Origin of the sequence: Kitasatospora sp. NPDC091207 (assembly GCF_044768625.1) — a bacterium.
Classification (GTDB): domain Bacteria; phylum Actinomycetota; class Actinomycetes; order Streptomycetales; family Streptomycetaceae; genus Kitasatospora.
The window spans coordinates 59,588-171,700 of sequence record NZ_JBIVVS010000019.1; the positions used below are offsets into that span (position 1 = coordinate 59,588).

Sequence of the window (112,113 nt, forward strand, 5' to 3'; positions counted from 1 at the left end):
GCCGCCGTGCGTACGCGCCCCGGCATGCCCGGTAGCCGTAGCCGCCCTTGGAGGTACCGTGCCCCGCCCCGTCCCGTGGTTCTCCCGCCTCGCCGGCCTGGCCTCGCAGTTCTCCGCCCCCGCCGCGACCGGAACGGCCCCGGGCCTGGCCGCACTGCCCCGAGCGGCCTGGCACCGGGTCCGGACGGACGCCTTCGGGGCCGAGCCCCGGGGCGAACGGCTGGCCCGGATCCACCGCTCGCCGCAGTTCGCCGACGGCGCCTTCCGCAACCCGCTGCCGACCCGCCGGCTGGTGTACGAGCGCACCCCGCTGGAGATCACCCGCGCCCAGCTCGGCGCCGACAAGACCCGCCGGGCGCCCACCGCGGCCGTGCCGTTGCACCGGCTGCTCCCCGTCGACCTGGCCCGGCCAGCCGCCTCCGGGCTGCGGCTGACCTGGCTCGGCCACGCCACCGTGCTGGCCGAGATCGGCGGCCGCCGGGTGCTCTTCGACCCGGTCTGGGGCGAGCGCTGCTCGCCGTTCGGCTGGACCGGCCCCAAGCGGCTGCACCCGGTCCCGCTGCCGCTCGCCGAACTCGGCCCGGTGGACGTGGTGGTGGTCTCGCACGACCACTACGACCACCTGGAGATGGCCGCCGTCCGCGCGCTGAACGCCACCGGCGCGGTCTTCGCCGTCCCGCTCGGGGTCGGCGCGCACCTGGCGCACTGGGGCGTACCCGCCGACCGGATCGTGGAGCTGGACTGGTGGGAGTCGGCCGAGGTCGCCGGGCTGACCCTGACCGCCACTCCGGCCCGGCACTACTGCAGCCGCGGCCCGCGCACCAGCGCGCTGTTCCTCTGGGCGTCCTGGGTGGTCTCCGGCGGCGGGCACCGGATCTTCCACAGCGGCGACACCGGCTACTTCCCCGGGTTCGCCGAGATCGGCCGCCGGCTCGGCCCGTTCGACGCGACGATGATGCAGGTCGGCGCGTACAGCGACTTCTGGCCCGAGGTGCACATGACGCCCGAGGAGGGTGTCCGGGCCCATCTCGACCTCGGCGGCGAGCTGTTGCTGCCGATCCACTGGTGCACCTTCAACCTGGCGCCGCACCCGTGGGAGGAGCCCGCCGAGCGGGTGGTCGGCGCGGCCCGGGCGCTCGGCGCCCGGCTGACGGTGCCCCGCCCCGGCAAGCCGTTCGAGCCGGCGGAACCGCCCGCCCTGCGGCTCTGGTGGCGGGCCGTCGCGGCACTGCCGCAGGGCGGACGCGAACTGCTCGTCCCGGACGGCCCGGCCTCGGCGGCGGGCGGCCCGGCCCGGCCCAAGGACGCCGCGGAGGGCGACGGCGTCACCGTCTGAACGGGCACCCGCCGCGCACCCGGCCCAGCGCGGACCACCGCGGCCCGCCGGGTGCGCGGCGGCGCCGTCAGCCCGCCGCCGCCCGCTCCGCCCGGCGGCGGATCAGCCGCCAGGCGCCCTGCTGCACCAGCAGCGTCAGCACGCCCGCCACCACGATCCCCGACAGGTTCAGCAGCAGCTGCACGCTGGAGCCCCGGAACTGGTTCAGGTCGCCGTAGCCCAGCGCGACGGCCGCGTTGGCGGCCGCCGGCACGGTGGTCACCGAGATCGCCACGCCGACCAGCATCCCGGCCTTCGCCGAGGTCAGCGAGAGCAGGCCGGCCACACCCGCGAGGAAGGCGACCACGAAGGAGGTCGCGTCCGGCTGCCAGATGAACGAGGTGTTCGGCCGCACACCGTCGAACCTCGCCCGGCTGAACAGGCCGAACTCGTCCATCAGCAGCGAGAAGAGGACGGTCAGCGCCATCGCGACCGCGAACCCGGCCACCAGCGCGGTCAGCGACCGCAGGGCGGGGTGGGCCCGCCGCTGGACCAGCGCGACGCAGAGCCCCGCCAGCGGCCCGAACTCCGGCCCGACGGCCATCGCGCCGACCACCAGGACCGCGCTGTCCAGCACCGCGCCGCAGGCCGCCAGCATCGTCGCGACGGTGAGGAAGGCCAGGTAGACGGCGGTGAGCGTGGACTCCTCGTGGGTGATCTCGGAGACCGCCTCCCAGACCAGCGCGTCCGCCCCCTCCCCCGGCGCGTGCCGCTCGGCCTCGTCGGCGGCGGCCGAGAGGGTCAGCGCGACCTCCTCGGCGCTGATCGCCCCGCGCTCGGACAGCCCGGTCGCCCGCAGGGCCGCCAGTACCTCGTCCGCCGACTCGCGCGCCACGTCGCAGAGCACCACGTCCCCGGCGGGCCGGACGGCGGCGTCCGGCAGCAGCACCACATGGGTGACGCCGACGGAGTCGTCCAGGCTGCCGAGGACGGCGTCGCGCAGGTCGACGGGGACGATCAGGCGCAGATGCAGCACGGGTGCTCCGGGCGGGGTGCGACGGTGACGGGGACGAGCTCACCCTAGGGGCCCGACCACCCCACCACCCCACCGCGTCCCCGCCCGGCCGCCCCGGCCACCCCGCCTCACCCGGCCAGGACGTCGCGCAGGGCCCGTGCCTCCTTCACCAACCGGCCCGTACCGGACCGGGCCGCCACCTCCCCCACCTCGGCGATCGGGCCCCGCGCCGCGCAGCGACGGGCACAGTCCGCGGCGGTCCCGACCAGGTCCGCGGCGCCCCTCGGCGGCTCGCCCGACAGCACGGCCGGCAGCGCGGGGGCCAGCACCGACCAGACCGTCCCGTACGCGCCCGTCCCGGCGGCGACGGCCAGCGCCTGGGTGAGCCGGCTCGGCTTCACCGTGCCCTCGGTGACCAACACGCCCAGCTCGCGGCCGAGCAGCGCCCCGTCGAGGTGGCCGCGGGCGGCGAGGACGAGCAGGGCGTCCACGGCGGCCGTGCGGTCCTCGGGGAACCGGGCGCCCAGCCCGTACGCCAGCGCCAGGTGCAGCGCCGTCCCGGCGGGGCCGCCGGCCTCGGCGAGGACGGGCAGCAGCCCGGCCGCGCCGCGCCGCTCGCGGTCGGCGCAGTCGGCGAACCAGTCCAGCCAGCGGGCGGCCAGCTCCTCCCGGTGGTGCGGCAGGACGGCGGCCCAGTGCGCGGTCGGCTGCCAGAGCCACTCGTTCTGCTGCCGGGCCCGCGCCACGCTCGGCTCGGTGCCCTCCAGCAGGGCCCGGAAGTCGGCGCCCAGTCGCTCGCCCGCCGGGCCCCGCGGACCGGCGCCGAGACCGGGCTGGGCGACGCAGATCCGCTTCACGTCCTCCCACCAGCGCTCCTGGTAGAGGGCGCGGCTCCCGACGCCCCGGCCGGGTGCGAACCGCACCCGCTCGGAGGGCTGGCCGGGCAGGCCGCCCTCGCGCAGCCAGCGGGCCGCCCAGCGCCCGGCCGGTGAGGTCAGCCGGTCGGCGGCGGCCAGCACGGTCTCGTCCGTGGTCACGGTGAGCCGCAGCAGCGCCGCGTGCAGGTCGGCCTCCCCCGGCTCGACGCCCGCCGTCTGGTACCGGGCCAGCCGGTCGACCAGCGCGGCCGCCGCCAGCGCGCCGGTGGCGTCGGTGGGGGTGGCGAGCAGCAGCGGCGGCCGGTCGGCCGTGACCCGCTCGGCCGCCTCGGTCAGCCGGGCGGCGAACACCCGGCCGTACGGCGTGTTGTGCTCGCCGCGCAGCGGGCTCCGGACCTTCTTCCGGAAGACCGGGCCCCGCTCGTGCGGATCGGCCTGACCGGCGATCGCGGCCGCGACGTACAGGATGTCCGCCGGCCCGCAGTCGTGCCACCGGCCGACGCCGTGCCACGGGTGCACCCGCAGCACCGGCGCGAGGGCCTCGGCGAGTGCGGCGCGGTCGAGGTGGGCGTGCCGGACCAGGCCGTCCAGGGTGCGTTCGAAGACGGCGACCTCGGGCCGCTCGGCGGCCAGCAGCGCGGACAGCTCCTCGGCGACCTCGGCCGGCGTCGCGACGGGCTCGCCCAGCGGCCTCGGCACCGGGGCGGGCGGGAGCAGCTCGCTCCACCCGGTGTCCGGGTCGTCGCCGCCGACCGGCGCGCCCAGCAGCTCGCCCGCGCGGGCGTGGTGGGCCGGGTTCAGCCCCTCGGCGGCGAAGCGCAGGTCGGGCAGCACGGCCTCGCCGGCCGCCCTGAGGTGCCGGGCCACCACCGTGAGGGCCCGCTCCTGGAGGGCGGTGTCGGGGTGGCCGAAGGCCTCGGCCACCGCCAGGACGACCGGGCCGGCCCGGTCGGGCGAGCGCCGGGCGGCCTTGTCCAGCCAGCCCAGTTGGGCCCGGACGAGCTTCTTCTCGGTCCGGAACAGCACCACCGCCGAGGCCTCCGCCAGGACCTCGGGGTCGATCGCCCCGGCGCCGTCCAGCTCGGCGAGCACCTGCTGGGCGTGGCCCGCGACGACCGAGAGCCCGTCCAGCAGCGCGACCAGGCCGCGGACCTGCCGCGCGTACTCGTCCGGGGTGGGCGCGAGCGCCACCAGGACGGCGAGGAAGGCCCGCTGGTCGGCCGGCTTGCCGCCGCGCACCAGCCGGGCCAGGCACAGGTCGAGCAGCTCGGCGCGGTCCAGCACCCCGTCCTCGGCCAGCCCGGCGATGGCGGCGGGCCAGGAGTCCCCGGGCCGGTCGGTGCGCCCCTGCTCCAGCTGCCATCCGACGTCCGCCAGCTCGAACACCCGGGGCAGCAGCACCGGGGTGAAGGCGTCCCCGCGCAAGCACTCCAGCAGCGTCCTGACCCAGCCCCGGCGGGCGTCGCCGCCGCCGATCCGGGCCAGCCACTCGGTGGTGAAGGCGTCGGTGGCCGGCACCGGGCAGCCGGTGCGCCGGACCACCCGCTCGATCAGCGGGTAGAGCTCCCAGTTCCAGCCCGAGCCCCGGCGTGCCGCCAGCCGGGTGGCCACCTCGATCTGCCAGTCGACCGGCTGGGCCAGGACGACCTCGCCGAGCGCGGGGTGGCGGGCCCAGGAGCGGCCGGTGAAGTCCCGCCCGCCGATCCAGGTGGCGGCGCCGGCCGGGCCGGCGTGACAGCCCGCCCCGGCCACCAGCAGCGCCCCGGCCCGGGCGTTCGCCTCCTTCGACCACTCACCGCGGACCTGCTTGCGCAGCTCCTTGAGCTCCGGCAGGCAGGCCCGCCGCTCGGCCGGGCCGAGCGCCGCGACCAGCGCCGGCACCTGCGGTGTCCGCCCCTCGCGCACCGCCCGCAACAGCTCCTCGACGCCGCTCACGCGCCCGCCTCCCGTCCGCTCAGGGCCCGCTCCCGGACGACGGCGACGGCCAGTGCGTGCTTGCACGGCCCCCGCCCGCCCCGGTACTTGGCCCACCAGAGGCAGGTGCAGCTCACCCGGCCCGCCCCGTCCGTCCGCACCCGCTGGAGGTGGTCGTCCACCGTGACCTCGGCGAGCGCGCCGCCCGGCGCCAGCCGTACCGCGCCGGCCGCGACCAGCGCGTGCGCGGCCCGCAGCCGCGGGTTCCGCGCCTCGGCCCGGTGCGCGTCGTAGGGCAGTTGACGGTGGAAGTACGCGGCCTCGGCGGTGTCGTAGCCGATCTGCCCGGCGGTGCCGAGCCGGGTGAGCGCGGCCCGGACCCGGGCCGGGGTGAGCCCGGACTGCTCGGCCAGCTCGGCGACGTCGATCCTCGGCTCCCAGGCCAGCAGCACCGCGACCAGTTCGGCGTCCTGCTCGGCGGTGCCGGTGGCCAGCGCGCCGAGGACCCCGCCCTCGCCGGAGAAGCCGCGGGAGGCGTCGGGCGAGAGGGTGAGCGTGAGGCGCATGCCGGGCAGCACCACCTCCCAGGCCGAGGCCGCCGGGCCGTCGCCCGCCACCGGGCCGTACACCCGCAGGGCCAGCGCGTGGCGCAGCACCCGCTGGAGCGCCGCCAGCCGCTCCGGGCCGGGCAGGCAGACCGCGCCGGGGACGGGCCGGGTGGTCGGGCGCAGCGTCCGTCCGGCCGGCACGACCCAGCCGGCGGCGGCCCTGGCCCGCCCGCCGCCGCGCGGCAGCGAGCGCAGGAAGCGGACCGCCTCGGCGGCGGGCAGTTCGGCGCGCAGGTCGAAGGCGGCGGCCGTCACCTGGGTCTCGGCGAAGCCGCGCACCCAGCGCTCCGGCAGCGGGACCTTCTTCTCGACGACCGGCCCGTCGAAGGTGGTGACCTCCAGCGCGTCGGGCCCGACCGCGAGGTGCAGCGGCTCGGCCGGACCGATCCGGGTCAGCGCCTCCCGCAGCGGGTTGTTGACGTCGACGTTGGTGGTGCCGTGGCCGATGTCGTCGCCGTCGAGTCCGGCCCGGAGCACGTCGAGCCGGGCGTAGACGCCGCAGCAGCCGGAGAAGGACTCGAAGCGCAGCCGGTCGCCGTTGGCGGTGACCACCGGGTCGAGCGAGGCGCGCAGCTGCGGCTGGTAGTAGCGGGCGGCGGCGACGTCGGCGACCGCGAGCAGCGCGGCGGCGGCCGGGGCCGGGTCGGCCAGGAAGCCCGCGAAGAAGCGCGGGTTGGCGACCGCCCCGAGCGGCGTGGTGCCGCCGGAGGTCTCCAGGGCGAGGCGCGGGCCGTCGGCACCGTCGAGAACGGCGGACGGGCGCAGATAGGCGTACGCGTGTGCGGCTTGCGTCATGCGGAGCACGCTAGGAGGGGCTACTGACAATCCGTCGGCCGCCCGGCCTTCGGCCCCCGGTACTGAAACAGGTTCTACCGCTGTTCTCCGGTCGGGGGGTTACCCAGATCACACCGCCGGACGGCGGCTTCTGCCACTATGTCCCCGTGACAGACCTGACCGAGAAGGAGAGACGGGCCGACGACATCGCCGGCTCGTTCGCCGATCTGCTGCGGATCGAGCGGCTGGACGAGAACACGTTCCGGGGGCGCTGCCATGCCGGGGCCCCGATGCGCGCCTTCGGCGGCCAGGTCGCCGCGCAGGCGCTGACGGCCGCCGGGCACACCGTCGGCGACGACCGCGACGTGCACTCCCTGCACAGCTACTTCCTGCTCCCCGGCGACCCGGCCCACCCGATCCGCTACGAGGTCGACCGGGTCCGCCAGGGCCTCTCCTACGCCACCCGCCGGGTGACCGCCGTCCAGGGCGACCAGGTGATCTTCACCCTCTCCGCCTCCTTCAAGCGGCCCGAGCCCGCTGCCGACCGCCACCGGGACATGCCGCCGCTGCCCGGCCCCGAGGAGCTGCCGGACGCGCTCGCGGGCTGGGACGCCGCGGCCCGCGCCGAGCTGAGCCGCACGGGCGGCTTCGGCTCGCTGGACCTGCGGTTCGTCCCGGCGGACGCGCCCGGGGTGCCGCCGGCCGTCCCGGGCATGCCGCAGCAGTTCGTCTGGCTGCGCACCGCCTCCCCGCTGCCCGCCGGGGACCGGCTGCTGCACGTCTGCGCGCTCACCTACCTCTCGGACCTCACGCTGGCCTCGACGGCCGGGCTGCACGTCCAGCCGAACTTCTTCCAGCGCACCGAGCCGCCCCGGCTGATCATGGCCTCGCTGGACCACGCGATGTGGTTCCACCGTCCGTTCCGGGCCGACGAGTGGCTGCTGTTCGCCCAGCGCAGCCCCTCCTCCTCGGACGGCCGGGGGCTGTCGCTCGGCGAGTTCTACGACCGGGACGGCCGGCTGGTCGCCTCCGCCGTCCAGGAGGCCCTGATCCGCGACCGGGCGCCCCGGCCGCGCTGACCCGGCCGTCCACCGCCCGCCCCGGCCGGCGGGCGGTGGACGGCGGGCGAACGCGGGCCGACCGGTCGGCGTCATACTCCTGAGCGGTTCCGAGCCGTATCATGGTGCGGGTGACCAAGGTTGACCTGTCACCACGACCGGTGGAGGCGATGTCTCCACGTCAGCTCGAACGCCGCGAGTCCCTGATCGCGGCCGCGCTCGCCCTGGTGAACGAGATCGGTGTCGAGCGGCTGCAGATGAAGCAGGTCTGCGAGCGGTCCGGAGTCGCCCTCGGGACGGCGTACCGCTACTTCTCCTCCAAGGACCACCTGTTGGCCGCGGCCATCGCCGAGTGGCACCGGCTGCTGCTGGCCGACCTGGTGGCGGAGCTGCGCGGGCCGCGGGCCGGACTGGGGGCCACCGACCGGGTGGTGCGCTTCGTGCGCGGAGGCATGCGCGCCTATCAGCGCCAGCCCGAACTGGCCCGGCTCCGGGTGGCCGTCGCCGCCTCCACCGACCCCTTCGCCAGCGAGGCGCTGCAGGGCATGGCGCGGGCCGACAGCACCGCGCTCCAGGCGGTGATGGCCGAAGTGCCGGCCGCCGCCAGCGATCTGGTGCGGCACATCGTCGGCCACGCCTGGCAGGGCGAGCTGACCGCCTGGGTGACCGGCCGCACCACGCTCGGCGACGCCCGACGGCGGCTGGAGGACGTGGTGCGGCTGGTGCTGACGCCGTACGAGACGCCGCACCCGGCCCCGTACGAGGTCCGGCCGAGCATCTGAGAAACGTCAGGCCGCCGTCACCGGGTGGACCACCACCGCGTCGAACAGATAGCCCTCGCGGTTGAACACGGCCGTCTCGGGCTGGGTGTTGCCGCGGCGGTCGGTCGCGCGGGCCCGCAGCTCGTACGGACCGGGCCGGTCCGGCCGCCAGTCGAAGCTCCAGCGCGTCCAGTTGTCGGCGCGCGGCTCGTCCCGGAGGTCGGCGCGGTGCCACCGCAGGCCGCCGTCGGTGCTCACCTCGACCCGGCGGACGGGGGCCGCGCCCGACCAGGAGCGCCCGTGCAGGCGGTGCTCGCGGCCCGCCTCCAGCACGGCGCCCCGGGCGAGTTCGAAGGCGCTCTTCACCACCTGGGTGGTGACCGGCGCGCTGCCCCCGGCCGGGTAGTCGGGGCCGAACAGCCGGTAGAAGTCGGTGTTCCACGGCGAGTAGAGCGGCTGGTCGGCGACCTCGATCGAGCCGACCCACTTGATCGAGGCGATCCCGATCCAGCCCGGCACCACCAGCCGGACGGGCGCGCCGTGGTCGGGCGTCAGCGGTTCGCCGTTCATCTCGTAGGCGAGCAGGACGTCGTCCAGCGCCTTCGCGACCGGCAGTGGGCGGCGCACCCGGCCGAGGCCGACGCCGCCGCTCACGTACTCCGGGTCGAGGCCGCTGGGCAGCACGTCCACCGCGGCGCGGGTCAGGCCGGCCCGGCGCAGCACCTCGGCCAGCCGAACGCCGCGCCACTGGGCGGAGCCGACCCCGCCGAGCGTCCAGGGGGTGCCGGGCACGGTCTGGTTCTGCTGGGTGGCGTAGAAGCCGCGGCCGTTGCCCGCGCACTCGATCAGGGCGCTGATCCTGGTGGCGGGCAGCGCGCGCAGGTCCGCCAGGCCGAACTCGACCGGCCACTCGGCGCTCGGGCCGCCGCGCAGGCCGCTGCCGAAGAGCCGCAGCCGCCAGCCGTCGGCGTCGATCACCGGAGTGCTGGTGTGGTTGCGGACGAAGAACCGCTCCACCGGGACGTGCCGGCCGATCCCGCCCTGCGCGTCGCGCAGCGCGTCCCAGCGCATCTCGGCGTTGGTCCCGCGCGGGACGAACCACTCGGCGGGCAGCGGCTTGACGATCCCGGGCACGGGGGACGCCGCGTCCGCCACGGGCACCGCCGGCTCCGGGTTCGCAGCGGGTACGGGGGACGCCGGACCCTGCGCGTACGCGCGGCCGGGGGTGAGCAGCCCACCGGCGGCGAGCACGCCGGCGGCGGCGAGCATCCGCAGCAGGGTCCGGCGCTCGACGCAGTCGGCGCGCGCCTCGCCGGCCAGCCACTGCTGGCGGCGCACACGGTCGTACGCGGCCTCGGTGGGGATCGGGCTCGCGAGGGTGGTCCGGGTGGTGTTCTCGGTGGGCACGGGCACACTTCCGTTCGGTCTCGGTGGACGGTCGGGCGGGCTGTGCGGCCGCGCGGGCGGGGACGGGGGCGCCGATGGCGCGGGCCCGCTCCGGCCCGGCGGGGCGGCGGGCGGGCGGGATCAGCGACAGCGCGTGGCGCGTCGGACGCGACGGGCGGCGGAGCGCCGGACCGGAGCGGCTGTCCGCCCGGTCGGTCTCGCTGTGCGCAGTCCCCCGGTCACGCCCCGGATCATAAGGTCGTGCCCCGCGCCGCGTCAGCCGATCCCGCGCATCGTCGGCGGCCGGGCCCGAACCCTCCTACCGGGCCCGGCCCCCGGACCCTCGACCCCGGCCTCGGGACCCGGGCTTGACCTTCACACCGGTGTGAACTCCTACCGTGCCAGGCACCGAGACGTCCACCGCCGAACAGGAGCCCCACCATGGCGGAGAAGACCGCCACCGCACCGCCACCGCTGGCCAGGATCGTCCGCGGCTCCGGCCCGGCCTGCTGCTCGCCCACGGCGCCGGCGACAGCGCCCGGGACAACTGGGGAGCGCTGCTGGACGACCTCGCCGCCCACCGCACCGTCGTCGCCCCCGACTTCCCCGTGTGGTGTTCAGGTGCGGTGTCAGCGGGAAGCGGCTTCACGTCAGCGACTCCTGTCAGGAAGAGCCGCAGGTAGGGCGATGTAGCTGGGCTTGAACGCTGACGTTGGACCGTACTTCCACCGACGTATGACCGCATCGGACGGTGACTTCCCGTCCGCACTTCACAGCACCTGATCGGCATCAACACCGGCGGACCGTATGCGACTCCTGGGCTGACGGCGACCGCCGGACATCCGATGCTGGTGGAGGATGCAGGATGGGTGCCCGTTGAGGCGATCGACGCCGGTGATCGCCTGCTCTCACCCGACGGTTCGTTGGTCGTTGTCCAATCCGTTGTCGACTACGGAATCCAGGACGACAGCCTTGTCTACAACTTGACAGTTGGCGACCTCCACACCTTCACCGTTCTCGATGGGGACAACGATCTCCTCACCCACAACGATGGCTTGTACTGTCCGCACGGGCGGGCGCCCACAACCAAATTCACCCGGGGCGGAAAGAAGAAGGTATGGACGGCCGCCAAGGAGAAGGGCGGCGGAACGGCACGGTGTGAGGACTGCAGGGTCGTTGTGGTCAAGCCCAAGCAGTCGAAGAGGGGCGTCACTCCGCCGAACAATGAAGGCCACGTCGACCACGTCTGGCCCAAGTCGAAGGGTGGGAACGGCTGTCCTTGCAATGGTGAATTGAGATGCCGTTCATGTAACATTGGGAAGAGTAATCACTGAGGCTTGCGAAAGCGTGAAATGATCGAATTTTCGGACTCGGATATTGGAATTCCGGGACACCTTGGCCCTTTCTATCTCCCGGAAAGCGACGACGTTGCCTACGTGACAGACAAGGTATTCGACGGAGCTCCCGTCGAGTCGGTCTTTCTGGATGACGAAGGTGACATTCAAGCATTCGGCGAGGGAGACGAGGGGGAGGACTCGGAACCTAGGCTTGTGCACTACTCGCATATCGCTCATGGGAACCATAACCTGGCTAAGCTTCCGCGGCTCCCGCTGGAGCACTGGGCGGTATGGGACGAGGATCGAGGTCTGTGGCGGGTGATGCCGGCATAGGATCAAGAGGCCACTCGGGCAGATCGCCCGTGTGGTGTTCAGGTGCGGTGTCAGCGGGAAGCGGCTTCACGTCAGCGACTCCTGTCAGGAAGAGCCGCAGGTAGGGCGATGTAGCTGGGCTTGAACGCTGACGTTGGACCGTACTTCCACCGACGTATGACCGCATCGGACGGTGACTTCCCGTCCGCACTTCACAACGCTGGTGATCAGCACCACCGAGGACATGCTGGTGACGCCCGGCCAGCACCGCGCCCTGGCCGAGGGCATCCCGGGCGCCCGGCTGGTCGAACTCGCCGCCGGCCACCTGCCGACGGTAGAACGGCTACCCGGACTGCGCCAGCTGGTGCTGGACTTCGTGGCCGGGTAGCGGCACCGGCGCGCCGCCCGGGCCCAAGGCCCGGCCGGCCGGCCGGGAACAGCCCGGTCCGAGCGGGTGTTCGCCCGGTCATGCGCATCGGAGAACTCGCCCGCCTGACCGGGGTGTCCACCCGCCTGCTGCGGTACTACGAGGAGCAGGGGCTGCTCACACCGGCGAGGTCGGCCGCCGGCTCCCGCGAGTACGGCGAGGACGCCCAGGTCCGGGTGCGGCAGATCCGCGGCCTGCTGGCGGCGGGCCTGCCCACCCGGGTGATCGCCGGGATCCTGCCGTGCGCGAGCGGCCCCCTCCCGGCCCTGGAGGCCTGCCCCGATCTGCTCGCCACCCTGCGCGGCGAGCTCACCGAACTCGAGTCCCGGATCGGCGACCTGACCCGCAGCCGGCGGGCCCTGGCCGGGTACCTGGCCACGGCCCGCCCGACCACCCACGCGTACGCCGCCGCCTGACGGCCGCCGCCCTCCGGCACCGCCTCGCACCGCCTCGCACCGCCTCGCACCGCCTCGCACCGCCTCGCACCGACCGACACCGTCCTGACGACCCGTCTGCTCGGCCCTCCTCGGCGTGCCCTCCACCCGCTCCGCTCAACGACTGGACATAGTACGACATGTATCCATTTTCCGATCGTGTCGCCGACCGTCCAGTACGCCAGGAGAGGGACCCTCATGAGCAGTCAGCCACCAGGCCCTGACGAACCCGCCGCGACCCTCCCGGTCGACCGGATCGTGTTCGGCGTCAGTGCCGTCCTGGTGCTGGGGGTGGTCGCCTGGGGCGTCTTCGCCAAGGACTCGCTCGGCCGGACGTCCGACACCGCGCTCGACTGGGTGCTGCACAACTTCGGCTGGCTGTTCGTGGTCGCCGCCGACGTCTTCCTGGTCGTCACCGTCCTGCTCGCGTTCAGCCGCTTCGGCCGGATCCGGCTCGGCCGCGACGACGACGAGCCGGAGTTCTCCACCCTCGCCTGGGTCGCGATGATGTTCAGCGCCGGCATGGGCATCGGTCTGATGTTCTACGGCGTCGGCGAACCGCTCCAGCTCTACGCCGCCCCGCAGCCCGGTTCCGGCCTGGAGCCGCAGAGCCCGGCCGCCGCCCAGCAGGCACTGGAGTTCTCGCTCTTCCACTGGACCCTGCACCCCTGGGCGATCTACGCGGTCGGCGGCCTGGCACTCGCCTACACCACCTTCCGCAAGGGCCGGGGCAACCGGATCTCCGCCGCCTTCGTGCCGCTGATCGGGCAGCGTGGGGCGGACGGCTGGCCCGGCCGGGCGATCGACCTGCTCGCGGTGTTCGCCACCGTCTTCGGCTCCGCGACCAGCCTCGGCCTGGGCGCCCTCCAGGTGGCGGACGGCCTCGGCTTCATCTCCTCGGTCGAGAACACCGAGCGCACCCAGCTGGTCATCATCGGCTCGCTGACCGCCGCCTTCGTCCTCTCCGCCTTCTCCGGCGTGCACAAGGGCGTCAAGTGGCTCTCCACCTCGAACGTCGTCCTGGCGTCGCTGATCATGCTCTTCGTCTTCGTGTTCGGCCCGACCGTCTTCGTGCTGGACGCCATCCCGTCCACCGTCGGCGGCTACCTCTCCGACCTGCTCGTGATGTCGAGCCAGACCGGCGCGTTCACCGACGAGGACTGGCTCGGCTCCTGGACGATCTTCTACTGGGCCTGGTGGCTCTCCTGGGCGCCGTTCGTCGGCACCTTCATCGCCCGGATCTCGCGCGGCCGGACCATCCGGCAGTTCCTCACCGGCGTGCTGCTGGTGCCCAGCGGGGCGACGGTGGTCTGGTTCTGCGTGATGGGCGGAACGGCGATCCGGCTGAACTCCACCGGTGAGGCCGACCTGGTGGCCACCATCCCGCAGGGGGCCGAGGCGTCGCTGTTCGAGATGCTGCGCTCGCTCCCGCTCGGCGCGGTGACCAGCGTGATCGCGGTACTGCTGGTGATGACCTTCTTCATCACCAGCGCCGACTCCGCCTCGCTCGTGCTCGGCTCGCTCTCCAGCCGCGGCTCCCTGCACCCGCGCACCTGGCTGGTGGTGGTCTGGGGCATCCTGATGGGCGGCGTGGCCGCCGCGCTGCTGCTCGCCGGCGGGCTCACCGCGCTGCAGAACGCCACCATCCTGGTCGCGCTGCCGTTCGTCGTGGTGATGCTGCTGCTCTGCCTCGCCCTGGTGAAGGAGCTGCGCGAGGACCCGGCGGCCGGCCCCTCGCGGTTCCACGCCGCGCACGGCCTGCGGGACGCCGTCCGGGTCGCCGTCGGCGAGGCGATGGCCGACGCCCGGCGGGGCCCCCGACCTCCCTCCGGGTGAACCGCCGGCACCCCGGCCGCCCCACCCGACCCGGGGTGGGGCCCGCGCCCAAAGGCCCTGTCGGCACGAACCGACGCCCAGCCCCCATCCGGACTTCACCCGCGCGTACCGCTCGTTCACACCGCGCTGGAACGCTCTCTGTCATGAACGCCAACCCTCCGGCGACCCTCCAGGAACCGCGCTTCCCGCTCCCCCAGCGCCACCGCCGCTTCCTGGCCTGTGCCGCCGTTCTCGCCTCCGTCGCCCTCGGCTCCCTGGGCGTCGGAGCCACCGTCGAAACCGTCCAGCACGGCCCGCTCACGACGGCCACCGCCAGACGCTGACCCGCCGGCCCCGGCGGCGCGCCGGTGCGGCCGCCGCCTCCTGACCCCCTGGCACCGCGATCCGGCCCCCGGACGCGGTGCTCTCGTCCTTCCGGAACCGGTTCCGCCTCCCCGCCGGAGCGCTCAGGCCCGCTGCTCCGCCCGGGGGCCACCGGGCGCGGGGACCACGACCGGGCCCTCCCGCCGGGAGTGCCGGCCCGTCCCGGGGACGGGGAGCAGGTCGGGCGCGGGCGCGAAGCGGGCGGCGGGGGCGCGGAGCAGCCAGCCCGGCGGGCGGGTGCCGCGGGGTGCGCGGACGATCAGGCCCATCCGGTGCAGCAGGTCGAGCGCGTCGCGGCGCAGCGCGGTGCGGTCGGCCAGGTAGTCGCGGCGCCGGTCGACCGGGAGGCCGTAGTCGTCCGCGATGTCCCCGAGGACGCCGTCTATCAGCGCGTCCGGAATCGGGACGTCCGGGCCGATGGCCTCGCCGGGCAGCGGCCGGACCTCCTCGACCAGGCGCTCGACCAGCAGCAGGGCGGCCTGGGCGAGGGCGTCGGCGCCGGGCAGGGCGAGATCGGTGAGCTCGTCGGCGGGGTCGAGCAGGGCGACGCCCTCCGCCCGCGGTTCGGCCTCCAGGCCGAGGAACTCGGCGAGCGCGGCCGGGCCGGTCCGGTGGTGGAGGTCGAGCCAGCCGCGCTGGTCCTCGGGCAGGTCCGCGGCGAGCACGGCCGGGGTCTCGGCGAGCCGGCGGCGGACGGCGGTGCCGGGATCGGCCTCGGCGGCGCGGCGGATCAGGTCGGCGGCGTCGTCGGCCGGTCCGGGCGGCCCGGCGGGAACGGCGCGGGCGAGCTCCCGGTCGACCGTCAGGACGACGCCGTCCTCGGCCGGGCCGGCGGGTATCCCGCCGAGCACCTGCCACTCGGCCAGCACGGCGAGGGCCATGGCGAGGTCGGCGGGTGCGGCGGCCGGCCCGGGGGCGGCGGCCCGCATCCGCGCCAGCAGGTGCCCGAGCGGGAGGCGCTCGGGGGCGTCCACCAGCAGGGCCAGCGCGAGGGCGAGCTGGGCGTAGCCGCCCGGGGTGAACGGGGCTCCGGTGCCGGGGTGTTCGAGGCGCCGGGCCGCGCCGGGGCCCAGTCCGGCCTTGCAGAGCCGGGCGTGCCAGGGGCCGACCACCAGGCGGTACCCCAGCAGGGTGTCGAACTGCCCGGTCAGCCAGTCCCGGTGACGCCGGATCAGCGGGAACCCGTCGGCGTGCGGCCCGGAGGCCGTGACCAGCGGGTGGGCGAGCAGCAGCCGGGCCGCGATCCGGCGCTCGGCGGCGGCGGAACGATCCTGCGCACCGGCGGCCGAACGGGCCGGCTCGGGCTTGCGGTGCTTGCCGGGCGGGCCCGGCTTGGCACCTGAGCGGACGGCGGGCAGCGCCCCGTCGTCCCGCCGGGCCCGGCGCTGGCGGCGCGCCGGCCTCGGCTCGCGCACCCGGAGCGCGGCGGGGGCGTACGCGGTGGGGCCGTGCCACCAGCTGACGGCCGCGTCGCCCGCCACCGTCTCCGGGCCGGCCGCCGGCTCGGTCGGAACGCCGAAGTGGCGGGCCGGGTACAGGCCGAAGGAGGCGACGCAGAGGTCGTCGGCGGTGGCGGGATCGGCCTCGGCGAACCAGCGCGCGAGCCGGAGCAGTCCCGGATCGGGCGAGAGGGCCGCGGGGGCGGGCTCCTGCGGAGCGTCAGGACCGGCTTCGCGTACGACGACGACGGCGACGGTGGTGCCCTGCCCCGCCCCGCCCGTGCGCCCGTCCGACGTGCCGCCGGCCACCCGCGTGGTGCCGGCCGCGTACTCCTGCTGCTCCATGTCGTGGACCAGACTAGACGGTGGGCGCGGCCGCCGGTGGCAGCAACCGGACCTCGCCGGGAATTGGCCGGCGCCCGGTCGGCCGGGCCGCCCCCGGCACCGGCACCGGCCGTCCACCCGCCGCGCCCGGCCGGTCCACCCCGGGCTACGCGCGGGTAACATGCCCTTCCCCGGACGGGTCCGGTCACCTAGGGTGCGAACGGGCGGCCCGTCCGCCCAGGGTGCGGACGGACGGGCCGCCCGCCCCATCACCCGGAGGACACCGCCGCATGAGCATCCGTACGACCACCCGCGCCGTTCTCGGCGGGCGCCTGCGCGCCACCACCGGCCTGCTCACCGGTTTCGCCGCCACCTCGGCGGCCCATCTGGGCGCGATCCTCACCGACACCTCCGCCCTGCGGCACGCCACCAAGCCGGCCCTGATGCCGCTGCTGGCCGCGCACAGCGTCACGGCGGCCGCCGCGGCCGCGCGGGAGGCGCCGAAGCTGCTGGCCCCGGCGCTGCTGCTCAGCGGCGGCGGGGACGTCCTGCTCCAGCTCGGCGACGACACCGCGTTCCTGGCCGGCATGGGCTCCTTCGCGGCGGCGCACGTCTGCTACGTGACGATGTTCGTCCGGCAGGGGGCGCTGACGGACCGGCGGCGGGCGCTGGTGGTCGCGGCCGCGTACGCGACGGCCTGGGCGGTGATGGTGGGGCAGCTCTGGCCGGACCTCGGGGACCTCCAGGTCCCGGTCGCCGGGTACAGCCTGCTGCTCGCCTCGACCGCCGTCACCTCGGCCGGGCTGGGCCGGCGGACCGGCGTGGGCGGGGCGCTCTTCCTGCTCTCCGACACCCTGATCGCCACCAAGCTGGCGAAGTGGCGCGAGCTGCCGGGGCATCAGTTCTGGATCATGGCGACATACATCCTGGCCCAGTACCTGCTGGCCACCGGCCTGCTCCGCGCCTCGGAGACGCCGCGGCCGCCGCAGGAGGCCCGGGCGTCCACGGCGTCCGGGACCACCGGGGGGTTCGGGGCCGTGCCGGTCTGAGACACGCCGGTGCCGCCGGACCGGAGGGTCCGGCGGCACCGGGGGTCGGACGCGGGGGCGCCGTGCGGCGCGGCCCGCGGGACGCGCGGCCGTCAGGCGGACCCGGCGCCGGCGCGTCGCCGCAGCAGCCAGAAGCCGCCGACACCTCCGACGACCAGCGCCGCGCCACCCACCAGCTCGGCGGGGTCGGCGGCGACCGAACCGCCCAGGCCGGTCTGGACGGCGCCGTGCGGAGCGACCTGCTGGCTGCCCGCACCGGACTGACCGAGCGAGCCGGCCCACTCCCCCGCCGCCTTGCCCCACTCGCCGAGGCTCCCGGCGGGCGAGGAGGATCCGGAGGAGGCGGCGACGGTGGTCACCGTGACGCTGGTCGAGAAGGCGCCGCCGTCGGGGCAGGTGCCGTCGACCTTGCTGTCACCGGCGGACTTGCCCGCCAGCCGGGCGGAGCCGGTGTGCCGGCCGTCCGAGCCCAGGGTGAGGGTGGCCGGGCCGCCCTCGAAGGCCGGGGAACTCGCGGTGATGGTCTTGGCGGTGGGCTTGTCGGACTTCTCACAGGAGACCGTGACCGTCACGGTCTGGCCCGGTGCGGCCTGGGACGGGCTGACCGTGGCCGCGCCGTCCTTGGCCAGCGCGAGGGGGGCCGTCAGGCCGGTCAGCACCGTCGCGCCGATCAGGGCGGCGGCGGCCGTACGCATGGGGCGCATACCGGAACCTCCGGGATTCTCGGGCGCAGCCGGGGACTCCGAAGTCCTCGTGAGCGAACAACTACACCCAGTCATTCACCGACGGTAGGCACACACCGGGCGCCCGGCCACCGCTCTGGACCGTTCGGGCGAGCCCCCGCTACCGGGCGTGACGCCGGACCCGGCCGGGCCGGCCGGGCTCAGAGGTCCAGGTCGACCACGACCGGGGCGTGGTCCGACGTCCCCTTGCCCTTGCGGGCCTCGCGGTCCACGTAGCTGTCCGTGACGGCGTCGGCGAAGGGCTTGTTGGCGTAGGTGAGGTCGATCCGCATGCCCCGGTTCTTCGGGAAGGCCAACTGCCGGTAGTCCCAGTAGGTGTAGGGGCGGTCGTACTTCAGCGGACGGGGCACGACGTCCTGCAGACCGGCCTCGCCGAGGGCGGCGAGGGCGGCGCGCTCGGCCGGGGTGACGTGCGTCAGGCCCTCGAAGGCCGCCACGTCGAAGACGTCCTCGTCGGCCGGGGCGATGTTGAAGTCCCCGAGGACGGCGAAGGGGCGCTCCCCCGCGGCGTCCTCCAGCGAGGCCCGGCGCAGGGCGTCCAGCCACTCCAGCTTGTAGCGGTAGTGGGCGTGGTCCACCTCGCGGCCGTTGGGCACGTAGACCGACCAGACCCGGACCGGGCCGCAGGTCGCGGCGACGGCGCGCGGCTCGACGTCGGGCAGCAGGGCGTCGTCGGCGAGGTAGCCGGGCTGGTCGGGGAGGTCGCGCACGACGTCCTCCAGGCCGATCCGGGAGACGATCGCCACGCCGTTCCACCGGCCGGTGCCGTGCGCGGCGGTCTCGTAGCCGAGTGCGCGGACCGGCTCGTACGGGAAGGCGTCGGTGGAGCACTTGAGCTCCTGGAGGCAGAGCACGTCCGGCTTGGCGCTCTCCAGCCATTCCAGCAGCTTGGGCAGCCGCGCGGTGACGGAGTTGATGTTCCAGGTGGCGATGCGGACGGTCACGGCGGGCGGCCTTCCCGGTGGTACGGACGAGGGCGGGCGCCCGGCAGGACGCCCACCCCGAATCTACCGCCCGGCACCGACAGGCCCGGGGGCCGCCGCGGCCGGGCCGCGGCGACCGCCCTACGGCGCGGGGCGCACCACCGCCGCCGAGCCGCCGCCGCGGCGCACCGGCTCGGCGGCCGCGACCCAGCGGCCGTCCGGCAGGCGTTCGACACCGGTCGCGGCGCCGATCTCGGGCGTACTGGCGAAGACGTGGCCGAGCGCCTCCAGCCGGGCGCGTTCGGGCAGGGCCAGGAAGGCCGGCTCGGCCTGGGTGGCCGCCGTGTTGCGCTGGCTGGCCCGCGGCGCGGCGATCGCCTGCTCCAGGCTCAGGCCCCGGTCCAGGCGCCCGAGCAGGACCTGGAGCGTGGTGGTGATGATGGTCGCGCCGCCGGGCGAGCCGGCCGCCAGCACGGGCTCACCGTCGCGCAGCACGATGGTCGGCGAGAGCGAGGAGCGCGGGCGCTTGCCCGGTCCGGGCAGGTTGGGGTCGGGCACCCCGGGGGTCAGCGGGGTGAAGCTGAAGTCGGTCAGCTCGTTGTTGAGCAGGAAGCCCCGGCCGGGGACGGTGATGCCGCTGCCGCCGGTCTGCTCCAGGGTGAGGGTGTACGAGACGACGTTGCCCCAGCGGTCGGCCACGGTCAGGTGGCTGGTGCTCAGGCCCTCGTACGGCTCGGGCTGGACCGCGCCGGCGTTCGCGCAGTCGGCCGGGTGGCGCGGGTCGCCCGGGGCGAGCGGGCTGGTGAGCGCCCGGTCGGGGCTGATCAGGCAGGCCCGGGAGGCGGCGTACCGCGGCGAGAGCAGTTCCTTGGCCGGCACGTCGTTGAAGGCCGGGTCGCCGACCCAGCGGTTGCGGTCGGCGAAGGAGATCCGGGAGGCCTCCAGGAAGTGGTGGTAGTACTGCGTGTCGTCGTACCGGGCGAGGTCGCCGTCCTCCAGGATGCCGAGCGCCTCGCCGACGGTGGTGCCGCCGGAGCTGGACGGGGCGATCGAGTAGAGGTCGTAGTCGCGGTAGGAGACGTGGGTGGGCTGCTGGCGGCGGACCTGGTAGGCGGCCAGGTCGGCGGCGTCCACCTTGCCGGGGCGGGCGTTGCGGCCGGAGGCCTGGTCGACCGGCGGGTGCTGGATGGTCCGGACGATGTCGGCCCCGAGGTCGCCCCGGTAGAGCGCGGCGGTGCCCTCCGCGCCCAGCTGCCGGTAGGTGGCGGCGAGCTCGGGGTTGCGGAACGTGGAGCCGACGACCGGGAGCTTGCCGCCGGGCAGGAAGAGCTTCGCCGTGGCGGGGAAGTCCTTGAAGCGGTCCTGGTTGAGCGCGGTCTGGTCCTGGAAGGTCTGGTCGACGGCGAAGCCCTGCTCGGCGATCCGCCGGGCGGGCTTCAGGGCGTCGGCGAAGGAGCGCTTGCCCCACTGCCGGACCGCCGTCTCCCAGGTCGCCGGGGAGCCGGGCACCCCGATCGAGAGACCGCTGGTGACGGCGTCCGCGAAGGGCAGCGGCTTGCCGCCCTCCAGGAAGAGCGACTCGTCGGCGGTGCGGGAGGCCGTCTCGCGGCCGTCGATGGTGTGCACCCGGCCACTGTCGTGGTCGTAGTAGACGAAGTACCCGCCGCCGCCGATGCCGGCCGAGTACGGCTCGGTGACGCCGAGCGCCGCCGCGACGGCGACGGCGGCGTCCACCGCGTTCCCGCCCTTGCGCAGCACCTCGATCCCGGCGGCCGTGGCGTCGGCGTCCACACTGGCGACCGCGCCGCCCCAGCCCACCGCCTCGGGCACCTTGGGCGGCGGGGCGGCCGCCCCGGCCGGCCCGGCCGCGGCACAGACCAAAGCGGTGGCAAGCAGGAGCGGCGGGGCGATTCGGGCCAGAGCTCTCATCCGGAGGCCTCCTGAGTCGACGTCAACTCCGTTGTTTCACAGGAGGCATGGCCCGGACAACAGGGCACCTCGGCTACCAACGGGTAGGTGACGCACGGCCCGGGGCTACGGCACCGCCCGCTCCACCCGGCGGCGCTTGATGGTGCGGAAGCGGCGGGCGACCTGGCGGGCGAGGTCGGCCGCGCCGACCAGTCCCGCCTCGTTGCCGAGGGCCGCGTGCGCGATGGTGGCCTCGGGCCGGAAGCCGCGGCCGGTGAGGGTGCGCCGGAAGGCGTCCCGGGCCGGGGCGAGGAGCAGGTCACCGGCCTCGGAGACACCGCCGCCGATCACGAAACGGCCCGGGTCGAGGGCGGCCGCGAGGTTGGCGATGCCGACCCCGAGCCAGGTGCCCACGTCGTAGAGCAGCTCGGTGGCGGTCGGATCGCCGTCCCGGGCGGCCTCGGTGACCAGCGGACCGGTGATGCCCTCGACCGCGCCGCCGGCCAGCGCCAGCAGCGGCTGGACCACCGGCGACTCCTCGGCGACCAGCTCGCGCGCGTCGCGCACCAGCGCGTTGCCGGAGGAGTACTGCTCCCAGCAGCCCCGGTTGCCGCACGGGCAGCGGTGGCCGCCGGGCACCACCTGCATGTGCCCGAACTCCCCCGCCAGCCCGTACTTGCCCCGGTCGACGTAGCCGTCGCGGACGACGGCGCCGCCGATGCCGGTGCCGAGGGTGAGCATCACCATGAGGTCCTCACCGCGCCCGGCCCCGAACCGCCACTCGGCCCAGGCCGCCGCGTTGGCGTCGTTCTCGACGATCACCGGGAACCGCAGCCGCTCGCTGAGCGCCTGCTGGAGCGGCTCGTTGCGCCAGTTCAGGTGCGGGGCGAAGAGCACCCGGGAGCGCTCGGCGTCGACCCAGCCGGCCGCGCCGATGCCCACCGCGTGGACGTCGTGCCGGTCGGCGAGTTCGAGCACCAGTTCCACGATGACGTCCTCGACGACCCGGGGGCTCTTGCTCTTGTCGGGGGTGTCGGTGCGCAGCTTCTCCAGCACTTTGCCCTCACCGTCCACCACGCCCGCGACCACCTTGGTGCCGCCGATGTCGACGCCGATGGTGGGCAGCCGGAGGAGGCTCGCGGGCAGGGCCCGGCGGCGGCGCTCGGCGCGCGGCCCGAGACCGAGCAGGCTGGGCAGGACCGGTGGCCGGGTGGCGGCGTTGGGGCTGGTCACGACTGCGGACGCTCCTCACGGGGATCATCGGGGTCATCGGGGTCATCGGGATCACGGGGGCCTCGGGGGCCACGGGCACCGGGGGTGTCGGCGCCGGGGCGGGCCAGCTCGTGCGAGAGCTCGGCGAGGTCGGAGCCGCCGGCCATCTCGGTGGTGAGCTGTTCGAGTCCGATCTCCGCCCGCGGGTGGCTGCCGGCCATCCGGCCCCGCTTGAGCAGGGTGAAGTGGTCGCCGACCAGGTAGGCGTGATGCGGGTTGTGGGTGATCAGCACCACCCCGAGGCCGGCGTCGCGGGCGGCGGTCACGTACTTGAGCACCACCCCCGACTGCTTGACGCCGAGCGCGGCCGTCGGCTCGTCCAGGATCAGCACCCCGGCGCCGAAGTGGACGGCCCGGGCGATCGCCACGCACTGGCGCTGGCCGCCGGAGAGGGTGCCGATCGGGCGGTCGACGTCGTGCAGGTCGATGCCCATCCGGGCGAGCGCCTCCCGGGTGGTGGCGCGCATCCCCGCGGCGTCCAGGCGCAGCCCGCCCCAGCGCCGGTGACCCTGCTCGGAGCCGAGGAAGAAGTTCCGCCAGACCGGCATCAGCGGGACGACCGCGAGGTCCTGGTAGACGGTGGCGATGCCGCGGTCCAGCGCCTCGCGCGGGGAACCGAAACGGACCTCCTCGCCGCCGACGGTGAAGCGGCCCTCGTCGTGCCGGTGCAGCCCGGCGATGATCTTGATCAGGGTGGACTTGCCGGCGCCGTTGTCGCCGAGCACGCAGCTGATCTCGCCGGCCCGCAGGGTGAGCGAGACGTCCTGGAGCGCGCGGACGGTGCCGTAGGTCTTGCCGACGCCTTCGAGGCGGAGCAGCTCGGTCATCGGGGCCCCCGTTCGACGCGGCGCTTGACCCAGGTGTTCAGCAGGGCGGCGAGCAACAGCATCGCGCCCAGGAAGAACTTGAACCAGTCGGGGTTCCACTGGGCGTAGATGATGCCCTTGCTCGCCATGCCGAAGATCAGCGCGCCGAGCGCGGAGCCGACCACCGAGCCGTAGCCGCCGGTGATCAGGCAGCCGCCGATGACGGCCGCCACGATGTAGATCAGCTCGTTGCCGACGCCCTCGCCGGACTGCACGGTGTCGAAGGAGAAGAGCAGGTGCTGGCCGAGCACCCAGGCGCCGAAGCCGACGCCGAGGTAGAGCACGGTCTTGGTCCGGGCGACGGGCACGCCGACCGCCCGGGCCGCGGCCGCGTCGCCGCCGACCGCGAAGATCCAGTTGCCGAAGCGGGTCCGCAGCAGCACCCAGCTGCCGACCAGCAGCAGGCCGAGCCACCACCAGACGGTGGCCTTGATCGTCAGCCCGCCGACGGTGACCTCGGAGGCGAACAGCCGGCGGCAGGCCTCGAAGCCCTCCATGTCGGAGATCGGCTTGGTCGAGACGGTGCCGGAGATCAGCTTGGTGACCCCGAGATTGGCCCCGGTGAGCATCAGGAAGGTACCCAGGGTGACGATGAAGCTGGGCAGCTTCGTCCGGCTGAGCATCCAGCCGTTGAAGCCGCCGACCGACAGCGTCACCAGCAGCGAGACCAGCACGCCGACCCAGGTCACGGCGGTGAGCTGGTAGGAGACCATCGACGAGGTCAGCGCGGCGGTGGTGACGAGCACCCCGGCCGACAGGTCGAACTCGCCGCCGATCATCAGCAGCGAGACCGGGACGGCCATGATCCCGATCGTGGAGGCCGCGTACAGCACGGTGCCCAGCGAGGAGACCCGCAGGAACGGTTCGGCGGTGGCGGCGAAGACCAGGAAGACCGCGACGGCGGCGATCAGCGCGCCCAGCTCCGGACGGGCGAGCAGCCGTCGCAGGGCCGCCGGGCGCTCCTGGACGAGGAGGTCGGTGGTGCTCAACGCGTCCCCCTGGCGACGTACTCGGCGAGGGCGTCGGCGTCGTCGCGGGTGAGGATCTGCGGACCGGTCAGGACGGGCTTGCCGCCGCCGAGCATGTCCAGGTTGGAGCGGTACAGCCAGAGCAGGTCGACGCCCTCGTAGCCCTGGAGGTAGGGCTGCTGGTCGACGGCGAACCCGACGGCGCCGGACTTGAGGCCGGCCACCACCTGGGTGCCCAGGTCGAAGGTGTCGAGCTCGACGGCCCGGCGGGCGTCCTGGACGGCCTGCAGCCCGGTGGCGGCCATCGGACCGGAGAGGGTGAGCACGGTGTCGATGGCCGGGTCGGCCTGCAGCTTGGCGGAGACGGCGGCCCGCGCGTCGGGCATGTTGACGCCGTCCACGTAGAGCACCTGGAAGCCGCCGCCGGCCTTGGCCTGGGCGCCGGAGCAGCGCTGCTCCTGACCGACGTTGCCCTGCTCGTGGATCACGCAGAGGACGTTCTTGCGGCCGCGCGCGGCGAGCTCGGCGCCGGCCGCCTGGCCGGCGGTGGACTCGTCCTGGCCGATGTGGGTCAGCGCGCCGAACCTGGCGGAGTACTCCTGGCCGGAGTTGACGGTGATCACCGGGATGCCGGCCGCCCTGGCCTTGCCGAGCACGTCGGCGAGCGCGTCCCCCTTGGCGAGGGTGACCAGCAGGCCGTCGACCTTCTGGTCGATGGCGGCCTGGACGAGCTGGACCTGGTTCTGGGTCTGCGCGTCGTTGGAGTACAGGAAGGTGATGTTGTCCTTGGCGGCGGCCTGCTCGGCGCCCTTGCGCACGGTGTCCCAGAAGGCGTCGCCGGCGCCGGCGTGGGTCACCATGGCGATCTTCCAGCGCGGAGTGGTGACGGCGCTGCCACCGGCGGCCGCGGCCCGGTCGCGGGCCTGCTCGGCGCGGAGGCCTCCGGTGCTGCTGCAGCCGGCCACGGCGGCGAGTACGACGAGGGCGGCGCAGGCGGGCCAGAACCGGCGGGAAGGGCGAAAGCGGGTTGTGCTCATCCCTATAGTCTCGCTGCCCGCCGCACGGGCCATTGCACCGCCTCGCCCGCCGCCCGGGTCCGTCCGGGGGGTATCGTGCCCTCCCGGGGCATTCCTGGGAGTCCGCTGGGCGCAGCGTCCGGACGGGGGCCGCCAGGGTGGCAGACTGGGGCGGGCCCGGAAAGGGAACAGCGCGGAAACGTGATGTTCCTCTCAGGTTCCATCCAGATTCGGACGGCAACCGATCCCGCGTTCCCGGCCGTCTGATGCCATTGGAGCGCGTTCCGGGCGAGTGGGGCCCCGGACGGCTTTGAACCCGGATACGAGAACTTGATGCAACTGACAGGCACGCCATTCCTCATCTGCACGATCATTCTCGTGCCGATCTCCATCGCGGTGGCCTTGCTGCTCTGGGGCAAGGTCCGCGGACCGAGGCCGGTGCGGATCCTGTCCAGGCTTGCCATGATCGTCTTTTGCCAGATCACCGCCGTGACGACGGTCTTCGTCATGGTCAACAACGCCAACCTGATCTACGGCAACTGGGACGACCTGCTCGGTACCGGAAACCACGTCCGGGCCGTCCCGTCCGTCCCGCCGGCCGAGGCGGGCAACGGGGCGGGCGGGGAGCGGCCCGGCGGCGGGGACTCCGCCAAGCAGCCGCCCAAGGTCCAGCAGCAGTTCCGCGGCGTGGACGACCCGAAGGTGCCCAACGACGTCCAGAAGACCGACCTCAAGGGGCAGGTGTCGGGCGTGGACGGCGAGGTGCTGGTCTGGCTGCCGCCGCAGTACCACGACCCCGCGTTCAAGGACAAGAAGTTCCCGGTCGTCGAGCTGATCCCGGGCTTCCCCGGCTCGTCCTCCACCTGGTACGGCACGCTCAAGGTCTCCGAGCAGCTGAAGCCGCTGATGCAGGAGGGCAAGGTGGCGCCGTTCATCCTGGTCTCGCCGCGCACCCTGCTGCTGGGCAACAGCACCGACGCCGGCTGCACCGACGTGCCCGGCAAGGTCAACGCCGACACCTGGCTGACCCGTGACGTCCCCCAGATGGTGCTGGACAACTTCCGCGCCGAGCCGTCGGCCGACCGCTGGGCGGTCGCCGGGTACTCGGCCGGCGCCCACTGCGCCACCAAGCTGTCCCTGGCCCACCCCAACCGCTACCGCGCCGGCATCAGCCTCTCCGGCTACAACGACCCGGCGACCGAGAAGGACTCGCTGGTCGGCAAGGACGCCAAGCTGCGCGAGGCGAACAACCCGGTCACCATCGTGCGGACCGCCGCCCAGCCGCCGAAGGTCGCCCTGTACATCAGCGGCAACAAGGGCGACGGCTACGAGGACGGCCAGGCGATCGCCGCCGCCGCGAAGGCCCCGACCACCGTCCAGGTCCAGGAGACCACCGGGCCGCACTCCAGCGACGTCTGGAAGAACATGGTGCCGGGCGTCTTCCAGTGGCTCACCTCGATCATCCCCGCCCAGCCGTAACCGGGCCGCACCGTCCGACCGGGCCCGCCACGACGCCACCGGCGTCCGCGGCGGGCCCGGTCGCGTCGGCTCAGGCCAGTTCGAGGGCCAGGTAGAAGTCGACCCGGTCCTCCAGCCGGGAGAGGTCCCGGCCGGTCAACTCCTCGATCCGGCCGATCCGGTAGCGCAACGTGTTGACGTGCACGTGCAGCTGGGCGGCGCAGCGGGTCCACGAGCCGTCCGACCGCAGGAACGCCTCCAGGGTGCGGACCAGGTCCGCCTGGTGCTCGATGTCGTACGCGATCACCTTGTCCAGCAGCCGGCTGCGGAAGGCCCGGCGGACCTCGTCGGGGACGGCGGCCAGCAGCAGCACGTGCGAGGCCAGCTCCTCCGGGCCGGCCACGCAGACCCGGCCGACCCGGGCGGCGGCGATCCGGCGGGCGTGCCGGGCCTCCTCCAGGGCGCCGCGCAGGCCGCCCGCCTCGGGGGCGGGGGCCGAGACGCCGAGGGTGATCCGGCCCTCCGAACCGAGGCCGGCCTCCAACGGGGCGAGCAGCTCCCGCAGCGTGTCGGCGGGCACCGCGCTGTCCAGCGCGGGCAGCACCACGACGGCGCCGCTGCCCGCCCCGGCGACCAGCGCGCGGTCGGTGACGCCGTTGAGAGCTTCCTCCAGGATCGAGCGCACCGCGCCCTCGGGCAGGCCGGTGCCGTCGGCACTGAGCACCAGCCAGGAGCCGTCCGGCGCGTGCGGCTTGGGCTCGGGGCTCTCGTAGCGGGCGGCCATCGCGGTGGAGGCGTACAGCGTCCGGCTGATCTCGCCCTGGTCGGCGTCGCGCTGGAGCAGGGTCAGCACCTCGTCGGCGAGGCGGCGGCGCAACCGGCGGCCCTCGTCGCGGCGCTGACGCTCGGCGGCGACCAGCCGGGCCAGGTTCTCGGCGAGTTGCTGGCGCTTGGTGGTCCATTCGGTGACGTCGCCGGCCACCGCGAGGACCCAGTCGGCGAGCGGTGCCTGGACGTCGGCGACGGCCGGCGCGGGCAGCAGCGAGTAGGAGCCGGTGGCCAGCCGCGCCCGGTGCGGGGGCCGGCGGCGCTGGCGCTGGGCGCCGAGGTGGGCGCGGACCAGTTGGTCGCGGTCCTCGGCGGAGAGCCGGTCGACCGGGCCGGCGATCACCGCGCCGGTCGGGGTGAGCACCCAGCAGTCGAGGTCGAGGTCGCCGCCGAGCAGGTCGAGGACGGCGTCCAGGCCACCGCCGCCGGCGGCGGAGACCAGCAGGCGGTGGCGGTCGACCAGGGCGGCCAGGTCGGCGGCGCGGTCGGCCGAGACCTGTCGGCCGATGAACTCGGTGACGGTGCCGAAGGCGATGTCGTCGGGTACCGCCAACAGGGGCATCCGGTGCCGGCGGCACGCCTCGACCAGGTCCTCGGGGACGGGTCCGACCTCGGCCTCGCCGGCCGCGAGGGCGACCGCGCCGCCGGCCACGATGGTCCGTACGAATCGTTCGGAGTCCGCCGGCCCGGTGCGCCAGAGCATGCCGGTGAGCACCAGCTCGCCGCCGTGCAGATACCGGCCGGGGTCGTGCAGGTCCGTGGTCATGACGCCGCTGACCTGCCGGTCGAGCTCGTCCTCGGCCGCGAGCAGACGCAGTCTCGGGGCTCCGGGGGCGAGCAGGTCGCGGACACGCATCCGGGACTCCTAACGGGCTTGGGGTGAGGGTGGGGGCCCGAGCGCGCGGTTCGGGGGGTCACAGTGTGCCCGAACATCTGTGCTCGGTGTTACGTCCCATCGGACGCCCGGATCACGGGGCCGTAGCTTGGGAATCACGACCGGATTACGGTCGTAGACAGCGCCCGGAAAACAGCTGGGCTGCGAGATTGTCCTCCTTAGAGGAACGTACAGGATGCCGGGCGGGACCACAGCCGGGGCTTCATGCCATCGGTGACTGCCAGTGGGCCCCGTCACAGCGGTTCACTGGCCACACGCCGCCGGACACACCCCGGTGACCAGGACCCGACGCGGAGGCGACGAAGCGGAGAGCGAGGTCCGAACACCGAGTTCCGGGCACTGTGCCCACCCGTCCGGCCGGCAACGACTTGAGGAGACACCCGCATGGAGTTCCTTCGGCCCGCTACCTGGGACGAGGCACTCGCGGCGAAGGCTGAGTACCCGACCGCGCTGCCCATCTCGGGCGGTACGGACGTCATGGTCGAGATGAACTTCGACGTGCACCGGCCATCCGCGATTCTCGACCTGAACCGCATCACCGAGCTGACCGAATGGTCGAACGACGGCGATGTCGTCCGGCTCGGCGCCTCCGTCCCCTACTCCCGGATCATCGACGAGCTGTCCGGCCCGCTGCCCGGCCTCGCGCTGGCGGCCCACACCGTCGGCTCGCCGCAGATCCGCAACCGCGGCGGCGTCGGCGGCAACCTCGGCGGTGCCTCCCCGGCCGGCGACGCGCACCCCGCGCTGCTGGCCGCCGGCCGCGACGTCTTCGTCGAGGCGGACTCCGTGCGCGGCACCCGGATGATCCCGATCGACGAGTTCTACGTCGGCGTCAAGCGCAACAGCCTGGCGGCCGACGAGCTGATCAGGGCCGTGCACATCCCCGTCGCGGACGGCCCGCAGCAGTTCTCCAAGATCGGCACCCGCAACGCCATGGTGATCGCGGTCTGCGCCTTCGGCTTCGCGCTGCACCCGAAGAACGGCACCGTCGGCACCGGGATCGGTTCGGCCGCCCCCACGCCGCGCCGCGCCGTCGAGGCCGAGGAGTACCTGCGGGACGTGCTCGCCGAGCGCGGTCTGTGGGAGTCCGGCGAGCTGCTCGGCGCCGAGGTGATCCAGCGGTTCGGCGAGCTGGTGAAGGCCGCCGCCTCCCCCATCGACGACGTCCGCGGCACCGCCGACTACCGGCGGCACTCGCTGGCCGTGATGGCCCGCCGCACGCTCACCTGGACGTGGAACGACTACAGCAAGCAGATCAGGAGCGCGGCATGAGGGTCACTTTCACCGCCAACGGCAAGCCGGTCGAGGCCGACGACGTGTGGGAGGGCGAGAGCCTGCTGTACGTGCTGCGCGAGCGGGTCGGCCTCCCGGGTTCGAAGAACGCCTGCGAGCAGGGCGAGTGCGGCTCCTGCACGGTCTACCTGGACGGCGTCCCGGTCTGTTCGTGTCTGGTCGCGGCCGGCCAGGTGCAGGACCGTGAGGTCCGCACCGTCGAGGGCCTGGCCGACGAGCAGGGCGAGCTGGGCCTGGTCCAGCAGGCCTTCATCGACGCCGGCGCCGTCCAGTGCGGCTTCTGCACGCCCGGCCTGCTGGTGCAGACCGACGCGCTGCTGGCCAAGGACGCCCAGCCGAGTGACAACGACATCCGCGAGGCGCTGTCGGGCAACCTCTGCCGCTGCACCGGTTACGAGAAGATCATGGACGCGGTGCGGCTGGCTTCCGCCCGCACGTGCGCTGGTAAGGCGGCTTCGGAATGAGCACTCGTACCATCCAGGGGCAGAAGAACCTCCAGAACATCAACCAGGCGTCCAAGGACGGCATCGGCGGCTCGCCGCTGCGCCCGGACGGCAACCTGAAGGTCAAGGGCGAGTTCGCGTACTCGTCCGACATGTGGCACGAGGACATGCTCTGGGGCATGGCGCTGCGCTCGCCGCACCCCCGGGCCAACATCCTCTCGGTGGACATCTCCGACGCGCTGAAGGTCCCGGGCGTGTACGCGGTACTGACCCACGAGGACATCCCCGGCACCAAGTTCTACGGCCTGGAGATCCAGGACCAGCCGGCACTGGCGATCGACAAGGTCCGCTACCACGGTGAGGCGATCGCGCTGGTCGCGGCCGACCACCCGGAGACGGCCCGCCGCGCGGTGAAGAAGATCAAGGTCGAGTACGAGGTGCTCACCCCGATCACCACCGAGGAGCAGTGCCTCGACCCGAAGACCCACGGCTACGTGCACGAGCCGCACGAGTTCAAGTCGCACGGGTACGACAACATCTGCCACGAGCAGCGGCTGGTCTCCGGTCTCGGCGTCACCGACGAGGTGCGGGCCCTGGCGGACGTCGTCGTCAAGGGCAGCTACGAGGTCGGCATGCAGGACCAGGCCTTCCTCGGCCCGGAGTCCGGGCTGGCGGTGCCGGCCGAGGACGGCGGCATCGACCTCTACATCGCCACCCAGTGGCTGCACGTGGACCGCCAGCAGATGGCTCCCGTGCTGGGCCTGCCCGAGGAGAAGGTGCGCCTCACGCTGGCCGGTGTCGGCGGTGCCTTCGGCGGCCGCGAGGACATCTCGATGCAGATCCACGCCTGCCTGCTCGCCCAGCGCACCGGAAAGCCGGTCAAGATCGTCTACGCCCGTGACGAGTCCTTCTACGGCCACGTGCACCGCCACCCGGCGAAGATGACCTACGAGCACGGCGCCACCCGGGACGGCAAGCTGGTCTTCGCCGACTGCCGGATCGTGCTGGACGGCGGCGCGTACGCCTCCGCCTCGCCCGCCGTGGTCGGCAACGCCGCCTCGCTCGGACACGGCCCGTACGTGATCCCGAACGTCAGGATGCACGCCATCGCGCTCTACAGCAACAACCCGTCCTGCGGGGCGATGCGCGGCTTCGGCGCCGTCCAGGCCGCCTTCGGCTACGAGACGCAGATGGACCGGCTGGCCGCCGAGCTGGGCATGGACCCGGTCGAGCTGCGCCGGCTGAACGCGATGTCCGAGGGCGACTTCATGCCCACCGGCCAGCAGATCGACTCGCCCGCACCGGTCGCCGAACTGCTGCGCCGGGTCAAGGACATGCCGCTCCCGCCGCCGCTGGACACCGAGCACCTGGACGTCCGCCAGCTGCCCGGCGCGCTCTCCAACACCTCGCACGGCGAGGGCATCGTGCGCGGCGTCGGCTACTCGGTCGGCATCAAGAACGTCGGCTTCTCCGAGGGCTTCGACGACTACTCCACCGCCCGGGTGCGTCTGGAGGTCATCGGCGGCGAGCCGGTCGCCATGGTGCACACCGCGATGGCGGAGGTCGGCCAGGGCGGCGTCACCGTGCACGCCCAGATCGCGCGCACCGAGCTGGGCGTCGAGCAGGTCACCATCCACCCGGCCAACACCGAGGTCGGCTCGGCCGGTTCCACCTCCGCGTCCCGGCAGACCTACATGACCGGCGGTGCGGTGAAGTTGGCCGCCGAGGCCGTCAAGCAGGCGCTGATCGAGAAGGGCCGCCGGCGCTACGGCTGGACCCAGAACGACCTGTCGCTGGTCGGCGGCAAGGTCGTCTCGCAGTCGACGGGCGCCCTGGTCTCCATGGTCGACCTGCTCGGGGACGAGGCGATCGACCTCACCCGCGAGCACCACCACCGCCCGACCGTCCCGTTCGACAAGGTGACCGGGCAGGGCTTCGGCCACGTCCAGTACACCTTCTGCGCCAACCGCGCGGTGGTCGACGTGGACGTCGAGCTGGGCCTGGTCAAGGTGGTCGAGCTGACCGCCGTCCAGGACGTCGGCAAGGCGCTCAACCCGCTCTCGGTGGTGGGCCAGATCCAGGGCGGCTGCACCCAGGCGCTCGGCCTGGCCGTGATGGAGGAGATCATCGTCAAGGACGGGAAGGTGCGCAACGCGTCCTTCACCGACTACCTGATCCCCACCATCCTGGACACCCCGCCGATCCCGGTGGAGATCCTCGAACTCCCCGACCCGCACGCCCCGTACGGGCTGCGCGGGGTGGGCGAGGCGCCGACCGTCTCCGCGACGCCGTCGATCGTGGCCGCCATCCGCAACGCCACCGGTCTGGCGCTCAACCGGATCCCCGTCCGGCCCGAGCACCTGACCACCGAGACCCCCGGGGCCCTGTAGCCCCGGCTCCCGCACCTCCCCGGGGCGGCACACATCTTCTCCCAGCGCGAGCGGGGAGAACATTCAGCACGGCCCCGCCGCCCCGGGGCAGTTCCACCCCCAGCAGTACAGGCACCACACCATGCACCAGCTGACACAAAGCGAACGCGTCCTCCCGCTGCCTCTCCCACGCCGGGGTTCTGCAGCGGTGCGCACCACCCACTCCCGGCCGACGGCCGGAGGCACGCACTGCACCGCAGCACTGCCACAGAGTGCGCCCAGTGAGTCGAATCGTCCCCCTGTGCCAACTTCGTTGACTGGCTGTCAGGTCGGCTCGCCCACCCCAACCCCCTTTGACACTTGGGAGTGGACATGACCAGGATCCCCACGGAGCCCGGCACCACTGAAGACAGACCCACCGAGACCGACACCCCCACGTCGGCCCCGGTGACACCGCCGAAGAACGCGCTGGACGCGTACTTCAAGATCACTGCTCGGGGATCGACCTTCGGCAACGAGATCCGCGGCGGCCTCACCACCTTCATGGCGATGGCCTACATCGTGCTGCTCAACCCGATCATCCTCAGCGGCGCCGACGTCCACGGCGTCAAGCTGGACCACGCCCAGCTCACCACCGCGACCGCGCTCGCCGCCGCCGTCACCACGATCCTGATGGGCGTGGCCGGCAACGTCCCCCTGGCGGTCGCCGCCGGCCTCTCCGTCTCCGGCGTGATATCCGCCCTGGTGGTACCGCACACCACCTGGGCCCAGGCCATGGGCCTCTGCGTCATCTACGGCCTGCTGATCGTGCTGCTGGTCGTGTCCGGCCTGCGCGAGAAGATCATGAACGGCATCCCACTGCCGCTCAAGCACGCCATCACCATCGGCATCGGCCTCTTCGTCTCGCTGATCGGCCTGGTCAAGGCCGGCTTCGTGCACACCGGCGGTCCCACCCCGCTCGCGCTCGGCCCCTTCGGCGAACTCGCCGGCTGGCCCGTGCTGGTCTTCTGCCTCACCGTGCTGACGATCTTCGTCCTGCTGGCCCGCAACGTCCGCGGCGCGATCCTGATCGGCATCGCCGGCGGCACCGTGGTGGCCTTCGTCATCAACGCGGTCCTCGACCTCCCGGCGAAGACCTGGGTCAGCTCCGCGCCGGTGTGGCCGGGCAGCCCGGTCTCCGCACCCGACTTCGGCCTCTTCGGCCACGTCGACCTCTTCGGTGCCTTCGGCGGCAACGGACTCGGCGCGATCAGCGCCTCGGTCGCCGTCTTCACCCTGGTCCTGGCCGGCTTCTTCGACGCGATGGCCACCATCATCGGCGTCGGCACCGAGGCGGGCCTGGCCGACAAGCAGGGCCGGATGCCCGGTCTGTCCAAGGCGCTGTTCATCGACGGCGCCGGCGGCGCGGTCGGCGGTCTGGCCGGCGCCTCGGGCCAGACCGTGTTCGTCGAGTCGGCCACCGGTGTCGGCGACGGCGCCCGCACCGGCCTCGCCTCGACCGTCACCGGCGGCGTGTTCGCCCTGATGCTGTTCTTCTCGCCGCTCGCGGCGATCGTCCCCACCGAGGTCGCCTCCGCCGCCCTGGTCGTCATCGGCTCGATGATGATGAGCCAGGCCCGGCACATCGACTGGTCCGACCGCGAGGTCGCCATCCCGGCCTTCCTCACCTGCACCCTGATGCCGTTCACCTACAGCATCACCGCCGGTGTCGCCGCGGGCGTCATCTCGTACACCGTCATCAAGGCCGGCACCGGCAAGTGGCGCGAGCCCGGCCCGCTGATGTGGATCCTGACCGGCGTGTTCGTGGTCTACTTCGCGCTCACCCCGATCAAGTCCTGGTTGGGCGTGCACTAGCAGCACCGCCGCCGTACGGGAATCGTTTCCCGTACGGCGGCACCTCCCGTTCCGTCATCCGAGGTGTTAAGGAGCTCCCCGACATGCACGACATCGCCGAGCAGCTGCAGGCCTGGCACGCGTCCGGGCGTTCCTTCGCCGTGGCCACGGTGGTCGGGGTCTCCGGCAGCGCACCGCGCGACCCGGGTGCCGCGCTGGCCGTCGACGCGGCCGGCGAGGCGATCGGCAGTGTCTCCGGCGGCTGCGTCGAGGGGGCCGTCTACGAGCTCTGCCAGGCCGCCATCGAGTCCGGCGAGCCGGTGCTGGAGCGGTTCGGCTACAGCGACGAGGACGCCTTCGCGGTCGGCCTGACCTGCGGCGGCGTCCTGGACGTCTTCGTCCAGCCGGTCGTCCCCGGCGCCGACGCCGCGCTCGACGCCGGCATCACCTACCTCGCCTCCGGCACCCCGGTCGCCCTGGCCCGGGTGATCGAGGGCCCCGGCGCGCTGGTCGGCGCCACCGTCGCCGTCACCGCCGACACCCACCACGGGGCACTGTCCCCCGCGCCCTCGACCGTGGCGCCGCTGGAGCGCGCCGTGGTCGCCGAGGCGCGGGCCATGCTCGACGCCGGACGCACCGGCCGGCTGGTCCTCGGCCTGGACGGGCGTCCCTGCGACGACCGGGAGCAGGGCACCGTCACGTTCTTCGTCGAGTCCTACGTCCCCGCGCCGCGGATGATCGTCTTCGGCGCGATCGACTTCGCCGCCGCCGTGGTGCGGATCGGCAAGTTCCTCGGGTACCACGTCACCGTCTGCGACGCCCGGCCGGTGTTCGCCACCGGACGGCGCTTCCCCGAGGCCGACCAGGTGGTGGTCGACTGGCCGCACCGCTACCTGGACTCCCAGCTCGACCGGATCGACGGGCGGACGGTGCTCTGCGTCCTCACCCACGACGCCAAGTTCGACATCCCGCTGCTGGAGCGCGCGCTGCGGCTGCCGGTCGGCTACGTCGGCGCGATGGGCTCGCGCCGCACCCACCGGGACCGCGACACCCGGCTGCGCGAGGTCGGCCTGACCGACGCCGAGATCGGCCGGCTGCGCTCGCCGATCGGCCTGGACCTCGGCGCCCGCACCCCCGAGGAGACCGCCGTCTCGGTCGCCGCCGAGATCGTCGCCCACCGGCGGGGCGGCAGCTGCCTGCCGCTGAGCGGCGGCCACGGGCCGATCCACCACGACCTGGCGCGGTCGCGGGCCGGGCAGCCGGCCGAGGACCCGCGCTCGCACGCGGCCTGACCCGGCCCGCCCGGTCCGGCGCCGGCACCCGCGGTTCAGCGCACCACGTGGTGGACCTCGCGGATCAGCGGCGGTGCGGTCGGGATGCCGACCTCCTGGAGGATCGGCGTCAGCACCGCCGCGAAGTGCTCGAAGGCCTCCCGGGACTCCCACACGTCGGTGACGTGCCAGCCGCCCTCCGGAATCGGACCGGCCACGTGCACGACCAGCCCGCGCACCGGCCAGTCCGAGGGCGCGTTCAGCCCGGCGCCGCCGGTCAGCCGGTCCACCGCCTCCTCGTACTGGTCCCGGGTGGTGCCGGGGAATTCGAACGTCGCGATGATCGCCATGGGCTGCTCCCGTCCGGTGGGCTCCGTCGCCTCCCATGCAGCCCCGCCGCCGACCGCGCGGCCATCCCGGCGCCACCACCCGGGTGACGTTGCGTGGCCCCCGCGACGGCGGGACGCTGGAGACCAGGGCTCACCCCGAGCCCGGGGAAGGAGCACGGACCATGCGTGCCCTGCTGGAAATCACGATGGACACCGAGACCGCCAACCGGCTGATCAGCGACGGCGTGGTCGCCGAGAAGTTCGACCGCATCATGGGCGACCTCAAGCCCGAGGCCGCCTACTTCTTCGTCCGCGACGGCCGACGCAGCCAGATCATCGTCGTCGACGTCGCGGACGAGGCCTCCCTGCCCTCCGTCTGCGAGCCGTTCTGGCTGGAGTTCAACGCCGACGTCGACATCCACCTCTGCATGAACGCCGACGACATGCGCGCCGGTCTGGGCCGGCTCGGCCACTGACCTACTCCGCGAGCGCCAGCCGCAGCCCGAAGCCCACCACCACGGCACCGGTCACCCGGTCCAGCAGCCGGCGCGCGGCGGGCCGGCTCAGCCAGCCGCGCACCACCCTGGCGAAGCCCACCAGCACCGCCGACCAGAGCATCCCCTCCACCACGTGGACGCCGGTCAGCGCCACTCCGGCGGCGAAGTGCGGGGCACCGGCGGGGATGAACTGCGGCAGCACCGCGACGTAGAAGACCCCGACCTTGGGATTGAGCAGGTTGGTGAGCGTGCCGCGCCGCCAGCCGGAGCGGAACCCGCCACCGGCCGGCGCCCGCTCCGGTTCGGCTCCGCCGCCCCGGTTGCGCAGCATGCCGATCCCCATCCAGACCAGGTAGGCGGCCCCGGCCCAGCGCAGGATCTCGTACGCCAGCGCGGAGGCGGTCAGCAGGGCCGTCACCCCGGCCGAGGTGAGGGTGCCCCAGATCAGGGTCCCGGTCTGGATGCCGAGCACCACACCCCAGGCCTGCCGGCGCTCCCCCAGGGCGGAGGTGCGCAGCACCAGCGCGGTGTCGAGCCCGGGCGTGAGCGTGAGCAGCCCCACCACGAGGGCGAAGGACCACAGGGCGGTCGTCATCTCCATGAGCCTTGATCGTAGGGCCTCGGCGGGCGCGGGCGGACGGGTGCGCGGTTACAGCGGCCGGACCCGCTCGGCCACCCAGCGCCCCTCCTGCTCGGTCGGGTCGTACTCCACCCGGCGGCCCTCGGCGAGCACCCGGTCGCCCTCGCCGACGATCGAGTCGAAGTAGACGTACAGGGCGGGCCCGTCCTCGTCGGGGGTGATCAGGCCGTAGCCGTGGTTGGCGTGGTAGGACTGCACGGTGCCGGTGGCCATGGGGGTTCCTCGCTTCCGCTGGGTGATGGAAGTCCTGGGTACCAAACGCCCGCCCCCGATCGGGGGCGACACTCCCTGGACCCGGGACCGGCCCGACCGGAAGGGGTGGAGTGATGCGGGCCGCACGGGCCATCTCCCTGCTGTTGCTGCTCCAGGCGCGGCGGACCATGACCGGGGCCGAGCTGGCCGCCGAGCTGGAGGTGTCCGAGCGCACCGTCCAGCGGGACGTCCTGGCGCTGGCCGAGGCCGGCGTACCGGTCTACGCCGACCGCGGCCGGGCCGGCGGCTACCGGCTGCTGGACGGCTACCGCACCCGGCTGACCGGCCTGGACCGGGCCGAGGCCGAGGTGCTGCTGCTCGCCGGACTGCCCGGCCCGCTGGGCGACATGGGGCTCGACGCCCCCGCGCTGGCCGCCCGGCTGAAGGTGCTGAGCGAGCTCGGCGAGGCGCCCGCCAGCGGGGTACGGCGGTTCCACCTGGACGCGCCCGGCTGGTTCCGCGACGCGCCCGTGCCGCCGCTGCTCACCGAGGTCTCCCGGGCCGTCTGGGGCGAGCGGCTGCTGCGGGCCCGGTACCGGCGCGGCGCGGACACCGTCGAACGGACGCTGCGCCCCTACGGGCTGGTGCTGAAGGCCGGCGCCTGGTACCTGGTGGCCCGGCCCGAGGACGCGGACGGTGCCCGGGTGTACCGGGTGGACCGGCTGGTCGGCGCCGAGCCGCTGGACCGGCCGTTCGCGCGGGAGGAGGGGTTCGACCTCGCCGCGTTCTGGGCGGCCAAGGCCGAGGAGTTCGCCCGCTCGCTGCTGCGGGAGAGCGTCCTGGTCCGGCTCAGCCCGCTCGGGGCCGAACGGCTCCCCCACCTGCTGGAGCCGCTCGCCGCCCGGCAGGCGCTGGCCACCGCCGGGGAGCCGGACGGCGAGGGCTGGGTCACCGTCCGGCTCCCGGTCGAGTCGGCGGAGGTGGCCTACGACGAACTGCTGCGCCTCGGCCCGGAGGCCGAACTGCTCGAACCCCCGGCGCTACGGCGGCGTTTGGCGCGGGCCGCGGCCCGCACCGCCGCGCGCTACGGCGCTCAGCGGTAGCCGGCCGGGTCGAGCGGGCCGTCCGCCGTCTCCGCGTCCACCAGGTAGCTCCAGGCGTCGGGGCGGCTGCCGTCCAGGTCGGTGAAGCCGTACTCCTTCGCCAGGGCGCCGCTGGAGAGCGAGGTGCCGTTGAAGCGCGCCACCCCGGGGTCGCCGGCCAGCGCCACCACGGCGCGGCCGACGTAGCCGGGCGACTCCGAGATCCCGAAGTCCGGCTGCTGCCGCGTCGCGTCGCGCCAGGTCCGCTCGGTGACGCCGAAGTGCTCCAGCATCATCTCGGAGCGCAGCCAGCCGGGGGTGAGCGCGAGCGCCGTCGCGCCGCGCGGGCCGAGCTCGTGGCCGAGGGCGAAGGCCATCCGCAGCACCGAGGACTTGGCGAGGTCGTAGAACAGGGAGTTCCGGTAGCGGGTGGCGTTGTACTCGGCGGTGCCGTCGGTCATCTCCACCACCAGCCCGCCCGGTCGGCGCAGCAGCAACGGCAGCAGGTGGTGGTTGGTGATCGCGTGCGTCTCGACGGCCAGCCGCAGCAGTCGCAGCCCGTTGTCCAGGTCGTGCTCCCAGACCGGCTTCTCCCACTCGAAGAGGTTCTCGCCGCCCCAGATGTCGTTGACCAGGAGGTCGAGCCCGCCCTGCTCGGCCCCGACCCGCTCCGCCACGGCCGCCACCTCGGCGGGGACGAGGTGGTCGGCCCGCAGCGCGATCCCCCGGCCGCCGGCCGCGGTGACCAGCTCCGCGGTCTCCTCCAGGGTCTCCGGCCGCCCGTACTCCGAACGGTGGCCCCCGGCGCTGCGGCCCGTCACGTAGACCGTCGCCCCGGCGGCCCCCAGCTGCACCGCGATCCCCCGCCCGGCTCCCCGGGTCGCCCCGGCGACCAGTGCGACCTTGCCCGTGAGCGGCTCTGCCATGTCGTGCCCTTCCGTGGTGCCTGCTTCGACACCACCGATGCTGCCGTGGAATCCCGACACCTGCTGTCGGGATTCCACGGAGTCGCACCCCGGCGAAGGTATGGCGCGGATACCATACGCATATGACTCTGAAGCGCACCACGGTCTACGTCGAAGCAGAGGATCTCGCAGTGATCAAGGAAGCCGCCGCCCGAGAGGGAATAGCGGAGGCAGAGATCATCCGGGAGGGCATCCACCTGGCCGCAATGTCCAGGCGCACCTGGGACGAGCCGTTCTTCAGCGCCGTCTACCAACCCATTGGTGAGGCCACCGAAGACGACGTCTGGACGGACAAGGTCGCGGCGTACGAGCGCACGAAGCAGTCCTCCGCCCCTACCGAGAAGCGGCGGGGCGCCGCGTGATCGTAGTAGTGGCCGACACCTCAGGGTTGCTGGCCGCGCTTGATGCTTCGCATCCGGTCGGTTCAGCCGCCCGCGAGGTGCTGGACACGGCGGGCATGTTGGTGGTCTCGCCCGTCCTGTTGAGTGAACTCGACCATTTGGCAAGGAGGATTCTCGGGCAGGCCTCGGCCATCGACGCGATCGACGACATCACGCGTCGGGTTCGATCCGGGCGCGCCGTCCTCCCCGAGATCACTGTTGACACCCTGGACGCGGCGCAAGCGGTCCGTGCTCGTCATCGGGGCCTCGGTCTGGACCTCGCGGATGCTGTCAATGTCGCCCTGGCCGCGGAGTACCGCACCAACGCGATCCTGACTCTCGATCAACGTGATTTCCGGGCAGTCCGGCCTCTGACCATGCACAAGTCGTTCAGGGTTCTGCCCTACGACATGTGAGCCGACACCCGTCGGCCTGCGGCCCTCGCACCCAAGCGTCGAGGACCACAGGCCCACGGGCCCTCCCCTCAGGTCACGTTGAGGCGGGCCGCCAGGCGCAGCAGGCCCGGGGAGAGCCGGCTCAGGAAGCGGGCGGCCTTCGCCTCGGGGGTGACCGGGACGACCGGCTTGCCGGTGCGGACGGCGCGCAGGATCGCGGCGGCGACCTTCTCGGGCGGGAAGCCGCGGCGGGCGTAGAGCTTGGCGGCGCGGGCCTGCTTGGCGGCCTGCTGGTCGGCGGTGGTGGCGGAGAAGGTGGAGGTGCGGGTGATGTTGGTGTTGACGATGCCGGGGCAGATGGTGGAGACGCCGACGCCGTGCCCGGCCAGCTCGGCGCGCAGGCAGTCGGAGAGCATGAAGACGGCGGCCTTGCTGGTGGCGTAGGCGGTGAGCGCCTTGGACGGCAGGTAGGCGGCGGCCGAGGCGAGGTTGACGATGTGCCCGCCCTCGCCGCGGTCGGCCATCAGCGAGCCGAAGGCGCGGCAGCCGTGGATGACGCCCCAGAGGTTGACGTCCAGGACGCGCTGCCACTCCTTCTCGGTGGTCTCCAGGAACGTCCCGGAGTGGCCGATGCCCGCGTTGTTGACCATCACGTCGGGCACGCCGTGCGCGGCGGCCACCGCCTCGGCGAAGGCGTCGACGGCGGCGCCGTCGCTGACGTCGACCCGGTAGGCGTGGGCCGGCGGGCCGAGCAGGGAGGCGAGTTCGGCGGTGCGCCGGGCGGCGTCGAGGTCGAGGTCGCAGACCACCACCCGGGCGCCGTCCTCGGCGAAGGCCAGCGCGGTGGCCCGGCCGATGCCGCTGCCGCCGCCGGTGATGACGACGAGCGGGCCGGCGGCGGCCGGGTCGGGGGCCTGTCCGGCGTCGACACCGGCGGTGAACTCGCGGACCATCCCGGCCACGGCGGTTCCCTTCTCCAGGAGGGCGGACCAGTGGGTGGCGTGCAGGGAGCGACGGGTGAGCTTCGGCACCCAGCGCTCCAGCCCCTCGAAGAGGAACGCGCCGACGTAGTGGTCCCGGGTGAGGGTGATCAGCTGCACCGGCACCTCGGTGGACCGCTCGCGCGGGTCACGCAGGGTGGGGCGCATATTGGCCCGGTAGAGCTCGATGCCGCGCACCGCGTCCCGGCGCAGGGTGGGCTGCGGGTGGTTCGGGCGCGGGGTGACGGCCTCCAGGTCGCGCAGCACCCGGGGCCAGGCGCGGGCCAGGCCGAGCCGCCAGATGCCGGGGGCGAGGTAGGGCAGGTGGAAGGCGGTGATGTACCAGGAGTGCGCGCCCTGGGCGAGCAGCTGCCTGAGGTGGCGCGGGGTGGGGCGGCGGTAGCGCTCGCGCATCCAGTGCCCGATGTGGTCCAGGCAGGGGCCGGACATGGTGGTGTAGGAGGCGAGCCGCCGTTCGGCGCCGGGCGAGGTGACGGCCTCCCAGGACTGCAGCGAGCCCCAGTCGTGGGCCACCACGTGCACCGGGCGGTCCGGGCTGACGGCGTCGGCGACCGCGAAGAGGTCGGCGGCCAGGTGCTCCAGCCGGTAGCCCTCGCGCGAGACGGGCACCCCGGACTCGCCGGCGCCGCGCACGTCGTAGCGGACCACGTGGTGGTCGCGGGCGAGGTCGGCGGCGATGTCGTCCCAGACCACGTGGGTGTCCGGGTAGCCGTGCACCAGCAGCACGGTGGGCGCGTCGGGGTCGCCGTCCTCGAAGACGGCGAGCGGCAGCCCGCCGGAGCGGACGGTACGGCGGCGGGTGGTCGTCATCGGGTCGCCTCCTGGGCGGTCGCCTCGGTCCGGGCAGCGGTCCAGCGCCGCACGTGCGGCAGGTCGTCGTCGAGCCAGTGGGCGCCCTCCTCGGTGACCACCAGCAGCTCCTCGAACTTGATGCCCACCGCGCGGAAGCCGATGTGCGGCTCCACCGCCCACAGGCCCGGGGTCGGCGCGTGCCGGGAGGACCGGCCGTCCGCCCAGAGCGGGGAACGGCCCTGCAGGCGCTCGCCGATCAGCTCGCGGCCGAGCGTCTGGAGTGTACGCACCCCGAAGCCGAACACGTTCACCCCGGCGGGGCCGCGGCTGGTCGTCCGGGTGACCTGGTGGCCGATCACCCGGCCCGGGTAGACCTGGTGGCGGTTGTCGTAGCCGTGGGCGGCGATCTGCGCGTCCACCGCCGCGTACACCTGGTCGAGCGGGCGGCGGGCCCGCACCTCGGCGAGGATCAGCTCGCGGTACACCTGGAGGTCGGCGGCGAGCCGGTCCCAGACCCGGTTCTCGCCGACCTTGCCGCCGTAGCCGATGTCGGCGGTGTAGCCGTCCACGATCGGGGCGCAGTCCAGCACGTACGGCATGCCCTCGGCGAGCCGGCGGTCGCCGGCGAAGAACTGCAGCGGGGTGTGGAAGTGCCGGAAGGCGGTGCGGTCGCCGAACCAGGCGAAGGGGACGTGGAAGAAGTCCTGCACGCCGGCGGCGACCAGGCGCCGGCGCAGCTCGGCGGTGGCCTGCCGCTCGGTCACGCCCGGTTCGATCCAGGCGGCGACCTGTTCGGCGCAGTGGTAGGCGAGTTGCTGGACCTCGCGGAAGCGGGCGAGGTCGTGGTCGGTGTACGGGAAGGCCGGGGTGCGGGGCACGGCGGGGCTCCAGTGCTAGAGGTCGAGGACGAGGGTCTCGCCCTCGGCGGCCCGGGAGACGCAGGGCAGCAGGGCGCCGGCGGCGCGCTGTTCGGGGGTGAGGCGGCGGTCGCGGTGGTCCGCGGCGCCGGACAGCAGCCGGACCTCGCAGGTGCCGCAGAAGCCCTGGTGGCAGGAGTACGGCAGTTCGGGGCGCGCCTCGCGGAGCACGTCCAGGGCCGACCGGTCGGCGGGGACGTCCAGGGCCGGGCCGTCCGCGCCGAGCCGGACGGCGAACGGCTCGCCGCCGGTGACCGGGGCGGCGCCGAACCGCTCGAAGTGCAGGGCCGCGGCCGGCGATCCGTCGAGTGCCCGCTGGACGGCGGCCAGCATCGGGGCCGGGCCGCAGCAGTAGACGGCGGCCCCGCGCGGCGCGTGGGCCAGCAGCTCGGCGCCGGTGGGCACGCCACCGTGCTCGTCGTCGGTGCGCAGGTGCACCCGGCCCGGGTCGAGGGCCCGCAGCGCCTCCGTGTACGGGACGGTGTCGGCGCTGCGGCCGACCTGGACGAGGTGCCAGTCCAGGCCGTGGCGCCGGGCCTCGTGGACCATCGGCAGCAGCGGGGTGATCCCGATGCCGCCCGCCAGCAGCAGGACGGCCGGCTCCGCGCAGAAGGCGAAGCCGTTGCGCGGGTGACGGGCGGTGAGGCGGGCGCCGGGGTGCAGCTCGGCGTGGATCTCGACGGAGCCGCCGCCGCCCCCGGGCAGCCGGCGGACCGCGATCCGGTACGCGGTGCGGTCGTCGGGGTCACCGCAGAGCGAGTAGTGGCGCTCGCGGCCCGAGGGCAGCGCGAGGCGCAGGTGCGCGCCGGGCTGCCAGGGCGGGAGCACCCCGCCGGAGGGATCGCCGAGCAGCAGCTCGACGACGTCGGTGGCGACCTCCCGGCGGGCGGTGACGACGAGTTGCAGTTCCGGGGTGGGGCGGCCGAGCGGGCGCCGGGGGTTGCGGCGCAGCAACGGGCCGCCCAGGGCGGGGCTGTAGCGGTCGCCGAAGGCGGTGAGGCGCCGCATGAACCGGTCCGCGCGGGGGCGGCCGTAGAGGTCCGGGGGCGGGTTGTGCAGGTCCATCCGGGCGGCTCTCCTGGCGTCAGTGGGCGGCGGCGCGGGCGGCCGGGGAGGTGGCGAGGTATCCGAGGGCCTGGCTGGAGGAGCCCTCCTGGGTGGGGTGGTAGCCGGGCCGCAGGTAGCGCAGGCCGGAGCGGAGCGAGCGGACCGGGTCGGGCAGCAGGCCGCGCCTGGCGAGCTGCCGCGCCTCGCGCCAGCTGGGCCTGATCCGGCCGTCCAGGGTGGGGTCGGCGGCCAGCAGGAAGCGGGCGCCGCGCACCCAGAGGTGGACCAGCAGCGGCCCGGAGACGGCCATGCCGCGGATCCGGCGGCCGTAGCCGGGGTCGAGGTGGACCATCAGGTCGTAGGCGACGCTGCGGTGTTCGACCTCCTCGGCGCCGTGCCAGCGCAGCAGGTCCAGCATCGTCGGGTCGGCCTTCGCCCGGTCCAGGCCCGGGGAGTTGAGCGCCCAGTCGCCCAGGAAGGCGGTGAAGTGCTCGATCGCGGCGACGAACGCGACCCGCTCGATGACGTTCTCGCGCTGCCGCACGGGCGCCAGGCCGGGCTTGTCCCCGAGGACGCGCTGGAACAGCCAGGCGATCTGGCGGACGTAGGGGCGCGGGTCCAGGCCCTGGCCGAGCAGGTGCTCCAGCACCTCCTGGTGGGCCTGGGCGTGGATGGCCTCCTGGCCGATGAAGCCCAGCACCTCCTCGCGCAGTCGCTCGTCCCGGACCAGCGGCAGCGCCTCCTTGAACACCTTGACGAACCAGCGCTCGCCCTCCGGGAGCAGGAGGTGCAGGACGTTGATGACGTGGGTGGCCATCGGCTCGTCCGGGATCCAGTGCAGCGGCAGCCCGGACCAGTCGAAGCGGACGTCCCGGGGCTCCAGGACGAGGCCGTCGTGGACCCGGGCGGCGGGTGCGGAGACGGCGGGAACTGGTGTGGTGGTGCGGGACATGGAGGCCCTCCTGACCTGGGGCGGCGGGGTGGCTCGGCTCGCGCGGCTCCAGGCAACCTACTCGCGGGTAGAGCCCGCTACAAGGGCTTCGGCCACTCTTATCGACATCGAGTCTAATAAGTGATGTGCACCGCGCGGCGGACCGGGAAACGCGCGAGCCCCGCCGGATCCGACGGGGCTCGCGGGCGCGGCCGGCCGGAGCCGGCCGGGGCGGGTCAGACCGCCATCGCCAGCATCAGCGGCGCGGCCCGGGCGGCCAGCAGCTCGGCGGCCGCCTTGAGCCGGTGCACGTTGCCGACCGGCATCGAGGTGGCCAGGCAGCCGACCGTGCTCCCCGCCGTCACCGGCACGGCGGCGCAGACGGTGCCGAGCGCGTACTCCTGGATGTCCAGCACCGGCACGGTGGCCGGCTGACGCTCCAGCCGGTGCATCAGCTGGTCCTCGTCGACGACCGTCCGCGAGGTGAGCCGGGCGACCGGGTGGCGGGAGAGGTGGTCCCGGCGGGCGTCGTGGTCGAGCTGGCTGAGCAGGCACTTGCCGATCGCGCTGGCGTGCGCGGTGGCCCGGAAGTCCACCCACTCCTGCACCGCCGGCGCGTGCTCGGCGGCGGCCACCGCCTCCACCGACAACTCGCCGTCGTGGTAACGGGTGAAGTACACCGCCGCGCCCAACTCGTCCCGCAGCTCGGCGAGCTTGCGGTCCAGCCGGGCCCGCACCAGCTGCTCGCGGTTGTGCTGGCCGAGCAGCGCGAAGGTGCCGCCGAGCACCCAACCGCCGTCCTGGCACTGCAGATAGCCCTCGATCTCCAGGATCTCGGCGAGCCGGCGGACGGTCGGCAGACCCAGCGACGTCTCCCGGGCGAGGGCGACCAGGGTGGCACCGCCGGGGTGCCGGTCGACGGCCTCCAGCAGTCTGAGGGCGTGCTGCAGGGAGGTGAACGGACCGGGCACGCCCTGGTCCATCGTGGCGTGGCGACCCGGGGCTGGTGTCGACATGTCGTCCCCTTCCGATGTCCCCCGCGGAGTTACCCGCGGGTGTTCTCCAGCCTAACCACCCCGGGGCCCCGACCGTTGCCGCTCAGCGGATATTCGTGCAGGTACGGTAAAGAACTTGACCGGCACCGGGGTCGGGTGGTCGGCCCGGGCAGCACAACGGCCCCTCCCCCACTGCCCTGGGGGGAGAGGCCCGGTGTGCGGCCGCCGGGGTGCGGGCCCCGGCGGCCGGTGAGGGTGGTTCGCAAGGGGTCGGCGGGTCAGGCCTCTTCGCCGGCGCGGAGCTTGGCGACGGCGGCCTCCAGGCGGGCGCCGTACTCCTCGTCGGCCGCGTGGAAGTGGGCGAGGTTCTTCTCGACGATGTCGTCGCGCGTCACCTGCGCCAGGAAGCCCGCGATGTTGTCGATCAGGCGGGTCTTCTCGCCGGCCGACATCAGCCGGTAGAGCTCGCCGGCCTGGAAGAAGTCGTCGTCCTTGGTGTGGGCCGGCGTGGTGTAGGTGCCGGTGTGGCCGTCCAGGCGGACCGGCGCGGCGAGCGCGCTGTCCGTCTGGGCCGGGCCGTCGTACGAGTTGGGCTCGTAGTTCTTGCCGCGGCCCGACGCGTTGACGGCCGAGTAGCCGTCCCGGCCGTAGTTGTTCGCCTCGGTCGCCTTGGGGGCGTTGACGGCGAGCAGGGTGTGGTTGACGCCGAGGCGGTAGCGCTGGGCGTCCGCGTAGGCGAACAGGCGGCCCTGGAGCATCTTGTCCGGGGACGGACCGATGCCGGGCACGAAGTTGTTCGGCGAGAACGCGGACTGCTCGACGTCGGCGAAGACGTTCTCCGGGTTCTTGTTCAGCACCAGGCGGCCGACCTTGACCAGCGGGTAGTCGGCGTGCGGCCACACCTTGGTCAGGTCGAAGGGGTTGAAGCGGTAGTCCGCCGCCTCGGCGACCGGCATCAGCTGGACGTAGAGCGTCCAGCTCGGGAACACGCCGCGCTCGATGGCCTGGTGCAGGTCGCGCTGGTGGCTGTCGGCGTCGGCGCCGAGCACCTCGGCGGACTGGCCGCCGTCCAGCGAGCGGATGCCCTGGTTGGTCTTGAAGTGGTACTTCACCCAGAAGGCTTCGCCCCGCGCGTTGACCCACTGGTAGGTGTGCGAGCCGTAGCCGTTCATGTGGCGGTAGGAGGCCGGGATGCCGCGGTCGCCGAAGAGCCAGGTGATCTGGTGGGTCGAGGCCGGCGAGTGGGCCCAGAAGTCCCAGACGTTGTCGGCCTCCTGGACGCCCGTGAACGGGTCGCGCTTCTGCGAGTGGATGAAGTCCGGGAACTTGATCGGGTCCTTGATGAAGAACACCGGGGTGTTGTTGCCGACGAGGTCGTAGTTGCCCTCCTCGGTGTAGAACTTCAGCGCGAAGCCGCGCGGGTCGCGCACCGCGTCGCTGGAGCCCAGGTTGCCCGCCACGGTGGAGAAGCGCAGGAACAGCTCGGTGCGCTTGCCCACCTCGGAGAGGAAGTCGGCCCGGGTGTACCGGGAGACCTCGTCGGTGACCTCGAAGTAGCCGTAGGCGCCGGAGCCCCGGGCGTGCACGACGCGCTCCGGGATGCGCTCGCGGTTGAACCGGGCCAGCTTCTCCAGGAGCTGCTGGTCCTGGATGAGCAGCGGGCCGTACTCGCCGGCCGAGGCCGAGTTCTGGTTGTCGGCGACGGGCGCGCCCGACTCCGTGGTCAGGATCTTGGACATGGAGGGTCCTTCAGGGTCGACAAAGACGTGCGTGGAGAGGAGGTTGACGACGGTTCAGACGCCGAGCAGGCGCCAGACGGCCGAGCGGCGGCGGGAGGAGTGCTCGCCGTCCGGGCCGTCGCCCGGCCGCAGCGCGGCGACGGCGGCGGTGGCCGCGGCCCGGTCCGCCAGCGGGCGGGCGGCGGCCAGTTCGGCGGCCTCCGCGCCGGTGAGACCGGCCTCGGTGAGCGCGGCGACGGCCTCGGCGGCCGGGACGGCGTCGAACCAGCGCAGCGCGAGGGCCGCGCGGCCGGCCTCGGTCAGGCGACCGGTGAGGCGCAGGCGGGCGAGGCCGCCGTCCGGGTGGACGTTGATCCGCACATGGGTCACCGGGCGGCCGACGTCGAGCCGGAAGCGGTGCCGGGTGTCGGGCTGGAGGCGGGTGCGGGGCAGGATCTCGAACCAGCCGTCGGGGTCGGTGGCGGCGTGTCGTATCGGTGCCGGCCCGCCGGCCGAGGCGTCGTAGCCGGTCAGGTCGGCCCAGCCGGGGGCGTTGGCGACGAAGTGGGTGGTATCCACCTCGGCGGCCAGGACCTCGCCGCCCCCGGCCAGGGCGATCTGCACCCAGTCGTTGGCCTTGTCGCGCCGACGCCGGGTCTCCCAGCCCTCGCCCATGACGGAGGCGCGACCGGGAGCGTTCAGGTTGTGCGGGGAGGAGAAGTAGCGGTCGGACGCCGCCTCGGCCACGCCGCCGAACTCCTGGGCGGCCAGGTCGAAGGTGAGGCCGTCCAGCTCGCGCGGGTCGGGCAGCACCTCGCCGTGCACCCGCAGCCGGGCGACCCCGCCGTCCGGGAAGATGTTGAGGCGCACGTGGGTGAAGCGGGTCTCGTCGCGGATCTCGAACTCGTGCGCGGTGTTGCCCCGGAGCGGGGTGCGCGGCAGCAGTTCGACCCACTCGGCGTCCGCGAGCTCCGCCGGCGACGGGTGCCCGGGGACGGCCGCGGCCTCGACCGAGGCGCTCTCCGGGTAGTTGCCGGTGAAGTGGGCGGTGTCGACGATCAGGCCCCGGATCACGCCGGCCACACCGAGCCGGACGATCGCCCAGTCGTGGTCCTCGTCGGTGGGGTGCGGCTGCTCGGCGCCGACGCCGCGACGGCGCCTGGACTCCCAGCCGTCCATGATCTGGCCCTTGTGGCCGAAGGTGTGCGCCCGGAACTCGGCGGGCTTGGCGACCAGCAGGTTCTCCGCGTCGGCGAAGGTGTCCTCGTTGGTGGCGACGACGCCGGCGCCGAGCAGCCGGGAGGCCAGGTCGACCAGCTCGGTGAACGGAGCGCTCGGGGTGTTGACGGTGCTCACTGGGTCTCCTGGTGACGGGTGATCCGGCGGCCGAAGGGCTCGGCGGCGGTGTCGACCACCCGGCCGCGCAGCCAGGTGGTGCGGACGGCGCCGGTCAGCGTGCGGCCCGCGTAGGGGGTGACGGGATTGCGGTGGTGCAGCTCTGCGGCGCGCACCGCGAACGCGCCGTCCGGGTCGAAGGCGACCAGGTCGGCGTCGTGGCCGACGGCGATGGCGCCCTTGGTGCCGGTGAGACCGACCAGGGCGGCCGGGCCGCTCGCCATCCAACGGACCACGTCGGACAGGCCGTGGCCGCGGCGGCGGGCCTCGGTCCAGATCGCCGGCAGGCCGAGCTGGAGGGAGGCGATGCCGCCCCAGGCGGCCGCGAAGTCGCCGCTGCCGCCGAACTCGGGCAGCAGCTTGAGGTCCGGGGTGGACGGCGAGTGGTCGGAGACGACCGCGATGAACTCCCCGGCGGCCAGGGCGGCCCAGAGCGCCTCGCGGTTGCCCTCGTCGCGGATCGGCGGACAGCACTTGAACGCGGTGTCGCCGTCCGGCACCTCCTCGGCCGCCAGGGTGAGGTAGTGCGGGCAGGTCTCGGCGGTCACCCGGACGCCGTCCGCGCGGGCCTGGCGCAGCAGCGGCAGCACCGCGGCGGAGGAGACGTGCAGGATGTGCACCCGGGCGCCGGTGCGCCGGGCGGTGTCGAGCAGCCGGGCCACGGCCGCGGTCTCGGCGCCGGCGGGCCGGGAGGCGAGGAAGTCGCGGTAGTGGACGCCGGGTCGCTGGGGAGCGGCGGCGAGCACGGCCGGGTCCTCGGCGTGGATGATCGCCAGGGCGCCGATCCGGGCCTGCTCGGCCAGCGCGGCCTCCAGGTCGGCCTGCTCGACGTGCGGGAACTCGTCCACCCCGGACGGGGCCAGGAAGCTCTTGAAGCCGAACACGCCCGCGCGGTGCAGCGGTTCGAGGTCCGGGACGTTGCCGGGAACGGCCCCGCCCCAGAAGCCGAGGTCGACCCAGGCCTGCCCCTCCGCGATCTTCCGCTTGGCCTCCAGGCCGTCCACCGTGGTGGTGGGCGGGATGGAGTTGAGCGGCATGTCGATGATCGTGGTGACACCGCCGGCGGCGGCGGCCCGGGTGGCGGTGGCGAAGCCCTCCCACTCGGTCCGGCCGGGCTCGTTGACGTGCACGTGGGTGTCGACCAGACCGGGGAGCAGGGCGGTGTCGCCGAGGTCGGTCAGCTGCCGGTCGCCGGCCGGCAGCGCGCCGTGCTCGGCGATCCGCTCGATCACGCCGTCGCGGATCAGCACGTCAGCGGGACGCTCGCCGTCCGGCAGGACGACCCGGCGGGAGCGGATCACCGCCGTCGTGCTGACGGACGCCTCGCTGGGGGGCATGGGGACCTCCGAAAACCTGGGTACGAGTGAGGGTGTGCCGAAGGAATGCCCGGAGCCTAGGGCCGCCTTCAACAAAACGTCAATGTAGGAAGATACGAGAGCCGGACCGTCGGATCAGTCGCTCAGCAGCGCGGTCGCGAGCCGCTCCCCCGCGACCTCGGCCAGCTCCGCCGCCCGGGTCATGCTGTCCCCCGGCTGCTCGGCCAGATCGGTGAGCGCGTACGCGGTGGTGAAGCCGGCCGCCCGCCACTCGCGCTCCGACAGCTCCAGCCGTCCGGCCACCGCGGCCACCCGAACCCCCGCCCGGGTGGCCGCCGCGGCAACGCCGGCGGGTGCCTTGCCATGGAGCGTCTGAGCGTCCAGGCAGCCCTCGCCGGTGACGACGAGGCGTGCCCCACGCACGGCCTCGTCGAAACCCAGCAGTTCGAGCATCAGCTCGATGCCGGGTCGCATGGTGGCGCCGAGCAGGGCGAGGGCGGCGAAGCCCACCCCGCCCGCGGCCCCGGCGCCGGGGGCCTCCCGGACGTCCCGGCCGACGACCTCGCCGACGACCTCGGCGAAGCGGGTCAGCCCCTCCTCCAGGACCACCAGGTCGTCGGCGTCGGCGCCCTTCTGCGGCCCGTAGACGGCGGTCGCGCCGCGCGGGCCGAGCAGCGGGTTGTCCACGTCGCAGGCCACCACGACCTCGACACCGGTGAGCACGTCGGCCAGCGGTCCGAGGTCGATCCGGGCCAGCTTGCGCAGCGCGGCGCCGCCGGGCGGCAGCTCGGCGCCGTCGGCGTCCCGCAGGCCGACGCCGAGCGCCTGGACCATGCCCGCGCCGCCGTCGGTGCAGGCGCTGCCGCCGAGGCCGAGCACGATCCGCCTGGCCCCCAGGCCCACCGCCCGGCCGATCAGCTGACCGACCCCGTAGGAGCCGGCCGCGAGCGGGGCGGTCCGGCCGCCGGGGAGCCTGGCCAGCCCGGAGGACTGCGCCAGCTCGACCACGGCGGTGTCGCCCCGGACGGCGAGCGCGGCGTCCACCGGCAGACCGGTGGGGCCGGCCACCTTGGCCGGGATCCGGGTGAAGCCGGCCGCCAGCGCGGCGGCCAGGGTGCCCTCGCCGCCGTCGGCGACGGGGAGTTCGCGGACCTCGACACCGGGCGCGGCGCGGCGGATGCCGGCGGCGATCCGGGCGGCGACCTCGGCGCCCTCCAGGGTGCCCTTGAACTTGTCGGGAGCTACGACCACATGGCCCTGGGTGGGGGTGGCGGGCATGGTGCGGGCCTCACTTCCGGACGGTTCTGGCGCTGGTTCGTCAAGCATGTGCCCCGGAGGGCCGGGGCGGCGGCCCCGGGGAGTCGGTCCGGTCCCCGAAGGGCCGGTCCGGTCCGCGGAGGGCCGCCGCGGTCCCCGGAGGACCGGGGAGCGACCCCCTCCCCGCCGTTCCCCTCGTCCCGCTTCCGACGTACGAGAGGCTCCCCTCGGCGAGGGAGGGGGCCGGGCGGCGCACTGGCACGACCGAAGTGCCCCCGACAGGGAGTGCGCGCCGCCGGTTTGGTCGATCGGCAGGGGGCGGATGAGCCCCAGCCCGCCTGCCGATCGGGCCTGGCCTCCTGGTGGCGCGGGCACGACCGGATAGGTACACGCCACCAGGAGGAGTCAGTGGTACCGCGGGGGTACCGTCACCGCCGCGGGGGTCAGGCGATCTCGCGGCCGGAGAGCCGCTCGACGCCGCGCAGCAGCGCCGAGTGGTCCAGCGAACCGTCACCGTTGGCACGGGCGGAGGCGACCAGCTGGGCGACCACGGCGCCGACCGGCAGCGCGGCACCCACGGCGCGGGCGGCGTCGGTGACGATGCCCATGTCCTTGTGGTGCAGGTCGATCCGGAAGCCCGGCGCGAACTCGCGGTTCAGCATGTTCGCCTTCTTGCGGTTCAGCACGGTGGAGCCGGCCAGGCCGCCGCCGAGCACGTCCAGCGCGGCGGCGAGGTCGACACCGGCGTTCTCCAGGAACACCACGGCCTCGGCGAGCACCTGGATGTTGACCGCGACGATCAGCTGGTTGGCCGCCTTGACGGTCTGACCGGCGCCGGCCGGGCCGACGTGGACGACCGTGGTGCCCAGCGCGTCGAACAGCGGCTTGGCCTCGGCGAAGTCCTCGGCCGCGCCGCCGACCATGATCGACAGCACCGCCTCGACGGCACCGGCCTCGCCACCGGAGACCGGGGCGTCCAGGGTACGGACGCCCTTCTCCTTGGCGGCGGCCTCCACCTTGATCGAGGTCTGCGGGGTGATGCTCGACATGTCGATGACGAGCGTGCCGGCCCCGACGTTCTCCAGCACACCGCCCTCGCCCAGGATGGCCTGCTCGACGTGCGGGTCGGCCGGGACCATGGTGATGACGACCTCGGCGTCCTTCACCGCGTCCGCGATGCTGTTCGCACCGTGGCCGCCGGCCGCCACCAGGGCGTCGATCTGCGGCTGGGTGAGGTTGTAACCGGTGACGTGGTGGCCGGCCTTGACGAGGTTGGCAGCCATCGGGCTGCCCATGATGCCGAGGCCGATGAAGGCGATCTTGCGGCTCATCGCGTCGTTCCTTTGTGCGTGGAGGGGTGGGGTGCGGTGACTGCCCGGTGGCCTAGGCGGCGCGGTGCTCGCGCGGGAGCCACCCGAAGCTGTCGGCGCTGACGCCGCCGGCCGGGCGGTACTCCAGGCCGATCCGGCCGGTGTAGCCGGCGGCGGTCAGGCGGGCGAAGAGGTCCTCGAAGTCCAGCTCGCCGGTGCCGGGCTCGTTGCGGCCCGGGTTGTCGGCGATCTGCACGTGGCCGAAGCGGTCGGCGTAGGTGTCGATGACGGCCGCCAGGTCCTCGCCGTTCCTGGCCAGGTGGTAGAGGTCGCAGAGGAACTTGGCGTTGCCCAGGCCGGTCGCGGCGTTGACCTTGTCGACGACCTCGACCGCGGCGGCCGCGGAGACCAGCGGGTAGTCCGGGGACTCCGGCTTGTTCAGCGCCTCGACCAGCAGGACCGCGCCGATCTCGTGGGCGGCCTTCGCGGCGACGACGAGGTTCTCCAGCGCGAGCGCGTCCTGCTCGGCCGGGTCCACCCCCTCGATCCGGTTGCCGTACAGCGCGTTGAGCGCCGTGGTGCCGAGCGCGGCGGCCAGCCCGGCGGCGACCGGGACGTTGGCGCGGAAGCGCTCCTTCTCGGCCGGGACCGAGACGGTACCGCGGGCGCCCTTGCTCAGGTCGTCCAGGAAGTTGAGACCGGTGAGCCGCACACCGGCGTCGGTGAGGGCCTTGCGGAGCGCGTCCTGCTCGGCCTCCGACGGGGCGTGCTCCTCGCCGAACGGCCACCACAGCTCGGCGGCGGTGAAGCCGGCCGCCGCTGCGGCGGCCGGGCGCTCCAGGAGCGGGAGCTCACTGAACAGGATCGACAGGTTGACGGTGAAGCTGTGCGCGGCGGCGGCAGTCACGTCAATCACCTCTCATCTCTCTTCCGTCTTTCCGCAACTTCCACGATCCGGAAGAGCGATTCTGCTTGGTGGAAGCATGTCCGGCGCGCCGAGTGAGTGTCAAGACCGTCGCAACAATTTGTTGAAGAGGACGAAACCGACCCCCCGCCCGGAGCGCCCCCTGTTCGATCGACCGGCCACCGGCCGAACGGCAGGCGGACGGCGACCGGATACCGACCGGCCGATGACCGGCCGCACCCCCGCTCGCTAGAGTGAGCACGTGCGATTGATGGTGGAGTTCACGACAGAACCGTTCGAACTGGACACGTTCCCGGAGCACGCCGTGGCGGCCCGGAAGGTGGTCGACGAGGCCGGCCTGGCCGTCGCGGTCGGCCCCTTCGGGACCGGCGCGGAAGGCGAGGCCGACCAGGTCCTGGCCGCCGTGACCAAGCTGCTCCGGGAGACCTTGGACGCCGGCGCGACCCGGATCTCGGTCCAGGTCAGCGTGCTCGGCGGGGAGGGCGGCGCACCGTGACCGAGCACGTGGACCACCCGCTCGCCGCGGCGATAAAGCCCCTGCTGGACGCCGTCGGCGCGACGCCCGTGCCGCTGGCGGAGGCGAAGGCCGAGGACGTCCTCCTGGAGTGGGAGGGCACCCCGGCGCTGGCCGTCCGGCTGCCGCACCTGAGCAGTGCGCTGGACCGGCTGCTGGCCGAGATGGCCCGCCAGTTCGACGGCCGCCCGCTGGCCGAGCTGGACCGCTGGGAGAAGCAGCGCGTCGTCGCCCTGCTGGAGGAGCGGGGCGCCTTCACCGTCCGCCACGGGGTGGAGACGGTCGCCTCGGCGCTCGGCGTGAGCCGCTTCACCGTGTACAACTACCTCAACCGCCAGGACGGGACGAAGTCCGGCTGAGCGTGCGACACCCCGGTCCGGCCGAAGCGGCCGACCGGGTGAACCCCGCCGGCCGGGCCAGTCTTCACCAGCCCCCGGCGGGGCACACTTGTCTCATCGCACACGAAACCCCCCGGCAACCGGCGGCGGTTCAAAACGTAACCACCAACCGTTCAACAAAGTGTTGACGGCCCGGTTGGGTGGATCTAGCTTGTGCGGGTGGCACCACTCTTCAGGAGGTCCACCCGTGACCAACCACCCCCACGCCCTTGACGCCCTGGCGGCGGCCGACGCCGCCGGGCTGCGAGAGATCCTGCTGGAGGTCTGCTCCAGCCCCACCTGGGCCGGCGCCGTGGCGTCGGCCCGGCCCTGGTCCGACCGCGCGGCCCTGCTCGACGCCAACGCGTCGGCCATGGCCGCACTGACGGTCGCCGACCTGCACGACGCGATGGCCGGCCACGCCCGGATCGGCACGCCCAGGACGGGCGACGCCACCTCCGAGCGCGAACAGGCCGGCATCCGGGGAGTGGACACCGCACTCCTCGACGAACTGCGCGAGGCCAACGCCGCCTACGAGGCGAAGTTCGGCCATGTGTTCCTGATCTGCGCCACCGGCCGCACCGCGGACACGATGCTCGCCGCCCTGCGGGAGCGCTACCCCAACGACACCGCCGCCGAGGCGGAGATCGTCCGGGGCGAGCTGCGCAAGATCAACGACATTCGGATCAACCGCCTGCTCGACGAGACCTGACATATCGTCAGATCGTCCCGACGTATCGTCACACCTGCCATCAGTAAGGTCACTTCACCCATGACTGGCATCTCCACCCACGTGCTCGACACCAGCCTCGGCCGCCCGGCCGAGGGTGTCCCGGTCGAGCTCGCACTGCACACCGAGGGTGGCTGGAAGGTGCTCGGCACCTCCGCCACGGACTCCGACGGCCGGGCCAAGGACCTGCCGGCCGCGGAGGCGGGCTCGGTCGTCCGGCTGCTCTTCGACACCACCGCGTACTACGCGCGCTCGTCCCAGGAGCGGCCGTTCTTCCCCGAGGTCGCGATCGTCTTCACGGTCGCACCCGCGCAGCAGCACTACCACGTGCCGCTGCTGCTGAACCCGTTCGGATACTCGGTCTACCGCGGAAGCTAGACCGCTTGATTGATTGGGAGCCTGTCATGGCCCACGTGCTCGGTCAGAACCAGTACGGCAAGGCGGAGAACCGCATCGTCCGCGTCTACCGTGACAGCACCCGTCACGAGATCAAGGACCTGAACGTCTCGGTCGCCCTCTCCGGCGACCTCGACGACGTCCACCTCACCGGCTCGAACGCCAACTGCCTGCCCACCGACACCACCAAGAACACCGTCTTCGCCTTCGCGAAGGAGTACGGGATCGAGTCGGCGGAGCAGTTCGGCATCCAGCTGGCACGCCACTTCGTGGACAACAACGAGCCGATCCACCGCGCCCGGATCCGGATCGAGGAGTACACCTGGGACCGGATCAAGACGCCGGACAACTCGGCCCGCTTCATCGGGTCCGAGGAGGTCGGCCACTCGTTCATCCGCCAGGGCCAGGAGACCCGGACCAGTGAGATCGTCTACGACGGCGAGCGCGTCCAGGTCATCTCGGGCCTCAAGGACCTCGTGGTGATGAACTCCACCAACTCGGAGTTCTGGGGCTACATCAAGGACAAGTACACCACCCTGCAGGAGGCCTACGACCGCATCCTCGCCACCCAGGTGACGGCGCGCTGGAAGTACGGCTTCGACGGCCGGGACAACGAGCCCCAGCCGAACTGGAACCGCTCCTACACCCATGTGAAGCGGCACCTCCTGGAGGCGTTCGCCGAGACCTACTCCTACTCGCTGCAGCAGACCCTGCACTCGATGGGCACCCGGGTCCTGAACAACCGCGCCGAGGTGGACGAGGTCCGCCTGGAGCTCCCCAACAAGCACCACTTCCTGGTCGACCTGGAGCCGTTCGGCCTCAAGAACGACAACGAGGTCTACTACGCCGCCGACCGCATGTACGGCCTGATCGAGGGCACCGTGCACCGCGAGGGCGTCGCCCCGGTGATCCCGGTCGCCTGACCCGCCCCACCCCGTGAACGCCGCCCGGCACCGCGGCACCCTCCGGCCTCCCACAGCCGGCCGGCGCCGGACGGTTCGCAGTACCCGTAACTCCTGCACCAGTAGTTTCTCCACCCCCACCCACCGGAGATCGTGCCCGCCTCACGGCGGCCGGCCCGGGGTGCTGGAGAAGCGTCCCGAGGGATCCTTGCACCGCTGTCCCGCCCTCGGGGATCTCCAGCGTCGCGGGCGCGCCGAGAGCCAGGGCACAAGAGGGGCTCGACATGGCACTCCGTTCCACCCGCACCACAGACGGCGGTTCCACCCCGGACGGACCTCCCGGTCCGGAAGGCGTGTCAACCAACCTCCCCGACACGCCTTCCGGGCCAGGAGTCCACCCCGTGGACGAGCTGCTGCCGCCGGTGAAACTGATCTCCACCGGACTGCAGCACGTCGCCGCGATGTACGCGGGAGTCGTCGCTCCCCCGCTCATCGTCGGTGCCGGTGTGGGGCTCTCCCCCACCGAGCTCGCCCTGCTCATCTCGGCCAGCCTGTTCACCGCCGGACTGGCCACCCTCCTGCAGACCCTCGGCTTCTGGAAGATCGGCGCGCGGCTGCCGTTCGTGAACGGCGTCTCGTTCGCGGGTGTCGCGCCCATGATCGCCATAGCCAAGGAGCACGGACCGAAGGACGCCCTCCCGGTGATCTTCGGAGCGGTGATCGTCGCGGGGCTCCTGTGCTTCCTCGCGGCGCCGTACTTCTGCAAGCTGATCAGGTTCTTCCCGCCGGTCGTCCAGGGCACCGTGATCACCCTCATCGGGGTGTCCCTGCTGCCGGTGGCGGTGAACTGGGCGCGCGGCGGCTCGCCGGGCACCCCCGGATTCGGCTCCATGCGGGCCATCGGCCTCGCCGCGATCACCCTCCTCGCGGTGGTGCTCTGCAACCGGCTGCTGCGCGGTTTCTGGCAGCAGCTCTCCCTGCTCGTCGGACTGGCGATCGGCACCCTGCTCGCCTTCCCGCTCGGCCTGGCCGACTTCGGCGCGGTGCAGGACGCGAAGGTCTTCGCGCTCCCGTCCCCGTTCCACTTCGGCGCCCCCGTCTTCGACGCGGCCGCGATCGTCTCGCTCTGCATCGTCATGGTGGTCTCGATGACCGAGTCCACCGCCGACATGCTGGCGCTCGGCAAGATCGTCGACCGCGAGGCCGACGAACCCACGCTCGCCGCGGGCCTGCGGGCGGACGGGCTGGCCACCGCGCTGAGCCCGGTCTTCAACGGCTTCGCCGCCAGTGCCTTCGCCCAGAACATCGGGCTGGTGGCGCTGACCAAGATCCGCAGCCGCTTCGTGGTCGCGGCCGGCGGAGGCATCCTGATCCTGCTCGGGCTCTTCCCGGTGCTCGGATCGGTCGTCTCCCTGATCCCGCAGCCCGTCCTGGGCGGTGCCGGGATCGTGCTGTTCGGCACGGTCGCGGCGAGCGGCATCCGCACCCTCGCGGAGGCCGGCATGGAGTCCAGCTCGAACACCATCCTGGTGTCGGTCGCGCTCGGGGTCGGGATCGTCCCGATCGCGGTACCGACCTTCTACGACGCGTTCCCGGAGGCCGTCCGCACCCTGCTGCACTCCGGGATCTCGGCCGGCAGCGTGATGGCCGTCCTGCTCAACCTGCTCTTCCACCACGTCGGAGTCGCCCGCCGGTCGCCGGCCGACGGGAAACCCGCGACGACGGTGCCGACGGCGACACCGTCCTGACCGGTTGACGGGGGGCGCGTGCCGCTCATCGCGCGCCCCCCTTCAACCCTCCCCCATAGGAGTAAGACCATGGCAGTCCAGCCCCCGCCCGCCGACCAGCGGATCGTGATCGAGAACGTCGCGATCGCGACGGTCGACGCCAACGACACCGAGTACGCCCGCGGCCACGTGGTCGTCCTCGGCAACAAGATCGAGTCGGTCGGCGACGGCCCCGCCCCGCAGTGGCTGGACAACGTGGTACGCCGGATCAACGGCGAGGGCCACCTCGTCACCCCCGGCCTGGTCAACACCCACCACCACTTCTACCAGTGGATCACCCGCGGGCTCGCCCAGGACAACATCCTCTTCGACTGGCTGGTCGCCCTCTACCCGACCTGGGCCCGGATCGACGACAAGCTCGTGCACGCCGCCGCCCAGGGCTCGGCCGCCGCGCTGCTCAAGTCCGGCTGCAGCACCGCCTCGGACCACCACTACGTCTTCCCGAAGGACGGCGGCGACATCCTCGGCGCCGAGATCGAGGCCGTCCAGGAGCTCGGCATGCGCTTCACCGCGCTGCGCGGCTCGATGGACCGCAGCAAGAAGGACGGCGGCCTGCCGCCGGACCACGCGGTCGAGAACACCGAGGAGATCCTGATCGCCTCCGAGGCGGCCGTGGACCGGTACCACGACTCCTCCTTCGACTCGATGCTGCAGATCGCCATCGCGCCCTGCTCACCCTTCTCGGTCTCCACCGAACTGATGCGCGAGGCCGCCCTGCTGGCCCGCCGCAAGGGCGTCCGGCTGCACACCCACGGCTCCGAGACCGCCGAGGAGGAGGCGTTCTGCAAGGAGCTGTTCGGCATGGGTCCGACCGACTACTTCGAGTCGGTGGGCTGGCTGGGCGAGGACGTCTGGATGGCGCACTGCGTCCACATGAACGACTCCGACATCGCCAAGTTCGCCGAGACCGGCACCGGTGTCGCGCACTGCCCGTCCTCCAACGCCCGCCTGGCCGCCGGCATCGCCCGCGTCCCCGACATGCTGAAGGCCGGCGTCCCGGTCGGCCTCGGCGTGGACGGCACCGCCTCCAACGAGTCCGGCGAGCTGGGCACCGAGCTGCGCAACGCGCTGCTGATCAACCGCCTGCACGGCTCCCCGACCGCGCTCACCGGCCGCCAGGCGCTGCGCCTGGGCACGATGGGCGGCGCCCGGGTGCTCGGCCGGCACCACGAGATCGGCTCGATCGAGGCCGGCAAGCTGGCCGACCTCGCCCTGTGGAAGATCGACGGCATCATGCACTCCTCGATCGCCGACCCGGTCGCCGCGCTCACCCTCGGCGCCCTGCCGCCGCTGGCCGCCCTCTTCGTCAACGGCAACGCCGTCGTCGAGAAGGGTCAGCTGACCACGGTGAACGAGGACCGGATCGCGCAGGCCTGCGCCCGCGCCGCCAAGGAGCTCGCCGCCCGCCCCGTGTAACCCCTGAACTCCGGGCCGCCCAGGGACGGTGCGTCACCCGGACTCCGCGAGCCGCCTCCAACGGGGCGGCGAGCGGACCGCAGCCCCGGACCCACGGCGAGGGTCCGGGGCTGTGGCGTACCGCGGCGGCCCGCTCCCACCCCCGTGGGGCGCGGGCCGCACGATCAGTGGGCGACGGCCGGCGCCTCCGCGCCCCGGGTCGCGGCCGGGAGCGCGGCGCCCGCGAGCACGAAGAGGCCCGCCAGGACCGCCCAGCCGGCCTGACCGTGATCGACCACGGTCAGGCCGACCACCAACGGGCCGATCACGTGGGCCGCCGCCTGGCCGCTCATGAACACCCCCTGGTACTCGCCGTGGGCCCGCGGATCGGCCAGGTCCAGGCTCAGCGTCCAGCCGCCGGCGGAGGTGAGCAGCTCGCCGAGGCTGTGCACCAGCGCCCCCGCCAGGATCGCCCCCGCCGCCAGGGCGGCCGACCCGTGCGCGGCCGCCGCGTAGAGCAGACAGCCCACTGCCAGCAGCAGAGCGCCCCGGGCACAGGCCCGGGCCGCGGACGGGACGTCGGCCACACCGCGGCTGGCACGGACCTGGAACACCACCACCAGCAGGCAGTTGACCACGTTGACGGCGGCGACGGCCGCCGCCGGAGCGTCCGTCGCGAGCACGATCCACAGCGGGATCCCCACCGTGAGCACCGCGAACTGGAGCTCCAGCACCGCGTGCAGTGCGGTGATCACCAGGTAGCGGCGGTCACGCAGCGCCGTGCGCCGCCGGACGGAGCCCGCCGGACCCCCCTTCTGACGGGCCGTCATCCCTGCGGCCGGCAGGCCGGCCAGCAGCGCCGTCGCGCCCAGGAAGCTCAGGGCGTCCAGGACCATCACCGCCACGTACCCGGCGTAGCTGTCGGACTGCAGCGCCAGCGCCGCACCACTGGACCCGATCACCAACCCCGCGTTCATCACCGAGCGCAGCAACGCCCGCGAACGCACCTGGCTCTCGGCCGGCAGCATCCGGGCGATCAGCGCGCTGCGCACCGCCGCCGCGCCGCGTTCCAGCACCGTCGCCACGCAGGCCAGCGCCACGAAGGCGGCGAACGAGTGCACGAACGCGTAGCCGACGACGGCGACCGCCTCCAGCGGGCCGACCACCGCCAGCAGCCGCCGGGCGCCCACCCGGTCGGCGAGCCGGCCCATCGGCACCCCGGCGAACACCCCGCAGACGCCGGCCAGGCTCAGCCCGAGCGCCACCCCGCCGGGCGTCAGGCCGACGGAACGGGTCAGGAACAGCACGCTGACCGTCACGAACAGGCCGTTGCCGACGGTGTTCACCAGGCTCATCAGGGCGAGCCTGCGCAGCAGTGGGTCGGCCGGCAGCAGCCGACGAACGCCCGAGGGGGGCACCGCGGTGGAAGTCATGGCAGTAGGACAGCGGGCTTCCCGAAGCGGCGGAACTCCTTTACCGTTACGGTCAATGTTCGAGTTCCACTTGGGCGTCGACGACCTCGCCGCCACCTGGTTCGGCTACTCCGCCCTGCAGGAGACGGTGTTGAGCCTGCGCGCCCGCCGCTCGCCGGGCCGCTACCCGGAACAGCAGCCGTGGATCGCCGGCTGGCAGGAGCGCTACGAGACGCTGGACACCGGGCTGTTGGAGTCGCTGATCGCGCCGGTCGGCTTCGTGCCGGACTTCCTCACGCCGCGGCCCGCCGGTCCGCGCCCGGACTTCGCGGCCGAGCTGGCGCGGCTGGCGGCCACCCCGGCGGAGGTGGTGCGGGCCGACGTGCTGGAGGCGTACCGGGGCGGCGGGACGGCGAGCCCGCTGCCGCCGGTACTGGCCGCGCTGATCGACGACCCGGCGGCGCTGACCGCCCGGGTGGCCGAGGCGCTGGACGCGTACTGGACGCGCTGCCTCTCCCCCGCCTGGTGGCCGCGGGCCCGGTCGGTGCTGGAGGCGGACATCGCCCACCGGGGCCGGATGCTCTCGGAGCGCGGGGCGGAGGGGCTCTTCGCCGACCTCGACTCCAGGCTGACCTGGCACGCCGGGGTGCTGCGCCTGGTCGACCCGCACCCGGCCGTGAAGGCGGTGGGCACCACGGTGGACGTCGCCGGGCGGGGGCTGGTGCTGATCCCGACGCTGTTCGGGCTCGGCGCGCAGACCGACGTCACCCAGGCGGGGCCGCCGCTGGTCTGCTATCCGGCGCGGGGCAAGGCGACGATGGCAGAGGGGCTGGGCCCGCATCGGCCGGAGCGGGCGGGCGGAGCGCTGGAGGGGCTGATCGGAGCGCCGCGGGCCCGACTGCTGGCGATGCTGACCGTCCCGGCGAGCACGACGGAGCTGGCCCAGCGGATCGGGGTCACCCCGGGCGCGGTCAGCCGCCACCTGGGCGCGCTCGCCTCGGCGGGCCTGCTGGACCGCACCCGGCACGGCCACCGCGTGCTGTACCGGCGCAGCCGGCTCGGCGACGCGCTGGCCACGGGCGGGGACGGGGGCGGGTGATGACGGGCGACGGCGTCCGCCGGCCGTTCGCCGACCCCGGGCGGCCTCAGGCCGTGCGGCCGAGGGTGGCGAGGTAGGCGCGCCAGCCGCCGTACCCGGTGATCTCGCGGTGGACACCGCGGTCGACCTCGCCGCGGGCGAGCAGCATGGAGAGGCAGGGCGTGCCGTCGGCCAGGGTGATGACGCCGAGTTCGAGCTCGCGCGGCTCACCGGGCAGGATCACGTCGCGAAGGTGTTCGAGGGTGATGTCGTACAGCTCGCCCTCGATGGCGGTGTCGACGCCCGGGTCGGCCAGCAGGCCCGGGCAGACGTCGCCGATGGAGAAGAAGCGGTAGCCCGGCGCGGTGCGGACCGGGCCGACCAGCGCGTCGGCGACCGAGGCGTGGAAGGGGCCGCCGACCATCGCCTGGCCGTTGAAGAAGATGCGTGCCACGGGGGTTCCTCCGGACAAGGCCGTTCCGTACGGCGACGGGGAGGACAGGTGGATTCGTCGCCGTACGGAACGGAGCAAAGGGGCGCGGCGACTGCTACAAGCCGGCAGGCGGCAGCGGCTGCGCGCGCGGATAGATTGGGATCAGCCCAGCAGGGGCAGCGCGGGGAGGGTCAGGAAGTCCGCGAACTCCTCGGCCAGGGCGACCTGTTCGAAGAGCTTGGCGGCCTCGCGCCAGCGCCCACCGGCGTAGGTGTCGTCACCCAACTCGGCCCGGAGCGCGGCGAGCTCCTCGGCCACCAGGCGGCGCACCAGCTCGACGGTGGCCTTCTCCCCGGTGTCGGAGAGCACCACGCCGTTGTGGATCCACTGCCAGATCTGCGAGCGGGAGATCTCGGCGGTGGCGGCGTCCTCCATCATGTTGAAGATGGCGACGGCGCCGAGGCCGCGCAGCCACGCCTCGATGTAGCGGACGCCGACCTGGACGGCGTTGTGCAGGCCGGCGTGGGTGCAGTGGCCGCCGGCGCCGGCGATGTCGAGCAACTGCTCGGCGGTGACGGGCTCGGCCGGGCCGGGGTTCCCCTTCTGGTGCGGGTGCTCACCGAGGACGGCGTCGAAGGAGGCGCGGGCGACCGGAACGAGGTCCGGGTGGGCGACCCAGGAACCGTCGAAGCCGTTGCCGGCCTCGCGGTCCTTGTCGGCCTTGACCTTCTCCAGGGCCGCCGCGTTGACCTCGGGGTCGCGGCGGCTGGGGATGAAGGCGGCCATGCCGCCGATGGCGTGCGCGCCGCGCCGGTGGCAGGTCCGCACCAGCAGTCGGGTGTAGGCGGCCATGAACGGGGACGCCATGGTGACGCTGTTGCGGTCCGGCAGGATGTAGTGCTCGCCGGCGTCGCGGAAGTTCTTGACGATCGAGAACAGGTAGTCCCAGCGGCCCGCGTTGAGCCCGGCCGCGTGGTCCCGCAGCTCGTAGAGGATCTCCTCCATCTCGAACGCGGCGGTGATGGTCTCGATCAGCACGGTGGCGCGGACGGTGCCGTGCGGGATGCCGAGCGCGGCCTGGGCGTGGGTGAAGACGTCGTTCCAGAGCCGGGCCTCCAGGTGGCTCTCGGTCTTCGGGAGGTAGAAGTAGGGGCCGGAGTTCGGGTCCTCCGCGCCGCGCGCGAGCAGCCGCGCCGCGTTGTGGAAGAAGTAGAGGCCGAAGTCGAGGAAGGCCCCGGCGACCGGCCGGCCGTCGACCAGCAGGTGGTTCTCGTCCAGGTGCCAGCCGCGCGGGCGGACCACGACGGTGGCCAGCTCGGCGGCGGGCTTGAGGGCGTAGGCCTTGCCGGCCGAGGAGGTGAAGTCGATCCGGCCCTCGAAGGCGTCGATCAGGTTGATCTGACCGCTGACCACGTTCTCCCAGGTCGGCGAGGTGGCGTCCTCGAAGTCCGCGAGCCAGACCCGGGCGCCGGAGTTGAGCGCGTTGATGACCATCTTGCGGTCGGTGGGGCCGGTGATCTCGACCCGGCGGTCCTGGAGGGCGCGCGGGGCCTCGGCCACCGTCCAGTCGCCCGCCCGCACGGCGGCCGTTTCGGGGAGGAAGTCCAGGGTGCCGGTCCGGGCGATCTCGGCCCGCCGGGTCCTGCGGCGCACCAGGAGCTCCTGCCGGCGGTCCTCGAACGCGCGATGGAGGCCGACGACGAAGGCGACCGCCTCCGGAGTGAGCACCTCCTCGGCCCGGTGGACTCGCGGACCGGCGACAGTGACGACCGGAGCGGCGGGGGAGACGCCGGCGGGTCCCTGATCTGTAGCCATGAGCAGGACACTCCTAAGACGGTTGAGCATGGCGAAGGCAGTTCCGGTGGGAACTTCCTTGATCTGAACCGATCTGAACCCGACCTGTCGGGGGGGTTCGATTCTGTAAGGTGGAGACTAGTTTCCGCGATACAGAATTTCAACGGTTTGTTGAGGTGATCGCAGGGACTCTACTCCTCTCCCGACAGCGAAGGGAACGCCGGTGGTCGCGACCCCCGACACAGCATCGACGACGGGCACGGACCGCGCGAGCGGCGGTGTGCAGTCCGTCGAGCGCGCCTTCCTGCTCCTGGAGGCGCTGGCCGACGCCGGCGGCGTGGCGACGCTCAGCGAGCTCTCCACCTCCTCCGGACTGCCGATGCCCACCATCCACCGCCTGGTTCGTACCCTCGTGCAGCAGGGCTATGTCCGCCAGGACACCGCGCGCCGCTACACCCTGGGCCCCCGGCTGATCCGGCTCGGCGAGACCGCCGGGCGACTGCTCGGCAGCTGGGCCCGCCCCTACCTGGCCGAACTGATGGAGGCCACCGGCGAGACGGCCAACCTGGCCGTCCTGGAGGGCGGCGAGGTGGTGTACGTCGGACAGGTGCAGTCGCGGCGCTCGATGCGGATGTTCACCGAGGTCGGCCGCCGGGTGCAGCCGCACTGCACGGGCGTCGGCAAGGCCCTGCTGGCCCAGCTGCCCGAGGAGGAGGCGCGGGCCGTGCTCGGCCCCAACCCGCTGCCGGCGCACACCTCGTACACCGTGACCGACCCGCAGGAGCTGCTGGCCCAGTTGGCGGAGGCGCGCGAGCGCGGCTACGTGGTGGACGACCAGGAGCAGGAGATCGGGGTGCGCTGCATCGCCCTCGCGGTACCGGGCGCGCCGACCCCGACGGCGCTCTCGGTCTCCGGCCCGGAGGCCCGGATCCGGGCGCTGGAGGAGCAGGCGGGCGCGGCCTCGCTCGTCCCCGTGATGCACCAGATCGCGGCCCGGCTGGGGCAGGTCCTCGCCCCCTGACGCGTCGCCCCTGACGCATCGTCACCGGAGTTCGTCCGTACGGGCCGTCGGACCACCCGGCTTCCCGAACGGGGGTTCCCCCGTTCGAGCGGCCGGAGGGCGGGGCGCCCCGGCGGCGGCGAGCGGGTCGGTCACGCTGGTGCGGACGCGGCCCGCGACGGTGCGGGGCGCCGGAACGCAGAGGGCAGGGTGAGCGACGATGTCGCGCAGAAGGTCCGTTCGCAGTTTCCTCGGCAAGGCACTGACGGTGGGGTGCGCGGTGACGGCGCTGGCCGCCGGGCCCGCGTGGGCCACCTGTCCGGTGGCCGAGCCGGACCCGGCACCGGGTGCCGGGGCCACGGCTCCGGCGCCGGCCGTGGAGCCCGCCGCGGCGCCGGTCCGGTCCGACTCCGACCTCCAGGTGGTCCGGATCGACCCGGACGCCGCCGCGCCCGGCGGCACCACCACGGTGCACGCCTTCGTCGGCAACCTCGGCCCGGACCGGACGGCCTCGCCGTTCACCGTGGTGGTCACCCTGCCGGAGGGGGTGACGGCCGAGGGGCCGTTCTTCCCGGAGAACTGCTACGAGTTCCAGAACGGCCACCGGGTGCGCTGCACCTTCCCGGCCGGGCTGCCGAAGTTCCGGAGCGCCACGGCACTGATCCCGGTCCGGCTGGCCACCACCGTCCCCGTCGGCGATCTGGAGGGCGGCTACGTCGCGGTGCGCAGCGACGACGACCGCAACGAGTCGAACAACCGGCAGCCCTTCACGATCCACGTCGTGGAGACCACCCGGGGCTGAGCCGGGCCGACCCGGGCCGTACCGTGCTGGGCCGGCCTGGCCCAGCACGGTACGGCCCGGGTCGCTCCGTCCGGAGTCCCGTCCGGGCGGTCTCGGACGGCGGACCCTCGGACGGACGGGGCCTCGGACGGACGGGGACTCCGGACGGACGGGGACTCCGGACGGACGGGACTAGCGGTAGACCCGGACGTAGTCCGCGGCGAAGGTGATCGGAACCGTGCCCGTCGGCGCGGGGTGGTACTGGCCCGCACTCAGGGACAGGTTGAGGATCAGGTACGCCGACCAGTCGGCACCGACGCCCTTGCCGTCCGCGAAGACCTTCGCACCGTTGATGTACCAGTCGACCGAGTTGGCACCGTACTGGGTACCGACGGTGACCCACTGGTCGTGGGCGATCGCCTTCGCGTCGGTGACGTACTTGTGGTCCGCGTTGACGTGGTTGGTCAGCTCCAGCAGGTTGGCGTTGTCCGAGTGGTACTCGAACGTGTCGATCTCGCCGTGGTTGCCGCTGGTGCCGTTCCACGTCCACAGCGCCGGCCAGGCGCCGGTGCCGGCCGGGAGCTTGACCCGGGTCTCCACGTAGTCGCCGGTCTTCACCTTGAAGCCCTCGCCGGAGTACTCGGTGGTGAGCAGCCCGGTGTCCCAGGCCTGCTTGCCGTTCTCCAGCGTGTGGCTGCTCGGCCTGGCGGTGAAGGTGGCGGCGCCGCCGGAGACGGCGACGTTGTTCTTGTTCAGCCAGTCGAGCTTGTTGTCGTTGGGGTTGTGGTCGCCGTAGTGGTACGAGCTGCTCTTGTCGGCGGTCCAGCGCGAGCCCAGGGCGAGGCTGTTGAACTCGTCGGACCAGGTCAGCTTCTTGCCTGCGACCGGCGCAGCGGTGGCGGGCGTGCCGGCGGGCGTGCCGGTGGGCGTGGTCGTCGGCGTGGTGCTGGGAGTGGTCGTCGGCGTGGTGCTGGGAGTGGGGGTGGGGCTCGGGGTGGCGTTGGCGGCGGAGACCACCAGCTTCTGGGAGGGCAGGTTGTGCCAGGCTCCGGCGGAGTCCTGCCAGAAGCCGAACTGGGTGTACGTCCCGGCGGGCAGGGTGCGCGAGCCGGTGGTGATCGACAGACCGCTCGGGCAGATCTGCGCGTTGGCGACGTTGCCGGGGAAGTCGAGGTTGGTCCCGGCCGCGTCGCGCACGCCCACGCCGACGGTCCTGGCGGTGAAGCAGGCCGAGGAGTGGACGGTCAGCGAGGCCGTGGCGGCCTTGCCCGCGACCATGGCGGCCGGGGCGAGCTTGTCCTGGGTGACGGTCGGCGCGGTGGCCGCCTGGGCGCCGGTGAGGGCCGGTACGCCGAGCAGGCCGGCGCCGCTGATGGCGAGCGCGCCGGTGGCGGCGATGGCGGCCTGGCGGCCTCGGTGGGTGGGGCGGGCATGACGCGGCGTCGCGCGCCGGGCAGGCTTCTGCATGGCGGTGTCCTCTGTGACGCCTGCGAGGTGAGCTGTCGGGTTCGGGCTGAGGTCGCCCGGCCGCCTGTGGAGCGGCTTCACCCCTAGCCTCGGCCGGTGCGCGGGAGCGCACGGGCCGGGCACTGACCTGGGTCCCCCGCTCCCGTCCGCTGTGGTGCTCGACTGCCGACCGGCGGGTGGACAGGACTCGGCGTCCCGACGGCGGGGTCCGCGAAGGCGGACCCGTGCAGGCTAGGCAGGCCGTCCGGAAGGCGACAACTCCGGAGGGGATGTTGTCGCGCAGCTCACAGTGGAGCGCTGCCGAGTTGATCAAGTCGGCGGTGGAGTTGATCAGTTGGCCGCGCCGGCGGCTGCCGTGGTACCGCCGGGCCGGGTGACCGGCCGGTCACCCGGCCCGGCGGTACCCGGGCGGGCCGGTCAGTCGAGCCAGGCGTCGACCTGGCTCATCGCCTCGGGTGCCCAGGCCAGCTCCAGGTGGTTGAGCCCCCCGAGCAGCCTGCTGCCGCCGACCGTGCCGATGCCGGTGGTGTCCAGCGCGCTCCGGGTGAAGACGATGCCGTCACTGGGCCCGCGGTTCTCGTTGAGGACGCCCGGGATGTCCGCCGCACCGCCCGCGAGCAGGTAGGTGCGGACCGCCGCCGGGATGCCGGCCCGCTGGAGCGGTCCGATCAGCGACCCGGCGTCGATCGCCGCCCGGATGCCCTGTCCCGCGGTGTAGTACCCCTGGCCGCCGTAGTACGTCGTCCACCAGTCCTGGGCCCCGGCGTCCACCCCGTAGCTGCCGTCCCACCGGGCCAGCAGCTGGCGCTGGCCCGGGTAGCAGTCGTAGCCGCCGCTGGGCAGCACGCCGAGGCACGGCTGCGCGGTGTACGTGCCGTAGCAGGTCATGGACAGGTGCGGGGAGGGCGCGTTGGCGGTACCGCCGCAGGCCGGCCAGACCGCCGGCGAGAACGCCCAGCCGTGCGCGTAGACGTAGTCCAGACCGCCGTTCGGCCCGCCGAGGGTCACCAGCCGGCGGACATCACCCGCGTACGCCCGGCCCCAGGCGGGCCGCACCGAGGAGACGTAGGCACGGGCGGCGACCTCGCCCTTGCTCCAGGCGACCACGTCCACCTGCGGCACCCCGAGCCTGGCGCGGATCAGGGCGACGGCGTCGCCCACGGCCTGCGTCTGGAGGAGGTTGTCGCCCTGCTTGTGGGCGAAGTTGATCGCGAACACCCGGTGACCGTCGGCGGCCAGCTGCTGGGCGAGACCGGTCGACGGGCAGGCCGACGCCCCGGCGGCACCGCAACCGCCCCCTTCGCCGGGGGCGGCCCAGGCGCGGTCGGCGTTGTCGTTGGCACCGTGGACGAGCAGGACGGGGGTCGCCCGGGTGCCGGTGTCACACCCGGCGGCCGGACCGCGTGGCGGCCGGCCCCGTGGCGTCAGGCCCCGTGGCGTCAGGCCCCGTGGCGGGGTGTCCGCAAGTCCGCCGCGAAGGTCGGCCGGTCGGATAGGTTGGGGGTCCAGCCGTACCGCACAGACGAGAGACGAGGACCCGTCCCGCCATGACCGCGCCCCTGCCCGCCTTCGCCGGCCGCACCTACCTCTTCCAGGTCGACAACGGCGCGGCCTTCCGCAACGCCTACTCGCCCGACGGCAAGCGGCTGCGTTGGGAGGGTCTCGGCGAGTCGGCGGGCCAGTGGGAGGACGTGGCGCTGCACATCGCCGAGATCGGGCCGGAGCTGTACTTCGTCAGCTGGACCGAGCAGAGCGGCATCACCGTCAGCCATGTGATGGACCTCGGCAGGCTCACGGTGCGCGCGTTCTGGACGTACGAGGGCGAGGGCGGCCGGGTCGGCGAGCTGCACACCGGAACCCTGGAGCCGGTGGCCTGAGCCACCGGGCCGCCGGGCCGCCGGGCCGCCGAGGCGCCGAGGCGGCTGACCGCGAAGCCGCCCGAGCGGCCGCGCGGTCAGACCGACTGGTCCGGCACCTTGAGGTGCTGGGAGAGCCACTCCAGCGAGGACGGCAGCAGCCTGCTCCACGTCTCGAAGTTGTGCCCACCGGTCTTCATCATGCTGTAGGAGACCTTCATCGGGCCGTGCGCGGCGGCCACGAAGGCCTCGGTGTCCCGCCGGTAGTCGCCGTCGCCCTCCCTGGTACCGGCCAGCAGCACGGACACCCCGGGGTGCGGCAGGTTCTTCAGCCGCCACATCAGGTCGGCCTCGTTGCGGCGCTGCTGGCTGCCCTTGAAGAGGTCCCCGGTGGTCGGGTCGTCGGCGGCCTGGTAGTAGCCGGAGAGCGAGACGGCGGTCGGGAAGACCTCCGGGTGGCGCATGGCGAGCTTGAGGGCGCAGTAGCCGCCGGTCGAGTTCCCCATGAAGCCCCAGGCCTGCGGGTCGGCGGAGACCCGGTACGTCGCCTGGATCGCGGCCGGGACGTCCTTGGTGAAGTACGTCTCCGACTGCGCGCCGCCCGGGATGTCCTCGCACTCGGTGTCCTGCGGGAGCGCGGGCGAGGGGCGCATCAGCACCATCACGGTCGGCTGCATCCGACCCTCCTGGAGCAGCTTGAGCGCCGCGCCCGGGTAGTTCAGCCGGGTCACCAGGTTCTTCGCGATGCCCGGGAAGCCGGTGCTCACGATCACCGCCGGGAACTGCTTCTGCGCGTACTCCGGCTGGAAGTACTGCGGCGGCAGATAGACGTACCCCTCGGTGGAGAGCCTGGTGGAGGCGCCGTCGATGCGGACCTCGCGGATCTCGCCGGACTGCCTGGGGTCGCGGCCGAGCGCCCCGCCGCCCTTGACGGAGGCGTGCCCGATGGTCTCCACCTGCAGGCGACCGGAGGCGTCCGCCTTGTTCTGGATGACGACCGGGCCGTTGTCACCGGTGCCGAGCAGGTCGTCCCAGCTGCCGTAGAAGGCGAAGTAGTTGTTGGCCACCAGACCCAGCGCCGCGAGCACCGCGAGCTGGGTGGCGAGCAGCGCGCCGATCCGGCCGAGCACCGCCCGCCAGGACCTCTTCGCCAGTCTCGGCCAGAGCCAGACCGTGCCGGCCGTCAGCACGACGGCGATCAATACGGTCAGCGCCAACACCTTGTGGCTCGTCAGACCCATGTCCTGCTTGCTCCCACGCCTCGAACTCCCTCGCCCCCGCTGTAGGGACACCCGGGACGGCCGCCCCGGTTCCCCCGTCCACCGCGGAAGCCACCGCCGAGGCGCGATCAACAACCCTAGCGCTCCAGCGGGGCCGCCCGGACCCGCCGACCAGCGGGGACGGCGGACCGGTCCGACGGCGGGGCCGCAGGCGGGCGGGCCGACGGACGACGAAGGCCCGGCGGGCGCACGGCAGCGGGTGGGGCCACGGGAGCCGGGGCTGAGGCCGCGTCAGCTGACGCTGCTCCAGAGGCGCAGTCCGGCGATGAGTTCGCGCATGCACCGGGCACCCAACTCCTGGGGCGAGCCCGGTCCGGTGGCGGGGGCGTCGGAGAAGGCCCACTCCTCCAGGGCCACCCGGATCGCGGTGGTCGCGGCGGCCGCCGCGAGCCGGATCTCCAGCTCGTCGGTGCCCCGGGGGCAGCGGGCGGTGAGCACCGCGCGCAGCCGCTCCTCCGAGTCGGCGTGCACCCGCTGCCAGACCGAGTCGAGGCGGGGATCGCGCAGGAGGTCACGGGTCCAGTGCATGGCCTCGACAGCCGGGGTGTCGGTCGGCGTCAGCGACTCGACCGCCGATCGCTCCAGCGCCTCGCGCACCGGCAGGTCGGCCGAACTCTCCGCGAAGAGCAGCACCCAGCGCCGGCCGCCGGCCGCCAGCAGCGGGGCGACAGCGTCCTCCTTCACGGAGAAGTAGCGGTAGAAGGTGCGCACCGAGATGCCGGAGGCGAGCGCGATCTCCTCGGCCGTGGTCGCCTCGGCGCCGCGCTCGGCGAAGAGCGCGGCGGCGGTACGGGCGATCTCCAGTCGAGTGGTGTCGCGGCGGCGTTGGTTCAGGGTGGGGCGTCCGATCACGGGGCCCAGCCTACGCGGGCCGGCGGACGGGGTGGCGCGACGTGCCGCAGTGGCATGGCCTGTCTGATCGGCGTGCTGTGCCGTGGTGGCGTGAGCTGCCCGATCGGCGTGACGTGCCGTAGTGGCATGGCCTGCCCGATCGGCGCGCTGTGCCGCCACGGCGTGGCACGTCCGGGTGGCATGGCCTGCCTGGATGGCGCGGCCTGCCTGATCGGCGTGACGTGCCGCCGTGGCACAGCACGCCTGGATGGCATGGCAGGCCTGCGTGGCACAGCACGCCTGCATGGCGCGGCCCGCCCATGCGGCGCAGCGCGCCGGAGCGGCCGCCGTCGAGTGATGTGGCAGCTCAGGCCGAGGTGTCATGACGTGCCAACTAGGCATGACGTGACTTATTGGCACGTCATGCCACTTCGGCGTACCGTGTCAAGGGAGGTCGCGAGACCACAAACGAACGGAGTACCACCATGGAGCGCTTCAGCGGACGCAAGGTCCTGATCACCGGCGGCGGCTCGGGCATCGGCCAGGCCACCGTGCACCGGGTCCTCGCCGAGGGCGGGCGGGTCGTCGCGGTCGACGTCAACGAGGACGGCCTGAAGGCCACGCTGGACCGGGCCGTCGCCGACGGCACCGCGGACCGACTGACCACGTCGGTCGTGGACATCTCGAACGAGGCGGCGGTCCGCACGGGCGTGGCCGAGGCGGTGGCCGGGCTCGGCGGGCTGGACGTCCTGGTCAACGCGGCCGGGATCCTGCGCTCCTCGCACACCCACGAGACCAGCCTGGAGTTCTGGAACAAGCTGATCGCGGTCAACCTGACCGGCACGTTCCTGATGACCCGCGAGGCGCTCCCGGCGCTGCTCGCCGACGGCCGGGGCGTGGTGGTGAACTTCAGCTCCACCTCCGCGACCTTCGCCCACCCCTACATGGCCGCGTACGCCGCGACCAAGGGCGGCATCCAGTCGTTCACGCACGCGATCGCCTCGGAGTACGCCAAGCAGGGCCTGCGCGCGGTCTGCGTGGCTCCCGGCAGCATCGACAGCGGTATGACCAACAACCCCGGCCTGCCCGCGGACGCCGATTTCAGCCTGCTCGCCAAGCTCTCCCCCGCGCTCGGCCAGGGCTTCGCCGGGCCCGAGACGGTGGCCGGCGTGATCGCCATGTTGGCCTCGGACGACGGCGCCTTCGTCACCGGCACCGAGATCCGGATCGACGGCGGCACCCACATGTGACCCCGGTTCGTGCCCCGGGTAAGTGCCCCCGGCCACCCCCCGGGCCCGCGCGGTGGCCCCGGGGGTGTCCTGGGGCGCCGCGGTGGCCTTTACTGGAAGGGAGGGCACCCGAGCCGGCGGACGGACGCCGCACCGTGTCGCCGCCGCCGGTGGTTCAGCGGCTCGCCCGGCAGGAGGCCGTGCCATGAGCTCACCTTCGCGAGAGCAGGCCTTACCCCGTCTCGTCGTCGACAGTCCCGACCGGCTCCGGGGCCAGGTGTTCGTCCTCGCCGACCAGCCGATGCTGGTCGGCCGGGACTCCAATTGTCAGATCCGGGTCGGCGATCCCGGCGTCAGCCGACGCCACGCCGTGGTGTGGCGGTCCGACGGTCACACCAGCGTCGAGGACCTGGCCTCCACCAACGGCACCCGGCTGAACGGCCACCCGGTGCGGGGACAGCAGGAGGTGCACGCCGGGGACGTCCTGGACTTCGGGCCCTTCGAGGTGCACTACGAGGACCCGTACGAGGCCGCCACCGTCGCCGGCGCCGGTGCGCAGGGCCCCGCCGCCACCACCCGGACCGCCGAGATGCCGCTGCGGCAGGAGCCGGCGGAACGGCGCGGGCCGCAGGGAGCACCCCGGCCGCAGCCACCGCTCGCACCCCCCGTCCCGCCGGACGGCCCCCGGCACTACCCGCCGCCGCAACGGCCCGCGGCGGAGCGGCCCCCACCGGACCGGCACCCACCGGACCGGCCCCCGCCGCCGCCCGGGGCGGAGCGCCGGTTCGACGTGGGGCAGCAGCAGGCCGGCAATCTCAGCAACGTCGCCGGCGACCAGTACAACTACGTCATGCAGGCCCGGCGGGAGAGCTTCTTCCGCGAGATCGCCGCCACCCGGACCAAAGCGCGTCACCTGGTCGTGACGGGCTTCGTGCTCTTCGTGGTCGGCGGCGCGGTCTACGGCTGGGCGATCATCCGCTTCATCGCCAAGACCAATGACGCGGTCAGCTCCGCCCGCCCCGATGTCACCGTGCCCAATGTGCTCGGGCCGGAGATCGGCGGCATGCCGGTGGGCGCCATCGGGTTCGCCGTGGCGGCGATCGGCAGCGTGCTGATCGTCATCGGCATCGTCCTGCACATCGTGGCCACCTCCCGGCGACGCCGCTTCGAGTCGGAGGAGGCCCAGCGACTGCAGGCGCCACCACCCCGCTGAATCCCCGCCCACCCCGTACTCCCGGACCCACGGACCGGAGGCCCGCCATGGTCTTCAACATCGGCAACCAACAGGGCGGCGTGATCAACAACGTCGCCGGCGACCAGACCGTCCGGGGTGGCCAGTCGGGTCACTTCACGGCGGACGGGCAGGACGTGCGCGGGCTGGTCGGCGAACTCCGCAGCGCCGTCGAACGGGCGCAGCTGCCGCCGGCGGTCGCGCCCGAGGTCCGGACCGAGCTCGACGCGCTGGACACCGAGGTCACCCGGCCGGAGCCGGACCATGAGGCGGTGGCGGGCCGGCTCACCCGGATCACCCGGCTGCTCTCCTCGGCCGGCGCACTGGTCGCGGCCGGCACCGGGCTGCTCGGGCCGCTCTCCGCCCTGGCGGGCTGGCTAGGCGCGCTGGGCCAGCCGATCCTGCGGGCCCTGGGCGGCTGAGCGGAACCCCGGGTCGGACCCCGGGCCGGACGACGGACACCGAACACCGGGCGACGGGCGACCGGCCTCAGGCGGCGGAGCGGGGGACGGCCAGGGCCTCGGCGGGGTTGGTGACGAGGAGCCGCCGGCTCAGACCGGGGCCGAACTCGCGGTCGAGGCGCGGCCCGACCGACGTGAGCAGGTGAGTGGGCCCGGGGCTGTGCCGGGCGGTGCGGGTGGTGGTGTCGCCGCCGAGGAGGAGCCGGTCGGCGTGGCCGGCCTCGACCAGCGCGGCGACGGTGTCGAAGAGGTGGTGGTCGGTGGCGTGGTGGGCCCGGGAGGGACCGTCCAGGGCCAGGTAGGCGCCGGAGCCGGCGAGGTGCCGGTGCAGACGCAGGTCGGGCAGGCGGTTGAGGTGGCCGAGGATCACCCGGTGGGCCGGTACGCCGTACTGCCCGCAGAGCAGGTCGAGGACGTCCGGCGCGGCGGTCCCCAGTTCGTGGTGGACGGCGATCGGGGCTCCGGTGGCGTGGTGCGCCTCGGCGGCGGCCGCCATCACCCGGCGGGTGTGCGGGCCGAGGCCGTGGTAGTCGCCCGCCACCTTGATCAGCCCGGCCCGGACGCCGGCGGGCGCGTCGCGCAGGCCGGTGGTCAGCTCGGCGGTGAACAGCTCGGCGAGCCCCTCGTACAGCCCGGCGAGCAGCTCCGGTTCGTAGTGGACGGCCTGGTGCAGGCCGGTGGCCGCGACCAGGTGCACGCCGGTCGCCCGGGAGAGTCCGGGGAGGTCGGCGGCGCCGCGGCCCATCCCGTACGGGGTCCACTGGACCAGCGCCCGGCCGCCGGCCGCCGCGAAGTCGCGCAGCACCCGCTCGGCCGCCGCCGGGTCGTCCAGCTCCTCGCCGGGCAGCCGGGGACTGCGCAGGAAGAGGTGGTCGTGGGCGTCACAGACGCCGAACTCGGCCGGGTCGAGGTCGCCGAGAACGGTACGGATCACGCTGCCCCCGGCAGCGGCAGAGGCGACGGTGGCGGCGGCAGGGCGGGCGGCGCTCACGCGGCCCGGCCCTCGGCGTCCGCCTCGGCGAAGGTGGCCCGGACCACCCGCAGGCCGGCCAGGGCCTTGGGCACGCCGACGTAGGGCGCGAGATGGACCAGCACCTCGGTGATCTCCGCCCTGCTCAGCCCGACCCGCAGGCTGTTGCGAACGTGGTCGGCGAGCTGCGGTTCCACCCCGCCGAGGGCGGTGAGCGCGGCCAGGTTGGCCACCTGGCGGTCGCGCGGCGCCAGCCCGGGCCGCTGGTAGGTGCCGCCGAAGAGGCTGGTGACGATCCAGTCGGCGAAGCCGGGGGCCAGCTCGTCCAGACCGCGCAGGGTGGCGGTCTGGGTCTGCGGGCCGGCGAGTTCGTCGAGGAGCGCGTAGCCGGCGGCCCGGTCGAACGGAGCGGGGACGAGGTCGGCGGGGTTCATGGCGGGAGGGCGTCCTTTCACCAGTGGCGGCCGGCGGGCAGCCGGTCGAGTTCGGGGGCGGAGAGGTGCAGCACCCGGTAGCGGGTACCCGGGTCGGCCTCGGGGGCGGGACCGGTCCAGAGCGCGACGCGCAGCAGCTCCCAGCGATCGGGGTCGACGGCCACCGCGGCCGTGTGCAGGCCCGGGTCGTCGGGCAGGGCGGCGAGGGCGGCCTCGACGGCCTCGGCCGGGTCGGTGCCCTCCGGGACGCGTTCGAGTCGGCGGGTGGCGGCGACCACGGACCCGGCCGCGACGCCGCGGCGCAGACCGGCGCCGAGCCAGTGCCGGACGGCCGGGCGGCCGAAGTCGGCGCTCAGGCCCCGGAAGCCCGGGCCCCAGAGAAAGCTGTTCATGCCCTCGGGGGTCCGCCAGAGGTAGAACGGGGCGTACTGGTTGACGGGCGAGCGGTCGTGGCCGCGCTCGCGGACCAGGTACGCCTTGAGGCCGAGGCCGGGGTAGGCGTCGAGCAGGTGGCCCTTGTCAGCGACCCGCCGGTGGATGATCCCCATGTCGTAGTCGGCGGGGAGGGTGATCTCGTACTGCATGGCGTGCACGGCGGGGTCCTCGCGGGGGGCTTCGGATGAAGGACGGGGTGGCGGCGGGCGCGCCGGGCCGGGCCGGCGGCCTCAGCCGGTGCGGTGGGCGGCGAGCAGTCCGAGGGCGCCCCGGACGGCCTGGTCGAACGGCTCGGCCGTCCCGGCGGCGCGGGCGAGCACATAGCCGCCCTGGACGACGGCGACCACCGCGGCGGCGGTGTCGGCCGGGTCGGCGGCGGGGGCGAGTTCGCCGGCGGCCTGCCCCTCGGCGATCACCGCGGCGAGCCGGCCGCGCAGCCAGTCGAAGGTCTCCTCGACCGGGGCGCGCAGCCGCGGGTCGGCGACCACGTCCGGGTCCTGTGCCATCCGGCCGATCCGGCAGCCGCGCAGCACGTCGCGCTCGCGGCCCAGGTAGCGGGCGATCCGGTCGTAGGCGGTACCGGGAGCGGCCAGATCCGCTTCGGCGACGGCGCGCATCTGCTCGGCGCTGCGGCGCAACGCGGCGGCGGCGAGGTCGGGCTTGCCGGCGAAGTGGTGGTACATGCTGCCCTGGCCGACGCCGGCGCGTTGCTGGATGGCCTTGGGGCTGGTGCCGACGTAGCCACGGTCCCAGAGGAGTTCCTGGGTGCTCTCGATGAGGCGGTCCTGGGTTGCCATGCGGCCACTGTACCTACTGGTACGGACAGCTGTACATACCAGTAGGTACAGAAGATCGACGGGAATCCGGAGGCGCCGGTGGGCCGTGGGCCGCCCCCGGCGGTCCGCGGCCCCGCGTGATCACCGTCCCCCGGCCCGCCCGGCCGCACGCACCGGGCGACCGTGGCGCGCGTCACGCGACGGGCGGACCGGGCGGCGCGGCGCGGCGCGGCGAAGGCAGCGCGCGTCGGCGGTCAGGGCAGCGCGCGCCGGATCACCGGGGCCACCTCGGCGGCGAACAGCTCCAGTTGCTCGTGCTGCGCGTCCTCGGTGAGCGCGTCCACACCGATGCCGACCACCTCGTTGCCGAACGCCTCGTGATAGCGGTGGATCTTCTCGATCACCTGCTCCGGACTGCCGACCAGCGCCGATCCGCGCTCCAGGGCGTCCTCCAGCGACTCGAACGGCGAGTTGTTGTGCTTGCCGGCCGCGGAGTCGAACAGCGCGTTCCAGTACGGACGGAAGCCCTCGACGGCGTCCTGGGAGCGCTTCGCGAGGAACAGGCCGCCGAAGCTCGTTCCGACCCGGGCGTCCTCGGGGTCACGGCCGTAGTGCTCCCAGCGCTCGCGGTAGTGGTCGACCAGCGCCTTGTACTTGGCCAGCGGATGGAAGGAGTTGGCGGAGAACAGCGGATCACCGAAGCGGGCCGCGAGGTCGGTGGACTGTTCGCTGGTCGCACTGCCGTGCCAGACCGGGATCGGGGCCTGGAACGGGCGCGGCGAGGTGGTGACCTCCCGGAGCGGTGGACGGGTGCTCCCCTCCCAGCTGACCTTCTCCTCCCGCCAGAGCCGGCGCAGCAGCGCGTAGTTCTCGGCCAGCGCGTCCCACTGGCGCTCCTCCGGCAGTCCGAACAGGTCGAAGTGGCGCGGATCGTTGCCCTTGCCGATGATCAGTTCGAGGCGCCCGCCGGAGAGTTGGTCGAGCACCGCGTAGTCCTCGGCGACCCGGACCGGGTCCAGGATGCTGAGCACCGTCACGGTGGTGAAGAGCCGGATCGTCGAGGTGCGGGCGGCGATCGCGCTGAGCAGCACGGGCGGGGCCGGGGAGAGGAACGGTTCGCCGTGCCGCTCCCCCACCCCGTAGCCGTCGTAACCGAGCTGTTCGGCGGTGACGGCCTGGTCGATGACGTTGTGCAGCTTCTCGTACGGGGTGCGCTGCACGCCGGTGACGGGGTCGGGGCCGTTGGAGACGAGGGACGAGACGGTGAACCGCATGGCGGTCTCCTTGTGGGGCGCTCGGTGATCGCTCGGCGCGGTGCGCCGGCGTTCGGCGGGGAACTACGGGGAACCGCAGGAGGGCCTGCGGGAGGACGCGCGGGAAGGACGGGGCCCGGCGGAACCGCGCGGGGGACCGGGCGAGGCCGACGGAGCCTCGCGGACCGCCCGCACTCCGGCACGGCTCACGCGCTCCGGCGGGGATCCGGCGCCACGAAGGACCGGCGCCGCCGGCACGACGGCGGCGTACCCGGGGCTCCGCCACGCCCGCACGGAGACGACCGTGGGGGCGGCGACGCGCGCGACCGGCGCGGCGGTGGTGTCAGCTGGAGCCGTCGGTGCGGCGACAACAGCGCGGGAGAGCGGCGCGGATGGTCATATCGGCTCCCCTTCGCCTCGCGCACACACGATCAACCGCGAGCATATGCACCGGTCAGGAGCGGGGCAAGAGCTTGATCGGGGCGGCGGTCCTGGCAGGATGTCCGGCATGACGTACCTCGCCGCGGATGACCGCTATGCCTCGATGACCTACCGCCGGGCCGGCCGCAGTGGCGTCCAGCTGCCCGCCGTCTCGCTGGGCCTGTGGCACAACTTCGGGGACAGCCAGCCGCTGGAGGTGCAGCGGGCCGTCCTGCGCCGCGCCTTCGACCGGGGCATCACCCACTTCGACCTGGCGAACAACTACGGCCCGCCGTACGGCAGCGCCGAACGCAACTTCGGCCACCTCTTCGCGCAGGACTTCCGCCCGTACCGGGACGAGCTGTTCATCGCGAGCAAGGCGGGCTGGGACATGTGGCCCGGCCCGTACGGTGACGGCGGCAGCCGCAAGTACCTGCTGGCCAGCCTGGACCAGTCGCTGGGCCGGATGGGCCTGGACTACGTGGACGTGTTCTACTCCCACCGCTACGACCCGGACACTCCGCTGGAGGAGACGATGGGCGCGCTGGACACGGCGGTGCGCTCGGGCCGGGCCCTGTACGCGGGGATCTCCAACTACCCGGCGGAGCAGCACCGGGAGGCCGTGGCGATCCTGCGCGAGCTGGGCACCCCGGCCCTGCTGAACCAGTCCGCCTACTCGATCCTCAACCGCTCCGTGGAGGAGGGGGTACTGGACGCGGTCGGCGACACCCGGACCAGTCTGATCGCCTACTCTCCGCTCGCCCAGGGCCTGCTGACGGACCGCTACCTCTCCGGTGACGTGCCGGCCGGGTCGCGGATGTCGGTCGGGCGGTTCCTGAAGGAGGAGGCGCTGACCGGCCCGAAGCTGGAGCAGCTCCGCTCGCTCGCCAAGGTCGCGGAGCGGCGCGGGCAGACCCTCGCCCAGCTGGCGCTCTCCTGGGTACTGCGTGACGAGCGGGTGGCGTCGGTGATCATCGGCGCGAGCAGCGTCGCCCAGCTCGACCAGAACATCGACGCGCTGAACGGCGGCCCGCTGACCGCCGAGGAGCTGGCGGAGATCGACGCGCTCAGCCGGTGAGCCGGCCGGCCCCGGCGGGTCGTGCGGTGCGCACCGGGCCTTCTCGGTGCGCACCGCGTGACCTGCCGGGGCTTCGGGCGTTGTACCGTCCGCACACGTCCTTCGAGACCCGGGAGTCCCCGTGCGGACGATCCTCCTGCGCGCCCTGGCGCGCTTCGCCCGGCAGCTGGCACTGACCTCGCCGCTGCCGTTCCCGCTCCTGCCGGGAGCCTTTCCCTTCCCGCTAGCGGCGGCCGATGCCGAGCGCGGGTAGCACCGTCTCGGCGACCCGGTGGGCCTCCTCCAGCAGCGGATTGCCGGAGAGGATGAAGGTGTCCACGCCGAGCGACTCGAACTCCCGGAGGCGCTCGACCACCTGGGCGGTCGAGCCGACCACCGCCGTGCCGGGACCGGGCCGGAACAGGCTCATACCGGGCCAGAGGTTCGGGTAGCTCTCCAACTCCCGCGCCCGCGCCGGGACTTTGCCGCCGTGCTGGCGGAACTGGCGCTGCCAGCCGACGCCGTCCTCGCTGGTGGCTCCGCCGAGTTGGCGGGCGTAGGTGGCCTCGCTGGTGACGTCGAGCAGCCGGTCCGCGGCGGCCCAGGCCTCGTCCTCGGTGTCGCGGACGATCAGGTGCAGCCGCAGGCCGATCCGCAGGGTACGGCCGTGGGCGGCCGCGCGCTCGCGGACCAGGTCCAGCTTCTCCTTGAGCTGCTGCGGCGGTTCGCCCCAGGTGAGGTAGACGTCCACGTGCTCGGCGGCCATCTCGATGCCGGCCGCCGAGCTGCCGCCGAACCAGAGCGGGATGCCACCCGGCTGGACGGGAGCGAGCTCGCGCAGGCTCGCGCCGGCGTTCTTGAGGTCGTAGAACTCGCCCTTGTGGTCGAAGACTTCGCCCGAGGTGAGCCGCCTGACGATCGACCAGTACTCGGCGCTGAGCCGGTACCGGTCGTCGTGCTCGACGTCCAGACCGTACTCGCGCAGCTGCGCGGTGGAGCCGTTGACCACGTTGAACCGGAGCCGGCCGCCGTGCAGATGGTCGAAGCTGAGTGCCATCTTCGCCAGCAGGGTGGGCGAGATGAGCCCGGGGTGGACGGCCAGCAGCGGCTTGAACGCCGGGGTGGTGGCGGCGGCCAACGCGTTGCCGAGGTCCCAGACGTCGTAGAGGTCGGTCGCCAGCAGAGCGCCGGTGTAGCCCAACCGCTCGACACTTCCGGCGAGTTGCTGGAGGTAGCGGAGGTCGACCGGGCGGCGGCCGGCCGACTCCCAGGGGTAGTGCCCCTCGCGCGGGATGATGTACCAGAGGACTTCGGAGGCCATCGGGTCAGACCGCCTTGGCGAGTGCGGCGGCCACCGGGGCCTCCAGCGCGGGCAGATGGGCGTCGGCGACGGTCAGCGCGCGGTCGATGAAGCCGACGCCGTGGAAGATGTCGGCGGCCTCCTGCTGCTCGGCGACGAACTCGGCGGTGGCGGGCTCCAGCCGCCACGGCAGCGCGGCCAGCGCCTGCTCCCAGTCCTCGACCGCGCCGCCCAGGTCGGCCGCGGCGATCGCGGCCGCCTCGGCCGGGTGGGCGGCCACCCAGGCGTCCGCCCGGCGCAGCGCGGCGCTGATCGCGGCGATCAGCTCGGGGCGCTCGGTGGCGACGTCCCGGCGGGTGAAGAACACCGAGCGGTCGGTGATGACGTCACCGGTGCGGATCAGCTCGCGGAACTGTCCGCTCCGGCGGGCGGCGGCCAGTTCGGCGCCCTGGGCGATCCAGCCGAGGATCTCGCCGTCGCGCAGGCGCTGGGCCTGGTCCTCGTCGACGGCCGGGCGGACCGGGGTGATGTCGCTCGCGTAGGAGAGGCCCTCGGCGTGCAGCGCCTTGGCCAGCAGGTGGGTCTGCCAGGACCCGACGCCCAGCACGACGGTGCCGCCCTTGAGGTCGGCGACGGACGCCACCGGCCCGTCGGCGAGCACCAGGAGCGCGCCGTGGTCGGGGCGGGGCGCGGAGACCGCCGCGTACACCAGGTCGTGGCCCGCGGCCTGGGCGGTGACGGGCGGGGTGGAGCCGGTGCCGCCGAAGTCGATGGTGCCGTCCGCGAGCAGGGCGCCCGTGCGGGTGCCGTCGGCGTAGTGGTGGAAGGCACCGGTCTCGCCGAGCGGGGCCAGCTCCTCGTCCAGGTAGGTCAGGCGGGAGAGGTAGTAGAGCGAGGGGTTGCTGGCGTGGACGCCGAGGGTGATGGCCATGGGGATCTCCGTTGGGCTTTGCGGGGGCGTGCGGGGGCGTGCGGGTGCTTGCGGGTGCTTGCGGGGGCTTGCGGGGGCTTGCGGGGACGGCTCGTCGGGGGTGTCGCGGCAGGCCGGTGGGCGGGCGAAGGGCGTCAGTGGACGCCGAGGTCGGCGAGCAGGCGGCGGCGCAGCTCGGCGAAGGCCGGGTCGGCCGGGTCCCGGGGGCGGGCGACGGCGACCCGCTCGTCGCGGACGAGCCTGCCGTCGCGCAGGACGGCGACGCGGTCGGCGAGCCGGACGGCCTCCTCCACGTCGTGGGTGACCAGCAGGACGGCCGGCCGGTGGCGCTGGACGAGGTCGCCGACCAAGTCCTGCATGCGCAGTCGGGTGAGTGCGTCCAGAGCTGCGAACGGTTCGTCCAGGAGGAGCAGTTGGGGCTCCCGGACCAGCGCGCGGGCAAGCGCCGCACGCTGCGCCTCACCGCCGGAGAGGGTGGCCGGCCAGGCGTCGGCGTGCTTCTCCAGCCCCACCTCGGCGAGCGCCCGCAGTGCGGTCTCCCGGGTCGCGGCACCACGGGGCAGGCCGACCGTGACGTTGGCGAGCACCCGCTTGGACGGGACCAGCCGGGGCTCCTGGAAGACCACGGTGCGGACCGGCGGGACGAGCACCGTGCCGCCGTCGGCCTTGTCCAGGGCGCCGAGGATCCGCAGCAGGGTGGTCTTGCCGGTGCCGCTGGCGCCGAGCAGTGCGACGAACTCGCCCCGGGCGATGGAGAGATCGACCCCGTCGAGGACGGCCCGGGTGCCGAACACCCGGCGCAGACCGCGCAGGTGGACGGCGGGAGTACCGGGGTCGGCCCCGCCCGGGGCCGGCACGGTGGTGGGGACGGCGGCGGTGCTCATCGGCCCGCTCCTTGGGTGGCCTTGCGCCAGGGCATCAGGAAGCGCTCCAGGAGGCGGACGACGCCGTCCGCGGTGAGGCCGAGCAGCCCGTAGATCAGGATGCAGACGGCGAGGATGTCGGTACGCGAGAAGTTCTGCGCCTGGGCCATCAGATAGCCGATGCCCTCGGTGGAGTTGATCTCCTCGGCGGCGATCAGCGCGATCACACTGAGCGTCATGGAGAGCCGCAGTCCGGAGAGGAGCGAGGGCAGCGCGCCGGGCAGGACGACGGTGCGGACGATCGCCCAGCGGCCGAGGCCGAAGCTGCGCATCGCCTCGATCAACTTGCGGTCGGTGTTGCGCACGCCCCCGGAGGTGGAGACGTACATCGGGAAGCTGGTCGCGACCCCGATCAGGGCGATCTTCGCCGTCTCGGTGATGCCGAACCAGACCATGAAGAGCGGCACCAGCGCGAGGAACGGCACGGTGCGCAGGACCTGCACCGCGGAGTCGAGCAGTTCCTCGCCCAGCCGGAAGAACCCGGTGACGACGCCGAGCACCAGGCCGACGCCGGCCCCGAAGAGCAGACCGAGACCGGCCCGGGTGAGCGAGACCGTCAGCGCGTCGGCCAGCTGGCCGTTGCCCCAGAGCTCGCCGACCGCGTCGGCGACCTGGGCGGGCGAGGCGAGCACGTCCTGGGTGAGCGCCCCGGTGGCGGAGGCCAGCGCCCAGCCGCCGAGCAGGGCGAGCGGGCCGAGGGTGCGCAGGAGGACCGCGACGGCCCGAGGGCGGGGCGCGGGCAACCGGGTGCGCGGGGCGACCAGGCCCGCTTCGAGGGCGGCCGCGGTGCCGTCGTCGGCCGCGGTGGCCGCCGCGTCGGGCCGGGCCTGCGCGGCCGTGTCGGTGTCGGTGTCGGTGGTGGAGGAGGTGGCGGAGGTGTCGGTCACGGTGCTCACTTGGTGCCGTCCGCGAACGAGGTGATGTCGATCAGGTACGGCTTGACGTCGACCAGCTGCTTGGTGACCTTCTGGTCGGCGAAGAAGCGGGCCACCGTACCGAACCGGGCGGTGTCGGCCTCGGCGATGACGTCGGCGGTGGCGCTCTGCCGGGTGACGGCGACCGCGATCTCCTTCTCGGCGGGGGTGACGGCGGTCGGGCCGGAGTCGGTGAAGACGTTGAGGTAGGCGGCCGGGTCGGCCTTCTCCTTCAGACCCCCCTCGTGCAGGTAGGTGTAGAAGGCCTTGACCACCGCCGGGTGCTTCTCGGCGAAGCCGTTGCGCACCGCCCAGACCGCGTAGTTGTCGGAACCGACCTCCTTGCCGTTGACCAGGAAGTGCGCGCCGGAGTTGGCGATCGACGGGGTGGAGAAGGTGTTCCACGTCGCCCAGGCGTCCACCTGGCCGGAGTTGAAGACGCCCGAGGTCTGGTCGGCGCGCAGGTAGACGCGTTCGACCTTGTCGGCCGGGACGCCGTTCTTCTCCAGCGCCTTGAGCAGCAGGTACTCGCTGGTGCCGCCCTGACTCACCGCGACCTTGCGGCCGGCCAGGTCCTGGACGGACTTGATGGGCGAGTCGTTCTTCACCAGGATGCCCTCGCCCACGCCGTCCGGCGCCGTCTGGGCGAACAGCTTGAAGCCGGGCTTCTGGGCCAGCGCGGCGACGGCCGAGGTGATCGACCCCTGGGCGACGTCGAGCTGGTCGGCGGAGAGCGCCTGGGCGGCGGGGGCGAACGGGCCGGCACTGCCCGTCCAGGCCACCTTGGCGTGGACGGCGGCGAGGGCCTTGTCCAGCGAGCCGTCCTTCTTGCCGAGGGCGAGGAAGCCGCTGTTGCCCGGGTCGGGCAGGCGCAGCACCACCTCGGCCTTGCCTGCCCCGTCGGCGGAGGCCGCGGCCCCGCCGGTGGAGGAGCCGCAGGCGGCCAGAGCGGTGGTGGCGAGCAGCGCGGTGGCGGCGAGGGCGAGGCGAGGGGTCTTCACGGTCAACTCCAGGGGATCGGCAGGGGGGTCGGGGGCGGCGCCGGGCGACGGACGGACAGCCGGTCGGGGACGGCTGTGATGGTCAGGCCGGGCTACGGGTCGGGCTACGGGTCGGGTCGGGCCACCGGTCAGCGCGGCTCGACCGCGCGGCGGCGGTCGGCGAGCAGGGCGCGGGCGGCGCGCAGCGGTTCGGGGTCCGCCCAGCCGCGGACGTCGACGGGTGCGGCCAGGAACCCGTGCCGGTGCAGGAACCGCTCCTGCTGCTCCAGCAGACCGAGGCGCTCCTCCGAGAGATCGAGGTGCAGGGTGCGGTGGCTGCCCGCCGCGTACGCCCCGGCGACGCCCTCGGCTCCGGCACCGGTCTCGGCCCGCAGGATCCGGGCCACCTCGCCGGGGTTCCCGGCGGCCCAGTCGGCGGCTTCCAGCAGCACGGCCAGGAAGCGGACGACCAGGTCCGGGTGGTCGTCCAGCAGCCGCTGGTGGACGGTGACCGGACGCGGTGTGCCGTTGTTGACCCGGGTGCGGCGGTCCGGCGCGGTGTCCAGCTCGATCGCGACCTCGGCGCCGAACCGGCGGGCCGCCTCGACGGCCAGGGCGCCCTTGACGTAGACCGCGTCCACCAGGCCGTCGCGCAGGGCGGCCAGCTCGGCGGTCCACTGCCCGCCGCCGGGGGCGGCCGGGACGTCCACCAACTCGGCGTCCGCCAGGGTGAGCCCGGCCGGCGTGAGCGCTCCGTGCAGGCCGGCCAGGGCCATCGCCCGCCAGAAGTCGATGCCGATCCCATGGCGTGGGACGGCCAGTCGCAGGCCGCGCAGCTGCCCCGGTGAGGTGATGCCGCTGCCGGCCCGGACCAGGACGACCTGGCGCTCCTCGATCCAGGTCAGGCCGATCAGCCGGGTCCGCTCGCCGCGCGAACGGGCCCAGAGCGCGGGCACGTTGCCGCCCTCGCGGAACAGGCCGGTGAGGGCGTGCGTGTAGTGGTGGTCGGCTGCCACCTCGGGCGGGGCGTCCTGGAGCGAGCGGACGGTGATGCCGTCGGCGGCGAACTCCCGGGCGAAACGGCCCTGATCGGCGGCGATACCGGTGGCGGTGGGGACGGGGCAGCGGGTGAACCAGAGGGTGTCCGGGGCGGCGGGTGCCGCCTCGGCGGCGGCGGAGCGGGCGTGGCTGGGCACGGTGGCGGGTCCTCTGCGACTGGGTGTGTGCACGGGTGCGGCGGGGCGCGACACCGGACGTGGTCGGTCGGGGCGGTGGGCTGCGGGGCGGGGCGTATACGGGGCGGGGGCCGGCGGAGCCGCGGCGCAGCCGGTTCGGCGAGCCCCGCGAAGGTGCCGGGACGTGCGGGAAGGGGTGGAGCGTGGTGGCGTTCCGGCCGGCTCTGACGTCTCGGCGGGTCAGCGACAACAGGCGCAGGGGGCGGGGCACCGGTGTATCGTCACGGCGCTGCTCCTTCCTGCCGGCTGGGTGGTTCGGGCGTCAACTCGGGCGCCGGACGGGGCCGTCCGGTGCGATGTGCCGAGCGTTCCACGACGAAGGAGCGCGAAGCAAGCCTTTGCCACATGGTGGGATCACTTGTTCATCAATGCCATCCCATTGCAACGCCACTGACACAATTCCGCAGCACCCGCTGCCATAGTCTGGAAGCGACTCCGGTGGACCAGCCGGGGCGCCGGACCGAACGCGAGGTGCCATGGCCGAGGCCGCCACCGCCGTCCAGAGCCCGCCGGCCGGTGCGCAGGCCGTGCAGCGGGCTCTCGGGCTCCTGCACTGCTTCCACGACAACGGTCCCGACCTGAGCGCCTCGGACCTGGCCCGCCGGATGGACCTCTCGGTCTCCACCGCGCACCGCCTGGCCCGCACCCTGGTCAGCGCCGGATTCCTGGAGCAGGACGAGCAGACCGCCCGGTACCGGCTCGGCCCGGCCGTCGCCGAACTCGGCCAACTCAGCTTCCACCAGCGGGGGCTGCACCTGGCCGCGCCCGAACTCGACCTGCTCGCCAAACGCACCGGCGCCACCGCCGATCTGGCGATCCGCAGCGGACCGCACGCGGTCATCCTGGTCGGCGCCTCCGTCCGCCCGGACACCGGGCTCGGGCTGCGGCGACCGCTGCACTCGACGGCCCTGGGCAAGGTCCTGCTGGCCTGGCCCCGCTCCGGCGACTCGCAGTCGGCGGCGATCGGCCCGCTGCTGCCGTTCACCGAACGGACCATCACCGAACCGGACCGGCTGGCCGACGAGTTGGCGAAGGTGCGGGCCGCCGGCCATGCCCTCAACGACGGCGAATCGGCCACCGGGGTCCGCACGGTGGCCGTCCCGGTCCTGGACGGCGCCGGGCAGGCCAGGTTCGCCCTGGCCGTCCGCTCGACACCGGCGCACCTGACCGACGACCGGCTGGACTGGTTCCTCGGACACGCGCGGACCTGCGCGGCCGCACTCGCCGTCCTGCTGCTGCCGCCCGACCAGCGCGTCTGACGTTACGTCAGGACAGCCCTGAGGGCCGGGCGTTCGAAGGAACGCCCGGCCCGTGGCAGAGGAATCAGCGGCGGTTCACGCCACCGGGGTGTACTTGTAGCCGACCCGGCGGACCGTCACGATGCTGTCGCGGTAGGCCGCGCCGAGCTTGCGGCGCAGGCGCGCCACGTGCACGTCCACCGTGCGGCCGTCGCCGACGTGACCGTAGCCCCAGACGGCGGAGACCAGGTGGTCACGGGTGTGCACCCGCTGCGGGTGCTCGGTCAGGTGCGCCAGCAGCTCGAACTCCAGGTAGGTGAGGTCGAGCAACCGCCCGTCGACGTAGGCGTTGCGGCGCTCGACGTCGACGGCGATGCCGTGCCCGGCCGGCCGGACCGGACGGCCGGCGGCCGGCGCGGCGGCCGGCGCCTGACCCCGGCTCTGGCCCTGGGGCTGCGCGGCATGGAACGGCGCGTTCGGCACCGGGCCGCCCTGGACGCCCTGGACGCCCTGGACGGCAGCCGCGGGAAGGGCCGCACCGAACGGTGCGCCGTTCTCGGCGGGCACCAGCACCAGGTAGCCGACCATCGGGTGACCGGCCGAGGCCCCGAACTGCGCGCCGTACTGGGCGAGCAGAGCCTGCGGCAGTGCGCCCTGCGGGAGCGCGGCGACGACGGCGGCCCCCTCCGGCAGCGCGGCGAGCAGCGCCTGCGGCGGCTGCGCGGCCGGGCCGGGCTGCGCCACCGGGTTGTGCGTCGGGAACTGCGCCGGAGCCTGGCCGGCGGCCGGGTGCTGCGGAGCCGCCTGGTGCTGGGGTGCCGCGGGGTGCTGGGGGAGCGCCCCGCCGTGCCATCGCTCGGCGGTCGAGGGGAGGGAGCGGACCGCGCGCAGGTGCGGGGTCGCGGTGGGGAGGGGAAGGGTGGCCGTGGAGGAAGAAGACATGGTGCCGCTCATTTCGCGCGTGACGGACGGGGTGGAGTCGTCTGCGCGTCGACCGGGCGTACTGCCGGGGGCTGAACCGAGGTCAGCGGGCGGAGAGCCGGGACGCGCTGGGCGAACCCGGACACGTCTGGTCGAACAGGTGCGGCTGCCGGGACGGCCAGAACGGCTCGAGGTCGAGGTGACCTCGGCTGCTGTCCACGACGTTGCTCATGCGCCTATTGAACCATGTGAACGGATCGTTGCACCGCACTCGGCGCGGGGCTCCCGACAGGCCGTCGGACCCGGCGGCAGCGGGGGTGGAGGTGGGGCAGGCGAGGTTCACTGGTGCTCTCCGCGAAGCGGTACCGGACCACCGGCGAAGCACCGGACAGGGCGTCCGGCACGACCGGGTCGACGAGATGACGGATCGTCAGGACATGGCGCGGCAGCCGGGGAAGGCGGGTCGAGCCAGGAGGTCCGTCGGATTTACCGGGGGACGGGCCGATCCGTCACCGACAGCAGGCGCTGCAGATCAGTGCGTGGTCGATGTACCGGCGGATCGTCAGGGCCGGCGTGACCGGAGTGGGCGCGGCGGCGGCACGGCGGTGGTCGACGGTCACGGTACTGCCCTCCCCCTGGTCCCTGGACACGGCCGCGGAGGCCGTGTGTCGTGGTGCGCCGCGACGGTTCCCGCGGCGCTCCGGTGTACCCCGAGGCACCCCGACGGCAGGGCCGGGCGGCCTTCGTTCACAGAGCCTTCCACGCCGGACCGGGTCAAGGCAACCTTCCGACCGACGGCCGTCCGGCATGCGGACAGCCCGCTGAGACGGCCGCTCCCGCGGGCCCGCCGGTCAGGCCCCTGCCGGGGCACCCCGGCCCCAGCCGGCGGCGTGCTCGACCAGGGCGACCAGCAGGTCCTTGCCGTCCTCGCGCCGGCGGGCGTCGCAGAGCAGGACCGGGATCCCCGGGTCCAGGTCGAGCGCGTCCCGGACCTCCTCCGGCTCGAACAACTCGGTGCCGTCGAAGCAGTTCACGGCCACCACGAAGGGGATGCCGCGCTGCTCGAAGAAGTCCACCGAGGGGAAGCAGTCCGCCAGCCGGCGGGTGTCGGCGATCACCACCGCGCCGAGCGCGCCGCGCGCCAACTCGTCCCAGACGAACCAGAACCGGTCCTGCCCGGGAGTGCCGAACAGGTAGAGTGCCAGCCCGGGGCGCAGGTCGATCCGGCCGAAGTCCATCGCCACGGTGGTGGTCCGCTTGGTCTCCACCCCCTCGGTGTCGTCCACCGGGCGGCCGAGCTCGCTCAGTTCCTCCTCGGTGCGCAGGGGGCGGATCTCGCTGACCGAGCCGACCAGCGTGGTCTTGCCCGCGCCGAAGCCGCCCGCCACCAGGATCTTCACCGCGACCGCCGGACCACCGCGCCAGCGCGGATCGTCGGCCGTGGCGCCGACGGCGGGGTACTCGTGGTGGTCAGAGCGCACGGAGTCCATTGATCACGTCTCGCAGCAGGCGCTCGTCCGGCAGCTCGGCGAGCGGAACGGGTCGGGTGACGCTGATCAGCTCGGCGTCGTACAGGTCGCCGAGCAGCACACGGACCACACTGACCGGCAGGTCGGTGTAGGAGCCCAGCTCGGCGACGGACAGCGGCTCGCGGCGGCACCAGGCCAGGATGGTCTGGTGCTCCGGGTCGAGCACATGCGCGGGCACCGCCCCGGCCTGCGGCCCGGGGTCGGCGGCGGTGATCAGCGAGATCAGGTCGAACAAGCCGTCCTCGACCGGCCGGGTACGGCCCCGGGTCATCGAGTACAGCCGCACCACCGGGCCGGCGTCGTCGTCGAACCAGCGGTCGTCGACCGGGGTGCGCGGCTGGAACAGGTCGACCCCGGACTCGTCCCCGCCCGGGTCGTCCTGCTCCAGCTCCGGCTCCTCCGCCATCGGGCCGCTCATCTCCCCGGCGGGGCGGCTTCGGTTCGCGGCTCGGCGGCCATGTGCTCGCCGACCCGCTTCACCAGCAGGGCCATCTCGTAGGCGATCTGGCCGATGTCGGCCTCGGCCTCGCTCAGCACCGCCAGGCAGCTGCCGTCGCCGGCCGCGGTGATGAAGAGGAAGGCCTCGTCCAGCTCGACCATGGTCTGGCGGACGCCGCCGACCTTGAAGTGCCCGCCGGCGCCCTTGGCCAGGCTGTGGAAGCCGGCCGCGACGGCGGCCAGGTGCTCGGCGTCCTCGCGGTCGAGGTCGCGGGAGGCCCCGGTGGCCAGTCCGTCGCTGGACAGGATCACCGCGTGCCGCAGGGCCGCGACGCGCCCCACGAGATCGTCGAGAAGCCAGTTGAGGTCCCCGGCCGACTGCGTCGAAGTGGTCATGAATCTCTTCCTTCCGCTGGAGCGGGTGGTGCGGGTGGTGCCGGTACTGCCGGTGATGAGGGTGCTGTCTGTGCGGCGCGCGGTGCGAGCGGTCCGCCCGGCACCCAGCGGGCGAGCGGGGCCCGGTCGCCGGGGGGCGGGGCGGGCAGGGCCGCGGGGGCCGGGGCCGGGCTGATCGCGCGACGGGTCGGGTCCGGCGGCTGCCAGGCGGGCACGGCGACGGGCCGGGCGGCCGGGACCGGGGCGGCCGGCCCGCGACCCCGGGTGAAGCCGCGCTGGAAGGAGGCGAACGTCGCCCGCGCCTCCTCCGGCGAGCGTTCGCGGAGGCTGTCGGCGGCGGACCGCTCGGGCTCCTGGACGGCGCGCTCCCGGAGCTGGGGCGCGAGACTGGCCTGCCGGACCCGGCGCGGCAGCGGGCCGGGCCCGCCGGCGGACCGGTCGGTGCCCGCCTGCTCGACGGACCGCGGCTCGACGGTCAGCGACGAGACGGCCGGCGACGAGACGGCCGGCGGCTCGACCGACCGCGGCCCGACGGACCGCCGCTCGACCGGCTCGCGGCCCGCGGCCTCGCCGTCCCGGCCGAGGGCGCCGACGTCCTGCGGGCCGCCCTCGGCGCCCTCCGGCGCGGTCACGCCCTCCCGGCGGTGGCGGCCGAAGCCCCGCACCGCCTCGTCGGGCGACGCCGTGACCAGCGTCGGCCCGCTCCGGCTCCGGGCCCGCCGCGGCAGACCGCCCGGGGTACGGGCCGTCTCGGGCGCCGACGGACGCGGACCGCCGGTCCCCCGGTGCCGTCCGCCCTGCTCGGACGCCGTCCCGCCGGTCCGGCGGCTGTCGGGCCGGACGCCGCCGTCGGCCGCGCCGCTCGCGCCGGCGCCGCTCCGGCCGCCCTCGCCGGTCGGCGCGGGCACCACGACCAGGTCGCGCTCGCCCTGCCGGGCCGGCACCGCACGCCGGCCGGGAGCCACCGCGGCGGCCGGCCCGTCCGAGGCGTCCGCGAGCAGTTCACGCGGGATCAGCACCACCGCGGTGGTCCCCCCGTACGGGGACGGCCGCAGGTGGACCCGGATGCCGTGCCGCCGGGCCAGCCGGCTGACCACGAAGAGGCCCAGCCGGTCGGTGTCGGCGAGGTCGAACTCCTGCTCCACCGCGAGACGCTCGTTGATCTCGGCGAGCGCCTGCTCGCTCAGCCCGAGCCCCCGGTCGTCGATCTCCAGCGCGAAACCGTGCGCCACCACCTCGCCCTGGACGGTCACCTGGGTGCTCGGCGGGGAGTACACCGCGGCGTTCTCGACCAGCTCGGCGATCAGGTGGGTGACGTCCGCGACCGCGCTGCCGAGCAGCCCGGTGCCGGGGAACGGCCGGACGATCACCCGGGCGTAGTCCTCCACCTCGCCGACGGCGGCGCGGACCACGTCCACCATCCGCACCGGCTTGCGCCAGGCCCGCCCCGGGGAGCCGCCCGCCAGGATGATCAGGCCCTCGGCGTGACGGCGCATGCGGGTGGTGAGGTGGTCGACCTTGAAGAGGTCCTCCAGCTCGGCCGGGTCCTCGGTGCGGCGTTCCATCGTGTCCAGCAGCGTCAGCTGGCGGTGCAGCAGCACCTGGCTGCGGCGGGCCAGGTTGACGAAGACCGCCGAGACACCGCGCCGGAGATCGGCCTGCTCGACGGCGGCCTCGACGGCGGCCCGCTGCACGGCGTTGATCGCCCGCCCGACCTGGCCGATCTCGGCCGGGCCGAACTGCAGCTCCGGCGCCTCGGTCGCGACGTCCACCGCCTCGCCGCGGCGCAGCCGCAGCATCACCGAGGGCAGCCGGGTGCCGGCCAGCTCGTTGGCGGCGTTGCGCAGGCCGATCAGCTCGCGGGCCAGGCCCCGGCCTATTCGGTAGGAGATCATCACCGACAGCACCACGGCGACCAGGCCGATCGCACCGGCGATGCCGCCGCGCCAGAGCAGCCCGACCGCGTACGAGCGCTCGCGGTCGCCGATCGCGCCCGCCAGCCTGGTGTTGATCGCCGCGAGGTCGCCCAGCGCCCGCTCGGCGGTCTCCCGCCAGGAGTCGCCGTCGATCGCCTGGACCACCCGATCCGGCCCGCCGGCGCCCACGAAGTCGGCCTCGGCCCGGGACAGGGCCGCCCAGGCCTCGCCGCCGCGCAGCGCGATGTAGTCGCTCTGGTCGACCGGGTCGAGCTCGACGATGTAGACGGTGAACAGGGCCTGCTGGTTGTGCAGGGCGTCGATCGCGACCTGGTACTGCTCGGCGGTGGGCCGGCCGGTGGCGGTGGACAGGCCCTCCATGGCCGCGTCCTCCTGGGAGAGGTACTCGCGGGCCCGGGCCAGCTCGATCAGGATCGTCCCCTGGCGCGGCAGCTGGCCGCTCTGCCGGGCGACGAAGGCGGACCGGAAGCCGAAGGTGGGCTTGACGAGGTCGCTGTACTGGCCGAGCGCGAACTCCCAGTTGAGCGAGGAGCGGCTGATCTGACTGCGGAGCGGGGGCAGCTGGTCGGCGGCCGCGAGGATCTGCAGGTACCGGCCGCGCTGGGCCGCGTCGAGCTTGCCCCCGTCGCCGGTCTTCTTGTCCCGCAGCACCGCGAGGTCCCGGTCGGTGACGGCCTGGGCCCGCTCGAAGGCGTCCCGGGCGGCCGGCGAGGTCGGATCGGCCAGCCGCTGGACGGCGGCGCGGCGCTCGTTCTGCAGGTCGTACGCGTACTGGTCGACCGGCTTGCCGAACTCCTTGTACGTACTGCTGACCGCCAACTGGCTCCAGACGTCTCCGGTGGTGGCGAGCGTCGCGTACACCCACAGGGCGGTGAGCGCGACGATGGGCACCAGGAGCAGCGCGATGATCTTCGCGCGGATCGAGCTGCTGCGCAGACGCATGGAGTCCTCGGTGGGGAAGTGCCAGGCGCGGACGGGGAGCGGTTCGAAGGGACGGTCGGCCGGGACGGGCGGGCGGTGGCGGTACGGGGTCCTGCGGGGTGCTGCGTGATCTTCGTGCGGGGTTTCCCGCGGGTCTTCGTGCGGGGTCCTCGTTCGGGGGTTTCGCTCGGGGTTCCCGACGGTCGGACCGGCCCCGGACGGAAGGCCCCGGCCGCAGGTCTGCGAGAGCCTACTACGCCCTGACCACTCGTTCGAGGGTCGAACCCGCCCTCTCCGCACCCCCGCCCCGATCATGTCCGAATCATCCTGGTCATCCCGGATTCGCCCGTCCGGCACCCGTCCCAGCCATCCCCGGCTACGGCACTTTCCACACGGGCAGGTGCCGATCTCGTCGCGTCACGGTCACAACCCTGGGCAGTGACAGAGCAATCCGATAGTTTCGCTCCACCTGCCCGACCGTTCAGCGCGCCGCCGATCCGGACGCCCGTACGGGCCCGGCAGGCAGGGGCCGCAACGGGATCGGGGGCAATGTGCGCGAGTTCACCTCCCCCGCCCCGGCCGGGCCCCCGGCCACCGGCGGGCTGGCCGACTCGCTCTACGACACCGCCGAACGCACGTCCGGCCTGGTCCAGTTCGTCCGCCGGACGGAGGGCGACCCGCAGTGGCGGGAGGTCACCGCGACCGCCTTCCGGGACGAGGTCCTGGCGCTGGCCAAGGGCCTGCTGACCCGGGGCGTCCGGTACGGCGACCGGGTCGCGCTGATGTCCCGCACCCGCTACGAGTGGACCCTGTTCGACTACGCGCTCTGGTCGATCGGCGCGATCACCGTCCCGATCTACCCGACCGCGGCGCCCGAACAGGTCCGCTGGATCCTCGCCGAGACCCAGGCGGTGGCCTGCCTGGTCGAGGACGAGGACCACGCCATGACGGTCGGCGCGGTCTGTGACGCGCTGCCCGACCTCACCGGCATCTGGCAGCTGGACCGGGGCTGCGTCGCCTCGATCGCGGAGGACGGGCGCGGGGTGCCCGATTCGCTCGTCCACCGCCAGCGGCTCGGCGTCTCGGCCGAGAACGTCGCCACCGTCGTCTACACCTCCGGCACCACCGGCCGGCCCAAGGGCTGCCTGCTCACCCACGCCAATCTGGCCTCCTCGGCCGACGCCCTGCTCGACGGCTGGGCCGAGGTCTTCGCCGACACCGGCGGCGGCCAGCCGTCCACGCTGCTCTTCCTCCCGCTCGCGCACGTCTACGGGCGGATGGTGCAGATCGCGGCGATCCGCGGCGGCTTCCGGATCGGGCACATTCCCGAGGTCTCCACCGAGGCCCTGCTGCCCGCGCTCGCCTCCTACCGGCCGACCTTCCTGCACCTCGTCCCCTATGTCTTCGACAAGGTCTTCCAGCAGGCCCGGCGGACGGCCGAGGAGGCCGGGCGGGGCGAACTCTTCGAGCAGGCACGGCAGGTGGCCGTCGAGTGGGCCACCGCCCGCGAACAGCGCGCGCTGGGCCACGGCCCCGGGCCGGGCCCCCGGCTGAGACTGCGGCACCTGGCGTACGAACGGACCGTCTACCAGCGGCTGCGGGCCGTGCTCGGCGGCCGGGTGCGCGGCGTGATGTGCGGCGGCTCGACCCTCAACCGGGACCTCGCCCTCTTCTTCACCGGCATCGGCCTCAACCTCTACGAGGGCTACGGCCTCACCGAGACCTCCGCCGCGATCACCGCCAACCCGGCCGGCCGGCCGAAGCTGGGCACGGTCGGACGGCCGGTGCCGGGTGCCTCGGTGGCCATCGCCGACGACGGCGAGGTGTGGGTGCGCGGCGCCGGTGTCTTCGGCGGCTACCTCAACCACCCGGAGTGCACCGAGGAGTCCCTGTACGACGGCTGGTTCGGCACCGGGGACCTCGGCCGGCTGGACGAGGACGGCTACCTCACCCTGACCGGGCGCAAGAAGGACCTGATCGTCACCAGCAGCGGCAAGAACCTCGCCCCGGCCACGCTGGAGGATCGGGTGCAGGCGCACCCACTGGTCTCGCAGTGCCTGGTGGTCGGCGACGACCGCCCGTACGTGGCCGCGCTGATCACGCTCGACCCGCCGGCGCTGGCGCACTGGCTGAAGTCGCACGGGCGGGAGCAGTTGGACCCGTGGGCGGTGCTCTCCGACGATCAGCTGCACGCGGAGATCCAGCGGGCGGTGGCGGCCGCGAACACCGCCGTCTCACGCGCCGAGTCGATCCGGGCGTTCCGCCTGCTGCCGAGGGAGTTCGGCGTGGACCAGGGCCTGCTGACGCCCTCGTTGAAGCTGCGCCGGTCGGCCATCGCGGAGTACTACCGGCCGGACATCGAGGAGCTGTACACCCCCTGACGGTGCGTCTTGTCCCGTTTGCGGCACGGCGCGCGGCCCGTTCGTGACCGGCCGGTCCCTTGACGATCCGAGTGGTCCAGTCCATTGTTTTGCCTCGGTCCGAGTGCGGCACGCCACCGGCTCCCACCCCTCGGGGAGCGCTCCATCCCGTTCCACACGCCCTCCCCACGGGTGTGTTCCCCACTGCCCCCACGCAGGAGTCCCACGTGTCCATGTCCTCGCGCCTGTCGGCGCTGGCCGCCTGCACGCTGCTCGCCGTCTGCGGCCTCGCCGCCCCGGCGTCCGCCGATCCCGTGCCCGGCGCACCCGCGGCGCCCACCGTCAACCTGGCCACCAACCCGGGCTTCGAGATCCCCGCCTCCTCGCTCGCCGACTGGGGCAGCGTCCCCGGCTGGCGCTGCGCCGGCGGCCCGGCCGAGGCGTCCGTCACCACCACCGCCCCGCACTCCGGCGGCTCCGCCCTCGCCGTCACCCCGGCGGGCGACGACTCCAACGGCGAGTGCGCGCAGACCGTCTCCGTCCAGCCCGACACCACGTACACCGCCTCGGCCTGGGTGCGCGGCGCGTTCGTCTACCTGGGCGCCACCGGCACCGGCCGCGACGTCGCCCCCGCCTGGACGGAGACCACCAACGGCGGCTGGCAGAAGCTGACCACCCGCTTCACCACCGGCCCGACCGCGCGCACCGTGCGACTGTACGTCCACGGCTGGTACCAGCAGGGCCCGTTCGCCGTCGACGACGTCCGCGTGGACGGCCCGGCTCCCGCTCCCGCGACCGCCGGCGGCTCGGTGGCGACCAGCGACCGGGTGGTCTTCTTCACCGTGGACGACGGCTGGCAGCGCACCCCCGAGGCGGAGCGGTTCATCGCCGACCACAAGCTGCCGATCACCGCCTTCCCGCTGCCGATGCCGGCCGCCACCGACCCCGACTTCTTCCGGCGCGTGACCGCCGTTCCCGGCTCGTCCGTGCAGAACCACAGCGTCTCCCACCCGGACCTGACCACGCTCTCCCCCGCCGAGCAGCAGGTCGAGATCTGCGACGCCCGCGACGCCCTGACCCGCACCTTCGGCACCGCGCCGACCGTCTTCCGCCCGCCGTACTTCACCTGGAACGCCGACGTGCTCCAGGCGGCCGCCAACTGCGGCATGCGCACCGTGCTGACCGCCGACGCCGACTTCAGCTGGGGCGCCTCCAACATCTGGCACGAGGGCACCCTGTCCCCCGGCGACGTCGTGCTGATGCACTGGACCGACACCCTCGCCGGCGACCTCCAGCGCGCCCTCGCCGCCGCCCAGGCGGCCGGCCTGACCCCCGCCGGCCTGGCCGGCTACCTGCGGTAGCCCGCGCACCGCGCCGCCGCTCCGGGGGGAGCGGCGGCGCGACTCACACCATCGGCCGGTCCCCGGCCAACCGATGCGCGTGCCACCGCCGGGCGGCCGGCCCCAGCACCGGGTCGTCCTCCCAACGCCGGACGCCCGCCAGCGCGAAGGCGTCCAGCACCTCGGGGTCGGCCTCCTCCCAGGCCGGAATCCCGCACGCCCAACCCTCCGCGTACGCGGCCGGCTGACCGCCGTCGGCGATCAGCCGGAGCACCCAGATCGCGGGTTCGATCCACACCGCCCCCCGCATGGCCGAGGCCCAGCCCACCAGCCGCGTGCGCCCGCCCCGGATCAGCACGTTCTCGCGCGCGAGGTCCGTGTGCAGCAGCGCGTCCCCCGCGAACCGGGCGCGCACGGAGGGGTCGTCGACCCAGGTGGCCCACCACTCCTCCGCGCGCGGCAACAGCACTTCCGGAGGGACCGGCCGGGCCAGCCTCCGCAGCAGCCCGGCCATCTGCCGCAGATCCCGCGACCCGCGCCCCTACGCGGGAGGACGCCCGTCGACATGCTCGAATCCGAGCAACCGCCAACCGTCCACCTCCACTTGCCAGAGCAGCCTCGGCGCCACCCGGGTGACGTAGGGATTCACCTCCGCCTCGCGCCACAGGGCCCAGGCGTCCGGGTGCTCGATATGTCTCGCCTTGAGGAACACACTCCCCGTGGGTGCCACGAGCTTCGCCGCGATCTCGGAGTCGAACTCACCGGAGAGCGACCTCATCAGGCGAACCGGGCCGCGAAGTCCGGCCTCCACCGCCTCGCGGACGAACGCGGGAAGGTCGGCCCGCTGGACACGGCGAGTCATATCGGCAGCTCCCAAGCAGTCGTCCTGACTCGGCACCCACCCACACATACCGCTAAGGGAGGGTTACCATCCAGGCGGTCAAACTCCCACCGGTAAGGGGGGATTAACACCAGGCAAGCAGGCCATTGGCCAGAGTGTCAAGTCCCCCTTACCATGTGGCCATGGGATCAGCAGCTCAGGTCGGCCGGAAGGCACCGTGCCGTGATCGATGAAGTGCAGCGCCTCGCGGCCATCAAGGATCACCGCCTGCGCGTCAAAGCGTCGGTCGAACTGATGGAACAGCTCCAGGCGGCAGTGATCGAGACCTCCCGCATGCGGAAGGAGAGCATCGCGTGGCTGCGCAGCAACGGACTGTCCATGGCCGAGGTCGCGAAGCTCATGGGCATCAGTCGCGCGAGGGTTGCCCAGCTCAAGGACGCCGGCCCGCCCGCCGAGCGCTCATTCCTCGGCACGCACCGGCTGCTGGTCGCCGTTCCCCGACGCGCGGGCGACCGGGACTACGTGGCGATGGAGGACAGTGCCGCCGGGCAGCAACTGATCAACAGCGGACACCGGCTCCAGCTCGACGGCGACCTGGAGTACATCCCGGCATCCGGCGCGGTTGACCTCAACCGCGCCGGCCTGGTGGTCATCTGCGGTCCGAAGAGCTCCCCCGTCATCGCAGAAGCCCTCGGTGCCGACCCGCGCCTGTCGTTCAAGACTCTGGACGACGGACGCTGGGCACTGATCGATCGAGGACGCGACCAGACACACACCTCCCCTGCCGATGATCCGGACGAACCCCGGCCTGCCGACGTGGCCTATCTCGGACGCCTCCCCCGCCCCGACGGTCAGGGCACCTTCCTGCTGATCGCCGGCGTGCACGCGGCCGGCTCGATGGGGGCCGCGCACTATCTGTCCGAGCACATCGCCGACCTCTACGAGGAGGCGGGAGCCCATCCCTTCTCCATGGTCATCGGGTGCGAGTACGAGGCGGGAACAAACCGCATCCTGGCAAGCCACTCCGTGACGGGCGTGTTGCTGCACGGGGAAGCCTGACGTGCTCGTCTCGCTCGCAACGGCGGCACGTCCCGGCGGAGTCAACGAGGACTTCGCTCTGGCCGGCTCGGACGCGGTCGTCGTGCTCGATGGCGCCGGCCTCCCCGATGTCCTGGACACCGGCTGCGTCCACGGCGTGCCCTGGTTCGTCCGAACGCTCGGAGCCATGCTTCACAGTCGGGCCGCCGACCCGCGAGCGAGCCTGACGGAATGCCTGGCCGACGCGATCCTCGGAACCTCGCAGGCGCACTCCACCATGTGCGATCTGGGGAACCCGTTCACCCCCTCCGCCACCGTCGCTGTCGCAAGGGTTCACGGGGAATTCCTGGAGTGGCTTGTTCTCGCCGACACCACAGTGGCGGTCAGGCTTCCCACCACCGTCGAGATCATCGCCGACCATCGTGTCTCACAGATCACCGGGGCACAGCATGCGGCCTTGGCGGCCGACTTGAGGTCGCTTCGTCCGAGCGAGCGCACGACAGCCCTGGCCAGGGCCCAACGTGAGGTGATGAACACGGTCGACGGCTACTGGGTCGCTGCGGCGGATCCCGCAGCGGCCGAAGAGTCACTGACCGGTGCGGCCCGCCTCTCGGACGTCCGGTCCGCGGCGATCCTCACCGACGGCGCCGCCAGAGCGGTCGACGACTTCGACACCCTGACCTGGCCGGACCTCCTCGAAGACCTCGAAGAGTACGGGCCCCGTCGGATCATCAACCGCACGCGGGAGCTTGAGCGGTCCGATCCGACCTGCCTGCGGTGGCCACGCAGCAAGTGCCATGACGACGCGACGGCCGTGCTTCTCCAGTGGGAGCATGCGCGTCCGCCGACATGATCTTGCCCGTTGACACGGGGTGGACCCGGTGGTTTCAATGAGGGCGTGCAGCGTGGTGTCGGCCAAAGAGAACTGGGCCGGCCGGCGACCGAGCGAGCACCTTTCACCGAGGGACGACGCGCGATGAGTTCTTTCTCCGCTTCCCTGATCTGACACAAGCCGCCGCAGCTGTCTTCCGCGCGCGCCGGCTTCGTCGTCGTACTGTCGTGAGCGCGTGCCGGCCGGCTGTGGCCCTCCCCCCTGGAGACTTCACACCACGCATGCCCATGTCTTTCAATCAAACGATCATCGAGGAATTCCGGGCCAACGCCGGCCAGGTCGGCGGCCCGTTCGAGGGCGGCGACCTGCTGCTGCTCACCACCACCGGCGAGCGGACCGGGCGGGAACACACGGTGCCGCTCGGGTACGTCCGCGCGGACGGTCTGCTGCTGGTCGTCGCCTCGGCCGCCGGGGCGCCGGACCACCCGCAGTGGTACCGCAATCTGCTCGCCCACCCCGTGGTGCGGGTGGAACTCGGCACCGAGGTGTTCGAGACCGTCGCGGTGCCGGCCGAGGGCACCCGGCGGGACCGGCTGTTCGAGGCGGTCGTCCGCGCCGCACCCGGCTACGGCGACTACCAGACGCACACCGAACGACTGCTGCCGGTGGTGGCCCTGGAGCGGTCCGCGACCGAGCCGCCCACGGTGGCCAGCCTCGCGGACAAGCTGCTGGAGGTGCACACCTGGCTGCGCGCCCAACTCCGGCACGTCCGGGCCGAAACCGAGGCCCACTTCGCGGCCGGGCCCGCGGCCGACGGCCGGCCGCCGGGTCTCGGGCTGCAGATCCGGCAACACTGCCTCGCGCTCTGCGAAGGGCTGACCCACCATCACGCCGGCGAGGATGCCGCGATCTTCCCCGCGCTGGCGCGGAGCCACCCGCAGCTGCGGGAGACGCTCGCGCGGCTGGGTGAGGAGCACCGCTCGGTCGGCCGGATCAAGGACGGACTGGTGGGGCTGCTGGCCGGGATCGGGGTGGCCGAGCCCGAGCGGTTCCGGGCGGAGCTGGCGCGGATGTCGGCCGAACTGGAGGCGCACCTGGACTACGAGGAACGGGAACTGCTGCCGGTGCTCGCCGGCATCCCGTTCCCACCGCGGCGCTGAGCCGGTGCGCCGGCCGTCCCCACCCACGTCAGGGGTGCGGACGGCCGGCGTCGTCGCGGGCTAGACCTGCGCGGAGAACACCGGGAGGTAGCCCCCCGAGTGCCCGGAGGCCTTCGGGTGGTAGCTCTCCTCGACGGGCAGGGTGGTGCTGTTCAGCCAGGTCGTCTGGGAACCGCAGATCTCGTGCTCGGTGAAGGCGCCCCGGACGTCGCCGAACGCGAACCCGGCGTTGGCGGCCCGCTTGGCGATGACGCCGTCCAGGGCGTCGGCGGCGCCGTTGATCGCGGCACGCTTGGTGTCACCGATGCCGAAGATGCAGCTGCCGCCGATCTTGTAGAGGTGCGGGTAGCCCAGCACCACCACGCGGGCGTTGGGCGCCTTGGCGTGGATGGCCGCGTAGACCTGGTCGAGCTGGCCGGGCAGCGTGTTGGCGGCGTAGGCCTTCGCGGTGGCGACGGCGTTGAGGCAGGCGCTCTCCGAGTCCAGCACGCAGGTCTGCATGGTGCCGGCGAAGCCGGCGTCATTGCCGCCGACGCTGATGCTGACGAGCGTGGTGCCGGAGTTCAGGACCGAGAGCTGGTTGTTGAGGACGTCACCGGTTCTGGCACCGGAGCAGGCGACGAAGGAGAAGGAGGACGGGGCGTGCGCGTTCTTCCAGAGGTAGGGGTAGGCGTTGGTGCTCCGCTTGCAGCTTCCGCTCTCGCTCGTGTAGCTGCCGGAGCCCAGGCCGGAGGCGTAGGAGTCGCCCAGGGCCGCGTAATTGACACCGGCCGCGTGGGCGGACGAGGCGGTGAAGAGGGTGGTCAGTGTGAGGAGCGCCGCGAGGGCGGCCGTGGACATGGCACGGGTGGGGCGTAGCATGGCACCTCCAGGGAGTGACGCGAGTCACACTCTGTGATACCAGGCAGTAGGGTGCCGGGGAAGTGGTCATGCCAAGGCAATTGACGGTCCGTCTGACAACCGTGGAGTGAATTCGCCCACGGGATACCGGAAGTGCGCTGGTCAGGCCCCGGCGGCGCCGTCGGCGGCACCGGCGACGGGTGCCCCGTTCGAGGGACGGCCGCGAAGCCGTCGCGCGCTCACTCGCCCGGGTCGGCGTCAGGATCCGCGGGGCCGACGGCTGCCGGATCCGGCGTGGCGACCGGTTCGGGATCCCGGCCCTCCGCGCAGACGATCTCCAGCTCGAAGCCCTGACCGTCGATCAGGTGCACCGTCTCGCCGGTGTCCACCCGGACCGTCCACCCGGCCGCGAGTGCGGCGGCCACCGCCGCGCGCGACCCGTGCACGGCGAGGTGGTTGAGCCCGGCACGCAGCCGCTGATGACCGCCCGGCAGGAGCGCGGGCGACTGCTCGATCACCAGGTAGGCGGTGCCCAGGCGCCAACTGCGGCCTCGGGGCCAGTGCTGGAAGGGCTCGCAACCGAGGGCGAGCAGCACCGGGGACCACTGCGCCTCGGCGAGGCCGAGGTCGTCCGTCCAGAGCTCGACGTGGTGGAAGAGCCCCACCGGGTGCGGCACCGTCATCCGTTCACTCCCCGTCCGCCCGGTGGCCGACGCCGGGGACCGGCTGGACACCGCCGGATCCCGGGTGCCCCGCCACCGAACCCTGCTGAAACGTCGCCTGGCCCAGGGCGAACGTGGCCGGCCCCGGCTGGACCGCGCCGGGGAAGACCTCGCAGCCCTCGACCGGCAGCTCCTCGATCGCCTCGTTGGCGGCCGTGGGCACCCCGAGCCACCGGGCACCGGCCGCGACCGCCGCCCGCGCCTGGCGCAGGCCGGGCCCGCCCCAGCCGAGCAGCTCGACCGCGAGCCCGGGCGCGACCAGCAGCCGCCGGTAGTGCCGGCCCGAGGCCGGATCCGGCGCGCTGGGACCGACCGCCCGCAGCGCGGCGGCCATCCGGACCCGGGCGCACTCGTGCCCGCCGTTCGCCGAACCGACCCGGTCGTAGAGGTACCCGAGGTAGTACGGCGTGCCGATCACCGCCTGGGCCTCCTCGGCCGCCTCGCGGGCCAGCGCGGAGCCCGGGTCGCCGTCGTCCTCGGGCTCCAGCGAGCCACCGGGGAGCGAGACGATGCCGTCCTTGGGGTTGATCAGCGTCAGCACCCGGCCGTCGGGCGCGAACAGCCAGCCCCACGACTGCTTCACCGGCAGCCCGCCCGGCACCCGCTCGCCGGGCCGCCACGGCCAGCCCGCCGTGGGACGCCGCCGCACCTTGCCCAGCAGCTCGGCGATCTCCGCGCTGTACTCGATCCGGCTCATGCGTCCCCCTTTCGGTGTCGGGCTCGCCGGACCGGCGGTGCGCGGGGAGGACCTGCGTGCGCGGTACGGGGCGGAGCGGTGAAGCGGCGGTGTGGGGCACCGCGCGCTTCTCCTGTTGATCTTCCCCGAAATCTTCCCCGAACAGGCGGTCGATGAACAGTCCCCAGCGCCGCTTGGTGGACACGGAGGCCTCACCCGGGGGGTCAGACGAGCGGCCCACCGCCCTCCCGGCCCAGGTCACCGCGGCCGGACGGCGGCCCGGCCCCGGACGGCGGCGCGGCCGGCAGCGGGAAGCCCGGCAGCGGAACCGCTCCGGACGGGACGGGCACACCCTGGGCGACCTCGTCGGCGAGCGCGTCGGCCACCTCCCCGGCTGCCATCGGCCGCAGCCGCCCGGCCTCCAGGGCCCAGCCACGCACCACCCGGCCGCCGGCCACCGCCCCGTCCCCGCCCCCGCCCCCGTCCCCGTGCAGCAGGAGCGCGCCCGCGCCGCCGAGGGCCACCCCTGCCGCCAGGGTGGCGCAGAACGCCTCGGCGTTCCGGCCGCCGGCGAAGAGGTGCCCGCCCTCGGTGCGGACGTCCGCCGCCGCGGTGAGGTGCTCGCCGTCCTCCGGGCCGTGGCAGCGCAGGGTCAGCAGATGGCCGCCCGCCCCGGCGCCCTCGGCCAGCGCCAGGTAGACCGCGGTGACGTGATGCGCCACGGCGACCAGCCGCGATCGCCCCGACGGCCCGTCCCCGACCGCGTCCAGCAGGGCGGCGCAGGCGATCGAGATCCGCACCCGGGCCGAGTGGTCGTCGACCAGCACCGGGAGCAGTTCGGTCAGCCGCTCGCCGGCGTAGACGAAGGGCTCGCCGGCCAGCTCCGGGTCGGCCGCGTACGCGACGCGCGCGGCCGCCGACCCGGGATCGAGGCCGAACGCCTCGCAGTAGTCCTCGTAATCAGCCGGTTCGAACACCCGCAGGTGCACCTCGATGCCCTGCCCGCGCAGCGCCCGAAGCCCGGCCTCCGTCCGCCGCAGGTAGTCCCGGAAGGCGAGGGCGCCGAACAGGCCGTGCCGGGCCAGCTCGGCGAAGTCGGCGGCGCGGACGGCCAGCGCGAGCGCCACCGGTTGTGGTGGCGGCGCGACGGGCGAACCGCCCCGCCACCGGGCCCGGGGACCGCCCGGACCGCCGCCGCCTCCGCCGGTTGCCCGGCCCGCCGCCCGGCCACCCGGGGGTCGGCCGCCGCCCCGGTCGCCGGACGGCGGGCCACCCGGCGGGCCACCGGCGGACGGCCCGCCCGACCCCGGCCGCTGCCCCGACCGGGCACGCGCCGTGCGCCGTGCGCCCCGATCGGCCGCCGAGCGCCCGGGCAAGGCCCGCCCGGCCCGCCCCGCAGGCTCGGGGCCGACGGCACCGGGGACGACGCGGCCGTCGGAGAAGTCGGCGTCGTCGGCGTAGTCGGGGAGGTCGGCGAGGTCGGAGAACAGGAACTGCGCGGACATGGTCCCTCCCACGGGTTCGTGCCACGCCGCCCCGAGGCCCGGGTCGGCCGGCGATCGAGAACATACACAGCGTCACCGACAATCCACCCTGGGCGACCGCCCGAGGGGCCCCTCGGACAGGTGGGAAACCCGGTCCGGCCCGCGTTGTCAGTGCCGGACGTTATGGTCGGGGACCATGCGACTGCTGCATACCTCCGACTGGCATCTCGGGCGCTCCTTCCACCGGGAGAGCCTGCACGACGCCCAGCGCGCCTTCCTGGACCACCTCGTGGCGGTGGTCCGGGCCGAGCGCGTGGACGCCGTGCTCGTCGCCGGCGACGTCTACGACCGGGCGCTGCCCGGCCTGGAGGCGGTCGCCCTGTTCGACGACGTGCTGCACCGGCTGGCCGGCCTGGGCGTGCCGACGGTGTTCATCAGCGGGAACCACGACTCGGCCCGCCGGCTCGGGGTGGGCGCGGGCCTGATCGGCCGCGCCGGCGTGCACCTGCGGACCGACCCGGGCGAGTGCGCGGTGCCGGTCCTGCTGGCCGACGAGCACGGGCCGGTCGCCGTCTACGGGCTGCCCTACCTGGAGCCGACGCTGGTCCGTGAGCGGTTCGGGCTGGCGCGCGGCGGCCACGCGGCGGTGCTCGGCGCGGCGATGGACGCCGTCCGGTCGGACTTCGCGACCCGCCCGGCGGGCACCCGGGCGGTGGTCCTGGCGCACGCCTTCGTCACCGGCGGCGCACCCAGCGACAGCGAGCGGGACATCGCGGTCGGCGGCGTCGCCTCCGTCCCCGCGTCCGTGTTCGACGGCGTGCACTACGCCGCGCTGGGCCACCTGCACGGCTGCCAGACGCTCGCCCCGCACCTGCGCTACAGCGGCTCGCCGCTCGCCTACTCCTTCTCCGAGGCCACCCACCGCAAGACCATGTGGCTGGTCGACCTCGCGGCGGACGGCACGGTCGCCGCCGAGCGGGTCGACTGCCCGCAGCCGCGCCCGCTGGCCCGCCTGCGCGGCCGCCTCGCCGAGCTGCTGTCCGCCCCGGAGCACGCCGAGCACGAGCGGTCCTGGGTCCAGGCCACCCTGACCGACCCGGGCCGCCCGGGCGAGCCCATGGAGCAGCTCCGCCGACGCTTCCCGCACACCCTGCAGCTGCTCTTCGATCCCGAGGACAGCGGGGCGGCCGCCTCCCCCTCCTACGCGGCCCGGGTGAGCGGGCGGGCGGACCTGGAGATCGCCGAGGGCTTCCTGCGGCACGTGCGCCCCGGCGCCGAGCCGGACGCGGACGAGCTCGGCTGGCTGCGCGAGGGCTTCGAGACCGTCCGGGAGACCGGGGACCGGAAGGCGGAGCTGCCCCGATGAGACTGCACAGCCTGACCGTCACCGCCTTCGGGCCGTTCGCCGGCACCGAGACGGTCGACTTCGACGCGCTGGCCGCCGGCGGTCTCTTCCTGCTGCGCGGGGCCACCGGCGCGGGCAAGAGCAGCGTGCTGGACGCCGTCTGCTTCGCCCTCTACGGCGAGGTGCCGGGCGCCCGGCGGGCCAACCGGCTGCGCAGCGACCACGCCGACCCGCTGCGGCTCACCCAGGTCCGGCTGGAGCTGACGCTCGGCGGGCGGCGGCTGGAGATCACCCGCCTGCCGGAGCAGCTGCGCCCGAAGAAGGTCGGCAGGGGGACGACCGTCGAGCGCGCCCAGACGCTGTTGCGCGAGTGGGCGGCCGACGGCGGCGACGGTACGCCGGGCTGGCGGGCGGTCAGCAAATCCCACCAGGAGGCCGGGGAGGAGATCCACCGGCTGATCGGGATGAGCCGGGAGCAGTTCTGCCAGGTGGTACTGCTCCCGCAGGGGGACTTCGCCCGCTTCCTGCGCGGCGACTCCGAGGAGCGCAGCAAGCTGCTCAGGCGGCTGTTCGACACCGAGCGGTTCCAGCACGTCGAGGCCTGGCTGGCCGAGCAGCGGCGCTCGCACGAGGCCACCGTCCAGACCGGCCGCCGGCGCCTGCGGGACTTGGCCAGCAAGGCCGAGCAGGCGGCCGGCCCGCAGGCCGAGCCCGCCGCCGGCTGGGTGCCCACCGAGGAGGAGTCGGCGCACCCCGCCGCCGACCTCACCTCCGGAGTGCTCGGCTGGGCCGCGATCCTGCGCGGCGGCGCCGCCGAGCAGCTCGCCGTCGCCGGTGCCGCGCTGGCCGGCGCCGAGGCGGGCCATCGCTCGGCCCAGGCGGCCCGGGGCGCCGCCGAGGAGCTGGCCGAACGGCAGCGCCGCCACCGGGAGGCCGCGCGGGAGGCGGCCCGCCTCGCCGAGGACGCGCCGGCGATGGAGCGGGACTTCGGCCGGCTGACCGCCGCCCGGGCGGCCGTCGGGGTCGAATCGGTGCTGCACCTGCGCGAGGCCGCCGGGGCGGCCCACCGGGCGGCCCGTGAGGAGGAGCACCGCCACCGCGCCGCGCTGGCCGCCGCACCGGACGGCGAGGGCCTGGTACCGGCGCGCGCCGAGGCCGAGGAGCTCGTCGCGGCCGAGCACCGGCTGCGGGCCGAGCTGGTCCGGCTGGAGGCGGCCCGCGCCGACGAGCAGCGCTGCGCGGAGCTCCGCCGGGAGCAGGCGTCGCTGGAGGCCGACCGCCGGCGCGCCGAGGAGCTCGCCGAGGAGGCGGCCGACTGGCTGGCCGACTTCGACGGCCGGCTGGCCGCGCTCCAGGAGGAGCAGTCCGCCGCCCGGGCCGCCGGCGCCCGGGTCGAGCAGCTGGACATCCGGCGCGGCGAGCTGACCGGGCGGCTGGCCGCCGCCCGCCGGCGGGACGAACTGCGGGCGGCGATCGCGCTGGCCGAGCCGCGGTCGGTCACCCTGCGCACCGACGCACTCGACGCCCGCGAGCACAGCCAGGACCTCCGCGAGCGCCGGCTCACCGGCATGGCCGCCGAGCTGGCGGCACGACTGCGGGCGGGCGAGGCCTGTCGGGTCTGCGGTTCGCCCGAGCATCCGGAGCCGGCCCGGCCGGCGAGCGGCCAGGTCGGCGCCGCGGACGAGGAACGCGCCCGGGCGGCCCAGGGGCGGGCCGAGCAGGCGGCCGACACCGCCGAGCGGGAGCTGGCGGGCCTGCGGGTGCGCGAGGCCGCCGCCGCCGGGGCGGCCGGGCAGGAGGGCGTCACGGCCCTCACCGAGGCGCTCGGCACCTTGGAGCGCGAGCACCACGAGGCGCTGCGGACGGCGGAGGGGTTGGGCCCGGTCACCCGGGAGCTGGAGCGCCTGGCACAGGACCAGGCCCGCCAGCTCGCCGCCCTGCGTGACGCGGGTGAGCACACCGCCGTGCTGACCGCCCGGCTCCAGAGCCTCGGCGGCGAGCAGGAGGAGCTGGACCGCCGGGTGGCCGCGGCCCGGGGCGGCGCGCCCTCGGTGGCCGGCCGGGCGGCGGCGCTGGCCCGGCTGGCCGACGGCGTGGCGGCGGTCGCGGGGGCCGCCCGCACCTGCGCGGACGCGGCACTGCGACTGAAGGAGGCCGACGCCGAGCTGGCCCGCGCCGCCGTTTCGGCCGGGTTCCCGAGCCCCGAGGAGGCGGCGGCCGTGCTGCTGCCCCGGGCGGAACGCGACCGGCTGGAGGCCCGGCTGACCGGGCACCGCTCGGCACTGGCCGCGGCGGAGCAGCAGTTGGCCCTGCCCGAGCTGGCCGGGGCGGTCGCCCGCCCACCGGCCGACCTGCCCGGCACCCAGGCCGCGCTGCTGGCGGCCACCGACCGGCTGCGCCGGGCACACGCCGCGCACGAGGCGGCCGGCGAGCGCTGCGCGGCCCTGGCCGGGATCGGGCGGCAGCTGGCGGAGCTGGCCGCGGCGCTGGCCCCGGAGCTGGACCGGTACACCCGGATCAACCGGCTGGCCTCGGTCACCGCCGGCACCTCCACCGAGAACCGGCTGCGGATGCGGCTGGAGTCGTACGTCCTGGCAGCCCGGCTGGAGCAGGTGGCGGCGGCGGCCAGCGCCCGCCTGGTGCGGATGTCGGGCGGCCGCTACACCCTGGTCCACAGCGACGGCCGGGGCACCGGCAACAAGCGCTCGGGCCTGGCCCTGCGGGTGGTCGACGCCTGGACCGGCACCGAGCGGGACACCTCGACGCTCTCCGGCGGCGAGAGCTTCTTCGCCTCGCTCGCCCTGGCGCTCGGCCTCGCCGACGTGGTGACCGACGAGGCGGGCGGCATGCCGCTGGACACGCTCTTCATCGACGAGGGCTTCGGCACGCTGGACGAGCAGGCGCTGGAGGAGGTGATGGACGTCCTCGACGGCCTGCGCGAGCGGGACCGCGCGGTCGGCATCGTCAGCCATGTCGCCGACCTGAGGAGTCGCATCCCGGCCCAGCTGATGGTCCGCAAGGGCCGCCGGGGTTCCACCCTCGCGCCGGCCGGGCGGGAGGACGCCTGAGCGAGGCCCCCGGACGGGGCACGCCGGGGCGTCGGACACGCTACGAGCGGCCTCGGCCCCGGGAGCCTGTCGCGGTAGCGGTGGCCGCCCGTCAGCCGGAGCAGGCGATCCGCTGCGCCTGCTGCCAGGCGCAGACCGGGCAGAGGGTGCTGCCGGGGTGGTCGGAGGGCAGTTCGGTCGGCTCCCCGCACAGCACGCAGTCCGCGCGCGGCCCGGTCAGCTCCGGGTCGTGCGTCAGGGCCGCCTCCGGCCCGGCCCCACCGGGGGCGAGTGCGCAGACCGGGTTGTCGTCGTTCGTCGCCACTTCACTCATGCCGCCTTGATACTCCGCGCCACTGCCCCGCGGCAAGGCCGACCCCGGCCACCGCACCGGGCGGCCCGGGAGGATCGCCTGGGAGGACGGCCGCCGGCGCGGCCCGGCCGCACGGAAGGGCCCACGGAGGCGCCCCGGAGACGGCCCGGGAACGCGAAGGGCCCGACAGCCCGGAGGGACGGCCACCGGCGAGGCCCGGCAACACGGAAGAGTCCGGCAGCACGGAAGGGCCCGCGGAGACGCCCCCGCAGCGCGAAGGGCCCGGCAACCCGGGAGGACAGCCGCCGGCGAGACCCGGCCACACGGAAGGGCCCGCAGAGACACCCCTGAGACGGCCCGGAGGCGGCCAGTCGGTCCGCCCCCACCCGCCCCGCTCCCGGCCGTCGGCCCCGGTTACGGTGGGGCCCATGCCCGCATCGCCCACCGCCCTTCACCGACGTCTGCTCGCCGCCCGCGCCGCCGCCCCCACCTATCCGGAGGTGGGCGCCACCCGCGAGGCCGGGCTACCCGCGGGCTACGCGCACCTGCGGCGACGGATCCACCTCGGGCACGGACCGGAGGTCCTGGAGCGGGCCGGGCGGTACGTGCTCGGCTGGGGCAGCCAGTTGGGCAGCGGCTTCGCCGTCCACCCGTACGCACCGGCCGAGGAGGGGGCGACCGTCCTGCTGCGGCTGAGCCTGCCCGGGCTGCGGCAGCCCCGGCTGGTGATCCCCTGCCGGGTGGTGTGGACGGTGGACGAGCCGGATCGGATCGGGTTCGCGTACGGGACGCTGCCCGGGCACCCGGAGTGCGGCGAGGAGGCGTTCCTGGTGACCATGGACGCCTCGGGCGAGGTCTGGTTCGAGGTGACGGCGTTCGCCCGGCTCGCTTCCTGGTACGCCCGGCTCGGCCGTCCGGTGGCGGTGCTCTGCCAGTACCTCGCCATCGAGCGCTACCTCGCCGCCGTGGCTTCGGCGGCCTCCCCCGCCATGGCGGCCGCCTCCCCAGGGGACCCGGCGCGGCGGCCCGGCGAGGCGGTCACGGTGGAGGCGGCCCAGGACCTCCCCGGACCCGACGAGCCGGAGACGGCCGGCGCACCGCGTACGGCCGGCGCACCGGACGCACCGGGCCTGCCCGGCGGCCGGACCGCCGCGCGGTAGCCGGCCCGTCCGGGGCGCTGCCCGGAGGCCGCCAGGCCGGTCAGCCCAGGAAGGAGAGTCGGACCGTCCGGTGCGGGTTGTCACCGTTGGTGTCGATCAGGACGACGGACTGCCACACGCCGAGGGCGAGTTGGCCGCCGATCACCGGCAGGGTGGCGTGCGGGGCGACCAGGCCGGGCACGACGTGGTCGCGGCCGTGGCCGGGGCTGCCGTGCCGGTGGCGCCAGCGGTCGTCGGCGGGGATCAGGTGGCGCAGCGTCGCGAGGAAGTCGTCGTCGCTGCCCGAACCGGTCTCCAGCACGGCGATTCCGGCCGTGGCGTGCGGCACGAAGACGTTGAGCAGGCCGTCACGGCCGGCGGCCCGGTCGTTGAGGAACTCGGCGCAGTGACCGGTGATGTCGAGGGCGACCTCGCGGCTGCCGGTGGTGATCTCGATGGTGGTGGAGTGGAAGGTGCCGGAGTGAAGGGGCGTGGAGTGAAGGGGCGTGGAGTGGATGTTGTCCGCCATGACCGCCATCCTCACCCACGGCCGGGAACGCCGGGGAGCGCCTCGCCGTCTGCCCGCGCCACGGCGGCGCGGTGTCGTACGGTGAGCGGTTGGGGTTGCCACGGGCCGTCCACCGCACCCGGCGCGGGGCACGGGGTACGCCAAAGACCCGACGGTCCCTGAGGTCCGTCGGGCCGGATGCCGGTGGGCGCGAGGGCTGGAGACCCTAGCCGCGACCGCCGAACAGGCTCCGCCGCAGCCGGCGCAGCGGCGCCAGCAACGACACCCGCACGTGGCGGCGCGGCGCGGTCGGGGTGCCGGCGCCGCGCGGCGTCAGTTCCCTTATCAACCCGAGTGCCTCGGCGGTGTCCACCGCCGGGAGTGCGGGCGCGCCGAGCACAGCCAGGTGACGCTCGATCCGACGGCCGGTCGCGCCGACGCCGCACTGGATCGCCGGCACGCGGGGCCGAGACCGCACTTGCATGTGTTCCATCAGTATTCCCACCCCTACGAGGCGCCAGGGCCGTGAGGCGAAGACTATCCGTGACAGACGGCCTTCGCGCAACCGTCCTGGTGTGCTGCCACCGTATCGTGCGGCGTCAACTGACGCCGCACCAGGGGCCACCCGGAGCGGTCACGACTAGGCATCAATGATGGTGCACGACCGGGTGCGCGTCACCGGCGCCGTGGGGGCACGAGCCCGGCGCTTGCCGGGGAGGCGCGCGCCGGGCGCGCGGGATCATTCGCCGATCACCACCGGTGGGGCCCGGACGCGACCGGCGGCCGCCGGCACGGCCGCGGAGGCGGCCCGGCCGGCCGGAAGGAACCGTTCGGAAAGTGAACACAATCGAGGGATTGACGGGGAGGAAACCTCCAAGCAATATCTTCATCGACCGCGCAAGCGTGAGCGGTACTCCGATCTCGCTCAAGCATCGTTCAACAGCGCGTTCGACTGATGAAGGACTCCGGCTCCCCCGAGCCACTGCCCGGCCGCCTCGACGCTGCGGTGGCCAGGCCCGGGAGGTGCTCGGACCGGCGGCCGGCCGTAGAGGGTCGGCCGGGCCGCCACCAGGCTGCCGGTGCCGCCCCGCACGGGGCCCGGCACC

At 73.9% G+C, this 112,113-nt stretch carries 103 protein-coding genes, 1 pseudogene and 1 riboswitch; of the genes and pseudogenes, 43 read left to right on the top strand and 61 right to left on the bottom strand.

Annotated elements, in window-relative coordinates:
* The first annotated feature begins 145 nt into the window (after positions 1–145).
* Positions 146–1,336, top strand: a complete 1,191-nt coding sequence (locus ACIQTO_RS27165; protein WP_402393335.1) for an MBL fold metallo-hydrolase — start codon at positions 146–148, stop codon at positions 1,334–1,336.
* A 67-nt stretch (positions 1,337–1,403) separates the two neighbouring features.
* Here the strand turns inward: ACIQTO_RS27165 and ACIQTO_RS27170 are convergent, their stop codons facing one another.
* From ACIQTO_RS27170 to ACIQTO_RS27180, 3 genes are all read right to left on the bottom strand, one after another.
* A complete protein-coding gene (locus ACIQTO_RS27170) occupies positions 1,404–2,351 on the bottom strand; it encodes a DUF389 domain-containing protein (RefSeq protein ID WP_402393065.1) in 948 nt (315 codons plus the stop codon).
* 107 nt (positions 2,352–2,458) lie between these two features.
* Entirely contained in the window at positions 2,459–5,143 is a 2,685-nt protein-coding gene (locus ACIQTO_RS27175; RefSeq protein WP_402393067.1) for a DUF6493 family protein, read from the bottom strand.
* On the bottom strand, positions 5,140–6,525 hold the full coding sequence (locus ACIQTO_RS27180; RefSeq protein ID WP_402393070.1) for an SWIM zinc finger family protein: 1,386 nt from the start codon (positions 6,523–6,525) through the stop codon (positions 5,140–5,142). Before ACIQTO_RS27180 ends, ACIQTO_RS27175 begins: the two co-directional genes overlap by 4 nt.
* A gap of 146 nt (positions 6,526–6,671) precedes the next feature.
* On the opposite strand from ACIQTO_RS27180, the gene ACIQTO_RS27185 reads away from it, so the two are divergent.
* Positions 6,672–7,583 carry an acyl-CoA thioesterase gene (locus ACIQTO_RS27185; protein WP_402393073.1) on the top strand — a complete coding sequence of 304 codons (912 nt, stop codon included), beginning with the start codon at positions 6,672–6,674 and terminating at the stop codon, positions 7,581–7,583.
* 110 nt (positions 7,584–7,693) lie between these two features.
* A complete protein-coding gene (locus tag ACIQTO_RS27190; RefSeq protein ID WP_402393075.1) occupies positions 7,694–8,344 on the top strand; it encodes a TetR/AcrR family transcriptional regulator in 651 nt (216 codons plus the stop codon).
* Positions 8,345–8,350: 6 nt separating this feature from the next.
* Here the strand turns inward: ACIQTO_RS27190 and ACIQTO_RS27195 are convergent, their stop codons facing one another.
* Complete coding sequence (locus tag ACIQTO_RS27195) at positions 8,351–9,730, bottom strand: sulfite oxidase (protein WP_402393078.1); 1,380 nt, start codon at positions 9,728–9,730, stop codon at positions 8,351–8,353.
* A gap of 800 nt (positions 9,731–10,530) precedes the next feature.
* Here ACIQTO_RS27195 and ACIQTO_RS27200 point away from each other — a divergent pair.
* The 5 genes from ACIQTO_RS27200 to ACIQTO_RS27220 all read left to right on the top strand — a co-directional run bounded on the left by ACIQTO_RS27200 (position 10,531) and on the right by ACIQTO_RS27220 (position 14,378).
* Positions 10,531–11,043, top strand: a complete 513-nt coding sequence (locus ACIQTO_RS27200) for a polymorphic toxin-type HINT domain-containing protein (protein ID WP_402393338.1) — start codon at positions 10,531–10,533, stop codon at positions 11,041–11,043.
* Positions 11,044–11,581: 538 nt separating this feature from the next.
* Positions 11,582–11,746 carry an alpha/beta fold hydrolase gene (locus ACIQTO_RS27205; protein ID WP_402393080.1) on the top strand — a complete coding sequence of 55 codons (165 nt, stop codon included), beginning with the start codon at positions 11,582–11,584 and terminating at the stop codon, positions 11,744–11,746.
* An 80-nt stretch (positions 11,747–11,826) separates the two neighbouring features.
* Positions 11,827–12,201: a MerR family transcriptional regulator gene (locus tag ACIQTO_RS27210; protein WP_402393083.1), complete on the top strand. Its 375-nt coding sequence runs from the start codon at positions 11,827–11,829 to the stop codon at positions 12,199–12,201.
* Positions 12,202–12,417: 216 nt separating this feature from the next.
* Positions 12,418–14,055, top strand: coding sequence for a BCCT family transporter (locus ACIQTO_RS27215; protein ID WP_402393086.1), 1,638 nt, complete (start codon positions 12,418–12,420; stop codon positions 14,053–14,055).
* Between the two features lie 143 nt (positions 14,056–14,198).
* Positions 14,199–14,378: a hypothetical protein gene (locus ACIQTO_RS27220; RefSeq protein ID WP_402393089.1), complete on the top strand. Its 180-nt coding sequence runs from the start codon at positions 14,199–14,201 to the stop codon at positions 14,376–14,378.
* Between the two features lie 123 nt (positions 14,379–14,501).
* Here ACIQTO_RS27220 and ACIQTO_RS27225 read toward each other — a convergent pair whose 3' ends face one another.
* Positions 14,502–16,202 (bottom strand): DUF2398 family protein, encoded by a 1,701-nt coding sequence (locus ACIQTO_RS27225; RefSeq protein ID WP_402393092.1) that lies wholly within the window; start codon positions 16,200–16,202, stop codon positions 14,502–14,504.
* Between the two features lie 269 nt (positions 16,203–16,471).
* Between ACIQTO_RS27225 and ACIQTO_RS27230 the strand changes: the two genes are divergently transcribed.
* On the top strand, positions 16,472–17,230 hold the full coding sequence (locus tag ACIQTO_RS27230; RefSeq protein ID WP_402393094.1) for a lysoplasmalogenase: 759 nt from the start codon (positions 16,472–16,474) through the stop codon (positions 17,228–17,230).
* Positions 17,231–17,322: 92 nt separating this feature from the next.
* Here ACIQTO_RS27230 and ACIQTO_RS27235 read toward each other — a convergent pair whose 3' ends face one another.
* The 7 genes from ACIQTO_RS27235 to ACIQTO_RS27265 all read right to left on the bottom strand — a co-directional run bounded on the left by ACIQTO_RS27235 (position 17,323) and on the right by ACIQTO_RS27265 (position 24,947).
* Positions 17,323–17,934: a hypothetical protein gene (locus tag ACIQTO_RS27235; protein WP_402393097.1), complete on the bottom strand. Its 612-nt coding sequence runs from the start codon at positions 17,932–17,934 to the stop codon at positions 17,323–17,325.
* A gap of 179 nt (positions 17,935–18,113) precedes the next feature.
* On the bottom strand, positions 18,114–18,917 hold the full coding sequence (locus tag ACIQTO_RS27240) for an exodeoxyribonuclease III (protein ID WP_402393099.1): 804 nt from the start codon (positions 18,915–18,917) through the stop codon (positions 18,114–18,116).
* Between the two features lie 120 nt (positions 18,918–19,037).
* Positions 19,038–20,825, bottom strand: coding sequence for a gamma-glutamyltransferase (gene ggt, locus ACIQTO_RS27245; protein ID WP_402393101.1), 1,788 nt, complete (start codon positions 20,823–20,825; stop codon positions 19,038–19,040).
* 105 nt (positions 20,826–20,930) lie between these two features.
* Positions 20,931–22,037 carry an ROK family glucokinase gene (locus ACIQTO_RS27250; RefSeq protein ID WP_402393103.1) on the bottom strand — a complete coding sequence of 369 codons (1,107 nt, stop codon included), beginning with the start codon at positions 22,035–22,037 and terminating at the stop codon, positions 20,931–20,933.
* A complete protein-coding gene (locus ACIQTO_RS27255) occupies positions 22,034–22,903 on the bottom strand; it encodes an ATP-binding cassette domain-containing protein (protein ID WP_402393105.1) in 870 nt (289 codons plus the stop codon). Before ACIQTO_RS27255 ends, ACIQTO_RS27250 begins: the two co-directional genes overlap by 4 nt.
* Positions 22,900–23,931, bottom strand: a complete 1,032-nt coding sequence (locus ACIQTO_RS27260; protein WP_402393108.1) for an ABC transporter permease — start codon at positions 23,929–23,931, stop codon at positions 22,900–22,902. Before ACIQTO_RS27260 ends, ACIQTO_RS27255 begins: the two co-directional genes overlap by 4 nt.
* Entirely contained in the window at positions 23,928–24,947 is a 1,020-nt protein-coding gene (locus tag ACIQTO_RS27265) for a sugar ABC transporter substrate-binding protein (protein WP_402393110.1), read from the bottom strand. The genes ACIQTO_RS27260 and ACIQTO_RS27265 overlap by 4 nt, the downstream gene beginning before the upstream one ends.
* A 357-nt stretch (positions 24,948–25,304) precedes the next feature.
* Here ACIQTO_RS27265 and ACIQTO_RS27270 point away from each other — a divergent pair, with 357 nt between their 5' ends.
* A complete protein-coding gene (locus ACIQTO_RS27270; RefSeq protein WP_402393113.1) occupies positions 25,305–26,405 on the top strand; it encodes an alpha/beta hydrolase in 1,101 nt (366 codons plus the stop codon).
* 70 nt (positions 26,406–26,475) lie between these two features.
* Here the strand turns inward: ACIQTO_RS27270 and ACIQTO_RS27275 are convergent, their stop codons facing one another.
* Positions 26,476–28,068, bottom strand: a complete 1,593-nt coding sequence (locus ACIQTO_RS27275; protein ID WP_402393116.1) for a PucR family transcriptional regulator — start codon at positions 28,066–28,068, stop codon at positions 26,476–26,478.
* A 423-nt stretch (positions 28,069–28,491) separates the two neighbouring features.
* Between ACIQTO_RS27275 and ACIQTO_RS27280 the strand changes: the two genes are divergently transcribed.
* From ACIQTO_RS27280 to ACIQTO_RS27300, 5 genes are all read left to right on the top strand, one after another.
* Positions 28,492–29,379: an FAD binding domain-containing protein gene (locus ACIQTO_RS27280; RefSeq protein ID WP_402393119.1), complete on the top strand. Its 888-nt coding sequence runs from the start codon at positions 28,492–28,494 to the stop codon at positions 29,377–29,379.
* Positions 29,376–29,864 carry a (2Fe-2S)-binding protein gene (locus ACIQTO_RS27285; protein ID WP_402393121.1) on the top strand — a complete coding sequence of 163 codons (489 nt, stop codon included), beginning with the start codon at positions 29,376–29,378 and terminating at the stop codon, positions 29,862–29,864. The genes ACIQTO_RS27280 and ACIQTO_RS27285 overlap by 4 nt, the downstream gene beginning before the upstream one ends.
* Positions 29,861–32,233: a xanthine dehydrogenase subunit D gene (gene pucD / locus ACIQTO_RS27290; protein ID WP_402393123.1), complete on the top strand. Its 2,373-nt coding sequence runs from the start codon at positions 29,861–29,863 to the stop codon at positions 32,231–32,233. Before ACIQTO_RS27285 ends, pucD begins: the two co-directional genes overlap by 4 nt.
* A gap of 351 nt (positions 32,234–32,584) precedes the next feature.
* A complete protein-coding gene (locus ACIQTO_RS27295; RefSeq protein ID WP_402393125.1) occupies positions 32,585–34,066 on the top strand; it encodes an NCS2 family permease in 1,482 nt (493 codons plus the stop codon).
* 83 nt (positions 34,067–34,149) lie between these two features.
* Positions 34,150–35,337 (top strand): XdhC family protein, encoded by a 1,188-nt coding sequence (locus ACIQTO_RS27300; RefSeq protein ID WP_402393128.1) that lies wholly within the window; start codon positions 34,150–34,152, stop codon positions 35,335–35,337.
* A 35-nt stretch (positions 35,338–35,372) separates the two neighbouring features.
* Here the strand turns inward: ACIQTO_RS27300 and ACIQTO_RS27305 are convergent, their stop codons facing one another.
* Positions 35,373–35,666, bottom strand: coding sequence for a hypothetical protein (locus ACIQTO_RS27305; protein ID WP_402393131.1), 294 nt, complete (start codon positions 35,664–35,666; stop codon positions 35,373–35,375).
* A 161-nt stretch (positions 35,667–35,827) separates the two neighbouring features.
* Here ACIQTO_RS27305 and ACIQTO_RS27310 point away from each other — a divergent pair, with 161 nt between their 5' ends.
* Positions 35,828–36,121: a hypothetical protein gene (locus ACIQTO_RS27310; RefSeq protein WP_402393134.1), complete on the top strand. Its 294-nt coding sequence runs from the start codon at positions 35,828–35,830 to the stop codon at positions 36,119–36,121.
* A 1-nt stretch (position 36,122) separates the two neighbouring features.
* Here the strand turns inward: ACIQTO_RS27310 and ACIQTO_RS27315 are convergent, their stop codons facing one another.
* Together ACIQTO_RS27315 and ACIQTO_RS27320 are read right to left on the bottom strand one after the other, a co-directional pair.
* The gene (locus tag ACIQTO_RS27315) at positions 36,123–36,743 is read right to left on the bottom strand and encodes a LysE family translocator (protein ID WP_402393136.1); all 621 of its coding nucleotides are present in this window, start codon (positions 36,741–36,743) and stop codon (positions 36,123–36,125) included.
* Between the two features lie 48 nt (positions 36,744–36,791).
* Positions 36,792–36,995, bottom strand: coding sequence for a cold-shock protein (locus ACIQTO_RS27320; protein WP_402393139.1), 204 nt, complete (start codon positions 36,993–36,995; stop codon positions 36,792–36,794).
* Between the two features lie 113 nt (positions 36,996–37,108).
* Here ACIQTO_RS27320 and ACIQTO_RS27325 point away from each other — a divergent pair, with 113 nt between their 5' ends.
* Positions 37,109–38,077 carry a helix-turn-helix transcriptional regulator gene (locus ACIQTO_RS27325; RefSeq protein WP_402393141.1) on the top strand — a complete coding sequence of 323 codons (969 nt, stop codon included), beginning with the start codon at positions 37,109–37,111 and terminating at the stop codon, positions 38,075–38,077.
* On the opposite strand, the gene ACIQTO_RS27330 is transcribed toward ACIQTO_RS27325, so the two are convergent.
* Positions 38,068–38,982 carry an SDR family oxidoreductase gene (locus ACIQTO_RS27330; protein WP_402393143.1) on the bottom strand — a complete coding sequence of 305 codons (915 nt, stop codon included), beginning with the start codon at positions 38,980–38,982 and terminating at the stop codon, positions 38,068–38,070. The two genes, ACIQTO_RS27325 and ACIQTO_RS27330, sit on opposite strands and share 10 nt — an antisense overlap.
* 122 nt (positions 38,983–39,104) lie before the next feature.
* Between ACIQTO_RS27330 and ACIQTO_RS27335 the strand changes: the two genes are divergently transcribed.
* Together ACIQTO_RS27335 and ACIQTO_RS27340 are read left to right on the top strand one after the other, a co-directional pair.
* Positions 39,105–39,383, top strand: coding sequence for a CopG family transcriptional regulator (locus ACIQTO_RS27335; protein ID WP_402393146.1), 279 nt, complete (start codon positions 39,105–39,107; stop codon positions 39,381–39,383).
* Positions 39,380–39,817 carry a PIN domain-containing protein gene (locus tag ACIQTO_RS27340; RefSeq protein WP_402393149.1) on the top strand — a complete coding sequence of 146 codons (438 nt, stop codon included), beginning with the start codon at positions 39,380–39,382 and terminating at the stop codon, positions 39,815–39,817. The genes ACIQTO_RS27335 and ACIQTO_RS27340 overlap by 4 nt, the downstream gene beginning before the upstream one ends.
* A 68-nt stretch (positions 39,818–39,885) precedes the next feature.
* On the opposite strand, the gene ACIQTO_RS27345 is transcribed toward ACIQTO_RS27340, so the two are convergent.
* The 11 genes and pseudogenes from ACIQTO_RS27345 to ACIQTO_RS27395 all read right to left on the bottom strand — a co-directional run bounded on the left by ACIQTO_RS27345 (position 39,886) and on the right by ACIQTO_RS27395 (position 53,391).
* A complete protein-coding gene (locus ACIQTO_RS27345; RefSeq protein ID WP_402393152.1) occupies positions 39,886–41,607 on the bottom strand; it encodes an SDR family oxidoreductase in 1,722 nt (573 codons plus the stop codon).
* Positions 41,604–42,467, bottom strand: a complete 864-nt coding sequence (locus ACIQTO_RS27350) for a M24 family metallopeptidase (RefSeq protein ID WP_402393154.1) — start codon at positions 42,465–42,467, stop codon at positions 41,604–41,606. The genes ACIQTO_RS27345 and ACIQTO_RS27350 overlap by 4 nt, the downstream gene beginning before the upstream one ends.
* A 15-nt stretch (positions 42,468–42,482) precedes the next feature.
* Entirely contained in the window at positions 42,483–43,571 is a 1,089-nt protein-coding gene (locus tag ACIQTO_RS27355; RefSeq protein WP_402393157.1) for a PDR/VanB family oxidoreductase, read from the bottom strand.
* Between the two features lie 19 nt (positions 43,572–43,590).
* A complete protein-coding gene (locus ACIQTO_RS27360; protein WP_402393159.1) occupies positions 43,591–44,505 on the bottom strand; it encodes a metal-dependent hydrolase in 915 nt (304 codons plus the stop codon).
* 215 nt (positions 44,506–44,720) lie between these two features.
* A complete protein-coding gene (locus ACIQTO_RS27365; protein WP_402393161.1) occupies positions 44,721–45,500 on the bottom strand; it encodes an IclR family transcriptional regulator in 780 nt (259 codons plus the stop codon).
* A gap of 257 nt (positions 45,501–45,757) precedes the next feature.
* Complete coding sequence (locus tag ACIQTO_RS27370; protein ID WP_402393164.1) at positions 45,758–47,218, bottom strand: catalase; 1,461 nt, start codon at positions 47,216–47,218, stop codon at positions 45,758–45,760.
* A 267-nt stretch (positions 47,219–47,485) separates the two neighbouring features.
* Positions 47,486–48,553, bottom strand: a pseudogene (gene alc, locus ACIQTO_RS27375) (allantoicase); the annotation flags it as partial.
* Entirely contained in the window at positions 48,550–49,929 is a 1,380-nt protein-coding gene (gene allB, locus ACIQTO_RS27380) for an allantoinase AllB (RefSeq protein WP_402393167.1), read from the bottom strand. The gene allB and the pseudogene alc, both read right to left, overlap by 4 nt.
* Before the next feature lie 114 nt (positions 49,930–50,043).
* Positions 50,044–51,186: a glycerate kinase gene (locus ACIQTO_RS27385; protein WP_402393170.1), complete on the bottom strand. Its 1,143-nt coding sequence runs from the start codon at positions 51,184–51,186 to the stop codon at positions 50,044–50,046.
* A 422-nt stretch (positions 51,187–51,608) separates the two neighbouring features.
* A complete protein-coding gene (locus ACIQTO_RS27390; RefSeq protein WP_402393173.1) occupies positions 51,609–52,496 on the bottom strand; it encodes a 2-hydroxy-3-oxopropionate reductase in 888 nt (295 codons plus the stop codon).
* A 52-nt stretch (positions 52,497–52,548) separates the two neighbouring features.
* Positions 52,549–53,391, bottom strand: coding sequence for a TIM barrel protein (locus ACIQTO_RS27395; protein WP_402393176.1), 843 nt, complete (start codon positions 53,389–53,391; stop codon positions 52,549–52,551).
* Positions 53,392–53,650: 259 nt separating this feature from the next.
* Here ACIQTO_RS27395 and ACIQTO_RS27400 point away from each other — a divergent pair, with 259 nt between their 5' ends.
* The 7 genes from ACIQTO_RS27400 to ACIQTO_RS27430 all read left to right on the top strand — a co-directional run bounded on the left by ACIQTO_RS27400 (position 53,651) and on the right by ACIQTO_RS27430 (position 59,522).
* Positions 53,651–53,896 carry a thiamine-binding protein gene (locus ACIQTO_RS27400; RefSeq protein WP_402393341.1) on the top strand — a complete coding sequence of 82 codons (246 nt, stop codon included), beginning with the start codon at positions 53,651–53,653 and terminating at the stop codon, positions 53,894–53,896.
* Positions 53,893–54,273, top strand: a complete 381-nt coding sequence (locus ACIQTO_RS27405; protein ID WP_380571280.1) for a helix-turn-helix domain-containing protein — start codon at positions 53,893–53,895, stop codon at positions 54,271–54,273. Before ACIQTO_RS27400 ends, ACIQTO_RS27405 begins: the two co-directional genes overlap by 4 nt.
* Positions 54,274–54,499: 226 nt before the next feature.
* Positions 54,500–55,003, top strand: a complete 504-nt coding sequence (gene uraD / locus ACIQTO_RS27410; RefSeq protein WP_402393178.1) for a 2-oxo-4-hydroxy-4-carboxy-5-ureidoimidazoline decarboxylase — start codon at positions 54,500–54,502, stop codon at positions 55,001–55,003.
* 60 nt (positions 55,004–55,063) lie between these two features.
* Complete coding sequence (gene uraH / locus ACIQTO_RS27415) at positions 55,064–55,399, top strand: hydroxyisourate hydrolase (protein WP_402393180.1); 336 nt, start codon at positions 55,064–55,066, stop codon at positions 55,397–55,399.
* Positions 55,400–55,425: 26 nt separating this feature from the next.
* Positions 55,426–56,340, top strand: coding sequence for a factor-independent urate hydroxylase (gene pucL, locus ACIQTO_RS27420; protein ID WP_402393183.1), 915 nt, complete (start codon positions 55,426–55,428; stop codon positions 56,338–56,340).
* A 263-nt stretch (positions 56,341–56,603) separates the two neighbouring features.
* A complete protein-coding gene (locus ACIQTO_RS27425) occupies positions 56,604–58,067 on the top strand; it encodes a nucleobase:cation symporter-2 family protein (RefSeq protein WP_402393186.1) in 1,464 nt (487 codons plus the stop codon).
* 69 nt (positions 58,068–58,136) lie between these two features.
* The gene (locus tag ACIQTO_RS27430) at positions 58,137–59,522 is read left to right on the top strand and encodes an 8-oxoguanine deaminase (protein ID WP_402393189.1); all 1,386 of its coding nucleotides are present in this window, start codon (positions 58,137–58,139) and stop codon (positions 59,520–59,522) included.
* 164 nt (positions 59,523–59,686) lie between these two features.
* On the opposite strand, the gene ACIQTO_RS27435 is transcribed toward ACIQTO_RS27430, so the two are convergent.
* On the bottom strand, positions 59,687–60,934 hold the full coding sequence (locus ACIQTO_RS27435) for an MFS transporter (protein ID WP_402393192.1): 1,248 nt from the start codon (positions 60,932–60,934) through the stop codon (positions 59,687–59,689).
* Between the two features lie 55 nt (positions 60,935–60,989).
* Between ACIQTO_RS27435 and ACIQTO_RS27440 the strand changes: the two genes are divergently transcribed.
* The gene (locus tag ACIQTO_RS27440) at positions 60,990–62,012 is read left to right on the top strand and encodes a helix-turn-helix domain-containing protein (RefSeq protein WP_402393194.1); all 1,023 of its coding nucleotides are present in this window, start codon (positions 60,990–60,992) and stop codon (positions 62,010–62,012) included.
* A 46-nt stretch (positions 62,013–62,058) separates the two neighbouring features.
* Here ACIQTO_RS27440 and ACIQTO_RS27445 read toward each other — a convergent pair whose 3' ends face one another.
* Complete coding sequence (locus tag ACIQTO_RS27445; protein WP_402393196.1) at positions 62,059–62,445, bottom strand: gamma-glutamylcyclotransferase; 387 nt, start codon at positions 62,443–62,445, stop codon at positions 62,059–62,061.
* Positions 62,446–62,586: 141 nt separating this feature from the next.
* Positions 62,587–64,239 (bottom strand): malate synthase A, encoded by a 1,653-nt coding sequence (gene aceB / locus ACIQTO_RS27450; protein WP_402393198.1) that lies wholly within the window; start codon positions 64,237–64,239, stop codon positions 62,587–62,589.
* A 202-nt stretch (positions 64,240–64,441) separates the two neighbouring features.
* Between aceB and ACIQTO_RS27455 the strand changes: the two genes are divergently transcribed.
* Positions 64,442–65,239, top strand: a complete 798-nt coding sequence (locus ACIQTO_RS27455) for an IclR family transcriptional regulator (RefSeq protein ID WP_380571290.1) — start codon at positions 64,442–64,444, stop codon at positions 65,237–65,239.
* Between the two features lie 199 nt (positions 65,240–65,438).
* Positions 65,439–66,020, top strand: coding sequence for a hypothetical protein (locus ACIQTO_RS27460; protein ID WP_402393201.1), 582 nt, complete (start codon positions 65,439–65,441; stop codon positions 66,018–66,020).
* A 171-nt stretch (positions 66,021–66,191) separates the two neighbouring features.
* Here the strand turns inward: ACIQTO_RS27460 and ACIQTO_RS27465 are convergent, their stop codons facing one another.
* The gene (locus ACIQTO_RS27465; protein ID WP_402393203.1) at positions 66,192–67,466 is read right to left on the bottom strand and encodes a family 16 glycosylhydrolase; all 1,275 of its coding nucleotides are present in this window, start codon (positions 67,464–67,466) and stop codon (positions 66,192–66,194) included.
* A gap of 2 nt (positions 67,467–67,468) precedes the next feature.
* Positions 67,469–67,633, bottom strand: a riboswitch (cyclic di-AMP (ydaO/yuaA leader).
* A gap of 250 nt (positions 67,634–67,883) precedes the next feature.
* Entirely contained in the window at positions 67,884–68,684 is an 801-nt protein-coding gene (locus ACIQTO_RS27470) for an esterase/lipase family protein (RefSeq protein WP_402393206.1), read from the bottom strand.
* A gap of 329 nt (positions 68,685–69,013) precedes the next feature.
* On the opposite strand from ACIQTO_RS27470, the gene ACIQTO_RS27475 reads away from it, so the two are divergent.
* Complete coding sequence (locus tag ACIQTO_RS27475; RefSeq protein ID WP_329490584.1) at positions 69,014–69,343, top strand: MoaF-related domain-containing protein; 330 nt, start codon at positions 69,014–69,016, stop codon at positions 69,341–69,343.
* 77 nt (positions 69,344–69,420) lie between these two features.
* Here ACIQTO_RS27475 and ACIQTO_RS27480 read toward each other — a convergent pair whose 3' ends face one another.
* Complete coding sequence (locus ACIQTO_RS27480; protein WP_402393208.1) at positions 69,421–70,563, bottom strand: alpha/beta hydrolase; 1,143 nt, start codon at positions 70,561–70,563, stop codon at positions 69,421–69,423.
* 270 nt (positions 70,564–70,833) lie between these two features.
* Positions 70,834–71,454 (bottom strand): TetR family transcriptional regulator, encoded by a 621-nt coding sequence (locus ACIQTO_RS27485; RefSeq protein ID WP_402393211.1) that lies wholly within the window; start codon positions 71,452–71,454, stop codon positions 70,834–70,836.
* 464 nt (positions 71,455–71,918) lie between these two features.
* On the opposite strand from ACIQTO_RS27485, the gene ACIQTO_RS27490 reads away from it, so the two are divergent.
* From ACIQTO_RS27490 to ACIQTO_RS27500, 3 genes are all read left to right on the top strand, one after another.
* Positions 71,919–72,683, top strand: coding sequence for an SDR family NAD(P)-dependent oxidoreductase (locus ACIQTO_RS27490; RefSeq protein WP_402393214.1), 765 nt, complete (start codon positions 71,919–71,921; stop codon positions 72,681–72,683).
* A 184-nt stretch (positions 72,684–72,867) separates the two neighbouring features.
* Positions 72,868–73,875 carry an FHA domain-containing protein gene (locus ACIQTO_RS27495; RefSeq protein WP_402393216.1) on the top strand — a complete coding sequence of 336 codons (1,008 nt, stop codon included), beginning with the start codon at positions 72,868–72,870 and terminating at the stop codon, positions 73,873–73,875.
* A gap of 47 nt (positions 73,876–73,922) precedes the next feature.
* Positions 73,923–74,315 carry a hypothetical protein gene (locus tag ACIQTO_RS27500; RefSeq protein ID WP_402393219.1) on the top strand — a complete coding sequence of 131 codons (393 nt, stop codon included), beginning with the start codon at positions 73,923–73,925 and terminating at the stop codon, positions 74,313–74,315.
* Positions 74,316–74,382: 67 nt separating this feature from the next.
* Here ACIQTO_RS27500 and ACIQTO_RS27505 read toward each other — a convergent pair whose 3' ends face one another.
* The 5 genes from ACIQTO_RS27505 to ACIQTO_RS27525 all read right to left on the bottom strand — a co-directional run bounded on the left by ACIQTO_RS27505 (position 74,383) and on the right by ACIQTO_RS27525 (position 78,243).
* Entirely contained in the window at positions 74,383–75,288 is a 906-nt protein-coding gene (locus ACIQTO_RS27505; protein ID WP_402393221.1) for a phosphotriesterase, read from the bottom strand.
* A gap of 53 nt (positions 75,289–75,341) precedes the next feature.
* Positions 75,342–75,758, bottom strand: a complete 417-nt coding sequence (locus ACIQTO_RS27510) for a carboxymuconolactone decarboxylase family protein (RefSeq protein WP_402393223.1) — start codon at positions 75,756–75,758, stop codon at positions 75,342–75,344.
* Between the two features lie 17 nt (positions 75,759–75,775).
* On the bottom strand, positions 75,776–76,351 hold the full coding sequence (locus ACIQTO_RS27515; protein ID WP_402393225.1) for a DUF4865 family protein: 576 nt from the start codon (positions 76,349–76,351) through the stop codon (positions 75,776–75,778).
* Between the two features lie 72 nt (positions 76,352–76,423).
* Complete coding sequence (locus ACIQTO_RS27520; protein WP_402393227.1) at positions 76,424–76,990, bottom strand: TetR/AcrR family transcriptional regulator; 567 nt, start codon at positions 76,988–76,990, stop codon at positions 76,424–76,426.
* 233 nt (positions 76,991–77,223) lie between these two features.
* Positions 77,224–78,243: an LLM class flavin-dependent oxidoreductase gene (locus ACIQTO_RS27525; protein WP_402393229.1), complete on the bottom strand. Its 1,020-nt coding sequence runs from the start codon at positions 78,241–78,243 to the stop codon at positions 77,224–77,226.
* 487 nt (positions 78,244–78,730) lie between these two features.
* Here ACIQTO_RS27525 and ACIQTO_RS27530 point away from each other — a divergent pair, with 487 nt between their 5' ends.
* Complete coding sequence (locus ACIQTO_RS27530) at positions 78,731–79,720, top strand: aldo/keto reductase (protein ID WP_402393232.1); 990 nt, start codon at positions 78,731–78,733, stop codon at positions 79,718–79,720.
* Positions 79,721–79,943: 223 nt separating this feature from the next.
* Here ACIQTO_RS27530 and ACIQTO_RS27535 read toward each other — a convergent pair whose 3' ends face one another.
* From ACIQTO_RS27535 to ACIQTO_RS27560, 6 genes are all read right to left on the bottom strand, one after another.
* Positions 79,944–81,020, bottom strand: coding sequence for an LLM class flavin-dependent oxidoreductase (locus tag ACIQTO_RS27535; protein ID WP_402393235.1), 1,077 nt, complete (start codon positions 81,018–81,020; stop codon positions 79,944–79,946).
* A gap of 4 nt (positions 81,021–81,024) precedes the next feature.
* Positions 81,025–81,930: an ABC transporter substrate-binding protein gene (locus ACIQTO_RS27540; protein ID WP_402393237.1), complete on the bottom strand. Its 906-nt coding sequence runs from the start codon at positions 81,928–81,930 to the stop codon at positions 81,025–81,027.
* A 134-nt stretch (positions 81,931–82,064) separates the two neighbouring features.
* Positions 82,065–82,814 (bottom strand): ABC transporter ATP-binding protein, encoded by a 750-nt coding sequence (locus ACIQTO_RS27545; protein WP_402393240.1) that lies wholly within the window; start codon positions 82,812–82,814, stop codon positions 82,065–82,067.
* Positions 82,811–83,617, bottom strand: coding sequence for an ABC transporter permease (locus tag ACIQTO_RS27550; protein WP_402393344.1), 807 nt, complete (start codon positions 83,615–83,617; stop codon positions 82,811–82,813). Before ACIQTO_RS27550 ends, ACIQTO_RS27545 begins: the two co-directional genes overlap by 4 nt.
* Positions 83,618–83,745: 128 nt before the next feature.
* Positions 83,746–84,774, bottom strand: coding sequence for an NrtA/SsuA/CpmA family ABC transporter substrate-binding protein (locus ACIQTO_RS27555; RefSeq protein ID WP_402393243.1), 1,029 nt, complete (start codon positions 84,772–84,774; stop codon positions 83,746–83,748).
* A 122-nt stretch (positions 84,775–84,896) separates the two neighbouring features.
* On the bottom strand, positions 84,897–85,943 hold the full coding sequence (locus ACIQTO_RS27560) for an ABC transporter substrate-binding protein (protein ID WP_402393246.1): 1,047 nt from the start codon (positions 85,941–85,943) through the stop codon (positions 84,897–84,899).
* A gap of 515 nt (positions 85,944–86,458) precedes the next feature.
* Here ACIQTO_RS27560 and ACIQTO_RS27565 point away from each other — a divergent pair.
* Positions 86,459–87,241, top strand: coding sequence for an IclR family transcriptional regulator (locus ACIQTO_RS27565; RefSeq protein WP_402393249.1), 783 nt, complete (start codon positions 86,459–86,461; stop codon positions 87,239–87,241).
* A gap of 75 nt (positions 87,242–87,316) precedes the next feature.
* Here the strand turns inward: ACIQTO_RS27565 and ACIQTO_RS27570 are convergent, their stop codons facing one another.
* From ACIQTO_RS27570 to ACIQTO_RS27595, 6 genes are all read right to left on the bottom strand, one after another.
* Positions 87,317–88,162 carry a winged helix-turn-helix domain-containing protein gene (locus ACIQTO_RS27570; protein ID WP_402393252.1) on the bottom strand — a complete coding sequence of 282 codons (846 nt, stop codon included), beginning with the start codon at positions 88,160–88,162 and terminating at the stop codon, positions 87,317–87,319.
* Positions 88,163–88,244: 82 nt separating this feature from the next.
* Positions 88,245–88,373 (bottom strand): hypothetical protein, encoded by a 129-nt coding sequence (locus tag ACIQTO_RS27575; RefSeq protein ID WP_360632088.1) that lies wholly within the window; start codon positions 88,371–88,373, stop codon positions 88,245–88,247.
* A 619-nt stretch (positions 88,374–88,992) separates the two neighbouring features.
* Positions 88,993–89,541 (bottom strand): GTP-binding protein, encoded by a 549-nt coding sequence (locus ACIQTO_RS27580; RefSeq protein WP_402393346.1) that lies wholly within the window; start codon positions 89,539–89,541, stop codon positions 88,993–88,995.
* Positions 89,542–89,611: 70 nt separating this feature from the next.
* The gene (locus ACIQTO_RS27585) at positions 89,612–90,076 is read right to left on the bottom strand and encodes a DUF742 domain-containing protein (RefSeq protein ID WP_402393255.1); all 465 of its coding nucleotides are present in this window, start codon (positions 90,074–90,076) and stop codon (positions 89,612–89,614) included.
* An 8-nt stretch (positions 90,077–90,084) separates the two neighbouring features.
* Positions 90,085–90,504, bottom strand: coding sequence for a roadblock/LC7 domain-containing protein (locus tag ACIQTO_RS27590; protein ID WP_380571312.1), 420 nt, complete (start codon positions 90,502–90,504; stop codon positions 90,085–90,087).
* Positions 90,501–93,383, bottom strand: a complete 2,883-nt coding sequence (locus tag ACIQTO_RS27595) for a nitrate- and nitrite sensing domain-containing protein (protein ID WP_402393258.1) — start codon at positions 93,381–93,383, stop codon at positions 90,501–90,503. The genes ACIQTO_RS27590 and ACIQTO_RS27595 overlap by 4 nt, the downstream gene beginning before the upstream one ends.
* A 530-nt stretch (positions 93,384–93,913) precedes the next feature.
* Between ACIQTO_RS27595 and ACIQTO_RS27600 the strand changes: the two genes are divergently transcribed.
* Positions 93,914–95,743: an AMP-dependent synthetase/ligase gene (locus tag ACIQTO_RS27600; RefSeq protein ID WP_402393260.1), complete on the top strand. Its 1,830-nt coding sequence runs from the start codon at positions 93,914–93,916 to the stop codon at positions 95,741–95,743.
* A gap of 212 nt (positions 95,744–95,955) precedes the next feature.
* Positions 95,956–97,083, top strand: a complete 1,128-nt coding sequence (locus ACIQTO_RS27605) for a polysaccharide deacetylase family protein (RefSeq protein WP_402393263.1) — start codon at positions 95,956–95,958, stop codon at positions 97,081–97,083.
* A gap of 43 nt (positions 97,084–97,126) precedes the next feature.
* Here ACIQTO_RS27605 and ACIQTO_RS27610 read toward each other — a convergent pair whose 3' ends face one another.
* Both ACIQTO_RS27610 and ACIQTO_RS27615 read right to left on the bottom strand, forming a co-directional pair.
* On the bottom strand, positions 97,127–97,531 hold the full coding sequence (locus tag ACIQTO_RS27610; RefSeq protein ID WP_402393266.1) for a hypothetical protein: 405 nt from the start codon (positions 97,529–97,531) through the stop codon (positions 97,127–97,129).
* A gap of 72 nt (positions 97,532–97,603) precedes the next feature.
* A complete protein-coding gene (locus ACIQTO_RS27615) occupies positions 97,604–97,924 on the bottom strand; it encodes a hypothetical protein (protein WP_402393268.1) in 321 nt (106 codons plus the stop codon).
* 201 nt (positions 97,925–98,125) lie between these two features.
* On the opposite strand from ACIQTO_RS27615, the gene ACIQTO_RS27620 reads away from it, so the two are divergent.
* The 3 genes from ACIQTO_RS27620 to ACIQTO_RS27630 all read left to right on the top strand — a co-directional run bounded on the left by ACIQTO_RS27620 (position 98,126) and on the right by ACIQTO_RS27630 (position 100,933).
* Positions 98,126–98,962: a sigma-70 family RNA polymerase sigma factor gene (locus ACIQTO_RS27620; RefSeq protein ID WP_402393271.1), complete on the top strand. Its 837-nt coding sequence runs from the start codon at positions 98,126–98,128 to the stop codon at positions 98,960–98,962.
* Position 98,963: 1 nt separating this feature from the next.
* Positions 98,964–99,794, top strand: coding sequence for a hypothetical protein (locus ACIQTO_RS27625; protein WP_402393274.1), 831 nt, complete (start codon positions 98,964–98,966; stop codon positions 99,792–99,794).
* A 260-nt stretch (positions 99,795–100,054) separates the two neighbouring features.
* On the top strand, positions 100,055–100,933 hold the full coding sequence (locus ACIQTO_RS27630) for a nitroreductase/quinone reductase family protein (RefSeq protein WP_402393277.1): 879 nt from the start codon (positions 100,055–100,057) through the stop codon (positions 100,931–100,933).
* A 60-nt stretch (positions 100,934–100,993) separates the two neighbouring features.
* On the opposite strand, the gene ACIQTO_RS27635 is transcribed toward ACIQTO_RS27630, so the two are convergent.
* From ACIQTO_RS27635 to ACIQTO_RS27650, 4 genes are all read right to left on the bottom strand, one after another.
* Positions 100,994–101,794: an SGNH/GDSL hydrolase family protein gene (locus tag ACIQTO_RS27635; RefSeq protein WP_402393279.1), complete on the bottom strand. Its 801-nt coding sequence runs from the start codon at positions 101,792–101,794 to the stop codon at positions 100,994–100,996.
* Between the two features lie 218 nt (positions 101,795–102,012).
* The gene (locus ACIQTO_RS27640) at positions 102,013–102,456 is read right to left on the bottom strand and encodes a glyoxalase (protein ID WP_402393282.1); all 444 of its coding nucleotides are present in this window, start codon (positions 102,454–102,456) and stop codon (positions 102,013–102,015) included.
* Between the two features lie 4 nt (positions 102,457–102,460).
* Complete coding sequence (locus ACIQTO_RS27645) at positions 102,461–103,192, bottom strand: hypothetical protein (RefSeq protein WP_402393285.1); 732 nt, start codon at positions 103,190–103,192, stop codon at positions 102,461–102,463.
* Between the two features lie 203 nt (positions 103,193–103,395).
* Positions 103,396–104,298 carry a hypothetical protein gene (locus tag ACIQTO_RS27650; protein ID WP_402393288.1) on the bottom strand — a complete coding sequence of 301 codons (903 nt, stop codon included), beginning with the start codon at positions 104,296–104,298 and terminating at the stop codon, positions 103,396–103,398.
* A 553-nt stretch (positions 104,299–104,851) separates the two neighbouring features.
* Between ACIQTO_RS27650 and ACIQTO_RS27655 the strand changes: the two genes are divergently transcribed.
* Positions 104,852–106,021 (top strand): exonuclease SbcCD subunit D, encoded by a 1,170-nt coding sequence (locus ACIQTO_RS27655; RefSeq protein WP_402393290.1) that lies wholly within the window; start codon positions 104,852–104,854, stop codon positions 106,019–106,021.
* Positions 106,018–109,068 carry an AAA family ATPase gene (locus ACIQTO_RS27660; RefSeq protein ID WP_402393292.1) on the top strand — a complete coding sequence of 1,017 codons (3,051 nt, stop codon included), beginning with the start codon at positions 106,018–106,020 and terminating at the stop codon, positions 109,066–109,068. Before ACIQTO_RS27655 ends, ACIQTO_RS27660 begins: the two co-directional genes overlap by 4 nt.
* 91 nt (positions 109,069–109,159) lie before the next feature.
* On the opposite strand, the gene ACIQTO_RS27665 is transcribed toward ACIQTO_RS27660, so the two are convergent.
* Positions 109,160–109,381 carry a hypothetical protein gene (locus tag ACIQTO_RS27665; RefSeq protein WP_402393295.1) on the bottom strand — a complete coding sequence of 74 codons (222 nt, stop codon included), beginning with the start codon at positions 109,379–109,381 and terminating at the stop codon, positions 109,160–109,162.
* 407 nt (positions 109,382–109,788) lie between these two features.
* Here ACIQTO_RS27665 and ACIQTO_RS27670 point away from each other — a divergent pair, with 407 nt between their 5' ends.
* The gene (locus ACIQTO_RS27670; RefSeq protein ID WP_402393297.1) at positions 109,789–110,520 is read left to right on the top strand and encodes a DUF1990 family protein; all 732 of its coding nucleotides are present in this window, start codon (positions 109,789–109,791) and stop codon (positions 110,518–110,520) included.
* A gap of 40 nt (positions 110,521–110,560) precedes the next feature.
* On the opposite strand, the gene ACIQTO_RS27675 is transcribed toward ACIQTO_RS27670, so the two are convergent.
* Together ACIQTO_RS27675 and ACIQTO_RS27680 are read right to left on the bottom strand one after the other, a co-directional pair.
* The gene (locus ACIQTO_RS27675) at positions 110,561–111,028 is read right to left on the bottom strand and encodes a YjbQ family protein (RefSeq protein ID WP_402393300.1); all 468 of its coding nucleotides are present in this window, start codon (positions 111,026–111,028) and stop codon (positions 110,561–110,563) included.
* A 205-nt stretch (positions 111,029–111,233) separates the two neighbouring features.
* A complete protein-coding gene (locus ACIQTO_RS27680; RefSeq protein WP_380571329.1) occupies positions 111,234–111,500 on the bottom strand; it encodes a hypothetical protein in 267 nt (88 codons plus the stop codon).
* Positions 111,501–112,113 lie beyond the last annotated feature (613 nt).

Bases quoted from the DNA above. Each gene is read 5' to 3' on its own strand.
- ACIQTO_RS27385 (WP_402393170.1), bottom strand. From the start codon at position 51,186: ATGCCCGCCACCCCCACCCAGGGCCATGTGGTCGTAGCTCCCGACAAG.
- ACIQTO_RS27370 (WP_402393164.1), bottom strand. From the start codon at position 47,218: ATGTCCAAGATCCTGACCACGGAGTCGGGCGCGCCCGTCGCCGACAAC.
- uraH (WP_402393180.1), top strand. From the start codon at position 55,064: ATGACTGGCATCTCCACCCACGTGCTCGACACCAGCCTCGGCCGCCCG.
- ACIQTO_RS27325 (WP_402393141.1), top strand. From the start codon at position 37,109: ATGCGGGCCGCACGGGCCATCTCCCTGCTGTTGCTGCTCCAGGCGCGG.
- ACIQTO_RS27500 (WP_402393219.1), top strand. From the start codon at position 73,923: ATGGTCTTCAACATCGGCAACCAACAGGGCGGCGTGATCAACAACGTC.
- ACIQTO_RS27230 (WP_402393094.1), top strand. From the start codon at position 16,472: ATGAGCATCCGTACGACCACCCGCGCCGTTCTCGGCGGGCGCCTGCGC.
- ACIQTO_RS27520 (WP_402393227.1), bottom strand. From the start codon at position 76,990: ATGGCAACCCAGGACCGCCTCATCGAGAGCACCCAGGAACTCCTCTGG.
- aceB (WP_402393198.1), bottom strand. From the start codon at position 64,239: ATGGCTACAGATCAGGGACCCGCCGGCGTCTCCCCCGCCGCTCCGGTC.
- ACIQTO_RS27535 (WP_402393235.1), bottom strand. From the start codon at position 81,020: ATGGCCTCCGAAGTCCTCTGGTACATCATCCCGCGCGAGGGGCACTAC.
- allB (WP_402393167.1), bottom strand. From the start codon at position 49,929: ATGCCCCCCAGCGAGGCGTCCGTCAGCACGACGGCGGTGATCCGCTCC.
- ACIQTO_RS27285 (WP_402393121.1), top strand. From the start codon at position 29,376: ATGAGGGTCACTTTCACCGCCAACGGCAAGCCGGTCGAGGCCGACGAC.
- ACIQTO_RS27605 (WP_402393263.1), top strand. From the start codon at position 95,956: ATGTCCTCGCGCCTGTCGGCGCTGGCCGCCTGCACGCTGCTCGCCGTC.
- ACIQTO_RS27400 (WP_402393341.1), top strand. From the start codon at position 53,651: ATGGTGGAGTTCACGACAGAACCGTTCGAACTGGACACGTTCCCGGAG.
- ACIQTO_RS27590 (WP_380571312.1), bottom strand. From the start codon at position 90,504: ATGACCACTTCGACGCAGTCGGCCGGGGACCTCAACTGGCTTCTCGAC.
- ACIQTO_RS27235 (WP_402393097.1), bottom strand. From the start codon at position 17,934: ATGCGCCCCATGCGTACGGCCGCCGCCGCCCTGATCGGCGCGACGGTG.
- ACIQTO_RS27675 (WP_402393300.1), bottom strand. From the start codon at position 111,028: ATGGCGGACAACATCCACTCCACGCCCCTTCACTCCACGCCCCTTCAC.
- ACIQTO_RS27680 (WP_380571329.1), bottom strand. From the start codon at position 111,500: ATGGAACACATGCAAGTGCGGTCTCGGCCCCGCGTGCCGGCGATCCAG.
- pucL (WP_402393183.1), top strand. From the start codon at position 55,426: ATGGCCCACGTGCTCGGTCAGAACCAGTACGGCAAGGCGGAGAACCGC.
- ACIQTO_RS27540 (WP_402393237.1), bottom strand. From the start codon at position 81,930: ATGGCCATCACCCTCGGCGTCCACGCCAGCAACCCCTCGCTCTACTAC.
- ACIQTO_RS27630 (WP_402393277.1), top strand. From the start codon at position 100,055: ATGCCCATGTCTTTCAATCAAACGATCATCGAGGAATTCCGGGCCAAC.
- ACIQTO_RS27570 (WP_402393252.1), bottom strand. From the start codon at position 88,162: ATGTCTTCTTCCTCCACGGCCACCCTTCCCCTCCCCACCGCGACCCCG.
- ACIQTO_RS27390 (WP_402393173.1), bottom strand. From the start codon at position 52,496: ATGAGCCGCAAGATCGCCTTCATCGGCCTCGGCATCATGGGCAGCCCG.
- ACIQTO_RS27475 (WP_329490584.1), top strand. From the start codon at position 69,014: ATGACCGCGCCCCTGCCCGCCTTCGCCGGCCGCACCTACCTCTTCCAG.
- ACIQTO_RS27335 (WP_402393146.1), top strand. From the start codon at position 39,105: ATGACTCTGAAGCGCACCACGGTCTACGTCGAAGCAGAGGATCTCGCA.
- ACIQTO_RS27670 (WP_402393297.1), top strand. From the start codon at position 109,789: ATGCCCGCATCGCCCACCGCCCTTCACCGACGTCTGCTCGCCGCCCGC.
- ACIQTO_RS27660 (WP_402393292.1), top strand. From the start codon at position 106,018: ATGAGACTGCACAGCCTGACCGTCACCGCCTTCGGGCCGTTCGCCGGC.
- ACIQTO_RS27655 (WP_402393290.1), top strand. From the start codon at position 104,852: ATGCGACTGCTGCATACCTCCGACTGGCATCTCGGGCGCTCCTTCCAC.
- ACIQTO_RS27490 (WP_402393214.1), top strand. From the start codon at position 71,919: ATGGAGCGCTTCAGCGGACGCAAGGTCCTGATCACCGGCGGCGGCTCG.
- ACIQTO_RS27480 (WP_402393208.1), bottom strand. From the start codon at position 70,563: ATGGGTCTGACGAGCCACAAGGTGTTGGCGCTGACCGTATTGATCGCC.
- ACIQTO_RS27215 (WP_402393086.1), top strand. From the start codon at position 12,418: ATGAGCAGTCAGCCACCAGGCCCTGACGAACCCGCCGCGACCCTCCCG.
- ACIQTO_RS27305 (WP_402393131.1), bottom strand. From the start codon at position 35,666: ATGGCGATCATCGCGACGTTCGAATTCCCCGGCACCACCCGGGACCAG.
- ACIQTO_RS27355 (WP_402393157.1), bottom strand. From the start codon at position 43,571: ATGGACCTGCACAACCCGCCCCCGGACCTCTACGGCCGCCCCCGCGCG.
- ACIQTO_RS27275 (WP_402393116.1), bottom strand. From the start codon at position 28,068: ATGCGTGTCCGCGACCTGCTCGCCCCCGGAGCCCCGAGACTGCGTCTG.
- ACIQTO_RS27545 (WP_402393240.1), bottom strand. From the start codon at position 82,814: ATGAGCACCGCCGCCGTCCCCACCACCGTGCCGGCCCCGGGCGGGGCC.
- pucD (WP_402393123.1), top strand. From the start codon at position 29,861: ATGAGCACTCGTACCATCCAGGGGCAGAAGAACCTCCAGAACATCAAC.
- ACIQTO_RS27430 (WP_402393189.1), top strand. From the start codon at position 58,137: ATGGCAGTCCAGCCCCCGCCCGCCGACCAGCGGATCGTGATCGAGAAC.
- ACIQTO_RS27180 (WP_402393070.1), bottom strand. From the start codon at position 6,525: ATGACGCAAGCCGCACACGCGTACGCCTATCTGCGCCCGTCCGCCGTT.
- ACIQTO_RS27530 (WP_402393232.1), top strand. From the start codon at position 78,731: ATGACGTACCTCGCCGCGGATGACCGCTATGCCTCGATGACCTACCGC.
- ACIQTO_RS27365 (WP_402393161.1), bottom strand. From the start codon at position 45,500: ATGTCGACACCAGCCCCGGGTCGCCACGCCACGATGGACCAGGGCGTG.
- ACIQTO_RS27440 (WP_402393194.1), top strand. From the start codon at position 60,990: ATGTTCGAGTTCCACTTGGGCGTCGACGACCTCGCCGCCACCTGGTTC.
- ACIQTO_RS27345 (WP_402393152.1), bottom strand. From the start codon at position 41,607: ATGACGACCACCCGCCGCCGTACCGTCCGCTCCGGCGGGCTGCCGCTC.
- ACIQTO_RS27265 (WP_402393110.1), bottom strand. From the start codon at position 24,947: ATGAGCACAACCCGCTTTCGCCCTTCCCGCCGGTTCTGGCCCGCCTGC.
- ACIQTO_RS27360 (WP_402393159.1), bottom strand. From the start codon at position 44,505: ATGTCCCGCACCACCACACCAGTTCCCGCCGTCTCCGCACCCGCCGCC.
- ACIQTO_RS27645 (WP_402393285.1), bottom strand. From the start codon at position 103,192: ATGAGCCGGATCGAGTACAGCGCGGAGATCGCCGAGCTGCTGGGCAAG.
- ACIQTO_RS27295 (WP_402393125.1), top strand. From the start codon at position 32,585: ATGACCAGGATCCCCACGGAGCCCGGCACCACTGAAGACAGACCCACC.
- ACIQTO_RS27585 (WP_402393255.1), bottom strand. From the start codon at position 90,076: ATGGCGGAGGAGCCGGAGCTGGAGCAGGACGACCCGGGCGGGGACGAG.
- ggt (WP_402393101.1), bottom strand. From the start codon at position 20,825: ATGAGAGCTCTGGCCCGAATCGCCCCGCCGCTCCTGCTTGCCACCGCT.
- ACIQTO_RS27330 (WP_402393143.1), bottom strand. From the start codon at position 38,982: ATGGCAGAGCCGCTCACGGGCAAGGTCGCACTGGTCGCCGGGGCGACC.
- ACIQTO_RS27665 (WP_402393295.1), bottom strand. From the start codon at position 109,381: ATGAGTGAAGTGGCGACGAACGACGACAACCCGGTCTGCGCACTCGCC.
- ACIQTO_RS27575 (WP_360632088.1), bottom strand. From the start codon at position 88,373: ATGAGCAACGTCGTGGACAGCAGCCGAGGTCACCTCGACCTCGAGCCG.
- ACIQTO_RS27310 (WP_402393134.1), top strand. From the start codon at position 35,828: ATGCGTGCCCTGCTGGAAATCACGATGGACACCGAGACCGCCAACCGG.
- ACIQTO_RS27320 (WP_402393139.1), bottom strand. From the start codon at position 36,995: ATGGCCACCGGCACCGTGCAGTCCTACCACGCCAACCACGGCTACGGC.
- ACIQTO_RS27210 (WP_402393083.1), top strand. From the start codon at position 11,827: ATGCGCATCGGAGAACTCGCCCGCCTGACCGGGGTGTCCACCCGCCTG.
- ACIQTO_RS27225 (WP_402393092.1), bottom strand. From the start codon at position 16,202: ATGGAGCAGCAGGAGTACGCGGCCGGCACCACGCGGGTGGCCGGCGGC.
- ACIQTO_RS27635 (WP_402393279.1), bottom strand. From the start codon at position 101,794: ATGCTACGCCCCACCCGTGCCATGTCCACGGCCGCCCTCGCGGCGCTC.
- ACIQTO_RS27615 (WP_402393268.1), bottom strand. From the start codon at position 97,924: ATGACTCGCCGTGTCCAGCGGGCCGACCTTCCCGCGTTCGTCCGCGAG.
- ACIQTO_RS27435 (WP_402393192.1), bottom strand. From the start codon at position 60,934: ATGACTTCCACCGCGGTGCCCCCCTCGGGCGTTCGTCGGCTGCTGCCG.
- ACIQTO_RS27220 (WP_402393089.1), top strand. From the start codon at position 14,199: ATGAACGCCAACCCTCCGGCGACCCTCCAGGAACCGCGCTTCCCGCTC.
- ACIQTO_RS27495 (WP_402393216.1), top strand. From the start codon at position 72,868: ATGAGCTCACCTTCGCGAGAGCAGGCCTTACCCCGTCTCGTCGTCGAC.
- ACIQTO_RS27315 (WP_402393136.1), bottom strand. From the start codon at position 36,743: ATGGAGATGACGACCGCCCTGTGGTCCTTCGCCCTCGTGGTGGGGCTG.
- ACIQTO_RS27510 (WP_402393223.1), bottom strand. From the start codon at position 75,758: ATGAACCCCGCCGACCTCGTCCCCGCTCCGTTCGACCGGGCCGCCGGC.
- ACIQTO_RS27280 (WP_402393119.1), top strand. From the start codon at position 28,492: ATGGAGTTCCTTCGGCCCGCTACCTGGGACGAGGCACTCGCGGCGAAG.
- ACIQTO_RS27565 (WP_402393249.1), top strand. From the start codon at position 86,459: ATGGCCGAGGCCGCCACCGCCGTCCAGAGCCCGCCGGCCGGTGCGCAG.
- ACIQTO_RS27465 (WP_402393203.1), bottom strand. From the start codon at position 67,466: ATGCAGAAGCCTGCCCGGCGCGCGACGCCGCGTCATGCCCGCCCCACC.
- ACIQTO_RS27525 (WP_402393229.1), bottom strand. From the start codon at position 78,243: ATGCGGTTCACCGTCTCGTCCCTCGTCTCCAACGGCCCCGACCCCGTC.
- ACIQTO_RS27255 (WP_402393105.1), bottom strand. From the start codon at position 22,903: ATGACCGAGCTGCTCCGCCTCGAAGGCGTCGGCAAGACCTACGGCACC.
- ACIQTO_RS27595 (WP_402393258.1), bottom strand. From the start codon at position 93,383: ATGCGTCTGCGCAGCAGCTCGATCCGCGCGAAGATCATCGCGCTGCTC.
- ACIQTO_RS27425 (WP_402393186.1), top strand. From the start codon at position 56,604: ATGGCACTCCGTTCCACCCGCACCACAGACGGCGGTTCCACCCCGGAC.
- ACIQTO_RS27300 (WP_402393128.1), top strand. From the start codon at position 34,150: ATGCACGACATCGCCGAGCAGCTGCAGGCCTGGCACGCGTCCGGGCGT.
- ACIQTO_RS27640 (WP_402393282.1), bottom strand. From the start codon at position 102,456: ATGACGGTGCCGCACCCGGTGGGGCTCTTCCACCACGTCGAGCTCTGG.
- ACIQTO_RS27460 (WP_402393201.1), top strand. From the start codon at position 65,439: ATGTCGCGCAGAAGGTCCGTTCGCAGTTTCCTCGGCAAGGCACTGACG.